Raw genomic sequence first — 83,133 nt, forward strand, 5'->3', positions numbered from 1 at the left:
AGCCAGCGCACGCGCAAGGGCCACTCGGCGCTGCTGACCGCCGGAGAGCTCGCCGGGTCGGCGGCGCAGGTGTTCGTCGGACAGACCGACCAACTCCAGCGTTTCGGCCACGGCGGCAGCGGGGTGGCGAACCTCGTCGAGCAGGGAACGCACACGCATCAACGGATTGAGGGCCGAACCGGGATCCTGTCCGACAAAGGCGATGTGATCACGCCGGAACCGTTGCAGTGCAGCAGGATTCAATGCGAATACGTCCTGCCCCGCGACCACGGCCGAACCCGAGGATCGCCGGGCGCCCGTTGGCAGATGCCCGAGCAGTGCCCGCATCAACGTGGTCTTGCCCGACCCCGACGGACCGGTCAGGGCGGTGACCTTACCCGCCGCGACGCTGAAACTGGTGGGCTCGAACAACTCCTGACCATTCGATCCGCATACGGTCAGCGCATCGATGACGACAGACGCATTCATCCCCGCTCCTCCAACGCATTGCCTGCGACCGGCGACTCCGCACCGGCCGGTCCCAGCGACTCGGAACCGCGTGCCCATCGCCGCGGGCGGTGCTGATCGAACGAGGTCACCGCGAGATTCACACTGACCGCGACCACCGCGATCGCCAGGCTCGGAGCCAGCACGGACCAGGGGTTCAGCAGCATGCCGGAGGAGTTCTCGCGCACCATGACCGCCCAGTTGCTCGCACCGAGCGTGGTCGGCAGTTGGAGGAACGATGCGGTGCTGACCACATACACGCCCTCGACGAAGCGAAGACCGAGTTGGGCGGCCAAGACCTCGCGCAGATTCGGTATCACCTCACGGAATACCAAGTGCGGCAGAGTTTCACCGCTCGCTTGGGCGGCCTCGACATAGCCGCTGGCGGCGACGCCCGCCGCAGCCGCCGCGAAAACTCTTGCACAGTACGGAGTTCCGAATAGCAGAGCCACCACGACCAACCCGTAGACGCCCGCATCCGGCCAGGCCGTCAGCACCAGCAGGATCCCGAGTACGGCCGGGAGCAGGATCGCGAAATCGGCGACGCCCTCGATCAACGCACCGACCCGAGGACGTAGTGCCGCGACCGCACCGAGCACGCACGACAACCCGGTCACCGCGACCGCGATCACACCCGCCAGCAACAGCAGGCCCCAACCGCCATAGAGCAGTTGCGCCAGCACATCCCGTCCGAGTCGGTCCGTGCCCAATAAGGTGTCCGCACCCGGCCGCCCGAACGGTATCCCGACCGCCGCCTCGGCAGACCGAGTCGCAAGGCTCGGCCCGAGCGCGGCAGCGATAACCACCACCAGCGCGGGCAATACCGTGAGGAATCTCTTCACCCGCGACCTACCCACCGGATTCCGTTGCGCGCCGGTCATATCCGCCCCCGCGATGCCCAGGCCCGAATCCCGTCCGCCATGGCCAGCATCGCCATGACGACGATCCCGGTCAGCGCGACCACCGCGGCGATCAGCGAGGTGTCCCGATCGGCCACCGACCCCGCGAGCACCGCACCGAGTCCCGGATAGTTGAAGATGGTCTCCACCACCAGCGCACCACCGAGCAGCATGCCGACCGTGGTCGCGAAACTCGCCACAATCGTCGGCAGCGCGAACGGCAGGACATGCCTGGTCAGCACGGCGGTGGTCGAAAGTCCGTCCAGCACCGCGCTTTCCACATGCGGCGAGCGCGCGGAATCGAGCAGGGCCGCGCGCACCACCCGGGTGTTCCAGCCGGTCTGCGGTATCGCCAGTGCGAGCACCGGCAGCACAAGCATGTCCGGACTGGCCGGAAATCCGGAACGCCCGGTAATGGTGACAGCGGGTAACCAACCGGCTCCCAAGGAGAACACCAGGATCAACAAGGTCGCGATGACGAACTCCGGAATCGCCGCCGCCGCTGTGGTAGCCGGTTGCAGGAACCGGGTGGCCGCGCCCCGCCGCGTCGCCCACCAGCCGCCGAGCAGCAGCGACGCGACCACGGTCACCAGGAAGGCGAGCCCGCCGAGCAGCAGCGTCGGCGGAAATTTGTCGGCCAGCAGCTCATTGATCGATCGCCCACGCGCGGTGCGGCCGAAATCACCGGTCGCCACACCGGATATCCACTCGACGAACCGCACCGGCAGCGGCCGGTCCAGGCCCAGTTCGTGTTCCTTCGCCGCGATCTGCTCCGCACTGGCGTCGCGGCCGAGCACCGCGCGGGCGGAATTGCCCGGCAGCAGATCGACGGCCGCGAACACCGTCGCCAGCAGCGCGACCAGCAGGAGGCCGCGCCGGATGAGGAGTCGGGCGAAGGACATCACTCCGCGAGCCAGGCCCGTTCCAACTGCACCCTGGCGAAGCCGCCCAGGGTAGGCACATCGCGCACCCGGGATGTCGCGATATCGATGCCGTCGGCCATGCCCCACACCAGATAACCGCCGCGGGCGTACTGAATCCGCTGCACTTCACGGCAGGCGGTCGCGTATGTCGAGTCATCGGGCGCGGCAAGTGCTTTCGCGGTGGCCGCATCGAATTCGGTATCCTTGAAGGCGGTTTCGTTGCGATTGGATGTCGAGGACATCAGCTTGGTCGCGAAGAACAGCGTGGAGTCATTGGTGCCCCAGGAGACCGTGTAAAACGGCGCCTTCAACCAGGTCTGGTCGTAGAAAGTATTCGACTCCTGCGTCACGACATCGAGGCGCAGCCCGATATCGGCCAGCTGGGTGGCGATCACCTTCGCCGATTCGACCTCGCCGGGGGCCTCGGCCTTGGTGAGGAACTGGTAGCTGCGCCCGGTATCGAATCCGGCATCGCGCAGCAGCGTCGCGGCCCGGTCCACATCGCGGCCGCGCTGCGCAATGGTGTTGTCGTACAACGGATCACCGGTACCGAGGATGTCATTCGCGACGGTGCCGTACCCCGAATGCACCTGATTCACCAGGGCCTTGCGATCGACGCCCAACCGGATGGCCTCGCGCACCCGCGCATCGGCGAACGGTCCGTCGGAGGTCCGCATCGCGACTCCGACCATGGTGTCGTTCGACCGCCGCACCACCCGCAGATCACCGCGTCCCTCGGCGGTACGTCCCGCGATCGCACCGACATTCGAGGCCAGATCGATCTGCCCGCCGAGCACCGCATTGCCCAATGCCGTCACGCTGTCGAACATGGTGACCTCGATGGCATCCAGCAGTGGCGCCGGACCGTACCACCGGTCGTTGCGCACAAGCCGGGCATTGCCACCCTGATAGGACTCCAACCGGAACGGCCCGGTACCGATGGCCTTGGTGAAATCGGTGGTGTCCTTCTTGACCGTGAAGGTCATCAACCGAACCAGTAGCGGCAGTTGCGAATTCGGTTCGGGCAGCGCGATCACCACCCGGTTCGGACCGTCCGCGGTGATGTCCTCAACAGCGGCAGGCATTTTCGACGCACCGCCGACGGTCCGCAGGCGACGCAGCGACCACACCACATCATCGGAGGTGACCGGGGTCCCGTCGTGGAAGGCCGCGCCGTCGGCGATGGTGAAACTCCAGCGACGCCGCTGCGCGTCGGCTTCCCACCGACTGGAAAGGCGCGCAGCAACATTCGGGTTCGCGCCCGGTACCGTGAGCGCGTCGTACACCAGCGAGGTGATGAGGAAGTCGCTGTCATTGCTCAGATTCGCATGCGGATCGCGTTCGATTCGCGCCGCGCTGCCGAGCGCACCGACCCGCAGGGTGCCACCGCGCCGCGCGGGGCCGTCCGAATTGCCGCCGTCCGAACATGCGGCGACCAACAGCACCGCGCCGACACCGAGTCCCGATCGCAGGAGTTGTCGTCGATTCCATTCCATGCTGCTGCCTTCCTCGAACTTCAACGAGTTACCCGCGCGCGACCCGCAAACCCTAGCGAATCTAGCTAGGACAGGCTAGCCTAATAGGGTTCCGGCCGTTGAGTTTTGCCGCACCACAGCTATCAGTCATCACCCCGAAGGCAATGCCGCAAATTTGCTACAGCTAGCCGCGGCAGGCTTCGACCCCAGTCATGGGCGCTCGCTATTTTTACGACTCGCTTAGGTAAGGCTTGCTTAACTCGGCCGGAGCCACTAGCTTCGCAGATCGAATCGTCATACCCCCGCTTTTCGACCCGATGCGAAGAAGGGATCACTGGTGAAAGGCGTTCTCTCCGAACGTAAGACGCTTCACCCACTAGATATCGAACGGCGCGAGCTGCCGACCACCGCCGGACATGCGGTGCGCGCTCTCGCTCGCGAGATATGCATCACAGTCGACTCCTGGCCCGATGGCACCGCCGACCTCGCGCGCACGCTGACCGATCCGGCATTGCTCGAGCAAATCGATGCGCGCGTCGGCGAGTTGCCCGATGCGGTACGTGTCGCCCTGCGACCGCCCGCCACCGCGGCCGGTGCCACCATCGTCGGCAAACTGCCGTTGACCGATGCCGAATGCGGCCCGACCCCGCCGAGCTGGGCCGAGGCAGCCCGCTGGAGTGGTGAAACCGACTGCCGCGCAAGCTCATTCGAACTCGATATCGCGATGCTGCTGCTCGCCCGCAGCGCGGGTGAACCGTTCGGCTGGCAGGGCCAGCAGGGTGGGCGGCTGGTCAACAACATCGTGCCGTCGCCCGGTCACGAACACGAACAGTCCGGCGCGAGTAGCAAAACCCTGCTCAGCCCGCACACCGAGGACGCCTTCCACCCGGACCGGGCAAACCTGTTGATGCTGGCGTGTCTGCGCAATCCGGACGGCGTCGGCACCACCGTCTCCTCGGTGCGCCGGACCGAGCTCTCCGCTGACGAGCGCCGACTACTGGGCACGCCGACCCTGCCGATCCTGCCCGACGTCTCCTACGGCACGGGTCACGAGCGCTATTCAGCACTCCCGTTGCCGACTCTGTGGAGCGCCGAATCACCCCACAGCACAGCGGATTTGACGCTTCGCTACGATCCGGCATACACCCCGCTCGACGATGCCGATACCGAATTCCGGCTGGCGTACGCGCGCCTCACCGCGGAGCTCGAACGCGTCTGCATCACCGCCGTACTGAGCCCCGGCGAGCTATTGCTGGTGGACAATGACGTGGCCGTGCACGGTCGGGTACCGTTCACCGCGCGCTACGACGGCACCGACCGCTGGCTCAAGCGCGTCAATGTCCGCCTGCCCGAACGCCGACGGCGGGCCGCCGAGGCCGACGAAAATGGTTATGGGCAACGGATCGTCGCCCCGTTCCGAGCGGCAAGCAACCCGCTCGCGATCGACGGTGTACCGGCCCGGGCTACCACCCGGACCGCAGTAAGGCTGGATACGACACAACATGATCGAGGAACCGTTGAGCACTCGTGACCGGAGCACACCGCTGCGTGTGCTGAGCCGCAGCGATCTCGCCGACGTGCCCATCACGCCCGCCGATGTGGTGCGCGCCGTCGAGGAAGCGTATCTCGCCTTCGCCGCGGGCGATTCGGACAATCCGCGCAAACTCAGCGTCGCGAATCCGGACGGCTGGTCGGTGGCCTACGCCATGCTCGGGCGCGACGGCCGCCGCCGGGTGGTCGCGATGAAGACGTCCTACAAATTCGATCCCGGCCACGACCGCAGCACCAAGCGCTACTACACGACCATCACGCTCTACGACGACAGCACCGGCGCGCCGATCGCCATGATGGACTGCGCCAGGGTCGGCGCACTGCGCACCCCGGCGGTTTCGGCGCTGCTGGTGCGCGAGACCGCACGCCGCGGCGCGGAGAGCGTGCTGCTGATCGGCACCGGCACCCAGGGCCGAAATGCCCTGCCGCACTTGCTCGCCGCCAATCCGCAGCTGCGCAAGCTGATGCTCTACGGCACCCATCCGGAGGGTCTGGCGGCGGTGCGCGATTACCTCGCCGAATACAACCCGCACGCGTTGCTGGAGACCGTCGAGGATCCGCGCGCGGCCGCCGGTACCGCCGACGTGGTGTTGGCGACAGCCGGACCCGGTACCGAGGTCGGGATCGAATCCGAGGATCTCGCACCGGGATCCACCGTTGTGCTCGTCGGCTACGGCTTGGCGCCGTCGACGCTGGTCGACGCCGACCGCGTAATCGCAACCAGCGCCCAGCAAATGGCGCTGACCGGCACCGATATGGCCGGTCCCGACGGCAGACTGCGGACCGTCGACGCCGAACTGCCACAGATCCTGAGCCGTCGCGCAATCGCCCGACGCTCCGACGACGAGCGGATCTTCGTCTACAACAGCGGGCTGGTGCTGACCGATATCGCCGTCGCGCACGCACTCGCCGAACGAGCCATTGCCGAGGGCCGCGGCACGGAGGTGCCCCTATGGGACTAGACATCGGCGCCGTCGAGTTCGACAAGAAGGTGCGCGCCCCCGGCAGCGCCGAACCCGACGGCACGCTGCTGTTCGACGACGGCTCGATCCGCGACAAGGTCCAACTCGGCGATGATCCATCGCATACCGAGACTGCCCCCGATCCCGCCGTACTGGCGGCAGTGCGCGGCCTGCTGAGCATTTGCGCTCCCGCCCTGCCCGCACACACTGACGACTGGGAGCGCAGACTCCTCGCCGATCCGAATCTGCTCGGCGATATCGCCTTTGCGATCGGCGGCCCCTTCCATGTGATGTATCCGTCACGGGTCGCGGTGAATATCAATGGGTTTCAGCAGGTATTCGAGCAGGCCGGTGTGGATGGAGTCGTCTACTTCGGCAAGAAGGCCAACAAGGCGGCCTGTGTTGCTCGTGCCTGCGCCGAATACGGTGCGGGTGTCGACGTTTCCAGTGCGGGCGAGCTGAATGCCGCACTGGCACAGGGTGTTCGCGGTGACGAGCTGATGGTCACAGGTCCGGCCAAATCCGACGATCTGCTGTGGCTTGCCGTGCGGCACCGCGCATTGATCGCCGTGGACAGTCTCGACGAGCTCGACCGGTTGGCCGCATTCACCACTCCGGCCGCCGCGGCGCGTGTACTACTCCGCGTGCTGCCCAATGGATCCACGAGCCGATTCGGCATGACCGCCGAGGAATTGGACCGTGCGATTTCGGTGATCGGCGCGTCCGGCACGGTCGGTCACGAATCGATTCGCCTGCAGGGCTTCAGCTTCCACCTGTCCGGCTACGATGCCATCGCACGCGCCGAACAGGCCGACGAATTGATCACCCGCTGCCTGGATGCGCGCACACTGGGCCATCCGGCAGGCACCATCTCCATCGGCGGTGGATTCGGCGTCGATTATGTGCCCGCGAGCGCCTGGTCGGAGTTCACCGATCACGCGAACGGTCAGTGGTTCCACGCGGGGAAGTCCTTCGATTCGTACTACCCCTACCACTTCCCGGCGCCCGGCCCGGCCATGCTCACCGCGGCCCTCGAGCACAACGCACTCGCGCAACGGTTGCGCGACAACGATATCCGGCTCGCCGTCGAACCCGGCCGGGCACTGCTCGACCGCGCCGGATCCAGCGTCTTCCGGGTGCAGGGCAGCAAGACCCGCCACGTCGAGGGTCACCCCTACCAACTGCTCACCGTCGACGGCACCAGCCTGAGCCTGTCCGAGCAGTGGTTCGACAGTGAATACCTCCCCGATCCGATGCTGTGGCCGCCGCGCCCCGGCGAGCTCACCCCGACCTGCGTCGGGGCGGCCAGCTGCCTGGAGTCCGACATGCTCAGCTGGCGGCGCATCCCGCTACCGAGACGAGCCGAGGTCGGCGATCTGCTGATCTATCCGAATACCGCCGGTTACCAAATGGATTCGAACGAATCGGCTTTTCACGAACTGCCGATTCCACCGAAGGTGGTGCTGCACGACACCGGTGATCGGCTCCGCTGGACGCTCGACGCCGGATGATCCGGCAACCCCATTCGACCAACACCCTTATGGCCCCGAACGAGGAGACCTCCATGCCGCTCGTCACGCGCGTGACGGATCTGATCGGTCGCACCCCGCTATTCGAACTGGCGACCACCGCGACCGGCACCCGGCTGCTGCTCAAACTCGAGCAGTTCAATCCGACGGGTGCGGCCAAGATCAGGATGGCGCGCGCGATGATCGACGATGCGGAGCGTCGAGGTTTGCTGGGCGATGGCGGGCATATTATCGAGTCGACATCCGGGAATACCGGGCTCGGCCTCGCGGTAGTCGCTGCCGAACGTGGGTATCGCTTCACCGCGGTGGTCGATCACCACGCATGTAAGGACAAACTGCGTGCGATGCGAGCAATGGGTGCGGAATTGGTATACGTCGCCGATGACGGTGACGACAACCTGGCCACCTCGGCGCGGGAAGACCTGGCCGAGGCGATGGCGGCCGGACAGTCCGACGCGTACTTCACCGAACAGCACAACAACGATGCGAACGCGGTCGGCTACTACGCCGTGGCCGAAGAATTGCTGGAAGACGTGGAGCGCGTCGATATCCTGCTCTCCGCGGTGGGCACCGGTGGTTCGCTGTTCGGCACCGCGACCCGGCTGCGCCAACTCGGCTGCACACCACGGGTGATCGGCGTGGAACCGGTCGGATCGATCGCCTTCGGCGGGCCTGGCGGGCCGTACTGGCAGTCCGGTACCGGCACCCCGCCCGGCGCCACCATCGGCACCGCCGTGGACTATTCGCTGCTGGATGAGGGCGTCAAGGTTTCCGATGTCGCGGCCTTCGCCACTGCTCGCGCGGTCGCGGCCGAGCTGGGCCTGATGATCGGCGGCTCCGCGGGCGGCTCGGTACACGCCGCGCTCACCCGCCTCGAGGAGTTCCCGCCCGGCTCGACCGTGGTCACCCTCGTCTGTGACGGCGGCGAGAAGTATCTCGACACGGTCTTCGACGACGAGTGGATGCGCGAACGCGATCTTCTCGACACCGCCACCGAACGCGATGTGCACACGATGCTGGACCGCTACGCTCCCACCCGACGCGACCAACTCGTCGAGGCGCGATGAAGCACATGCGCGCTTTCGATCACCGTTGCGCGACACCCTGTACGTCTGAAATGATCACCTTGTTAGGGTTGCCTAACCCAAATGAAACTCAGCGACGAGTCGGGACGAGGCGCATGGCGATCGATTTCGGGATTCGACGGGTGGAGGTGCGATGCTGAATCTGTCCACCTTCCGTGCCGATGGGCGACAGCTCACCGCGCTGGCGGCACCGATCGCACTCACCCAACTCGCACAGATCGCGGTATCGACCACCAATATCGCACTGATGGGCACGCTCGGCGTGCGCGAGGTCGCCGCGGGCGGGCTGGCGATGGTGCTGTTCAACCAGATCCGCACCATGTGCGTCGGTCTGATCACCGGGACCGGGAATCAGATCGCGTCCTCGGTCAGTGCGGCGGATAAGCGTGGTGAATCCGCGGACGGGGAGGTCCGCGATATCGTCCGCTCGAGTTTCCTGATCGCCACCTTCGCCGGAATCATCGGCGGCGCAGTGCTGATCGGACTCGGCTGGTCGCTGCAATGGCTCGGCCAGGACGCGGGCGTACTCGCCGACGCGCGACCGCTCATGCTCGCACTCGCGCCCGGACTGCTGCCCTGCCTGTGGTTCCAAGTACTGCGGCAGTACACCGTCGGCATGCAGCGTCCACAGGCCCTGCTGCTGGTCACCCTCGGCTCGGTGGCGCTGAATCTCGTACTGGCCCTTACCTTCATGCACGGCTGGTTCGGACTGCCCGCGCTGGGACTGACCGGCATCGGCGTCGCGACCTCACTGGTCTTCCTGATCACCTTCGGCGTCTTCTTCGCGATGGTGCGCGCCGATGCGGCACTCGGCGCCACCCTGCCGCTGCGTCCGTGGCCGGTGCATGTGCCGACCGTCTGGGCCGAGCTCAGACTTGGTGCGCCGATCGCGCTCACCTACGGTTCGGAAGCGGGCATGTTCTCCGTGCTCGCCCTGGCGATGGGCAGTATCGGACCGGCCGCGCTGGCCGCACACAATGTGGTCTACCAGATCATCTACATCGTCTTCCAGGTCGCGATCGGCCTGTCGCACGGCGCGTCCATCCTGGTCAGCCATGCCGTCGCGCGTGACGAATACGGCCACGCCCGTGCGCTGGCCTGGTTGGCGCTGCAGCATGCGGGCATCGTCGCCGCGGTCACCGGCGTGGTCTATATCGCCGCGCCGAAACTCGTGCTGAGCCCCTTCCTCGAACCCGGCGACACCGCGACGATCGACCTGGCCCGCTCGCTGCTGCTCATCGGCATCGTGCTCCAGTTCTTCGATGCCGCACAGAACATCGGCACCGGCCTGCTACGCGGTCTGAAGGAAACCAAGGCGGGCTTCCGCCTGTCCCTGGTCGGCTACTGGCTCGTCGGCTTGCCCACGGCCCTGCTGCTGGCCTTCCCGGTCGGCCTCGGCGCCGCGGGCGTCTGGTGGGGTCTGACCGCGGGTCTGGCCAGCACAGCGGTCCTGATGCTCCGCCGCTACTTCGCCCTGCTCCAAAGCGCCGCCTCGACCCATCCCCGCCCCCTCCCACAATCCCTACCGACCCCTTCGTGACCTCGCGAAATCCGGACTTAACGGGCGGCGGAAAGTGTTGTGCAGCAACCTGATAGCGTGCGGGGAATGCGGCAGAGCCTGGCATTGAGTTGTGAGCGGATCTCCGCTGAACTGCTCGACCACTTCGACGGGGTCGGGATGGTGCGCGGCGAGTACGTGTTCCGCGCGGCCGGGAAATATCCGACACCCGAATCGGTTTCGGGTTATCTCGTGCCATATCTGCGCCATATCGCGAAGCGGGCCGACGGCACGATCTGGTATCGCACCATGGAAGCCGATACCGCTGAATGCAATATCCTCGACGGCGTCGAAGAGATCATCGACGAGCCGCATAAACTGCTCGGCCTGCGCGGTATTCGCCGTGCGCGCCGTTTTCCCGACGCATTCGTCGCCGAACTCGAGGGCATTGCGCAGGTGCGCGACGAGGGCGCGGATATCGGCGTGATTTTCCCGTTCGTCACCTATGTCGACGAATTGCAGTGGGCCATCGAGCAAACCAGGGCCGTGATCGGCGACTGCCCGGTCGCCACCATGATCGAGATCCCGTCGCTGCTGCTCGAGGTCGACCGGGTCGTGACCACCGGGGTGTCCCGGGTGGTGATCGGCTGCAACGATCTGTCCTCGCTGCTGCTCGGCCAGGCACGCGCCAGCCTACGGCCGGTTCGACCGGTTCCGCCGCTGCTGCGCGCGATCGAGCGCGTCACCATGGTGGCCGCCGCGGCGGGCGTGCGGACCGCGGTCGCGGGTTATCTGCATCCGGACCTGCTCGCGGCCTGCGCGAACCTCGGCGTCGACGAATGCGTGCTGCACTACTCCGATCTGCCCGACGTGCTGGGTGAGCAGTTCGCGGACCTGCCGGATCTCGATGTGCTGCAAGCGATCAAGCGCAAGACGCGCGCCGCGATCGCGTTGTACGAGGCGGAGCGGGCGGCCGGGTCCGATCCCGACCACCCGCACGCCCATCAGACGTTGACGCCGTAATCGCGGGCGATACCCGCGAGCCCGGAGGCATAGCCCTGACCGATGGCACGGAACTTCCATTCGTTGCCGTACCGGTACAACTCCCCGAACACCATGGCGGTCTCGGTGGACGCATCCTCGGTGAGGTCATACCGGGCCAGCTCGGCGCCCGTGTTCGCGTCGACCACGCGGATGTAGGCGTTGCGGATCTGGCCGAACGATTGTCCGCGCGCATCGGCATCGTGAATGGAGACCGGGAAGAAGATATTGGTGATCGTCGGCGGCGTCGCCGCCAGATCGACATTGATCACCTCGTCATCGCCTTCGCCCTCACCGGTGAGATTGTCACCGGTATGTTCGATCGTGCCCTCGGGCGAGCGGAGATTGTTGTAGAACACGAAGTGCTGATCGGACAGCACGCGCTGATTCGGCCCGGTGGCGAGCGCACTCGCATCGAGGTCGTAATCGGCCCCGGTGGTCGTTCGCACATCCCAACCGAGCCCCACCGCAACCTTGGTGAGGTTGGCGGCCTGCTTCGACAGCGAGACATTTCCGCCTTTGGCCAATGTGACGCTCATGATCCCCTTCCATCCGACGCGTTCGCGCCGCCTTTCATCACGATTATTACTCTGTACCGGACAGCTTGTGCCGGTTCAGTTCTCGATATCGGCCCAGGCGCGCAGTGTCTGCACGCGCCCTTCGAGCGCATGCAATTCGCTCGCGTCCAGGACGGTGCGCTCGATTCCGTGCGCCACCGCGAAGGCCGACTGCCGGTGGTCATCGATGACTTCCACATCGATCTGGACCGCGACATAGTCTGTCGCACCGGGCATTTCCTCGGCGATAACTCGCGCCTGCCCGCGCGCGCACAGCGCGACATTGCCACCGCCGAGAATCAGCAGTGCGACATCGGGCCGTTCACGCAGGCGCGCCAGCGAACCGCGATCGAATTTCAGGCTGAGCAGAATCCGCCGATCATCCGCACGCACCGGCCAGGACACCGGAATCGCATGCGGCGCCGGGTCGGTGGTGACCAGCACCGCGATCGTCTCCTGGGGCCATTCCGGGAGTACGTCCAGTTCGGGATGATCGGCCATAGAGTGGTCTTGACGTTGCACGGGGCTCGCTCCGGCTGCCATGTTCGTCACCTCTTGATCGCTGCAACGCGGCGGGCTGTGCCACGTTGCCTGCAAGTCTAAGGTGCTGTGGCCCTTGTTCGCTGGCGCTGCGACCTTTGTCCGAAGTGCTCACAGGCACCTCTCAGGACACCGATACGGCGTCACTGGGTGATGGGCGGCGCCCCGGCCCAGTAGCGGGCCGTCGCCCCGTGCGGGATTATGCGGTAAGGCTACCCTAATTTCAATGGGACAAGCAGTCCGAGCCGCCTGTCCGGGACACCACTCGGATGTCCGGATTGACGGGTCGGCACGGTCGATGCATCATTGCTGATAGCCCCTGTTCAGCAGGGCTTCTCCATTCGCCGGCCGATGTCTGTCCGGCCCGCGTGCTGCTCTCGGTACCGCACGGCCGCCGCGCCTTGCCCGCACCGACAGCATTGCTCCAAGAAGACGCACTGGCGTCCGGCCGTGAGTGAGGTGAGAACGACATGGTGTACCGATCGTCTGAGACCCGGCTGATCACTTCGTTCCTGCACTACGGCATCGTCCCGAATTTCTGAATTCGGCCGCGCCGGGCACGGCAGCCACAGACGACGTCCGTCGACGTCGTCCGCGGCGGTGCCCGGGTTGTAGCGCGGCGCCACGGGACATTTCGGCACACATACGGACGTGGGGAGCAGACACATGGTTGATATGGGGGCAAGGAATTCCGGCGCGGTCGATATGGTGGCGTGGCCGACGGCGGGCAATCTCGTCGTCTCGCCCGCGATGCTGGACGACCTGGGCTATCTGCGCGGCGAGCTGGCGGCCGCGGAGGTGCCGTTCCTGCTGATTCGCGATGGCGGACATCGGCTGGCACTGGCCGCGGATGCCGCGCACCGGACGATGGTGCGTCGGGTGACGGCCACCGCGATTGCCGCGGGTTTCGCGTGTGCCGAGGTGCAGCACAATGTTTTTCGGCTGAGTCGCGATGCCGATTCGGAGCACTACGTGGATCTGGAGCTGTGGGAGTACCACGGCGACACCGTCGAGTGCCCGCGGCCGAATGTGTTCACCCGCAATGTCTTCGACCTCACCGATATCGAGCGCACGGAAGTTCGCCTGTTCGACCGCAATTGGCCGACATTGACGGATATGTTCGCGCCGCAGCCGACCGATGTCGGCTTCGATATCGATCTGGTGTTCTCCTGGGTCGATGGCACCGATCCCGAATTCCGTGCCCGCCGTGCGGGAATGCTGGCCCAGGTCGTGGTGGGCGAGGGCGATGACGCGGATGCTCGGATCCGGCAGATCGACGAACTGAAGTACGCACTGCGCTCGGTGTACAAGAACGCGCCGTGGATTCGGCGGATCTTCATCGCGACCGATTCCGCGGTGCCGGAATGGCTCGACGAACATCCGCGGGTGACGGTGGTACGCGCGGTCGATCACTTCAGCGATACCAGCGGGTTGCCCACCTTCAATTCCCATGCGGTGGAATGCCAACTGCAGCATATCGATGGGCTCAGCGAGCATTTTCTGTACTCGAACGACGATATGTTCTTCGCCCGGCCGGTGCGGCCGTCGATGTTCTTCAGCCCGGCCGGAGTCAGCCGGTTCATCGAGGCAGGCACCCGTATCGGACCGGGCCGAAACAACGAGCGGCGCAGTGGTTTCGAGAATGCGGCACGGAAAAACCGGGAATTGCTGGCCGCGCGGTTCGGACATGTCATCACCCGGCATCTGGAACACACCCCTGTTCCGTTGCGGCGCAGCGTATTACTCGAGATGGAGCAGGAGTTCGCGACCGACTTCGCGCGGACCAGGGCGAGCAGATTCCGTGCGGCCACCGATATTTCGGTGACGAATTCGCTGTACCACTACTACGCCATGCTCACCGGGCGCGCGGTGCCGCAGGAGATGGCGCGGATGCGCTATGTCGACACCACGAGTCGACGCGGGCTCGCACTGCTCGACGGACTGGCCGTCCATCGAGATGTCGACTTCTTCTGCCTCAACGACGGCAGTTTTCCGGAGGTCCCGGAGGCCGATCGGGTGCGTGCGGTGTCGGAATTCCTGTCCACCTACTTCCCGACCCCAGCGCCGTGGGAGCGGGTCAGTGCACGGCCTCGTCGTCTTCCGGAGTCTGCGCCCGGCGCCGCATGACCCGCGGGATGCGCGCGGCGGGCGGGATCACGATGCCTTCCTCGGCCAGCTTGCGCGCCGCCTCTTCCGGGGTGGACGGGGAGCCGACGGTCGGGCCGCGATCGATCGGAACCACCGAATGGACGATGGTGTCCGGATAGATGTGCACGTAGTTGAAGGCCTGCGCGCCGTCGCGGCCGCGCAGGCCGCCCTCGGCGACGGCCAGATCCTGGCTATAGCAGGTCGCCGAGGCGACCGAGACCGGGATTCCCGCGAAGGTGGCGCTGGTCGAAAAGTGCAGGTGCCCCGCGAGAATCGCGCGCACGTCGGTGCCGTCGAGCACATCGGCCAGCCTGCGCTGATCACGCAGTTCGACGGTGACCGCGAGATCGAGCACGCACGGCACCGGCGGGTGGTGCATCGCCAGAATCGTGCCGAACGGGGCGGGTTCGGCGAGTACCGATCGCAGCCAGGCCAGCTGTTCGTCGCGGATTTCGCCGTAGTGGTGGCCGGGGACGCTGGTGTCCAGGGCGACGATGCGCAGGCCGTCGATCATGTGCACCCGATCCAGCGGCTTCGTCGACGGGCGCTCGCCGAGCAGAGTCCGGCGCAGTTCACCGCGATCGTCGTGATTGCCGGTGACCCATACGATCGGCGCGCGCAATCGGCGCGCGAACGGTTCCACGATGGCGCGGAGCTTCTCGTATGCGTCCGGCTCGCCCCTATCGGTGAGGTCACCGGTGAAGACGATCGCCGTCGGCCGGATGCGGCTGGCCGCGGCCTGGTCGAGCAACTGCCGAAGACGCAGATCCGCGTCCACGTCGCCGTACAGCTCGCCGTCGCCGGCGATCAAATGGGTATCGCTGAAATGGAACAGCACATGATTCGGTCGCGGGTGCTCCGCGACTCTGCTGGTGGGCACCGGACCGAACGTCCTCCCCGGCGGATTCGCCCGCCATTGGCTTCGGGTTCCATCGCCAGGATAGCGAAGACCTATTGACAGACTGCCCGCCCCACGGTGACAAACTGCTTGCGGGAAGGTGAGAGTTCGGTGTCATCACACCCGGTCCGAGAGTTTCCGGGCGCGACTGTGCTCAGCGGGTGCCGAGGCTGTCGGCGGTACGAAGGGCGTCCAGGACCATGGGGGTGTCGACGGTGAAGGGTTCGTTGTGAATCGTTTCGCCGGGAGCGGTGGCGCGTTCGGCGATGGCGGTCAGGGTTCGGTTGTCGGGGTCGGTCAGGCCGAGGGCGGCGAAGGTGGCCGGTAGGCCGACCGACGTGCAGAACTCGAGGACCGTCGAAATCTCTTCGGCGGGAGCGCCTTCCAGTACGAGCTGAGTGAGGACGCCGAAGGCTACCTTTTCGCCGTGCAGGTACGGGTGGGTTTGCGGGGCGGCGGTCAGGCCGTTGTGGATGGCGTGGGCGGCGGCGAGACCGGAGGATTCGAAGCCTAAACCGGAGAGCAGGGTGTTGGCCTCGACGATACGTTCGAGGGCCGGGGTGACGGTGTGATTGCGAACCGCGGCGAGGGCGTGGGTTCCGTCGGCGAGCAGGGTGTTGTAGCAAAGCTCGGCCAAGGCGGTGGCACTGCGGGTGGAGGCGCCGCCGCGCATATTCCGGACCCGCGCGGCACTGCAGGTCCGCGCCTCGAACCAGGTCGCGAGCGCATCGCCCATCCCCGCGGTGAGCAGCCGCGCCGGAGCCTGCGCGATAGCGGACGTATCGACGAGCACCAATGCCGGATTCCGCCGAACCAGCTGATAGGCCTCGAATTCCCCGGCGCCGGTGTAGATCACCGACAACGCACTGCAAGGCGCGTCACTCGACGCCGCCGTAGGACAACTGATCATCGGCAGTTCCAGATCATCGGCCACCGCCCGAGCCGTATCGAGCACCTTGCCCCCACCGGCCCCCAACACCACCGTGCTCGCGCTCTCCCGCACAGCCGCGGTGACCCGCGCGATCTCGGCCCGACTGCACTCGCCCCCGGACCGATGCACCGAATACTCGATCTTCGCCTCGGTAAGCGATTCCTGCCACGTCTGCGCCAACAACCGATGCGCACTGGCCCCCGCCACGATCATCACCGGTCCTGCGATCCCCAGCCGCGTCATCTCCGCCCCGAGCGCCCCCGTCGCATCCCGCCCCTGCACGTAATGCCCCGGCGAAGAAAACACACTCAGCATCTGCCACCTCCCGATCGCCGACTCCGTATCGCAAACGCTACGCGCCCGCGATTGAGCCATCAGGTGTATTCGAAGCTTGCCGAACGCCCGGCTACTGCGACCAGTACTTGCGCCAATCGGCGGCCGCTAACGGGACACGTTCGCCGCGGGCGGCTTCGGCGGCGTCTTCGGTAGCGCGGATTTCCGATGCGAAGGACAAGGTGGCCTTGCGGAGGCGTTCTTCCGCGCTGTCTTCGCCACCCAGGTGGACGGTGCGGAGGGTGTCGGGGATCAGGTCTTCGGGCAGGCCTGCTTTGAGGCTGCGGGAGCGGATCTTCTCGGCCAGAGCCAGGGCGGGTTGGGCCATGGCTATGCCGTCGAGGCAGGAACGGCGGGATTTCTCGGCGGATTTGCGTTCCTCCCAGGCTTTTTCCTGGGCGGCGATTTTTTCCGCGACGGTGGCCGACGGGTCGATGGGTTCGTCGGCGAGGTGCGGGCTGCGGTTGACGAGTTTGGCGACCAGTGCTGCGGCCACATCGTCGACGGTGAATTCGCCTGCGGCCTGGGCGATTCGGGAGTGGAACAGGACCTGCAGCAGCAGGTCGCCGAGTTCTTCCTTGATGGTTTCGGCGTCGTTGTGCTGGATGGCGTCGAGGAGTTCGTAAGTTTCCTCGAGCAGGTAGGGACGCAGCGAGTCGTGGGTTTGCGTCACCTCCCAGCCGCCGAAGTTCCACAGCCGGTCCATCACCTCGACCGCCCCGGCCAGCCCCGCCGCCACCACCGCGGTATCGGTCCGGCCGGATTCGGCCGCCGCCCGCACGGGTTCGGGCAATGGGTGCTCGTCGGCACCATTGGCTCGCCCCGCCTCCGCCGCCGCATGCCTGGCAGCCCGCAGAACGGCTTCGTCGCGGTCCGAACTCATCGAGCCGTCGTGGCTTCGGTGGCGACCCGCAACTCTACGAAGCCCTTCGGCTTGCCATCCAACTGCAGCAACAGGTCGGCAACGAATTGCAACAGGACGACATCGCGCACCCGGTCGGCGCCGACACTGTCCTGCACCCGGGGCAGCGGCAGTTGCACAACGCCACTCGCCGCGCGATAGCCCGCGCTCGGGTACAGGCGCTTCAACCGCATCTGCTTGGAATCGGGCAGGCTCATCGGCGAAACCTTCAATGTGGTTCCGGTGACCGCGATTTCGGTGACATCGTATTCGCGGGCCAGCAGGCGCAGCTTCGCCACCGACACCAACCTGCCGACCTCGACGGGCAGCGGCCCGTACCGGTCGACGAGCTCCTCGACAACCGACTCCAGCCCCGGATCATCTTGCGCCGCAGCGAGTTTGCGGTAGGCCTCCAACCGGAGCCGATCGCTGGTGATGTAGTCGGGCGGAATGTGCGCGTCCACCGGGAGGTCGATGCGGACCTCCTTGACCTCCTCGGTCGTGATCGGCTTACCATCGGCGGCGGCCCGATAAGCCTCCACCGCCTCACCGACCAGCCGCACATACAGGTCGAAGCCGACACCGGCCACATGCCCGGATTGCTCGGCGCCCAGCACATTTCCGGCACCGCGGATTTCGAGGTCCTTCATGGCCACCGCCATACCCGCGCCGAGATCCGAGTTCTGCGAGATGGTGGCGAGCCGGTCGTAGGCCGTCTCGGTGAGCGGCTTCTCCGGCGGGTAGAGGAAGTAGGCGTATCCGCGTTCACGACTGCGGCCGACGCGCCCACGCAACTGGTGCAGCTGCGAAAGACCGAGAGCGTCCGCGCGTTCCACGATCAACGTATTCGCATTGGAAATATCGAGCCCGGTCTCGATGATGGTGGTACAGACCAGCACATCGAATTCACGCTCCCAGAATCCCTGCACGGTCTGTTCGAGCATGTCCTCGTTCATCTGACCGTGCGCGACCACCACCCGCGCCTCGGGCACCAGATCCCGAATCCGCTTGGCGGCCTTGTCGATCGACGAAACCCGGTTGTGCACATAGAAGACCTGGCCGTCGCGCAGCAGCTCGCGCCGGATGGCCGCGGTGACCTGTTTGTCGTTGTACCCGCCGACATAGGTGAGCACCGGATGCCGCTCCTCCGGCGGCGTGAGGATGGTCGACATCTCGCGAATGCCCGCCAGGCTCATCTCCAAGGTGCGCGGAATCGGCGTCGCGGACATGGTCAACACGTCGACGTGCGTGCGCAGCGCCTTGATGTGCTCCTTGTGTTCGACACCGAAACGCTGTTCCTCGTCCACGACGACCAGGCCGAGATCCTTCCACCGCACGCCGGTCTGCAGGAGCCGGTGCGTACCGACAACGATATCGACGGCGCCGTCCGCCATCCCCTCCAGCACGGCGCGCGACTCGGCCGGATCGGTGAAGCGGGACAGCCCCTTCACGGTCACCGGGAATCCACCCACGCGCTCGGTGAAGGTCTGCAGATGCTGTTGCGCCAGCAGGGTTGTCGGCACCAGCACGACGACCTGCTTGCCGTCCTGCACCGCCTTGAACGCGGCGCGCACGGCGATCTCGGTCTTGCCGTAGCCGACATCACCACAGACCACGCGGTCCATCGGGACCGCCTTCTCCATATCGGCCTTGACCTCGGCGATGGCGGTCATCTGGTCGACGGTCTCGGTGAACGCGAACGCGTCCTCCATCTCCTTCTGCCAGGGACTGTCGGGACCGAACGCATGTCCGGGCGCGGCCTGGCGCGCCGCGTACAGCTGCACCAGCTCGCCGGCGATCTCGCGAACGGCCTTGCGCGCCTTGCGTTTCGTATTCGCCCAGTCGGATCCGCCGAGCTTGGACAGACTCGGCATCTCACCGCCGACGTAGCGCGAGAGCTGATCCAGCGATTCCATCGGCACGAACAGCCGGTCACCGGGCTGACCGCGCTTACCCGGCGCATATTCGATGACCAGGTATTCCCGCCGCGCCCCGCCGACGGTGCGTTCGATCATCTCGACGAACCGGCCGATGCCGTGCTGATCGTGCACCACCATATCGCCAGCGTTCAGCGCCAGCGGGTCGACTTGATTGCGGCGCTTGGCCGGTAGCCGCTTCCCCTCCGCCGGTGCGGTGACCCGGTTACCGGTGAGGTCGGATTCGGCGACGACAACCAGACCGGCGTCATCGAAGACCAGCCCGTCGTGCAGCGAACCGCACAGCACACCGACCAGTCCGGGTGTGGGCTCGGCACCGGCTGTCAACGCAGCCGCGGGCACATCGGCATCCGAGAGGCGTTCCAGAATGCGTTGCGCCGTACCGTGACCCGCCACGACCACGACCGCACGCCCACCGGTCAGCACATGCGCGCGCAGCGACGCGAAGATCGTCGCCACCAACTCATCGGATCCGCGTGCCGCCGGACCGGCCAGCACCGGCAGCACGACCTCGGCGGGATCGCCGGAGGTCAGCGGGCTCAGACTCCACCACGGCAGACCGTGTGCGTTTGCGCTGTCATGGATTTCGGGCAGCGCACGATAACCGGAGGCGGCCAGATCGAGTCCGTGCCCGCCCAGCGGCGCGGCGCCGCCGAACGAGGCGGCGGTCCACGATGCCTCCAGGAACTCCTCGCCGGTGCGCACCAGATCGGCAGCGCGCGTGCGGATCTTCTCCGGATCGCACAGCAGCAGCTGGGTGCCCTCCGGCAAAACCTCGGTGAGCAGCCGCAATTCGCCGGGCTGCAGTACCGGCAGCAGCGCCTCCATGCCCTCGACCGGAATACCTTCGGAAAGCTTCTCCAACATCTCGACCAGCGCCGCATCGGCGGCATTCGCCACCGCGACCTCGGCGGCGCGTTCGCGTACGGCCTGGGTGAGCAACAGTTCCCGACACGGCGGCGCGACGATCACATCCACCGTCAGATCGGTCAGCGAACGCTGGTCGGCGACCGCGAAGGGCCGCAGCTCGGTCACCTCGTCACCCCAGAACTCCACGCGCACCGGATGATCGGCGGTGGGCGGGAACAGATCGAGGATGCCGCCGCGCACCGCGAACTCACCGCGCTTGCCGACCATATCGACGCGGGTGTAAGCGAATTCGATCAGGCGCAAGAGCAATTCGTCGAAATCGAACTCCGCGCCGACACGCAGCACGATCGGTTCGATATCACCGAGGCTCGCGGCCATCGGCTGCATCAGAGAGCGAACGGTCGTCACCACGACCCGCAGCGGTTCCGGAAATACCGGATCCGCCCGCCCGTCGCCCGACCACCGCCCCTCATCGAATCGCTTCGCGATGCCGTAATCCTGCGCCAGCCGCCGCAGCACCTCGAGCCTGCGGCCCACGGTGTCGGCACCCGGCGAGAGCCGCTCGTGCGGCAGCGTCTCCCAGGACGGGAACTGCGCGATCGCCGCGCCGAGGATTTCCTCCAGCTCGACCGTCAGATCGTCGGCTTCGCGCCCGGTCGCCGTCACCACCACCAGCGGCCGCTGGGCCGCGATCGTCGCCGCGACGAACGGTCGCACCGCCGACGGCCCGACCAACTCGACCGGCGACTTCCCGACCAGGTCGGCGACGGTCCGCAAGGCCGAATCAGCCCCGGCCACCGCGGCCAGTCCGGCAAGAGGTGGACGGTGGGTGGACATCGAACACTCCTGAGCTCAGGCGAGGTTTTTAGGACGGCCAACCGAGTCTAGGCTCCCCCGCCTCCCCCAGTCTTTGCCGGGATGAGTTACCCATGTGCTCACGAAATCGGTCGACACGTCACAACCTACCAACGCGCTGTGACACGTTTACGGCGCTGTGACGCGTTACGGCACGTAGCGGCGTAGGCGGCGGGCGGCGAATTCCCGGAAGTACGAGAGCTTCTCCGGGGGCACGATCGCCGGGAGCAGGAAGTACCAGGCCCGTTCCATCCGGGTCGCCATCTGATCGATCGAATCGGTGCCGACCGCCGTGATGTGCACGCCCGCGGTCATTTCCTGCAGTAGCAGGCCGATCACCTCGGCGTCCAGATCGGCCTCGAGGTCGCCTTGGGCGATGGCCCGCTCGGATAGTACGCGGTAGGTATCGCCCCAAGTCTTGGCGATATTGTCGCCCTGAGCGCCGCGGTAGTCGCCGATCTGATGGGTCAGCTTGAGCATCGCGCCGACCATCGGATCGTTCATGGATAGGTCCGCGACGACATAGGTGATCCCGATGCATGCCTCGAGTGCGGGCACTCTCGGATCGAAGAAACCCTGACACGAACTGACCAGACGCTCATTGCCCTGGTCGACCACGGCGCGCGCCAGCTCTTCCTTCGAACCGAAGTGAAAGTACAAGGCGCCCTTGGTCACGTTCGACTGCGCGATGATCTCGCTCAGGCTCGCATTCGCATATCCCAAGCGCAGAAAGACATCGGCAGCGCCCGCCAGGACGGAATCGCGGGTGATCTCCGCGCGCGCTTGCCTAGCCATCAGATCCGCCTGTCATCCTTAAAACCAGCCATCCTGAAGTAGACCGACATCCCGAAGTAGACCGACTTACCGCTCGAACAGCACCCTGAGGATGGGTGAACCGTACCACCAGGTGAGCGCGCGCCAGCGAATTCGAGCATTCGGACGGGCATACTGCGCAATTTTCTGGCTACCAATACCGTCAATCCCCTGTACCGGCACGCCATTCCGAGCTCAGCAGCGGGTGGGCTTCCAAATGACTGAGCCCGTTCCAGCACAGGTTCACCAGATGTGCCGCCACAACCTCTTTCGACGGTTTGCGCTCGTCCAGCCACCAGGTCGCGGCGGTCGAGACCATGCCCACCAATGCCTGCGCATACAAACCGGTCAGACTGGTATCGAAACCGCGGCGCTCGAAATCGCCGCCGAGAATATGCGCGACCTGATTGGTGGCCTCGTTGAGCAGGCTCGAGTAGCGGCCCTCCGCGGTAGCAGCGGGCTGGTCGCGCACCAGGATTCGGAATCCGTCGGTGCGTTCCTCGATATAGGTCAGCAGTGCGAGCGCGACCTGTTCGAGCCGGATCCTGGACCGATTCTGGGTGAGCGAGGAGGTGATCATGTCCAGCAGCATCGACATCTCGCGGTCCACGACCACGGCGTAGAGCCCCTCCTTGCCGCCGAAGTGTTCGTACACCACGGGTTTGGAGACCTGCGCCCGCTGTGCGATCTCCTCGATCGAGGTCGCGTCGTAGCCGCGCTCGGCGAATATTGCGCGACCGATCTCGATCAACTGCTGCCGCCGCTGAGTACCCGTCATCCGCGGCCGGGACACTCGTTGCGGTTCACCCGAAGACAACGCCCCGCCTCCCTGCGCATGACCCGAACTTTTGCCGACAACTGTTCCAGACAGCTCTGCCCGCGCGCGCGTCGCCCCGCCGAAGACGGCGATCGAGGGGCCGATTTCGGCGTTCGCCCAGATAACGCGACCGGTGTGAGTAGACGGCAGCGGCGGGTACCCACGAATTCAGCGAAGCAGTTCGACTAACCGGAGGTCTTCATGCGAGGATTCATGCCGTGCCGCTGGCGCAGTGGCGGGTTTCGCAGATCCGCCGGTGTGACAATCCGCCGTAGTGTAATGGCAGCACCTCTGATTTTGGTTCAGATAGTTCAGGTTCGAGTCCTGGCGGCGGAGCACACCGGCACGATGGCTTATCGTTGGCCGCGCACATCGCTGAACAAGCACGACGACAGCGCTGACCAAGCACGACGACAGCCCCAAGCACGATGACAGGCAGCCGAGGGAGATCCATGCCACAGCAGACCGCCGTCGTCGTTCTCGCAGCCGGTGCCGGGACGCGAATGCGGTCGAAGACTCCTAAAGTGCTGCATTCGCTGGCCGGTCGAAGCATGCTCGCGCACGCGCTGCATGCGGCCAACGAGATCGACCCCGCGTTCCTCATCACCGTGGTAGGACACGATCGGGAACAAGTCGGCGCCGCGGTCGCCGCCGTCGCCGCCGACCTCGGCCGCGACATCACCACCGCCATTCAGGAAGAACAGCTCGGAACCGGCCACGCGGTGCAATGCGCGCTCGCGGCGGTTCCCGAGGATTTCACCGGTGACCTACTGGTCACCTCCGCCGATGTGCCGCTGTTGGACGGGCACACCCTGTCCGCGCTGCTCGACGAGCACCGCAGCTACACCGAACGTTCGGCGGTCACGGTGCTGACCTTCGAACCGGAGGACCCGAACGGCTACGGCCGCATCGTCCGCAATGCCGACGGCCAGGTCACCGAAATCGTCGAACATGCCGACGCCACCCCCGCACAATCGGCGATCACCGAGGTCAACTCGGGTGTGTACGCCTTCGACGCGGCCGTGCTACGCACCATGATCGGACGCCTGTCCACCGCCAACGCCCAGCACGAGCTGTACCTGACCGATGTGCTGCGGCTGGCTCGCGAGGCCGGACATCCGGTGCACGGCGCACGGCTGCTCGACTCGGCCAAGGTCACCGGCGTCAACGACCGGGTACAGATGTCGCAGGCCGCGCGCACCCTCAACCGCTACATCCTCGAACGGCATATGCGCGCCGGGGTCACGATCATCGATCCCGCGACCACCTGGGTGGACGCGGACGTAAGAATCGCCAGGGACGCCGAAATCCGGCCGGGTGTGCAGTTACTCGGCGGCACCGTCATCGGTGAGGACGCCGTGATCGGACCGGATTCCACGCTCACCGATGTCATCGTCGGCAATGGCGCGCACGTCGTTCGCACCCACGGTGATCAGGCCGTGATCGGTCCCGGTGCGAATATCGGCCCGTTCAGCTATCTGCGCCCGGGCACCGTTGTCGGGGATTCCGGAAAGCTCGGCGCATTCGTCGAAACCAAGAACGCATCGATCGGCGCGCACTCCAAAGTGCCGCACCTCACTTATGTCGGCGACGCCACCATCGGTGAGCACAGCAACATCGGCGCCTCCAGCGTTTTCGTCAATTACGACGGTGTGAAAAAGCACCACACCGTGGTCGGCTCGCATGTGCGGACCGGCAGCGACACCATGTTCGTCGCACCGGTGACGGTGGGTGACGGCGCTTATACGGCGGCGGGTACTGTGCTGCGTAGAAGCGTTCCGCCGGGGGCACTCGCGGTTTCAGGTGGGCCACAGAAAAACATTGAGGGCTGGGTGCAGCGCAACCGTCCGGGGACGGACGCGGCACGGGCGGCGGCGGAAGCCATCGCGACCAAAGAGATGTCTGGTCAGGCAATCGAGCAAAAGGATGGCAAACAGCAGTGACCGCGTCATGGATCGACAACCAGAAGAACCTGATGCTCTTCTCGGGACGCGCTCATCCTGAGCTGGCCGAGCAGGTGGCCAAGGAACTCGACGTCCACGTCACCCCGCAGACCGCGCGCGACTTCGCCAACGGTGAGATCTTCGTCCGGTTCGAGGAGTCCGTGCGCGGCTCGGATGCCTTTGTGCTGCAGAGCTTTCCGGCTCCGCTGAACCAGTGGCTGATGGAACAGCTCATCATGATCGACGCGCTCAAGCGCGGTTCGGCCAAGCGGATCACCGCAGTGCTGCCGTTCTACCCGTACGCCCGTCAGGACAAGAAGCACCGCGGCCGCGAGCCCATCTCCGCCCGCCTGGTCGCCGACCTGCTCAAGACCGCGGGCGCGGACCGCATCATCACCGTCGACCTGCACACCGATCAGATCCAGGGCTTCTTCGACGGCCCGGTCGATCACATGCACGCCCAGCTGCAGCTGGCCGAGTACGTGCGCAACAACTACAGCCTCGAGCACATCACCGTGGTCTCCCCCGATTCCGGTCGCGTGCGCGTCGCGGAGAAGTGGGCCGACTCGCTGGGCGGCTCACCGCTGGCGTTCATCCACAAGACCCGCGACCCGCTGGTGCCGAACCAGATCAAGGCCAACCGCGTGGTCGGTGAGGTCGAGGGCCGCACCTGCATCCTGATCGACGACATGATCGACACCGGTGGCACCATCGCCGGTGCGGTCAAGGTGCTCAAGGCGGCAGGCGCCGGTGATGTGGTCATCGCCGCGACGCACGGCGTGCTGAGCGATCCGGCCGCCGAGCGCCTGGCCACCTGTGGCGCCAAGGAGGTCGTGGTCACCAATACGCTGCCGATCGACGAGGAGAAGAAGTTCCCGCAGCTGACCGTGCTGTCGATCGCGCCGCTGCTGGCGCGCACGATTCGCGAGGTCTTCGAGAACGGTTCGGTCACCGGACTTTTCAACGGCAACGCATAGGTTTCACACTTCGTCGCGGCTCGGACCCAGGTCCGGGCCGCGACGTTTCTGTTTGTAAGGCTCGCTTCGGCGTGGTACCCATGGCGGGTAGGGATGACAAACAGGGGGCGCCATGTCGGATTCGGAACCGCATATCAATCTCGGGAAGTCGCAGGACCCGCCGCCTGCCGAGCCGCCGCGGGACAACGTGGACGCGACCAAGGTCTGGTCACCGGAGCCAGGTGTCGATCCGACGATGGCTTACCAACCGGGACAACAGTTTTCGCCGGAGGCCGCCCCGCCGTACACCCCGCCCGCGGGTTATCAGCAGCCCACCGCCTATCCGCCGCCACCGTATCCACCGAGCTACCCGCAAGCCGGTCCGTACGTCGGACCACCCGGCTATCCGCAAGCGCCCGGCGCGTATCCCGGTTACCCGTACCAGCCCTATACGCCACCTCGGCAATCCGATGTCCCGATATTCTCGATCATCAGCTTCTCCTGCCTGGCGGCAACCGCACTGTCGGTGGTGATGTTCTGCGGCCTGCCGATCGTGGTCACCGGACCGGCGGGCATCGTCCTGGGCATCATCGGCCACAACAAGGGCGAATCGCTCGGCAAATGGGCGGCCATCACCAACGGCGCGGTGCTGGCGATCGCGGTCGTCCTGGTCATCGCCTTCGTCGGGTTCCTCGGGGCTCTCAGCTGACGGATTCGCACGCGTCGGATCCCGTTTGCCCCCGATGCCGAGGGGGATACTGGGGGTATGGACCGTGACCCGCTCGATATGGACATGGGGGACGACGACCAGGAAGACGAGATCCGCGCATACCGGCGAAATGTCGAGGATCCGCCCGATGACCTGCGCATTCGCTATCACGAAAGTGAGGATGACGGTCGGCTCGGCATCGGCGATGAACTCGAACAGGAGTGGACCCGTCATCGTAAGGCCGCCGAACTCGCCGAGGAGGACGAGCGCCCCGCCGAGGTCGCCGCAATGGAGATCGTCGACGATACCGACCTATAGCCTGCTCCCCGCCGACAGGAGAGTTCGATGAGCACGCCGCAGCAGGAACCCGAGCGAGGCGATAGGTCGCCCGAGAAACCGGTCGGCGAATCCGAGCCGCTCGAACCCTCGCAACCCGTCGAACCCGCCCCGCAGACACCGGACCAGCGGGCGGCTGCCGAAAAGGCACCGGATCTCGTCGTGCGACCGCAGCCGTCGAGCGACCCCGTGCAACCGGAACCGTGGAATGACAATGCCGCGGCACGGTACGACCAGGACCAGCCCGGCACCGTCTATCCGCCGATCGACGACGCCACACCGGGCACCCCGGACGGTGGCAATCCCCCCTACACCCCGCGGTACACCACGCCGGGACCGCGCTCGGGTTCGCAGACCCTGTCGATCATCAGCTTCGTCTGTGCGGGCATCTCATTGCTGTTCTGCCCCTACCTATTCGGCCCGGTCGGCATCATTCTCGGCGTCATCGGCCACAAGAAGGGCGAATCCCTCGGCAAATGGGCCGCCTTCGTATCCGCCATTTCCCTGGTCATCGGGCTCATCCTGATCTATGCCGTCTTCAGCGGCAGCATGATCCCGGACACCGAATAACCGTGTGCCGGACACTGCCGTAGGGGTGGCAGTCGGCGAACCCGGCGGGGTGGGTAGGACTAGCGTGGTCGGCATGAGTCGATTCGGTGGGTTCCCACTCGCGGGGCTGGACTTTTACGAGGATTTGGAAGCCGATAACTCGAAGGCCTTCTGGACCGCGCACAAGGATATCTACGAGCAGTCGGTCAAGGCGCCGATGGTCGCGCTGACCGCGGAGTTGGAGGCGGACTTCGGGACCGCCAAGATTTTCCGGCCGTACCGGGACGTGCGCTTCTCCAAGGACAAGGTGCCCTACAAGACGGCGCAGGGCGCGGTGGTCAGCGTTGCGCCGGGTACGGGCTGGTATGTGCAGATCAGCGCGGCCGGACTCTTCGTCGGCGGCGGATTCTATGCGGGCTCCCCCGCGCAGATCGCCCAGTTGCGCACAACCATCGACGACGAGGTCCGCGGCCCGGAACTGGAGGCCATCCTGGCAAAGCTCACCAAGGCCGGATTCACCGTCGGCGGCGAGCAGCTCAAAACCAAGCCGAAGGGTTACGACGCCGACCATCCGCGCATCGATCTGCTGCGGCACAAATCGCTGACCTGCAGTAAGGAATACGGCGCACCGGCCTGGTTGGACAAACCCCGCGCCGCGAAGGAGGTCCGCACCGCCTGGGAGACGATGCGGCCCTTCATCGATTGGGTGGGCGCGGTGGTCAGTGGTGCGCCCGCTCGGACCTAACGGCGAGCGGCGAGGACGAGGGCGAAGCGGTCGTCCGGATCGGTCCAGACCTGTTCGGTCTCGAATCCCGCTGCGGCCAATTCGGCGTCCAATCCGTCGATACGGAATTTGGCCGAGATTTCGGTGCGCATCTGCTCGCCACGCGCGAACTGGACAGTGAGGTCCAGTTCGCGGACCTGCACGGTCATATCTTCGGTGGCCTCCAAGCGCATTTCGATCCACTCGTGTTCGGTATCCCAGACGGCGACGTGGGCGAACTTGTCCGGCTCGAAGTCGGCGTCGAGGCGACCGTTCAAGACATGCAAGACATTTCGGTTGAATTCGGCGGTGACACCGGCCGCGTCGTCATAGGCGGGGACCAGTACGGCGGGGTCGGTCACCAGGCCCGCGCCGAGCAGCAACTGTTCGCCCGGCTCCAGCACCTCGTAGATGCTGGACAGGAATTCGGCCCGTTCGGCGGGGACCAGATTGCCGATGGTGCCGCCGAGGAAGGCGATCATCCGGCGGCCGCCGCCCGGCAGATTGTGCAGGGTGTCGGTGAAATCGCTGACCACGCCGTGAACGGCGAGTCCCGGGAACTCGGCAGCGATCTCCGCGGCCGCCGCCCGCAGCGCCGAGGACGAGACATCCTGCGGAACATAGGTTTTCAGCGGTCCCTCGGCAGTCAAAGCGGAAAGCAGCAGCCGCGTCTTGGCGGCCGAACCCGAGCCGAGCTCGACCAGGACCTCGGCCTGCGCGGTACGGGCGATCTCGCCGACTACCCGCTCCAGCAGTGCGCGTTCGGTGCGGGTCGGGTAGTACTCGGGCAGTTCGGTGATCTTTTCGAACAGTTCACTGCCTCGGGCGTCGTAGAACCACTTGGGTGGCAACCACTTCGGGTCCGCGGTGAGGCCGAGCATGGCATCCGCGCGCAACGCCGAGGTGAGGTCGTCATCGGATAGGTAGATCTCCAGCGTGGGTGCGGTCATAGGAGCGAGCCTTTCGTGCTTGGAACGTCAAGTAGCGGTGTGATGGACAGCGCGCCTGGGCGGGCGCTGACCAGCTGGCGATCCGGAATCGGCTGCCAGCGCGGGTCGTCGTCGAAGGGCTCCGAGGACAGGATGGCGAAATCATCGGTCACCAGTGCGGATAGTGAGTGGTAGACGGTGGTCGCCCACAGCTGCCTGCCATCACCGAGCAGGAAATTCAGTCGGGCACCCGGGGATTGCGCCAGTACGGCCGAGACCAGCAGACTCAATGCCGCAGGCGCCGCCGCCCACGAACCGTCGGGAGTGTCGGTCGAGAGCAGACTGCGCAGGATCACCCAGAGCGTCGCCGCGTCGGTCGCGGATTCGGCCTCCAGCAACTGCACCGGCTCGAACAGCGGGCCCGCGCCGAGTTCGGTTGCGGTGGAGCCGAATTCCGTGGCGACCGCGCTCAGGGCCCGCCGCCAATCGGGCACCACGCCGTTATGGCTGAATGCCCACCGACCGTGCGTGAACGGTGCACAGGCATTCCGCTCGACCGGCATCCCAACGGTCGCCGAGCGAACCGCCGCCAAGACCGACCACGACTCCAGTTGCGGCAGGACCTCTTCCACCGCCGGATCGGTCCAGATGGGCGCCGAGTTGCGATACCGGCTGACGGTCACGCCGTCGTCGTCACGCCACCAGGCCACCCCGAACCCGTCCGCATTGATCGTCCCGCCCCCGCGCATATCCTTGGGCGCCCACGCCTGGGTCCGCAGGGAATGCGAACCGAGCGTCAACATGTCGCCCACGCGCACCGGCGGACCGACGTAACCGAGTTGACGACACATCAGCGCCGCCCTTCCGCCGTCGAGACCCTCACTCGCCCTCGCCTTTTCGCAGGTCGCGGGCCAGGCGGAAGCCGGAGAAGATCTGGCGGCGGATGGGGTGGTCCCAGTTGCGGAAGGTGCCGCGGCACGCGACCGGATCGGTGCCGAAGGAGCCGCCGCGCAGGACTCGGTAGTCGCCGCCGAAGAACACATCGGAGTATTCGGCGTACGGGAAGGCGCGGAAGCCCGGATAAGCCTCGAAACCCGATGCGGTCCACTCCCATACGTCGCCGATGAGCTGATGCACACCGGCCGGGGAGGCACCGGCCGGGTATGCGCCGACCTCGGCGGGTTCCAGGTGCCGCTGGCCGAGATTCGCGGTGGTGGAATCGGGTTCGGCAGCACCCCACGGGTAGCGGCGGGACGCACCGGTCTCCGGGTCGAAACGCGCCGCCTTCTCCCATTCGCCCTCGGTGGGCAGGCGCTTACCAGCCCACGCGGCATACGCCTCGGCCTCGAACCAGCAGACGTGCACCACCGGCTGCTGCGGACGCACCGGCGTCATCACGCCGAATCCCCGACGCCACCAGTGCCCGGCCGGATCGCACTCCCAGAACTGCGGCGCCACCAGGCCCGCCTCCTGCCGGTGCGCCCAACCGTGTTCGGACCACAGCTCGGGCCGCTCGTAGCCGCCGTCGGCGATGAAGGCCTGGTACTGCGCGTTGGTGATCGGTGCGACGTCGATGGCGAAGGCGGGCACGTGCACCGGATGCGCCGGACGCTCATTGTCCAGTGCCCATGGGTCGGTCGAGGTGCCCATGACGAATTCGCCTGCGGGAATGACGACTTCGCCACCCACCGGAGCAGCCGCCGTCGGTGCGGCCGACGCGGACAGCACCGCGGGGCCGGTGCGCAATTGATGGGTGGCGAGCATGGTTTCGTCGTGCTGCTGCTCGTGCTGGGCGATCATGCCGAACGCGAAGCCGCCGTCGACCAATGGATCACCGTGTAAAGCGCTGGTTTCCAGCACATCCCACACCTTGTCGCGCACGGTGCCGACATAGCCACGGGCCTGGCTTGGGTCGAGCAGCGGCAGTCCGGGGCGATTGACGCGAGCGTGTTTGAAGGCGTCGTACAGCTCGTCGATATCGGCGCGCACCGCTTCACGGCGGCCGACATCGCGCACCAGCCAGAGCTCTTCCTGATTGCCGATATGGGCGAGATCCCAGACGAGCGGGCTCATCAGTCGCGAATGCTGGGCGACCAGCTCTGCTTCATCGAGGGTGGTGAGGCCGATGGTGCGATCCCTTGCGCGGGTGAGCACTTCGGCGATCCGGTCACGCAATTGTTCGGTGCCGGAATTATCCGTTGCGGGGTACTGAATGGTCACGATGGGTACCTCCCGAACTCGTTCTGGTCGGCTACTCGAGCTGCGCCGTCGCGAGTCACGGATGGTCCTCGGGCCGATCCGCACTGCGCGAAACGAGTTCATCGGTCGGGGTGCGACCGCTGCGACATCGTTCGGCGGCGGATTCGATCTCGCGGGCCGCCGCCGGACTCGCCGCATGTGCCGCGGCCAGGGTCAGCAACTCGACCGCGATGCCACGGATCTCCGGATCGGCCAACCCACAGCGCGCCGCGTCGAGCCAACGGCCCGCGAGTGGCGCGGCGAGGACCGTCGCCTCGACGACAACCGACGGAGACGACAGCAGGGCGTCGAAGATATGGATCGGTACGGTCCAGTCGTTATCGGGTTGGGCGTCCAGATATCGGACCTCGAGATGTCCGGAGGCGCGTACCGGCGGGAACAGCGTGGTCAGGTGATAGTCGAGGTCGCCGACATCGGGGCGCCGGCCGATCTCGTCGTCCAGCGCCCCGGACAACCAGTCCGCAAAGGTCGCCTCCGGTGGCGCTGACCAGCCGATATCGCCGCCGTTGCCGGATATGCCATCGGGGCGGCGAACACACAGCAGCGGGACATCCAGGGCCCAGCGCGCATAGCCGGCGATCGGATCCGGCCAGGACTCCACCGCCGGACGGGTGCGCGCGTGGTCGAGACGCAACCAGGTCCGCATGCGCTGGGATGCCCACGCACCCACTGGTGCACCGTGTAATTCGGGCGAGCAGGCGAAGGCGGCGAGTAGCGCGGGACCGATCGTGTACAACGCATTCCACCGTGCGGTGACCTCGGCACGGTCCGCACCGGCATCGACGCTGACCTGCGTCGCGGCGGTATTGCACATCATCAATTTGCCGAAGGGGCCGATGCCGCTGAAGGACTCCTCCATGGCGCGATAGCGCGGTAGCCGCAGGACCCGTTTCGGGCGGCGGTCCGCATCGGCGGCGGCGGAGACGGTGCGGATGGATCGGGATTCGAGTAGATCCCGCAGCATCCGAGCGTCGGCGTGCAAACCCTCGCACAACTGCGCGGCAGCGGCGAACGGGGCACTGGAGAGTTCGATCTGACCGCCGGGTTCGATGGTGACCCGGCTGCCCCCTGGCAGCGGAAGTGCCGGTGAATCGGGGGCGATGGACCGCGGTGTATAGGGTCCGAGTGCATCTGCGAGTGCAGCCAGTTGCGGGCGGGGGGCGGCCGACGGGCCGGACGACGAACACTCACCCTGCACGGTGAGCCATTCCAGTTCGGCGCCGATGAGCGTCGGTGGCCCCAGCTTGAAACAGATTTTCTCGATGTATGCCTCCGCCGCGGCCCGCGAGGACAGTTCGCCGTGCGCAAGCGCTATCACCCGCTCCGGATGTTCGAGCGTGACCGCCATACCAACCTCCACCATGTGAAACCGGGTAACCGTAGCTGTGCTGCGTATGCGCTGCCGGTCGTTGTTCAGGTAGTTCTGTATCGCCGTGGATGCCGGTCGTATTCCGATGCACCGACCCAAACCAGCGTAGCGAGGGGCACCGACAAGAAATGTGACAAGAATCTGAATTCGTGGCCATGCACAGCGAAGCGCTCGCGCACGGTGGCCCGGACCTGCGCCGACTCGTGCGACGGCCCAATGCCCCGATTTGGGCGATACTGTCGAGGCCATGCTCGACGAGAATCGCGTACGCGCCGACATACCGGCCTACGACGCCGGATCCGATCTGGTCTTCCTCGACAGCGCGGGCTCCTCGTTACCACCCCGAGTCGTCGTCGATACCGTTGTGGCACATCTGCGACGCGAAGCCGAAATCGGCGGCTACCGCGCGGCGAACGAGCGACTCGACGATCTCGCCGCTGTGAAAACCGATATCGGCCGACTCGTCAACGCCGATCCGACCGGCATCGCACTCAGCGATAGCGCGACCCGCGCATGGGCCGACTTCTTCTACTCGGTCCCACTCGCACCCGGCGACCGGATCCTCATCTCCGGCGCCGACTATGCGAGCAATGCCATCGCGGCGTTGCAGCGGGCCAAGGCGACAGGCGCGATGGTCGAACAGATTCCCAGCGACGGCAGCGGCCAGATCGACCTCGACGCCCTCGCCGACATGGTCGACGAACGGGTCAGGCTGGTGTCGGTGTTACACGCTCCGACCAATGGCGGTCTGGTCAACCCGGCCGCCGACGCCACCCGTATCGCACATTCGGTCGGCGCGCTGGTACTGCTCGATGCCTGCCAGTCGGCCGGACAGCTGCCGATCGATGTGGCCGAACTCGATGTCGACGCGCTCTCGGTCACCGGCCGCAAATGGCTGCGCGGGCCGCGTGGCACCGGATTCCTCTATGTGCGACCGGAATTGGCCGCGTCGATGGAGCCGCAGCGGCTGGATCTGCACAGCGCGCAGTGGACCGGCCCGCAGGAGTACGCCCTGGCGCCAGATGCGAGTCGCTTCGAATTCTGGGAATGCGATGTGGCGGCGCGACTCGGTCTCGGTGCGGCCGTTCGATATCTGCTCGAGCTGGGGCCCGAGGACGTCTACGACGCGATCGCGGTCCGCGCGGAGCATCTGCGCAAATCGCTGCCGGAAATCGACGGAGTCACGGTGCGCGACATCGGGATTCGGCACAGCGGCATCGTTTCGTTCACCGTCGAAGGGAAATCCGCTGTCGAGGTGCGCGATCGCCTTGCGGCGCAGAATATTACGGTGACGGCGAGCCATGCCAGCTCTACGCTGCTGGATATGACCGCCCGTGGCCTGGATTCGGTGGTGCGTGCCTCGCCGCACTGCTTCGTGAGTTTCGAGGAGCTGGACCGGTTCGCCGGCGCGGTCGCGACGCTCTGATGTCACCTCGCGAACTGGTCGTACTCGGCACCGCGAGTCAGGTTCCGACCAAGCAGCGCAACCACAATGGGTATCTGCTGCGCTGGGGCGAGGAGGGCATCCTCTTCGATCCTGGCGAGGGCACCCAGCGGCAGATGACATACGCGGGCGTATCGGTCACCGATGTCACCCGGATCGCGGTGACGCATTTCCACGGCGACCACTGCCTCGGACTACCGGGCATCATCCAGCGGATCAATCTAGACAAAGTCGCCCATCCGGTCGATGTGTACTACCCCGCCTCGGGTGCGGCGTTCTTCGATCGCCTGAGCTATGCCAGCTCGTTCTATCGCACCGTCGAGCTCCGGGCGCATCCGATCGCCGATCCGGGTGCGCTGGACGCGCCTGGTGCGCCGTTCACCCTCGAGGCGATCGCGCTATCCCATCCGGTCGACACCTTCGGCTACCGGCTCACCGAACCGAGCGGTGTGCGCATCCTGCCGGAGCGGCTCGCCGTATTCGGCCTGCACGGCCCGGCGGTCGGACAACTGCAGCGCACGGGCAGTATCGAATTCGACGGGCGCACAATCACGCTGGCCGAGGTCAGCGAGCCGAGACCGGGCCAGAGCTGCGCATTCGTGATGGACACGCGCCTGTGCCCGGGCGTGCTGTCCCTCGCCTCGGGCGTGGACATGCTGGTGATCGAGGCGACCTTCCTGGACGCCGATGCCCACCTCGCCGAGGAATACGGCCATCTCACGGCCGGACAAGCGGCCCGGGTCGCTGCCGAGGCGGGCGTGCGCACCCTGGTGCTGACCCACTTCTCCCAGCGCTACCGTGATCTCGACGGCCACCGCGCCGAGGCGTCGGCGTACTTCACCGGCGAGATCGTGGTCGCCACCGACCTCGCGAGAATCCCACTCCCGCCGCGACATTGAGCCCCGGTACGTTGGGCTGCGGTAGGTCCAGTTGTCCTGCACGGAATCCTCAGGTCTGCTGATCCAGAGATCGGTTGGCGTACCAGGGTTTTGCCGTTGCAGTGCTGGGCGCGTCGTGTGCCGTACCCAGCTTACCTTCCGCAGCTGGGCGGGCAGGCCCACAGCTTCCAGCCCAGTCAACCGGCTGTGGTTGCATTCTCGAGCGCAGTCGAATGGTCGTTCGGGGTGGGGTTTTCAGCAGCCATTCGACTGCGCTCGATGAGAGTGGGCGCGTCAGGTCAGGTGCAGCTGGATTGTGTGGGCTACCAGGGTGCGGAGGTCGGCGGAGGGGGCCACCAGGCGGAGGCTGCGGTTGGCCTGGAGGGCGGCGATGCCGTGGAGGTTGGTCCACAGGTTGATCGCGGGGTTGTCGGAATTCGGCGCGGCGGCCTCGACCAGCGCGGCAAAGCGTTCGAACAGCGGCAGGGTGATCGCGCGCAGATTCTCGCCGGAACCCTCGAGCAGGTCGTGGCGGAACATCAGGGTGAACATCTCGGGACGCTCCCCCGCGAATTCGACGTATTCGGCCGCCATGACCTGCAGCTGCTCGCGCGGCGTGGTCGCCCCCGCCGCCGCCTGTGCGAACCGCTCGATGAGATCGGCGAAACCACGCGCGGCGATGGCGGCCAGGAGCGCGCGGTGTGTCGGAAAGTGCCTGCGCGGCGCACCGTGGGAGACCCCGGCCGCACGGGTGATCGCACGCAGACCCAGCTGGGCCGCGCCGACCTCCTCGAGCATGTCGACCCCGGCGCCGACCAGTCGTTCCCGCAACGGCTCGCTCATGGAGACATTGTCTACCGCGGTCATCGAATTCCTCCTGGTCGACTGCGTCACAGAGGACGAAATACCCTTTCGACAATCATAGACACTGTCTACACTCGTGCGGTAGACAGTGTCTACGACAACTCTCTCGGAGGCTCATGTGTGGTACCGGTTGTTCAAGTACGTTCTGGTCGGCCCCCTGCTGCGGCTGCTCGGCCGCCCGGAGGTGGAAGGGCTGCGGCACGTACCCCGCACCGGACCGGTAATCATCGCGGCCAACCATGTCGCGATGCTCGACTCGATGTATCTCGCGCTGGCCCTGCCGCGCCGGGTCACCTTCCTGGCCAAACAGGAGTACTTCACCGGGACCGGATTGAAGGGCCGGTTCCAACGCTGGTTCTTCACCGTCGCGGGCCAGGTCCCGGTGAACCGCACCGGCGGCACCGCCGCCGCGGACGCACTGACCGCCGCGACGAAAATCCTCGAATCCGGCGACGTCTGGGCCATCCATCCGGAGGGCACCCGCTCCCCGGACGGCTGCATCTACCGCGGCCGCACCGGCGCACTGCGCGTCGCCATGGCCACCGGCGCTCCGGTCATCCCGGCCGTGCTGTCGGGCACCGACAAGGTGAATCCGCGCGGCCACCGGCTGCCGCGCTTCGGCAAGGTGCGCATCAGCTTCGGCGCGCCGCGCTATTACCCGCAGCCCACCCCGAACCACCCGGCACCGGACACCAGCCAGGTCCGCGCCGCGACCGACGAACTGATGCGGGAATTGGCCACTCGATCCGGCCGGGACTACGTCGATCGCTACGCGGCAACTTTCTCGAATCGCCCATAGACACGGGCGTGTCCTCGGAATGGTTAACGCGGGGACGAATTGGCGGGATAGTTGGGGAGCAGGCCGGTTCACCCATGTCCGGCCACCGCACCGGGGTGACAAGGGAGTTGGACTTTGAGCAGGTTCACCGACGAGATGTACGCAACGGCACAAACCTCGAGTCGCGGATTGGTGACCGGGGAGCCCAACGCGCCGTTTCGGCAGACCTGGGGTGAGATCCATCGAATCGCACGACGGATGGCGGGTGGACTCGCCGAAGCCGGTATCGGACACGGTGACGCGGTAGGCGTGCTGGCCGGGATGCCGGTCGATATCGCACCGGCCTGTCAGGGCATCTGGATGCGCGGCGCGTCGATCACCATGTTGCATCAGCCGACGCCGCGCACGGATCTGGTGGTCTGGGCCCGCGATACCGAGACGGTGCTGTCGATGATCGAGGCGCGCGCGGTGGTACTCGGCGCGCCCTTCGAGGCCGCCGAACCACTGCTGCGCGAGCGCGGCATCGCCGTGGTGCGAATCGATCAGCTGCGCGAGTGCCCGGAGACCGATCCGGTGCCGACTGTCGAGACCGATATCGCGTTGCAGCAGTTGACATCCGGTTCGACCGGATCGCCGAAGGCGGTGCGGATCACGCACGAGAACTTCTATACCAACGCCTACGCCATGTTCGATCGGGTGAAGTTCCAGCTCGACGAGGATGTGATGATCAGCTGGCTGCCCCTGTTCCACGATATGGGGATGGTCGGATTCCTCAGTGTCCCCATGCAATTCGGCGCCGAAGTGGTCTGCGTGACGCCGATCGACTTCCTGATGCGTCCGCTGCTGTGGGCCGAGCTGATCGACAAGTACCGCGGCACCGTAACGGCAGCACCGAATTTCGCGTACTCACTGCTGGCTCGCCGACTCAAGCAAGCCGAGGACGGCGCCTACGATCTCAGCAGCGTCCGATACATGTGGAACGGCGCCGAACCTGTCGATCCGGACACCATGGAGAACCTCGCCGCGGCAGGCAAACGCTTCCGGCTCAATCCGATGGCGCTCACCCCGGTCTACGGCATGGCCGAAACCACACTGGCCGTATCGGTTCCGGATCCCGGACACGGACAGGTCCTCGACATCATCGATGCCGATCTGCTCGAGGCGCTGGGCAAGGCCGTGCCGACCCACGATCACCACGGCAATGTCCGCCGCATGCCCACGCTTGGCTATCTGGTCGACAATCTCGAGGGGCGGGTCGTCGATGCGGAGCGCCAGCCGCTGCCGACCCGTTCGGTCGGCGTGATCGAACTTCGCGGTCCCGCCGTCACTTCCGGCTATGTCACGGTCAACGGGTTCCAGCCGACGCAGGATGCCGACGGCTGGCTCGACACCGGCGACATCGGCTACTTCACCGATGAGGGCCTGATCGTGGTGTGCGGCCGGATCAAGGACGTCATCATCATGGGCGGTCGCAATATCTACCCGACCGATATCGAGCGTGCCGCCATGCGCGTGGCGGGGGTGCGTCCCGGCAATGCCGTCGCGGTCCGCCTGGACGCGGGCGAGAAACGCGAAAGCTTCGCCGTCGTGGTGGAAAGCAACGACCACCAGAATGCCGATGAGGTCAAGCGCATCGAACGCGAAATTGTGCACGCGGTGTTCTCCGAAGTCGGCGCCCGACCGCGCACCGTCGCAGTGCTCGGCCCCGGCGCCCTCCCGAAAACCTCCTCGGGCAAGCTGCGCCGCTCCGCCACCGCGATCCACCTGCGCTGAGCCGCAGTCGAACTCGGCCTAGTGCAGTTGGTTCTGGGCCGATTCGAGCCCGACGCGCAGCAGCAGTTCGACCGCGTCCGCGGCCTGCTCCACGATCACCGGCACTTCCTTGCGCTCCACCGACGAAAACGGTTTGAGCACGTAGTCCGCCGGGTCCTGGCGACCCGGCGGTCGGCCGATGCCGATGCGGGTGCGCAGATAGTCCTTGGTGGTCAGGGCACTGGAGACCGAACGCAGTCCGTTGTGCCCGCCCTCACCGCCGCCGCGCTTGAGCCGGATCTGACCGAACGGCAGATCCAATTCGTCGTGCACGACGATCACCTCGGTCGGCGGCACCGAGAAGAATTTCGCCAGCGCCGCGACCGAGCGCCCGGACAGATTCATGAACGAGCGCGGCTTGGCGATCAATACCTGACGCCCGTCCAGCCTGGCCTGCAAGAGATCCGCACTGGACTTCTTGTGCACAGCAAAACGGCCGCCGACGCGCTGCGCGAGCACGTCGGCGACCAGAAAGCCGATATTGTGCCGGGTGCGCTCGTACTCCGAACCTGGGTTGCCAAGTCCGACCACGAGCGCGGGCCCGGTCGAGGATTCGGTCATTCGGACAACCGACCCGGGGAGTTCTTACTCGGCGCTCTCGGCCTCGGCTTCGCCCTCTTCCCCGGCGGGAGCCTCGGCGGCCGGAGCGGCGATGATGTTGACGATCAGCGCCTCCGGGTCACCGGCCAGGGTGACGCCCTTCGGCAGGTCGATCGCACCGGCGGTGATCTGGGTGCCCGCCTCGGCGCCCTCGATCGAGACCTCGATGGCCTCCGGGATGTTGAGCGCGTCGGCCTCGATGGACAGCGTGGTGGCGTCCTGGGTGACCAGGGTGCCCGCGCCGGCCTCACCGGTCAGCGTGACGTTCACATCGGCGGTGACCTTCTCGCCGCGCTTGACGATCAGCAGGTCGGCGTGCTCGATGTAACGGCGAATCGGGTGCACCACAACGGATTTGGTCAGCGCGAGCTGCTTCTTGCCGTCGATGACGAGGTTCAGCACCGCATTGGTGCCGTGCTCGCGCAGAATGGCGGCGAAGGCCTGGGCGTTGAGCGAGAGGTGCTGCGGGTCGGCGGCGTGGCCGTACAGTACGGCGGGAACGTTGCCCGCGCGACGGGTGCGGCGGGCGGCGCCCTTGCCGAACTCCGTGCGGACGGCGGCTTCGAGAAGGTTGGCGTCGGACATGACTGGATCTACTCCCTACGGCTCTTCCGGGCTGTCAACAGTGCGCCAGGGACTGTTTCCCCCCTGGCAAATGGTTGGTCTACTCGTCGGGCGAAGACCGAACGAGGACGGCCGAGAGCCGAGCCGCGTCGATCACGGTGAACGCATTACGTCTGCGGTCACCCTCGCCGAGACAACCCGAACACCATAGCGCAAGTGTTTATGTCCAGCTGAATCGGGTGGTCGGACTGGCCGGATTGTCGTCACCCCGGTCGCGTACGCTGGAGCGGTTGCCGATCGGCCGTCTGAAAGGTTGTTGCAGTTGACCGCCTCCACTGAGGGTGTCGTCACGCCCGCCCCGCGTGGGTTGCCCGCCGAGGTCGCCCGGCGACGCACATTCGCGGTGATCTCCCACCCCGACGCGGGCAAGTCGACGCTCACCGAGGCGCTGGCGTTGCACGCCAGGATGATCTCCGAGGCGGGCGCGATCCACGGCAAGGCCGGACGCAAGTCCACCGTGTCGGACTGGATGGAGATGGAGAAGGCGCGCGGCATCTCGGTGAGTTCGACCGCGCTGCAGTTCAACTACCGCGCCGCGGGCTCCGACATCGATAACGTCATCAACCTCGTCGACACCCCCGGCCACTCGGATTTCTCCGAGGACACCTACCGCGTGCTCACCGCCGTCGACGCCGCGGTCATGCTCATCGACGCCGCAAAGGGTCTGGAGCCGCAGACACTGAAGTTGTTCCAGGTGTGCCGCCATCGCGGCATCCCGGTCGTCACCGTGATCAACAAGTGGGACCGTCCGGGCCGCGCGCCGCTGGAACTGCTCGACGAGATCAGCGAGCGGATCGGCCTCACCCCGACGCCGCTGTTCCTGCCGGTCGGCATCGCCGGTGACTTCCGCGGTCTGCTACGCCGTGGTCCCGAGGGCGCGGCCGTCGAATACATCCACTTCACTCGGACCGCGGGTGGCGCGACCATCGCGCCGGAGGAATCTATAGATCCGGAATCGGCCGCGACCCGCGAGGGGGAGGCGTGGACGACCGCCGCCGAGGAGAGCGAACTGCTCTCTGCCACCGGGCAGGACCACGACCAGGAAATGTTCCTGGCCGGGCAGACCTCCCCCGTCATCTACGCCTCCGCGATGCTGAATTTCGGTGTGCGACAACTGCTGGAGACCCTGGTCGCGCTGGCGCCCGCGCCCGGCTCGCGCGCCGATATCGGCGGCACGCCGCGCAATACCACCGATCCGTTCAGCGCGGTCGTATTCAAGGTGCAGGCCGGAATGGATGCCGCACACCGGGATCGGCTCGCATTCATGCGGATCGTGTCCGGCGAATTCGAGCGCGGGATGGTCGTCACGCACGCGCAGACCGGTCGGCCGTTCGCGACCAAATACGCGCTCACCGTTTTCGGACGGGAGCGCTCGACCGTCGACACCGCCTACCCGGGTGACGTGGTCGGCCTCGTGAATGCCACCGCGCTGGCGCCGGGGCACACGCTGTTCGTGGACAAGAAGGTGGAGTTCCCGCCGATCCCGTCCTTCGCGCCGGAGCACTTCGCGGTGCTGCGGGCGCAGAGTGCGGGTAAGTACAAGCAGTTCCGCAAGGCCATCGACCAACTCGATTCCGAAGGCGTGGTGCAGGTCCTGCGCAATGACGCGCGCGGCGATGCCTCACCCGTGCTCGCGGCGGTCGGTCCGATGCAGTTCGAGGTGGTCACCGCGCGGATGCTCGCGGAGTTCAATGTCGAGACGCATATGGAGCATCTGCCCTACACGCTGGCCAGGCGCACCGATGCGGAGTCGATGGCCGAACTCGATCGGCAGCGCGGGGTCGAGGTGTTCACCCGCTCCGACGGGGCGCTGTTGGCGCTGTTCAGCGATAAGTGGCGGTTGCAGTACATCGAGAAGGAGCATCCGAAGCTGACGCTCGAGCCGCTGGTCGCCGCGGCGGATTAGGGATCGCCGTTCACCCGGCCTCGGGCTCGGCGGCCTCCGGTCCGGTCTCTCGCCCCAGCAGGGTGGCGCCGGGCTCGCGCTCGACCGACGCGATGCCGTCCTCGCGCGTGATCAGCCCCCATCGACTCGATGTCAGGCGCAGGCTCGGCAGATCGCTGAGCGAGAGCACCACCTCATAGGTGCGCTCGTATCCGGTATGCGCGATGCGCCAGCGACCGTCATTGCAGCGGACGTAGCGATCGGTATAGAAGGCCGCGCCGCGCAACAGCATGTTGTGCGCGGGTATCAGCACGGTATCGGCGAGATACCAAGTGCCGGTAGCGTTATCACCGTCGACATCGATCTCCGGATGGTCGCATCGATGCTCGGTGATGACGTGCGGACCGAGGGTGTTGCGCATGAAGGCGAGGAACGCATCCCGCGATTCGAACTGCAGGTATTCGCTGTAGGTGGCGGTCGCCTCCGGGATCATGGTGTCCGCGAATTCGTCCCACGACTTGGTGTCGAGGGTGCGCAGATACCTGAACTTCAGGCGACTGATCGCTGACACAGCATCCTGGTCCATAACTCAACAATCCCATTCGAAGTCGCCGCGCTACGGAGATTGGGAGATTTGTATCAGATTGCTATCACTTCGAGCCGAAATCGGCGGTCTACCGGGCGAGTCAGTTTCCGATGGTGAAGCAGGTGTTGCAGAAATCGCTGCCGAATTCGGTCAGCCGCAGACTCTTGCGCACGATCTTGGGCGCGCGCCCGGCCTTTTTCAGCGCCGCCTCGACCACCGGCTGCACCTCGAGCACCATGTAGCGGCTGAGCACCACCGGGTCATCGGAAACCTGGGTCAGGCCGAGGCGGTTGAGGTTGATCAGATAGGTGCGGGCACGGTCCGGATAACGGACACCGGCCTGTTCCGGAACCGAGGTGAGATCACCGGTTACCAACTCCGAGCCGATGCCGAGCGGACGGTTGGTGCGCACATCGACCGACGGCTGCGGACCGTTCAATGCCATGAACCGCAGAATGCGTGCCTCATCCGGAGCCAGCTCGTCGAGGATCCGGTCATAGGCGGGGTGCACGTCCTCGGTGAAGTAGACATCGGCCGAGCGGGCGAGCAGCGCATCGCCGCGGCGACGCAACTCTTCGCTACTGGCCGAGTGCAGCGGCGCGCCTATGCCGATCGCCGCGGGCTGCGGCGCGCTACCGTTGGAAGTCGGTACGTAGCTGACGATTTCGCGCACCGACCCCTCGGTGACACCGAGCGCGCTGCGCGCGATGGAGCGCAACGCATTACCGGTGCGCTCGGCGATATCCGCAGACGACTCACCGTCGAGCGCGGCCTGGGTGATCTCCTTGGTCACCTCGTAGGTCGTCTCGACGGCCCACTGACTGCCGCGCACCACGGTGCCCGCCGCGAGCCCCGCCGCTCGGAACACACCGCGAATCAGCCGCGCCTCATTGCTGATCTGCCGCTGTTCGACATCCGAGCTGCGCTCCACCGAGCGGGAACCGGCCCGGGCTATGTCCTGTCCGGTCCTGTCGTCTGTCACGTTCTCTCCGATGTATTGCCAAGTGAACGAATACGCCCACAGATTATTGCCCGCCAGCCTTCCAGGTATGCCTTACCGCGAGCCGAGTGGGCCAGCAAACACGCCGACCCCTGCTGTCGGACGCGTGATTGTCGCCATTGTCTCCGCCGCCGGTTGACACTACGACATTCTGGACACACAGTGTGACTGATGTCTCAGACAATCCGCTGTGGCCCGGGACACTCGCGATGGACCGGCGTCTAGACCTCACAGTAGGGTCCGTCTGCCGACTGGGTGCTAGTTTGGGTTGCCGGTGAGGCGGCGGTCACCGGTATATCGGCAGGAGGGTGTCGTGTTGGAGAGTGTTTTCGGGGTGCACCCGACGGTCCTCCTGGAGTTAGTGACTATCCCCCTTTTCACTGGCATCATCGGATACATCACCAACTGGACCGGCATCCTGATGTTGTTCAAGCCGGTTGCTTTCCACGGTATTCGTTTACCTGGATTGCGCGCACTGTTTCCCTTCCTGCCCAAGCGAATTCAGGTGCTGCCGCTGCTGAGCTACGACGGCCGAATGGGCTGGCAGGGCATTGTGCCCTCGCGCGCGGACAAAATGGCGAGCATCGCGGTAGACAAGGGGCTGGCGAAACTCGGTAGCGTCGCCGACTTCTATCGCGAACTGGAGCCGGACAAGCTCGCCGAACATCTCGCCACTATCGCCGACGCGCAGATCAAGGACATAGTCGAAGAAATCCTGCGCCGCGAACATCCGCAACTCTGGTACAACCTGCCGACCGGGGTGCGCGAGATGATTCACGCGCGGGTCCGCCAGCAGCTGCCCGACATTCTGCGCGAGCTGACCGAGGAATTGGGCGCCAATATCGATCAGCTACTCGACGTGAAGCAGATGGTCATCCGTTATTTCCAGGCGCGTCCACATCTGCTCAACACCCTTTTCCAGGTGCTCGGCGCCAAAGAACTGCGCTTCATGCAGAACTTCGGTTTCTACTTCGGCGCGCCGATGGGTGTCGTGCTGGTCGCCGTGTTGCATGTGACCGGCTGGTCGTCGCTGGTGGTGCTGCCGATCGGCGGTGTCATCATCGGCTGGGTGGTCAACTGGATCGGCCTGAATATGATCTTCGCGCCCGCGTACCCGAAGTGGTGGTGCCCGTGGCGGCAGGGTCTGCTGATCAAGCGCCAGCTCGAAATCACCGACGGCTACGCGGAATTGGTCTCCAGTCAGGTGATGACCGTCGCCAACATCGGTGACGAGTTGCTGAACGGCCCGCGCTCGGACCGGACCATGCAGATGCTCGAGGACACGCTGCGCCCGGCCGCGGACCGGGCGCTCGGACCGGCCCGACCGGCGGTGAAGTTCATGCTCGGCAGCCGGGAGTACGACTCGCTGCAGTCGACGCTGACCACCGAGGCGATGTCCATCGCGCCGATCGCCTTCGCCGATCCGGACTTCAACGTTCAGCAGGGCAGGCAAATCAACGACTACATCGCCAAACAGATGTCGGCGCTTTCGCCTCCCGACTTCGTGGATATGCTGCGATCGGCCATCAAACAGGACGAATGGCTCCTTTTTCTGCATGGCGGCGTGTTGGGGCTCTTCGCCGGATACGCTCACATCCTGATCTTCGGAACGGGAGTGGCGACAACATGGCTATGACGGAAGCTGGCGGCGACGATCTGCGGGCCGCCGGGCAGGGCTCCGAGCGAACCGAGCAGTCCGAAGTGGCCGAAACCCCAAGAACTTCCGAGTCCTCGACATCCGGGCAATCGACGGAGATCGCGCGCCTGCCCGTTGGTGCGGTCGAGCCGAAGCGGCAGGTCAGCTCGGTGCGCAAGACCGTTCGCGCGACCACCGGGGTCGCCAGGGTCGCGGTGAGCGCGGCCGCCGAGGTGACCGCGTGGAGCATCGACACCGCACTCGGCGTCGGGGCCACCGTGGTGCGCGGCAGTATCGCGGGAACTCCCCCGCGCGAGGTGCTCGCCGAGGCGGAGGCGGAGGTTCGTGACGCGGTGCGGCGCGCGTTGCGCCTGCCCGCTACGCCCGAACAGCCCACGTCCGATGCCGTTCCCACCTTGCGTGAGCAGGGGGCCGCGCTGCTGCGGCTGTCGGCGAGCACGCAGGGCGAACACCACGAAACCCACCCTGCCTTCGCGCGCATGCTCGAGGAGCTGACCCCCGATGAGGCGCGCATCCTGCGCTTCCTGCACCTCGACGGCCCGCAGCCCTCGATCGATATCCGCGCCGGACGACCGCGCGGCATCGGCGTCGAGCGAATCATTTCCGGGCTCAACCTGATCGGTGAGCACGCGGGCCTGCGCTTCCCCAACCGGATCCAGCAGTACCTGCCGAACCTGCGCCGCCTCGGACTGATCGAATTCGTCAAGGAACCGGTGGGCAATCCGAACCGCTACCAACTCCTCGAAGCCCAATCCCCCGTCCGAGAAGTGTTGAAGCGCTCCGGTTTCGGCACCAAGGTCTACTATCGCAGCATTGCCCTCACAGGCTTCGGCGCGGACTTCGTGCAAACCTGCCTGCCCGTTGTGGTCCAGGACGGGCGCGTCTCCGGCACCAGCTAGACCAGCCGTGTAGCGCTCGTCGTTGTCCTGTTCGGGTTGGTTGGGCCGCGGTGGGTCCTGTTTGTTCTGCACCGACTTCTCGGGATCTGCCGGACCAGGATGGTTTGGCATTCCACGGGTTTGCCGGTGCAGTGCTGGGCGCGTCGTGTGCCGTCCCCGGCTTACCTCCCGCGGTCAGGTGGGCAGGCCCACAGCTTCCAGCCCGGTCCACTGGCTGTGGTTGCGTTCTCGAGAGCTTGTCGAGGGTAGTCGGATGGTGGTTGTAATTGAGGTTGTGAGCAACCATTCGACTGCGCTCGATTGGCCCGTGCCGCGGCGGCCGGTCAGGTGCCGTCGGCTAGTTCCAGCCAGCGCTCTTCGGCGGATTCCTTTTCGGCCAGTACCTGTTTCAGCTCTGTGCCCAGGGTGATGAGTTTGTCCGGATCGGTGGCCGCGTCGGCCAAGGCGGTGTGGAGGCGCTGCTCGCGTTCGGTGAGCTTGTCGATGGCGCGCTCCAGTTTGGCCAGCTCCTTACGGGCGGCGCGGTAGGCGGCGGAGTCGGTCGCAGGGGTTTCGGCGGGCTTGGCTTCGGTGGATCGCGTTGCGGCCGAGCTCGATGCGGCGCGCTTCTTCAGGTATTCGTCGATGCCGCCGGGCAGATTGGTGAGTTTTCCATCGCCGAACAGGGCCCAGGTGGAGTCGCAGATGCGCTCGATCAGATAGCGGTCGTGGCTGATCACGACCAGTGTGCCCGCCCAGTTGTCGAGCAGGTCTTCCAGTTGTTGCAGGGTGTCGATGTCCAGGTCGTTGGTCGGCTCGTCGAGCAGCAGGACATTCGGTTCGGACATCAGGATCCGGGTCAGTTGCAGCCTGCGGCGCTCGCCACCGGATAGGTCACCGACCGGGGTGCGCTGACGGGCCGGGGTGAAGCCAAGGCGCTCGGCCAGCTGACCCGCGGAGATTTCCTTATCGCCCAGCATGATTCGCTGCGCGATCTGCTGTACCGCCTCCAGCACCCGCAGATCGGTCGGCAGGTCGTCGAGTTCCTGACGTAGCCAACCGATCTGGACCGTCTGGCCCTGAATGCGTTTGCCCACAGCGGGTTCGACGGCACCGGCCAGCGCGCGTAGCAGGGTCGTCTTGCCGGAGCCGTTCACACCGACCAGGCCGACCCGCTCCCCCGGCGCCAGGCGCCAGGTCAAGTCACGCACCAATTCGCGGCCGTCCGGGGTGGTGAGGGTGGTGTCCTCGAGTTCGATGACGACGCGGCCCAGGCGCTTTCGCGCGAATGCGGCCAGCGAGACGCTATCGCGCGGCGGCGGCACATCGGCGATCAGCGCCTCGGCCGCCTCCACCCGATAGCGTGGCTTGGAGGTGCGGGCCTTCGCACCGCGCCGCAACCAGGCCAGCTCCTTGCGCGCCAGATTCGCGCGCCTGGCCTCGGAGGCATCGGCCTGCCGCGCCCGCTCGGCGCGCGCGAAAATCCAGTCGCCGTAACCGCCTTCGTAGCTTTCGACCTTGCCGCCGACGACCTCCCACGTGTCGGTGGCGACGGTGTCGAGGAACCAGCGATCGTGGGTCACGACCACCAGCGCGCTGCGACGCTCCAGCAGATGTTGCGCCAGCCACTGCACGCCCTCGACATCGAGGTGGTTGGTCGGCTCGTCCAGGACGAGCAGATCGAGGTCGCGAACCAGCGCGGCGGCCAGTGCGACGCGGCGGCGCTCGCCACCGGAGAGATTGTCGACCGAAGTATCCAGACCGAGGCCCTCGATCCCGATGCCCTCCAGCACCGAACGGATGCGCGGATTCGAGGCCCACTCGTGCTCGGCCATATTGTCGGTCATCGCGTCATCGGCCAGTCCGGCCAGCACCACGGATCCGACGGTCGCGCCCACGGGAAGTACACCGCGCTGGGTCACCACCGCCATGCGCAGCCCGCCGACCCGGCTCACCCGGCCGCTGTCGGGCGGCTCGAGACCGGTCAGCACCTCCAACAGGGTGGTCTTGCCGCCGCCGTTCAGGCCGACGACACCGATCCGCTCGCCCGCGTGGATGCCGAGCGAAACATTGTCCAGGAGCGGTTTGATACCGAAGCTCTTGGAGACCTGTTCGAGGTTGATCAGGTTGGACATGGATCCTTCCGAGTCATGGGCCGGGCGAGCACTCGCCCCGCGCAAGCGTACCGAGCATCCCGAACCACCCGCCGCCCACCGAACGCCCGAGCGTCCATCCAGGTGTCGCGGCCCAGGACCACTTGCACGCCGCGCACTTGTTCTCCGCTCCGACGGCCTGGCCCGATCCCGATCAGGCGCAGTCCGCCGCGAAGGTGTAACCCTGTCGGGTTTCGGAGACTTGCAATTACGAACGGCGTTCGTCTAAAGTTTGTAGCGAACAACGTTCGTCACGAACGGTGTTATGGCGCTCCTGAGACACAGCCGCAGAATGGGAGCCCCGCCTCGAGATCGAGGTGAGTGGGGCGGCACAGTTTCACCTACCCCTGGAGGTTCTCATGCATGTCGGACTCGGTCTGCCCATTTCCGATCCCGCTGCCCTGCTCGACTGGGCCCGCCGCGCCGATGCGGGTCCGTTCTCCACACTCGGTCTGCTCGACCGGCTCGTCTACGACAATCCCGAACCACTGGTCGCGCTCGGCATGATCGCCGGTGCCACCAACCGCATCAAGGTGCAGACCGAGGTGCTCATCGCGCCGCTGCGCGAGCCGTCGCTGCTCGCCAAGCAGGCCGCCACCCTCGATCGCATGTCCGGCGGCCGCCTGGTGCTCGGCCTCGGCGTCGGCGGTCGCGAGGATGATCACATCGCCTCCGGCACCGAGCTGCGCTCCCGCGGCCGTCGCATGGACGAACAACTCGAGATCATGCGCCGCCTGTGGTCCGGCCAGCCGTACGGCACCGAATGCGGACCGATCGGTCCCGCGCCGCTGCGTCCAGAAGGACCCGAACTGCTCTTCGGTGGTTTCCAGCCCGCCGCCATCGATCGCGTCGGCCGTTGGGGTGGCGGCTTTCTCGCCGCCGCAGCACCGTCGTGGGCCGGTGGCCTGTTCGACACCGCCCGCCGCTCCTGGAAGGAACACGGCCGCGAGGGCGAGCCCCGCATTGTCGCCCAGGTCAATGTCGCGCTCGGCGCACCCGACCTGATCGAAGACGCCCGCACCTCGATGGGCGCCTACTACGAATTCAGCGGTCGCGCCGAGTTCATGCTCGCCGGAATGCTCACCACACCCGACGAGATCCGCACGGCCATCAGCCAATTCGAGGATCTCGGCGCGGATGAGGTCATGCTCTACTGCTACGGCCGCGACGGCGACCAAGTGGACCGCCTCGCCGACGTCATCGCGTAACGGGCGAAACGTCAGCGCTTGCCCGGCGTGTCGCTGCTGATGACGCGAGCGCCGGGTACCGGTCCGCTGGCCGTGCGCACGCTACGGCACACACCGGCCCCCGCGAGTTCGGCCGCGACCGCCACCGCGCCGTCCTCGCTGTCACACAGGAATGCGCAGGTCGGGCCGGAGCCCGAGACCAGCCCGGCAAGCGCCCCGGCACCGACGCCAGCGCGCAATGTCCGTCGCAACTCGGGCTTCAGCGACAGCGCGGCCGCCTGCAGATCGTTACCCAGCAGCGGCGCAAGCTGTTTCGGGTCACCGGAGGCCAGTGCCTGCATCAGCGCCTGCGGCTCGCCGAGCCGGGGCGGGGTGCCGTTCTCGCGTAGTCGGTCTAGTTCGGTGAAGACCGCGGGCGTGGACAATCCGCCCTTGGCCAACGCTAGTACCCAGTGAAAGGTATTGCGGGACAACACCGGAAGCAGCCGCTCGCCGCGGCCGGTGCCTAGCGCCGTTCCGCCGTGCAGCGCGAACGGCACATCGCTGCCGAGTTCGGCTGCGACCGCGAACAATTCGTCGCGGGTCAGCCCGACATCCCAGAGTTCGTTCAGGCCCACCAGCGCCGCGGCGGCATCCGCACTGCCGCCTGCCATGCCACCGGCCACCGGAATGCCCTTGTTGATGGCGATTTCCACCAGCGGTGCGCGGCCGGCCAGATGGGCGACGCGCACGGCGGCCTTCCACACCAGATTGGTGCGATCGGTCGGCACATCGTCGGCGCCCTCGCCGCTGACCCGCACGGTGAGCGAGGCAGCCGGTGCTAGTTCCAGATCGTCGCTGAGCGAGAGGGCTTGGAACACGGTGGTCAGATCGTGATAGCCGTCCGCGCGCACGTCACCGACGCCTAGGTGGAGGTTCACCTTGGACGGCGCGCGCACGATGACGGGACTTGGCACAACTGACAACACGGTGCTCAAGCCTATCCCGTGGGTACGACAGGTGCTCAGCTCGAGATGAGACATTCACCGCCCATGTGTCGGACGGTTACAACAGCGCCCCGCCGGTGGCATCGATCCACTGTCCGGTGATCCACCGCGAATCGTCCGAGGCGAGGAATGCGGTGATATCCGCGATATCACCAGGTTGGCCGACTCGATTCAGCGGCGACATTCCGGCCACCAACGCCTCGGCCTCGGCATTGCGCAACCAGTTCGCGTTCATATCGGTATCGATCACGCCCGGCGCGACGGCATTCACGGTGATGCCGCGGGCGCCGAGTTCCTTTGCCAGCGTTTGGGTGAACGTATCGATCGCGCCCTTGGTCATCGCGTAGGCGATCAGCTGCGGCATTCTCGCCCCGTGCGTGAGGCCGGTGGAGACATTGACGATGCGGCCACCGTCACGCAGCCGATCCAGTCCCAGCTTGGTGACGAAGAACGGCGCCTTCGCATTCACGGCGAAGACCCGGTCGAAGGCGGCCTCATCGGTGCCGTCGATCGGTTCGCGGATGCCATCGATGCCCGCGTTGTTGACGATGACGTCCACGCCGTCGGCCTGTGCGTCGAATGCGGCCCACAGCGCCGCGGCATCTCCGGGCACGCCGAGTTCGGCCTTGATCGCGAAGGCCGCACCGCCCGCCGCCTCGATGGCGGCAACGGTTTCCTTCGCCGCCTGCTCATTGCCGTTGTAGTGCACGGCGACCCGCGCCCCGTCCCGGCCGAGCCGCTCCGCGATGGCCCGGCCGATGCCGCGGCTCGCGCCGGTGACCAGCGCGGTCTTGCCGTCGAACCGGCCGGTTTGCAGCAGTGCACCCATGACGGGTTCCTTTCTCTAGCGGTCACTACAGAAAGAACGTTAGCACATTCTCTAGCGAGCGCTATAAAATGCGGATATGAGTGCACCGACCAGAGGACGCCCCCGCTCGTTCGATCGGGACGCCGCGCTGGACAAGGCGCTGCGACTGTTCTGGGCGCGCGGTTACGAGGCGACCTCGATCGGCGATCTGACCGCGGCGATGGGCATCGGCGCGCCGAGCCTGTACGCCGCATTCGGCGATAAGGCGACGCTGTTCAACGAGGTGGTGCAGGTCTTCGGCACGCGCTACGGCAGCTTCATCCCGCGCGCGCTCGCCGAGGAGCCGACCGCCGAGGCGACGATTCATCGCATCCTGCGCGAGGCGGCGACGGAGTACACCCGGCCCGATTGCCCGCACGGCTGCCTGGTCATCAGCGCGGGACTCAACACCACCAGCACCGAGATCGCCGACATGCTGCGCGCGCTTCGCAACCGGAATGTGGCGGCCTTCGCCGCGCGCATCCAGGCTGATATCGATGCGGGTTCGTTGCCGCCGGAGGCCGATGCGGCCACGCTCGCGCGGTATGTCGGCACCGTCATGCAGGGCATGTCGCAGGCGGCCCGGGATGGCGCGAGCGCCGCGGAACTGGAGCGGGTTGCCGAAATGGCCATGCACGGTTGGTCTTCCGCCGTTTGATTCGGGAACTATCCGGACCTCTGCGGCGACTGATCGACGGAACCTCGGCGCAACTCACCCTTGCGCTCAATACCCTCCGGGGGTATGTTGATTTGCGTCGGGGATACCCCCGCACCGTATTATCGAATGTGAGCGAAGGAGTCGGAGATGGCCACGAGCACCTACACCGTCACGGGGATGACCTGCGGACACTGCGTCAGCTCGGTCAAGACGGAGATCGGCAAGATCGATGGCGTGACCAGCGTGGACGTCGACCTCGCCAGCGGTGCGGTCCGGGTGGACAGCACCGCACCGCTCGCCGACGCAGATATCGTCGCCGCCGTTGACGAGGCGGGATACGAGGTCGCCGTCTGATGCAGGCCCGGCTGAGATTCGCCGCGGTCGGCGGCGGTCTCGTCGCGCTGTTCGGTGTCGCACTCGGTATCGGCGCCCTGGTGGGCGATCCGACCGGGTCGACACCGGACCACGACGCGATGGCGCACACCGAACAGGACACCGGGCTGTCGGATTCGCGATCCGGCTACACCCTGACCGACCTGAGCGCGCCCAGCGACCCGAATCGAGCCGAGGCCCTGCATTTTCGGATCACCGGACCGGACGGAGCTCCGGTCACCCGATTCACCACCCGGCACGACAAGAAGCTGCACCTGATCGTGGTCCGCTCGGATACCACCGGATATCGGCACATGCACCCGACCATGGACGACACGGGCACCTGGTCGATCGATTGGAATTGGACAGTGCCCGGCACCTATCGCGTCTTCGCCGATTTCGTCCCAGAACAGGGACCCGGCGATCTGGTGCTGAGCCGGACCGTGACGGTCGCGGGACCCGCTGAGCTCCAACCACTTCCATCCGAGTCCCGGTCGGCGGCGGTGGACGGCTACCAAGTGCGCATGGCGGGCGATCTGAGCACCGCGGGCAGCGAGCTTCGTTTCACCGTGACGCGCGACGGCGCGCCGGTGACAGACCTCGAGCCGTATCTCGGCGCGTACGCACATCTTGTGATCTTGCGGGCCAACGACCTTGCCTACCTGCACGTCCATCCGCAGGGCGAAATCGGCCACACCCCAGCCGGTCCGGAGGTCGGCTTCCATGCCCAGACCCCGAGTGCGGGCGCATTTCGGTTGTATCTAGACTTCTCCCACGGCGGTGTCGTACATACCGCCGAGTTCACCGCGCGCGTCGAATCATCCACAGCGCCATCCACATCCGATGGTGGACACCATCCAGGTGACGGTCACCCCTGACCGCATGCGCTGACCAGCCCAGGCTCGAGCTGGCATTCGGCGCGATGACCTGCGCTTTCCATGCGGCACGCGGAGTGTGGCGACACGCGTGAATTGATTGCCGCAGCACATGAATCCGGTTCCGTGACCAACAAGGCAAAAGTCGGTTATCCACAATCTGTTTCGCTCGCGGCGACGCCCCAGCAAGCGAACCGAGTGATAACGCGGTGCATGATCCCGCCTCACCCGCCACAGAAACCGACCAGTCCGGCAATCCTTCGCCATTGCGCCGATATCGCTCCGGCCGGAGCGGCTGAGCGCATAGCCAGCCCCGTCCTGCGCACCCAACCGATCACCTGTACCAGCAACGAGATACCCGCTGGTTGAACCATCACGCGCGCTTCGGGCCAGGTCTGCGCGGCAGAGCGGTTGATAGCCGCAGTGTCGGCGATGTCCACCGCAGCGGGTCCAGTCCGATAGCAGTCAGGCGACACCAGGATGCGGGCTCACGCCTGGGCGGCGAGGCGGACGAAGGCTGCGGTGTCCAGGGTTTCGCCGCGGGCGGTCGGAGCGATTCCGGCGGCGACGAGGCGGCGTTCGGCCTCGACGGGGGAACCGGCCCAGCTGCCCAGGGCGGCGCGGAGGGTTTTGCGGCGCTGGGCGAAGGCGGCGTCGACCACCTCGAAGACGCGGCGGCGGTGCGCTTCGTCCATCGGCCACGGCGGTTCGGCGTAGCGCTCGATGCGGACCAGGCCGGAGTCGACCCGGGGCACCGGCCAGAACACCTGGGTGCCCACCGCGCCCGCGCGGCGCACGGTGCCGAAGAAGCCCGCCTTGACGCTCGGGACGCCGTAGACGCGACTGCCGGGCTCGGCGGCGAGACGGTCCGCGACCTCGGCCTGCACCATCACCAATGAGGTTGTGATGCTGGGCAATTCGGCGAGCAGGTGCAGCAGCACCGGCACAGCGACGTTGTAGGGCAGATTCGCCACCAGCGCCGACGGCGCCACAGGCAGTCTGTCCGCACGAACCCGCAGCGCATCGGCCTCCACGACGGTCAACTGCCCGGCCAGTTCCGGCGCGCGATCGGCGACGGTCACCGGAAGATGTTTCGCCAGAATAGGATCGATCTCGACGGCGATGACCGAATCCACCACATCGAGCAGCGCCAATGTCAGCGAACCGAGCCCCGGCCCGACCTCGAGCACCGCATCCCCGCGCCCGACCCCGGCCGCCGCGACAATCCGCCGCACCGTATTGGCGTCGTGCACGAAGTTCTGCCCGAGCTGCTTGGTCGGCCGCACGCCGAGTCGCTCGGCCAGTGCCCGCACCTCGGCGGGCCCGAGCAGCGCAGCACTCCCACGGGCGGAAATATCGGGTTCGGACACGTCGGACAACGTATCAACCCGCCCGCTGGGATCAGCCGATGCCCAGGCGACTCGTGCAGGCGGGCCAGGCGCCCCAACCCTGGCGGGCGCGGGTGACTTCGGCGATGGCGATCTGTTCTTCGCGGGTCGCCAGGTCGGCGCGCGGGGCGTACTTGAGACCACCCTGACGTTCCCAGGTGCTCTGGTCGAACTGGATGCCGCCGAAATAGCCGTTGCCGGTGTTGATGCCCCAGTTACCGGTGGACTCGCAGCGGGCCAGCGCATCCCAGATATCACCGTCACGCACCGGCGGCACCTCGGTACCGGGCTTGGCCCCCTTGCGGACCGTCTTCGGCTGAGCCGTCACCTTCACATTGGAAGCGATCGGCCGCCGACTGACCTCCTGGCCATTGACCATGGTGACCGCGAACGTCACGTCCTGCACGCCGGGCGCGCCCTGACTCTCCACCACGGTCCGGCTCATATTCAGGGTCGGATCCTCGATCACATTCTCCGGCGGATCCAGCGGCACCGTCTCGACCTTGTTCTCGACGCGCTGGCGGGTCACCACGATCCGCAGCCCATCGGTGAGCGACGTGGTCGCCGCGGGCTCGACGGTGTCCTGCTCGATCAGCGGAATACCCGCCGCGGTGAGGAATTCACCGACGGTCGGCGCGGCCAGCCGAACATCGACCGGACTGCCGATGCCGTCGAGCAGCGATACCGAACGCGGGCTGGCGATCTGCAGCGCGGCGCCCTCGAGCGGCAGCTTCTCGTTACGGGCCGGGGAAACGAATACCTCGCGGGGCAGGTGCAGTTGGTCGACCACGTCGCCCGCGGTCAGACCGGTCGACCACACCTTCTCGGGCTTGCCGTCCAGCGATATCGCGACCTCGCGCGCCCGGTTGTAGGTGATGGTCGCGCCATCGGTGATCGCCGCGGCCAGCGCGGGCCGGACCAGGTCGCGGTCGTTCACATCGAACCCCGCGGCCTTCAACACCCCGCTGACGTTGCGCGACATGGTGGTCTGCGTCATCTGCTCACCGTCCACGACAACCGTGACCGTCTTGCGGTTCACGATCGCCATCGCGGCACCGACGATCAGCGTCACCAGCAACGCCGCAACCGCCGCGTACAGCAGCGGCGAGCGGGACTGGTTGATCCTCGTGAATGGAGACATGGTCACAGTACGATAACGAAGGGGTCAGCGGTCTACAACCGTCGTGTTACGACCGGCGGGTATCAATATCACAAACGAATATCGACGCCGCAGGTAAATCACAAAACGTGCCGACCAAAGTGACCTAGGACACACTTACCCGCCCAAATGTGAAACAAGATCAGGTGAAATTGGGCGCCACTCGCGATTCCACCTGAACTCGAATTCAGATGCCGTAGATACGGCGGGCGTTGGCGGTGGTGATTTCGGCGAGGGCCACCGGATCCTGGTCGCGCAATTCCGCTAGGGCGCGCACGGTGTAGGGAAGGCAATACGATTCGTTGGGTGCGCCACGGAATGGATGCGGCGTGAGATATGGCGCATCGGTTTCGACCAAGATCTGCTCATCTGGCACGACCTTGGCGGCCTCGCGCAATTCGTGCGCGTTCTTGAAACTCACCGTGCCGGAGAAGCTGAGGATGTACCCCTCGGCGACACACGACATCGCCATATTGGTGTCCGAGGAAAAGCAATGGAAGATCACGGTTTCCGGAGCGCCCTCGTCCAGCAGTACCGTCAGCAGATCGTGGTCGGCCTCGCGGTTGTGGATCATCAGCGGTTTGCGCAGACGTTTGGCCAGGTCGATATGCCAGCGGAAGCCCTCGACCTGATCCTCGATATCGGCGCAGCCCTCCAGCTTGCCCGGCCAGTAGTAATCCAGGCCGGTTTCGCCGATCGCGACCACGCGCGGGTCGGCGGCCAACCGCTCCAGTTCGGCCTTGGCCGCATCGTCGAGCGCATTCGCCCGCGTCGGATGCAGCGACACGGCGGCGAACACCCTCCGATCCCAGTTCGCGGCCTGTACGGCCCACTGCGCCGCGGCCAGATCATCGGCGACGGTGACCACCTGGCCGACCCCTACCGAGGCCGCACGATCCACGATCACCGCCGTCGACTCCGCATCGGTCGCCCCGCAGGCATCCAGATGCGTATGCGCGTCGACCAGCGGCGCGAGCGGTTCCGGCAGCTCGGGCGCGGCCCGTTTGGCGCTCATCGGCGAACTCCGGCCGAACCGAACCCGGGCGCGTGACGGCGGTAATCGCGTCCAGGGATATTCACGTGAGCGTCGGAATCCACGCGCATTACAGTAGACACACCATGAGCCCAGCCGACCGCCCCGCCTTCTACATCACAACGGCCATCGCATACCCGAACGGTGCGCCGCACATCGGGCATGCGTACGAGTACATCTCGTCCGACGCCCTCGCCCGCTTCAAGCGGCTCGACGGTTATGACGTCTTCTTCATGACCGGCACCGATGAGCACGGGCAGAAGATGCAGCAGACCGCGGTGGCCGAGGGGGTGCCGGTGGAGGAGCTCGCGGCGCGCAACTCGGATGTGTTCGAGGCGATGGACAAAACGCTCGACATCTCCTACGACCGCTTCATCCGCACCACCGATGACGACCACCAGGTGGCCAGCGCGGCGATCTGGGAGCGGATGCTCGCCAACGGCGATATCTACCTGGACAACTACTCGGGTTGGTACTCGGTGCGCGACGAGGCGTTCTACACCGAGGAAGAAACGACACTGCTCGAGGACGGCACCCGGATCTCGACCGAATCGAAGACGCCGGTCACCTGGACCGAGGAGTCGAACTACTTCTTCCGGCTGTCGAACTACCAGGACAAGCTGCTCGCGCTTTACGACGAACATCCCGAATTCATCGCGCCCGCAACGGCTCGCAACGAGATGGTGAGTTATGTGAAGGCGGGTCTGAAGGACCTGTCCATTTCACGCACCACCTTCGACTGGGGCGTCCCGGTGCCCGGCCATCCCGATCATGTGATGTACGTATGGGTGGACGCGCTCACCAACTACATCACCGGCGTCGGCTTCCCCGATACGGAATCCGTTGCGTTCCAGCGGTTCTGGCCCGCCGACGTGCACATCATCGGTAAGGACATCACCCGGTTCCACACCGTGTACTGGCCCGCGTTCCTGATGTCGGCCGGGATCGAATTGCCGAAACGCGTTTTCGTGCACGGGTTCCTGTACAACAAGGGCGAGAAGATGTCCAAGTCGGTCGGCAATGTGGTCGACCCGCTGGCGCTGGTCGACGAGTACGGCGTGGACGCGGTGCGGTTCTTCCTGCTGCGCGAGATCTCCTACGGTCAGGACGGCAGCTACAGTCATGAGGCGATCGTCGGGCGGATCAATACCGATCTGGCCAATGAATTCGGCAATCTGGTGCAGCGCAGCCTGAAGCTGGTCGCGCGCGACTGTGGCGGTGTGGTGCCGACACCGGGCGAATTCACCGAGGCCGATCGCGCCCTGCTCGACCGCGCCAATGGCCTGCTGGAGCGCTGCCGCACCGAATTCGATGCCCAGCAAATGCATTTGGCGCTGGAGGCGATCTGGCTGACGCTCGGTGAGGCCAACCGCTACTTCTCCGCTGAGGCGCCGTGGGCGCTGGCCAAGACCGGTACCGAGGAGTCGCTGGCCCGCGAGGCGACGGTGCTGTACGTGACCATCGAACTGCTGCGCATAGTGGCGATTCTGGTGCAGCCGGTGGTGCCGGAATCGGCGGGCAAGATCCTGGATCTGCTTGCCAGCCAGAACCGTACCTTCGCCGATATCGCGACCCCACTGGTCCCGGGCACCCCGCTGCCCGAGCCCGAAGCGGTCTACCCGCGCTACGTGGAGCCGAAGAAGTAATCAGCAGAAGGCGATACGTAGCGCGAGGCGTTCCAGGTGGCTACCGCATCTGGGATAACAAGACGCGCCGCTACTGGGGTGACCACTACCAGCTGTGCCCGGACGATCTGCTGACCGAACTCAATGGCGCCGCCGATTACGCGAAGATCACCGCATTACTGAGGCGCTACCGCTCGATGAAGCGGTAGCGCTTCAGGTTCAGCCGGATCTCCGGGGAAGGCTACTTCCAGCGGTCGAGCAGCCGATTGATCTCGGCGGTCAGCGCCCACTGCAGCAGGGGGCCGAAGGTGATCCGGCCGACGCCCTGTTCGGCGAAGACGGCCTTATCCGACTTGTCGGGCAGCCCGACAGCACTGATCGGCCGCGGCAATTCGCTGGTCAGTCGGCGCATATCGGTATCGGAGTGCCGACCCGCCGGGAACAGCGAATCCGCACCCGCCGCGGCGGCCAGCCGCAGGCGCGCGATGGCGCGATCGACGCGATCGCTCGCGTCACCGTCCTCGCGCATGAACAGGTCGGTGCGCGCATTGATGACCACATGCACGCCCGCCGCGTCGGCGAATTGCCGCAAACCACGCACGAAATCGGCATGCTCCTCGGGCGTGCGCAACCGGCCGCCCTCGCTGTGCACCGTGTCCTCGATATTGAGGCCTATCGCGCCCGCCTCCAGCAGTCCCTCGATCAACTGCGCGGGTTCGAGGCCGTAACCGGATTCGATATCGACCGACACCGGAACCTCGACCGCACCGGTGATCTGCCGGACTCGGGTCAACAGTTCCGCGAACTTCATCCCTTCCTTATCGCTGCGTCCGATCGAGTCGGCGACCGGATGACTGCCCATGGTCAGCGCCGAAAATCCTGCCGCGACAGCGACATTCGCCGACCACGCATCCCACACCGTCGGAAAGACACCGGGATCGCCCGGGACATGCAATTCGAGAAACGCTTTCGCCTTGCTTTCCAAAGAGGTCATGACACCGATCATCGTCGCGCCCGTGATCGATAGCACTATGACACTCCCCATCCGGCCGCCCGGGAGTGTCGGCGATGGCGAGTCGCGCTAGGAACTGTCACCGCCGTTGCGGCGCGCGGTCAGCACCGCGTCGTACAGTTCGCGGCGGGAAACTCCGGCCTCGGCGGCCACCTGGGCGCAGGCGTCCTTGAGGCGAATACCTTCGGCGGTCAGCGATTCGACCTCGTCGACCAGATCGGCGGGATCGGCGGCGACGGGTTGGGCGCCCGCGAGGACGACGGTGATCTCACCGCGCGCCCCATCGACCGCCCAGGCGGCTAGTTCGCCGAGGGTGCCGCGGACGACCTCCTCGTATGTCTTGGTCAGTTCCCGGCAGACCGCGGCCCGCCGGTCCGGACCGAGCACCTCGACCGCGTCGGCCAGACAGTCGGCGAGCCGGTGCGGTGCCTCGAAGAATACGCAGGCGCGCGGCTCGGTGAGCAAGGTGCGCAACCACTCTCGACGCTGGCCGGATTTGCGCGGCGCGAATCCGTCGAAACAGAAGCGTTCCACCGGGAGCGCGGACAGTGCCAGTGCGGTGGTCACCGCCGACGGTCCCGGCAGGCAGGTGACCGGCAGCTGACGCTCGACACAGGCCACCACCATGCGATAACCCGGATCGCTCACCGAGGGCATGCCCGCATCGGTCACCAGCAGCACCGTGCTGCCGCCTTCGATCTCATCGAGCAGCGCCGGAATCTTGGCGGACTCCACGTGGTCGTCGAACCGCAGGACCCGCCCGGTGATCTCCACCTGCAGTGCCTTGGCGAGGGAGCGGGTGCGCCGGGTGTCCTCGGCCGCGATGATCTCGGCGGATCCGAGCGCCTCGCGTAGCCGCTGTGAGGCGTCGCCGATCTCGCCCATCGGCGTCGCCGCGAGCACCAATCGCCCCACTTGGTCCGCCACCACGCTCCTCCGCCTCCCCGGGCCTTTTGCCGGTCGTCAACGCACTTGGCCGGACCGGCGGTTGGGTGCGCGACGAGTTCTGGGCGCACCCGATGAGTTACCCATGCCCTCACGAAATCAGTCGCGACCTTCGCTGGAGAAAGATTCTCTCACCATAGGAAAACGAATCCGGTGCTGGGTGATCACGCCGACGTGGATACTCATCTCGCAACATCTGGCCCGCTGCTCAGGGTGTGATTCGCGCGGCGGCGCGCTCACCGGTGCGGGTCACGGTGGCTCGAACAGCATACGATCGGGGCGTGACCCAGGTGACCGACCAGCGCGCGACCGTAGCCGGGGCCGTGCCCTCTTGGTCGAGCCCCGCGCCCCTGCGTCCATCGCCCGACTTCGGGCCGCTCGACAAGCTCCAGGGGTGGGTGGTCACCGCGGTACTCACCGCGATCGCGGCGTTGACGCGGTTCATCCTGCTGGACTATCCGACCGACGCCTACACCCCGGTCTTCGACGAGAAGCATTACGCGCCACAGGCCTGGCAGATCCTCACCGGCGGTGGCGTCGAGGACAATCCCGCATACGGGTTGGTGGTGCATCCCCCGATCGGCAAACAGCTGATCGCGGTGGGCGAGTGGATGTTCGGCTACAACGGCTGGGGTTGGCGATTCAGTGCGGCGCTGGCGGGCACCATCCTGGTGCTGCTGGTCATCCGGATCGTGCGCCGGTTGGCGCGGTCCACCATGGTGGGCGCGATCGCGGGCATTCTGCTGATCGCCGACGGACTCACCTTCGTCTCCTCTCGCATCGGCATGCTCGACATCTTCATGGCGGTGCTGGTCACCGCCGCATTCGGCGGTCTGATCGTGGACCGCGACGAGGTGCGCGCCCGAATCGCCAAGGCGGACTACGAGGGTCGGATCGATGCGAGCGAATGGGGTCCGCGACTCGGCGTGCGCTGGTGGCGCTTCGGCGCCGGTGTACTGCTCGGACTGTCCTGCGGCACAAAGTGGTCCGGGATGTACTTCATCATCGCGTTCGGACTCATGAGCGTCTATTTCGACATGTCCGCGCGGCGCGCCTACGGTGTGCGGCGGCCCTGGGTCGGCACGGCCGTGCGCGATGTCGGGCCCGCGCTGTACTCGTTGGTGCTGATTCCGCTCGGGGTGTATCTGGCCAGTTACTGGGCCTGGTTCGCCAGTGAGGACGGTGTCTTCCGGTATGCGGTCGGCAATCAGGTCGGTCGCGACGGTCCGTGGTCGTGGCTGCCGAGCGCGCTGCGCTCGCTGTGGTATTACAGCGGCGAAACGCTGCGGTTCCACGAGGGCCTGACCAATTCGGCAGGTAACCATCACCCCTGGGAATCCAAGCCGTGGACCTGGCCGATGGGGCTGCGGCCGATGCTCTACTACTACGCCGACAGCGGTGTCACCGGGTGCGGTCAAACCCAGTGCGTCAAGGCCGTGATGCTGATCGGCACCCCGGCGATCTGGTGGATCGCATTCCCGGTGCTGGGCTGGATGCTGTGGCGCACTGTGGTCCGTCGGGACTGGCGCTATGCGGCGGTGCTCACCGGATACGGCGCCGGACTCATTCCCTGGTTCTTCACCCTCGATCGGCAGATGTACTACTTCTACGCCGTGCCGCTGGCCCCGTTCCTGGTGATGGGGATCGCACTGGTGTGCGGCGATATTCTCGGCCCCGCCCGCTCGGTGCACATACCGCGAAGTCCGGCGGGCACCTATCTGCCCGCGGTCCCCAGTGAACGGCGCAGCCTCGGACTGCTCGCGGTCTGCATCTACCTCGGCCTGGTGATCGCCAATTTCATCTGGCTCTGGCCGATTCTGACCGCGCTGCCGATTACGCCCGGCAACTGGCACGACCATCTCTGGCTGCCCAGTTGGCGCTGAGGACTAACTCTCCAGAGCCGCTCTGACGTACTTCAGGGCCGCCTCGTCATCGAGACCGAGCCGTCTGATGGTGGCGACGTATTCGATCGCGGCGCGCCCTGCCAGATCCTTGGTCGGGTCACCCGAGGACGCGATGAAAGATCCTTGCCTGCCCCGGGTTTCGACGACCCCATCGGCCTCGAGTTCCCGATAGGCACGAGCGACGGTATTCGGCGCCAGCCCGAGTTGCGCGGCCAGCGCTCGCACCGTCGGGATCTTCGTTCCCGCCGTCAACTCCCCTGAGCGCACCTGCGCGATGACACCCAGCCGCAGCTGCTCGTAGGGCGGAATCGACGAATCATGGGTCACGGTAATGGTGAACATCGCACGCTCACACGTCATCTCGGGACAGCGGGCAGGACATGCACCGCGGTCCGCCGCGGCCGGAACCCAATTCGGAGCCAGGAATGCGCAGCACCTCGATGCCCGCGTCCTCGAGCCGCGCATTGGTCATATCGTTGCGCTCGTATGCCACGACCACGCCCGGCGCGAGCGCCAGCGTGTTGTTGCCGTCGTCCCACTGCTCGCGTTCAGCGGTGACCACATCGAGCCCGGTATCGATGACCCGCAGCTTGCCGATGCCCATCGCATCCGCGGCGGCGGGCAGGAACGGATCGGGGCCGCGCATGCTCACCCTCGCCTGGTCGTTACGTCCGCCGTAATCGTCCTCGCGATGAATCGTGAACGCGCACAGTGAATCCCGGACCGCCGGATACATCACGACGGCATCGGTATCGACCATGGTGCAGACCGTGTCCAGGTGCATGGTCGCGCGACTCTGGGCGATCGGGACGACCAGCACGGTGTGGGCCAGATCGTCGTCGAACAGACTGCGCGCCAACGCTTCCGCGCCAGCGGGTGAGGTACGCTCGCCGACCCCGACCGCGACCACGCCGGGCGCGAGCAACAACACATCACCGCCCTCGATCGGCGCGGTATGCGATTCGTAGGCCCGCCGCACGCCGAGGAAGCGCGGATGGAATGCGTAGATGAGATCGGTCAGCGAGGTCTCGCGCATCCGAGCGGGCAGGGCGAGTGAGGTGATCGCCACCCTCGGACCGACCCAGAATGACGAATCCCTGGTGAACAGCAGATTCGGCAGCGGATCGATGACGAAATCCGCACCGTGGTGCATGCGCCGCACCAGCGAGGTGTTGTCCCCCTCGAAGGGCAGTTCGTCGAAGGTCATCCCGGCCATCAGGATGTTGGCCAGATCCCTGGCCCGGACGCCGCGCAGGAAGGCCGCGAGCTCGTCGGCCAGCATGTGTCCGAGTTTGCGTGCGTCGACGGCGCCGGAGATGCCCTGGATGCGGGCCGCCCCGCTGACCGAGAGAGTTTCGGCGAGCAGATCGGCGAGTAGCAGCACCTCGACGCCGCGTTCGCGCAGCACCCCGGAGAAGATGTCGTGCTCCTGCTGGGCCCGCTCGACCCAGGGAATGCCGTCGAAGAGCAATTGATCGTTATTGCGCGGGGTCAGCCGCCGCAATTCGTCGCCTGGCCGGTGCAGCAGCACCGTGCGCAGGGTCCCGACCTCCGAGCTGACCGCCAGCCGACCGTCCGGATCGCCGACACCGTCCAACTCATCGTCCGCACCGCCATCGTGCCCCGCCCGCACCGCGTCTGCTCCCATGATCCGACCGTAGTTCGCCGAAGGCGTAAGAGCACGCAATTGGGTGTCTCCGATTCCGACCCCAGCACACCCTAACCTGAAGTATTGTTTAGGTGAATGGAGGAGCGTGATGTCGACAACCGATTGGCGAGCGAAGGAGCTGACCCCCGGGCAGCTGTCCGAGCGTAGCGGAGTAGCGGTCTCCGCGTTGCACTTCTACGAACGCGAGGGTCTCATTTCGAGTCGTCGCACGAGTGGAAATCAACGCAGATACGCCCGCGAAACGCTGCGCCGCGTCGCCTTCATCCGCATCTCCCAGCGGGTCGGCATTCCGTTGAGCGAAATCCGCGCCGCGCTGGACAAGCTCCCGGAAGGCCGCACTCCGACCCGGCGCGACTGGGAGACCCTGTCCACCGCGTGGCAGGCCGACCTCGACGACCGCATCACCCAGCTGACTCGCCTGCGCGACAACCTGACCGGCTGCATCGGCTGCGGTTGCCTGTCGCTCGGCAGCTGCCGACTGGTCAACGAACACGACCGCCTCGGCGAACAGGGGCCGGGCGCCCGCGTGCTCGATGTGACGCTCAACTGCCCATCGAAGCCAGCAGCCTGTTGAACCGATCGCTGGCGCGGCGAATCACGAATTGGTAGGGGTAGGCGAATTTGCGCGCCCACCAATAGCCGAAGCGGATATCGAAGGAGGTGTAGACGAGGAACCGATTGCGCTCGATACCCCGCAGGATCGACGCCGCAACATGTTCCGGCGATGCGGCATGCTTGGTGAACGCGGTGGTGAGTCGCTTTATCCTCGGGTTTTCCTTGTCCACGCCGACCAGCTCGACGCTCTGCACCAACGGTGTGTTCACCGCGCCGGGCACAACCAGATGTACCGAGATGTCGTGGTGCCGTAAGTCGAATCGCAGCACCTCGGAGACACCGCGGATGCCGAATTTGCCCGCGCTGTAGGCGGCGTGCCACGGCAGCGCGAGGATTCCGGCCGCCGAGGAGACATTCACCAGTGCCCCACCGCGTTTCGCGCGGACCATCGGCGGCACGAAGTTCTCGATCACATGGATAGGGCCCATCAGGTTGACGTCCACCATCTTGCGCCAATGCCGGTGCTCGAGATTCTCGACGGTGCCCCAGGTGGAGGTGCCCGCGATATTCATGACGATATCGAGGCTGCCGAATTCGGCGTGCACGTCGGTGGCAAAGGCGGTGACCGCGTCGTAGTCGGTGATATCCAGGGCACGCGCGGCGAGCACGGTGCCGCCCGCCTCCTTGATGGTGCGAACCGTATCCTCGAGGCCCTCGGCGTTGATATCGGTCAGCACCAATTCGGCGCCCCCGGCCGCGGACGCCACGGCGGTCGCCCGGCCTATCCCGCTCGCCGCCCCGGTGACCAGCACCTTCGCATCCCGCACTGTCTTCCTGCGCCCAAACCCAAGCACACCGGATCCCATCTCGAATATCCCCAATCGGTTGCACGCAGGGTACGCGGCAACGGTCACCTTCCGACGTCCATCCGGCCGAAGCGGGTCGCGGAGTTCGAATCGGGACGGCGGGTTACCGCCCGAGCACCGCAAGCATCCCTGCCACCGCCCGCGGCCAGGTGAACTGCTCGGCCCGGCTGCGTGCCGCCTTCCGACGCCCGGCGGTGGGCATCGCGAGCACATCGGTGACGGCTTGGGCGAAGGCGGATGGGCGATCGGCGGCGACCGCGCCGCATTCGTCGGTGACGATATCGGCGAGCGCCGAGGATCGGCTGGCTACGACCGGCGTACCTGCGGCCAATGCCTCGAGCGCGGCGAGCCCGAAGGTTTCGTGTGGTCCCGGTGCCAGCGAAACATCGGCGGTGGCCAGTAGTTTCGCCACCATTGCCCGGTCGGTGATGAATCCGGTGAAGTGCACCGCGGGCAGACCGCCGGTCAGCGGCGGCAGAGAACGGGCCCGACGCTCCAGGGCTTCGCGCCGCGGCCCCTCCCCCGCGACGACCAGCCGCGCCTCGACACCCGCCTTACGCAGGGCGCCGATGGCTTCGATGCTGCGATCCACCCGCTTCTCCACCGACAATCTGCCGCAGTGCACAAGCAGCGGATGCCCCGGCACGCCGAGATCGGCGCGCAGGCGGTAGTCGCGGCGACGCGGGCTGAACAGCTCCAGATCCACCCCGAGCGGCACCAGTTCGACATTGGGCGCGTCGATGCGCAGGAACTCCGCGCGCGCGAATTCCGTTGTGCAGACCACGATGTCGTAGTCGTCCGCGGTGCGCCGATTGGCGATATCGGCGCACCGGCGAGCCACTGAGCCGGGCATGACCTGGCCGAGCAGTCGGTCCAGGCGCTCGTGCGAGATCATTACGCTCGCCACGTCGCGGGTGCGGGCCCAGCGTCCGAACCCCCGCAGCGTCAGCCGGTCCGAAACCTCGAGCACGTCCGGCCGCAATCCGGCCAGCACATCGGCCACCCGGCGCGGATCCGCCGCCCGATAACCGCCGGTTCCTGGAATCGCCAATGCGGGCAAAGTGATCCGCACCGCACCGGTCGGCAGGATCTCCTCGGCCCGGCGCGGTCCGGGCACGATCAGCACGACCTCGTGCCCGGCGGCCACGTACCCCTCGCCCAGGTGGTGCAAAGCGGTGCGCAGCCCACCCGACCGCGGACCATAGAAGTTCGCCAGCTGCACGATGCGCACATCGCCGATCGTGCAGCGAATCGGGTTCCCCCCGGGACCGGTGCGCCCAACACCGCATGAACACCCGTGAAAGACCCTGCTAACGAGTGCGACGGCGCAGCAGTCCGATACGCGGGACCGGCCGCTACGCCTCCTGGTCATGGCCGGAGCGTTTCGATCAGCGGCCACGGACCGAATATGCCGGTTACGCGCGCGTGGTACCCCGGCCCGCCCTGGGCAGATCGAGATCCAGCGGAATGCGCCCGACGGCCAGATGCGCCTCGACCTCATCGGCGGGCATCGGCCGCGCGATCAGAAATCCTTGCGCCCGATAGCAACCCAGCCCGACCAGAGTCCGCGCGGCCACCGGCGTCTCGACGCCTTCCCCGACGACACCGAGCCCGAACGACCCAGCCAACCCGATAATGGATTTCACGATCGCCAGATCGTCGGTGCTCGCGCCGAGGCGCTGCACGAAGCCACGGTCGATCTTCACCGCGTCGACCGGAAGCGCCTTCAGATGCGACAGCGAGCTGTATCCGGTGCCGAAATCATCGATGGCGATCTGCACGCCCATTCGCTTGAGTCCGCGCAGCGTGACCTGGGTGCGCGCCAGATCCTGCACGACCACATGTTCGGTGATCTCCAGGCAGACCGAACTGCCATCGATCCCGAACAGCCGCAGCATGTCCTCGATTCGCTCCACGAAATCCAGGCTGACCAGCTGAACCGGCGAAACATTGATCCGCATCACCACATTCGCCGCCAACCCCCGCCTGCGCCATTCGGCGAATTGCGCACAGGCCGAACGGATCACCCAGCGCCCCAGTTCACCCGCGAGGTTGGTGGCCTCGGCAACAGTGACGAACGCACCGGGCGGCAGCAAGCCCCTGGTCGGATGCAACCAGCGCACCAGCGCCTCGAGCGCAACCACCCGGCCGGTGCGCAGATCGACCTCGGGCTGATAGTGCAGCAGCAGCGAGCCGTCCGAGACCGCACCACGCAGATTCAACTCCACATCGTCTTGCAGTTCGAACTGCGCGCGCATGGCGTCGGTGAAGACCGCGACACCGTTGCCGCCGCCCGATTTCGCCGACAGCAGCGCGTGGTCGGCCCGGCGCAGCACATCCGCGACCGTGGTCTCCCCCGGAATACCCACCGCGACACCGACGCTGGCGCCGCGGCTGACCGATTCCCCGCCGACGGTCACCCGCCGTCCGATGAGCTGCTGAATCCGCGTCGCCTCCAATTCGGCCGCCACCGCATCCATCGGCTTGGCCGGTACGATGACGAATTCGTCGCCACCGAGTCGGGCGATCATGTCATTGGGATCGAGATTCTCCCGCAGTCGCGAGGAGAGCGTGCGAATGAAGTTGTCCCCCGCGGTATGTCCGAGAAAATCGTTGAGCGCTTTGAGCCGGTCGAGATCGAGGAAGAAGGCGGCCACCGGGCCGGGGCTGCCCTGTCTGAGCCGCTCCTCCATATGCTCGAGCAGCGCCCGCCGGTTCGCCAACCCGGTCAGATCGTCGTGCAGGGCGATATATCGCAATCGTTCCTCGGCCACCACGCGCGCCTGCAACTGGGCGAAGAGTGCGGCGATCGCCTTGAGCACGTTCAGTTCCCGGGTGCTCCAGTCACGATCGCCCTGCTTGATGAATCCCAGCACGCCGGTCGACTCGCCGCGCGACAACAGCGGCACCGCGGCCATCGCGACCTGCGGAATACCCGACGAACGCCGGATCGTCTCCTGATAATCGGCGGATTGCTGGGACGGCCGCACAATGATCGGCTCGGTGGCGTGTTCCAATTCCCGGAATACCGAGTCGGCGTGCTCGAAATGCACGATCTTCAGCGGGTCCGGATCCGGTATGTCACCACGGTGCGGCCACTCCGCGATGAGCACGGTCGCCCGCTGCTCTCTATCGGTATGGCGTAGGTAGCTGAAGTCGACATCGAAATGCTCGACCAGCCTGGCCAGCACGCGCTCACTCGCCGCCACCATCGTTGTGGCGTCGACGCCCATCAACTCGGAGGCGACCTGGGTCACCAATGAGTCGAGCGTTCGCCGAGGCACCCTATCTCCGATCGCGCTAGCTGCGGTTGCCCGCGCCCGGCACTGGAAGCCGCCTGCTGCGGACCGTGGCTGCTGCCGCATAGCTCAGGCGAAGCACCAATGCCATGATCTCATGCCCAGGCACTCCCAGCAGGTCCAGGAAACGGCCCTGAAGTGTCGTAAGTGTATCCGCGAAATCCGGTGAAATCCCTTTCAGCTCGTCGGGGTGCCGCGCATAAAGGAACAGGGGCGAGACCGGTTGCACCGCAAGACCGAGCCGTTGCGCCGCGATCCAGACCCGCTGCACGGCCGCGCCGCCGCGCGCGTAGTCGGCAAGTGATATCGACTCTGCTCCGGATCGACGCGGAAAAGTTATCGCGACCAGCGCCGAACTCGACAGCACGCGATCGCGGCTGTACTCGCCGAGCGCGGTCCCGCCGGACCATTCGCGCAGCCGATCCATGACATCCGAGCGCTCCCCGATCCGGATTTTGGCCTGCTCGTCGGCGGCCAATTCCATACTCCGGATATCGATCCCGGTGCGCGGATCCTCGCCGGGCCAGCGCAGTTCGCCGAACATCTCCTGATGCAGGCGCGGGGTCAGATAGCGAATGCGATCGGATTCTCCGAGCAGCGCGGCCGCGGCGGCGAGCTCATCGGGTGCGGTGATGGCATGGAGCGCCGCATCGGTGGCGGCCGCGTCCAGGGCAGGCAGGACATGATCGGCCAGCGGCGCGCCCGCGCCGAGGTGTCGGTTCGTCTCCCTGGTCAGCGTGGCCGGATAGTCCGCGGCCAGTGCGGAATCGGTGCCGTTGCCGAGATGTAGCACCGCGGCAAATGGGGTGGAGTTGTTCTCGATGAACTCGTGCGCGCCGAGTATGCCGTGCGCGGCGGCCGCGGCGCGGGCGTTGTAGAGCGCCGCGCCGATCGATACCGCGCTGGCGCGATACCCGATATCCATTGCGGACGAGCGGGTTCGGACGAGATCGATGCGTAGCTCGTCGCCATCGACGCGCAGGTTCCACGGTTGGGTATTGCCGCCCGACGGCGCCCGCTGCGCGGATTCGAGGACCTTCTCGACGGCGGACCCGACCGGATTTGGTACACCGCCGTCGGGCACCGGAAATTCGTCGGACACCTTCTCGCACACCGGCTCCGGTTCGGCCAGCTCGTCGAGACCACGCTCCAGATCGAACCGGGTCCGGCCCGAGGACAGCTTCTGCCCGAGCCCGACCCGGCGCACCGCCGCCGCCACGATGGCCGCGCCCAGCTGTACGTCACCGCCGAGTTGCGGCCAGGTCGTCACGGTTTCGTCGATCTCGACCAGACTCGCGGCCATCCGCGCGGATAGCTCCTTCGGGTCGAGAATCCGCATGACATGCGGCGCCTTGTCTTTGGTGGACAACCCGCGCAGATCCGCCCCGACGGTCGCGCCGAGCAGACCGTGGAACGTCGGACGGCCGGGTTCCAGGTCATAGCGCTCGACATCGAGCAGGCCGCGATCGCTGGTATCCATCAACAGCGGAAGGCGGTGTCGGCGTGCGCCTTCCCGGACGGCGAATTTGATATCGAGCGAATCGCATTCCTCGACGACCAGCGACAACCCGTGCAGGAATGCGTCGACGGTGTGCTCGTCCACGCCCGCGGTGGCGACCTCGACCGGCAGATACGGATCGAGTTCGGCGATCCGGCGCGCGGTCACGATGGATTTGTTCACACCGATATCGAAGATCCCACCGGGCACCCGATTCAGATTCGACAACTCGATGTCGTCGAAATCGGCCAGGCGCAGTAGGCCACAGGTGCCTTCCAGTGCCAATGTGTAAGCGACCGCGTGCCCGACGCTCTGTCCGACCACCCCGATCGCGAGACCGGCGCAACGTTCCTGTTCGGCGCGGGTGAGCTTGTTCTGGTTGCGGTCCAAGCGAATTGCCCGAAATGTCTTTTCACCGGGCAATCCGACGAGCGTGCGCCGCCACGGGTAATAGACCCATCGGTCCGTTTCCGGCCCGCCGAGATCCGCAGGCGGCCGACGCACCTTGGCGAGTTCGGCGCGCAGCACATCACGCAGATCGAGAATGCGCACCTGCGGCGATTTCCGTAATTGCACGAGGATCCGTGCGTCATCTGTGGCATTTTCATCGAGAATCAGCGGGCGGTGGTCCGCGGTGAGCTCACCGTTCATGCCTGCGCCAATCCTCCGATCCCTGATCCACCCGAGGGCGCTCGACCATGTGGCGACAGCCAGGCATCGAGTGCCGCATGCTCCAGCGCGGTCAACGAACTCTGCAATTTGGTGGCTAATGACCGATATGTCCGGGCATCCCACCACATCGGAATGGTCCGATAGCGGTCGTCAGGATAAGGCACCGCCGGTATCCGATCGGCGACATACCCACCACTCGTGCGGTACAGACCGACATTTCGCGTGGCAGTCGTGACGAACCCGAACCTGGCATCGAGCAGCCGGGCGGCGTGCACGACACAGCGGGAGACCGCCGCGGCGAGCGCGGCCCGATGCTCAGCTGTGCGGGAAACCCAGACGGCCTTCACCTCGACCACACCCTCTGGTATCCGATCGGCAACCATGGCGCGCAATTCGGCGGCGCCGGGTCGACCGGCCCAAGCGCGCAGTGCGTGCACTTCGTCGGCCGCACCGCAGGACCCCTGCGCCCGCAACCCCGCGACGACCGCGCCGGACGGATCGACAGCGGCGAAGAACAACGACGTCGAACGGCCGTCGACAACGCTGTCGTATTCCAAAGCGTGATCAACACCGTAATGCCGGTAAACCTGCAGCGCACCGCGCAGATAACGGCGCCACAGATCGGGATGAGCCTGCGGAGTGGCGACATGAAAGACATATCCGGAATGCATGTCGCGAAACCGCAACACCTCGGCATCGCGCGTGCCCCCCGGGCCGACTGCGATTGTTTCGACAGTCATGGTGTTCCTACTCCGTTTGCTACCGCACATCTGCACGGTCATCGAGCCGGCCTGACCGACTCGCCAGACGACTCGCCGATCGGTTGAGTTTGCCTAGGGCAGTATCCGTCATACGACAAGAATTGACCAGATATCTGGTTAATCTTCCGAAAACTGATGGTCTGCCCCGAAATTACCGCAGGTCAGACCACTCGAACATGCCATCGAATAGATCGTGGAGACCAGTCGGTACTGACGCAGCTAATGTACAGCAATCTCAAACCAGGATGGAGATGAACAGTTCGACCGACTCCGGCCCGCGCCAGATCTCGATTTCCTCGCGGTACGCACGGGTGATCTCGGCGGATGCCGTCGCATCGTCGACCTGGGCCCACACGTCCTCGACCGGATCGTGGTAATCCCCGTTCGGCTCGAACCGAGCGTAGACACCCTTGGGCACCTTGACGAGTACGTCACCGACCGGAACCGCACTCGGATCGGAGTACTCGAAACACACGACGGCGTTGTAGTTTCCGGCCGGATCCGGCACATACACCGTGTACATCGGCTGGTCGTCGCCCGCGCGGTCACGCAGCCGATCCTTCAGGAATTCGATCAGGTCGCTATTGCTGACCTTGAAGCTCGGACGTACCCGCGGCACCACCAGACCGCCGTAGATGGCCTCGCGGCGCACCACGATCGCGTATGTCATCGCGCCTCGACCGCCAGGTAGAGATCGATCTTGTAGGCGTGCGGATAACACTCGAAATCGCCGGTGTAGGTGCGTTTTATCTGGTTGTGTTCCTCGGCATAGGCGATCTGCGTCCACAGGTCCGTCATCACCTGCGGAAAGTTACCGACCGAGGAGAACCTGGCATAGGTGCCGCGCGGCAGCCGCGCCACCAGGTGGCCGCGGGTGACCTCGCCGAAGGATGCGCACTCATAGCCGACGATCTGGGTGTTGTAGGTGCCGAGTTCACCGGAGTAGTCGGTGTAGGCGCTGGCCAGTTGGCCGCCGAGCTCCTGATGCAGCACCGCCGCCCACGCGGCCTCGAGGTCGTGGTCCCGCAGTTCCCCGAGCGCACGTTTCGGGCTGCGCACCGGGAGCCCGGCAACCCACGTTTCGTCTCGCTCGACGATTTCAAACTGCATGGAAAGACTCTTTCGAGGTGAACCCGGGGGCGTTGCCCGCATCCGGTCGGCCAGAAAGGCCATGCTATCAACTCGACCGCGTGGTCCGGCTCACATGTCCGGGTCGTTATGCACACCTCACCGCCGCCTCGAACTGGTCGTGCGACCTGCACGCAAACCAGTGGCTATCGATGCATAGTGGACTTGATCGCTTCGTCTATCGCTGAGCGGGTGGCATCCCGACACAACGAACGGAGTTCAGATGACTGCAGGCGCGATCTATGACGAATTGGACAGGCGCGCGGCACAAGTGGCCGATCAGGTCGTCCAGTGGCGGCACCATCTGCACCGGCATCCCGAGCTGTCCAACCGGGAGTCGAATACCGCCGCACTCATCGCCGATCATCTGCGCTCGCTGAATCTGGACGAGGTGCGCACCGGCATCGCCGGACACGGCATCGTCGGTGTGCTGCGCGGCGGTATGCGCGGCGACCGGACGATCGCGCTGCGCGCCGATATCGACGCGCTGCCGGTACCCGACCTGTGCGGTGTCGATTTCGCATCGAAGGTCGTGGACAACGACTATCCCGGCGGACCGTTCCCGGTCTCGCACGCCTGCGGCCACGACTGCCACACCGCGATGCTGATGGGTGCCGCCTCGGTGCTGACCGACGTGCGCGACCGCCTGCCGGGAACGGTGCTCTTCGTCTTCCAACCCGCCGAGGAGGGGCCGCCGGTCGACGAAAAGGGCGGCGCGAAGCAGATGATCGACGAGGGCGCGCTCGACGATCCATCGCCGACCATGGCGTTCGGCTTCCATGTCACGCCATATCCCAAGGGCTACATCGGATATCGGATCGGCAATCAGTTCGGCGCCTCCTGTCTGGCGAAGATCACCATCACAGGACAGCAGGTACACGGGTCCACACCGTGGATGGGCGTGGACCCGATGCCCGCCGCGGGCGCCGTCATCACCGGCATCGGCCAGTTGTACCGGCAGGTCAGCGCATTCGATCCGTTTACCGTCAGTATCGGCCACGTGCAGGATGTGGGCCGGTTCAATATCATCGGGCAGACCGTGACGCTGTGGGGCACTGTCCGCTGCGCGGTCGAGACCGATATGGGCGATATCCAGAAGCGCCTGGACACCCTCGCCGCGCATTCGGCGCAGGCCTACAACTGTTCGGCGACAGTCGAATACCTGCAGGACGTGCCCGCCGTGCACAACACCGAGGAGTGGATCACCGCCGCGCTGCCGACATTCCAGCGCGTCGCCGGGGCCGATAAGGTCACCCCGACGATCCCGACGCTCGGCTATGACGATGTCTCCGAATTCGTCAACAAGTACGGTGGTCTCTATGTGACCCTCGGTGTGCAGGATTCGGAAATCGACCCGAAAACGGGTATGCCCGTGCCGATTCCGGGTGGCCGGGGTATGGCGATGAATCACAATCCGCACTTCTACGCCGACGACGGCCCGCTGGTGACCGGTCTGCGACTGCACGCACACGTCGCCCATGACCATCTGACCGGCTTGCTCGCGCCGAAATGACCTGCGGCACCATGTGATCGTGTGCGAGACCATCGCCGAACTCGATGCCGCGGTCGCGGACTGCTTCGCCTGCCCGCGGCTGGTCGCCTGGCGGGAACGGGCGGCCAGGGAAAAGCGTGCCGCGTACCGTGACGAAACCTATTGGGGCAGGGCGGTTCCCGGCTACGGTCCGGACGACGCCCGGCTGCTGATCGTCGGGCTCGCCCCGGCCGCCCACGGCGGCAACAGGACCGGGCGAATGTTCACCGGCGACCGCAGTGGGGACTTCCTCTACGCCGCCATGTACAACGTCGGGCTGACCAACCAACCTACCGCGGTGCACCGCGATGACGGACTGCGGCTGATCGGTGCTCGGGTCACCGCGCCGGTGCACTGCGCGCCGCCCGACAATAAGCCGACACCGGACGAGCGGGACCGCTGCAGTCACTGGCTGAAGACCGAATTGGGCCTGCTCACACCGACATTGCGGGCAGTGGTCGTACTCGGCGCGTTCGGCTGGCAGGCACTGCTTCCAGTACTTGCCGCCGCGGGCTGGACCGTGCCGCGTCCGCGACCCAAATTCGGGCACGGCGCTCACGTTGTGCTGCCGCCGACCGTCGATGAACGTGCGCCGCTGCACCTGTTCGGCTGCTACCACGTCAGCCAGCAGAACACCTTCACCGGTCGGCTCACTCCCGACATGCTCGAAACAGTGCTGGCCGCTGCGGCGACCGCCGCGGGTCTTCCCGGCCACCGGAGTTGAGCGGAAGACTCAGGACGGCGCGGTGATCTTGGTAATGACGGTGCTGCCCTCGTGGGGCGTGACGGTGACGAACTGTCGATACGTGCGCACCGTCGCATCTAGTCGGAACTCGGTGATGACGACGTCGAAGCGACCGTCGAGCATCGGGGTGATCATGACGCAGTGCTGGGTGCCGGGCGGAATCGATTTGATGCCCGCATCGATCAATGCGACCGAGGACACCGCCGCATCCGCTGTGGTCAGTGCCCGGGCATCGGAGGCCGAGCGGGTCACGTAGTAGGCATATTGGAAGGCCAGGATCACATCCGGACCGGATTCGGTCGACCCGGTTCCGTTGCCGCGCACCAGCTGTTCGGTGCGCGTCGGGTCGCAGTTCGGTCCGCCGCCGAGCACCCGATCGGTGATCGTGGCCGTCGACTGCCGGGTATTGCTCGCCTCGGCCGTGTACACGAGCACCAATGCCACCGCCGCCAGCGTCCCGAAGATCGCGGCACTGCCGACCAGCCAGGGCCGACGCGGCGGACGCCGCTTCCGGCGGTGTGGGAGCGTCGGCGGGAGGACCCGTGGTGCGGGTCCGGGCGGGAGCATGCCCGGCCACAGCGGATCGGCCGAGCGACTCACACGCCTGCTGACGTCCCGGGGGATGGCAGCCGGCGGAGCCGGCGGGGTGGGTGAACTCTGCGCGGCGGTCTTGCCGCCGGACTCGGCTGTGTTCGACGACACCATGCTCTCGCCACACCCCTTCACCGGTGCCGCTGGGGCGACCCTTTCAATGCCGTTGTGCAATAACAAGATTGCATAGATGCGCCGGTAAGGCGACAGAATGGGCCGGAGAGAACCGGTCAATGGACCAGCAAGCTACGCCAGGATGGCCCGCGGATGAACGCGGTTCCTGCGACTTTGGAGGTTTCCCACAAGCGCCGGGCCGAAGGTTCGTAACGACGGGCATACCGTGATCAATCCGCGCCGGTATGCTCTTCCGGGAACGATGTCCAGCGAAAATACCAGCTCAGCAGTGCATTTCGGTGCATGCGGCGGCATAGTAGATCGCCTGCGACGATGCCGCACGACAACGAGGTCCGGCCGCCGTAGCCTGTCGAACGCCTGTCCACTTCAGCTAAGGCACTCGCCAGGACACCGAAAACCGCGTTATCGGAAGAGAAACCAGGAGCGACTCTCGTGCGAAACCTCTTTGCTGCCGACGGGCGATTCCCGAATGTCGTCGTGACGAGTCTCGCGGCGACCACCTCCATCGCGGGTGATGTCGACGCGACCTGGAAGGGACTCCTCAACGGCGAGAGCGGGATCGACGTGCTGGAGGATCCCTTCGTCGAGGAGTACGACCTCCCCGTCCGCATCGGCGGTCACCTGAAGGTTCGCCCGGAAACCCTGCTCACGCGGGTCGAACAGCGCCGAATGGCTTATGTCGAACAGCTCGCGACGGTCCTCGGACGCGAGGTGTGGCGCAATGCGGGCAGTCCGGAGGTGGATCCCGAGCGGCTCGGTGTGGCGATCGGTACCGGGCTCGGCGGCGCCGATGCGATCACCGATGCGAACAACAAGCTGAAGAACGGTGGCTACCGCAAGATTTCGCCACTAGCCGTGCAGATGATCATGCCGAACGGCCCGTCGGCGGTCGTCGGTCTCGAATTGAAGGCCAAGGCAGGCGTGATCACGCCGGTCTCGGCGTGCTCGTCCGGGTCCGAGGCAATTGTCAACGCGTGGCGCATGATTGCGATGGGTGACGCCGATATGGTCGTCACCGGCGGCGTCGAGGGATACATCGATGTACTCCCGATCGCGGCCTTCACCATGATGCGCGCGATGAGTACCCGCAACGACGACCCGAAGGGCGCCTCGCGTCCGTTCGACAAGGATCGCGACGGTTTCGTCTTCGGCGAGGCCGGTGCGCTGATGGTCCTCGAGACCGAGGAGCACGCCAAGGCTCGTGGCGCGACCATCCACGCGCGCCTGCTCGGTGCCGGAATCACCTCCGACGGTTACCATTTGGTCGCTCCCGCCCCCGATGGCGATGGCGCGGCACGCGCGATGACCCGGGCCATGCAGCTCGCAGGTCTCACCCCGAAGGACATCACCCACATCAACGCGCACGCGACCGCGACCCCTATCGGCGACACCGCCGAGGCGAACGCGATCAACAAGGCCGTGGGCAACCATGCTTCGGTGTACGCGCCGAAGTCGGCACTCGGACATTCGATCGGCGCGGTGGGCGCACTGGAATCGATCCTGACCGTGCTCAGCATCCGCGACGGCGTCGTGCCGCCGACCCTGAACCTGGACAACCTCGATCCCGAAATCGATCTGGATGTGGTGCACGGCGAGGCGCGCAACCAGGAGATCGAGTACGCGATCAACAACTCGTTCGGTTTCGGCGGACACAATGTCGCGCTCGCCTTCGGCCGGTACTAGCGGACGAGAACGGCACGCGGGTAGAGCAGCTGGAATCCGAGCTTCTGCACGTTCTGCTGCGACTTCGAACCCGGCAGTGTCGTAACCACCGCGAGGTCACAACCCGCGGCCGCCGCGGCGGCCAGGCGCATCGATAGCAGTGCGCCCTGCACGCCGCGGCGGCGGAATTCGGGAAGGGTTGCCGCACCGCATAATTGGGCTACGCCGTCGCTGAGGCGCAGGCTCGCGCCGCCAGCGGGCTTGCCGTCGATCATGGCGAGCGAGCCGACGAAACCGCTCGTCGCGGTGAGGTCCCGCTCGGCCCGTTCGATAGCCTCGCGCGGGAATTCCTCGTGCGAGGCGACACCCTGGGTGTCCGGCGTGGCGAAGCCGTCGACGACGACATTCACCCAGGTCTCGAATGCGTCGTGCCCGACATCGCGGATCTCGATGCTCTCGGCCAGCTGCGCCTGTCGCCCCGGCTCGAGCCGCAGGCCCAACACGTTCTCGAAACCGAACAGCACGTAGCCGCGGCGCGTCAGGCGTTCGACAACAGCCGGATCGGCCAGCGTGGAGACCTCGACCTGGACCGGTGCCTCCCGCTCGGCGAAGGCTTGTTCGACCGCGTCCAGCTCGGCGTCATCGAAGGCAGTGCCGTTCATGCCGATGCCGACCACCTTGTCGAGCGGTGAACCCGGGCCAGCCCACACCGCGAGCCCGCCGCCGATGGGGCGCACCAGCACTCGCTGCTGTGGGTCGCGGCGGGCGGCCGCGCAAGCGCCCTCCTCGATCAGCGTGCGCTCGGCATGCTCGACCCGCGCGGCGAGGTCCTGTCCGGCGAACAAACCCGGGGCGAATTCAGTCGGCATGAGGCATTCCTACCTTGTCGGGAGCACCGGATTCACCTGGTTTTACCGCCGGGCGGGTTCGGCGTGTCGCTTTCTGCCACGAACGAGCTCGGCGTCCAAGGAAAGTGTTCCGGCACCGACAATGAGCAGGAATGCGCTCCCACACAGTTGCGCGAGATCAGTGCGGGACTCGTGCAGGAAGGCCCACCATCCGGACTTGCCCGGGAACAGTGCCGCATCGCCCCAGAGCAGTGGCAGTTTGGTAATCAGCAGCGCACCGATCATGTCGACGATCATCGGGACTGCCGCGGCCCGTGTCAGCAGCCCGACGAGGATCAAGGCCCCGCAGGCGGTTTCGAAGACACCGTCGAGCGGTGCGACGAATCCGGGAGCCGGGATGCCGACCTTGTCGAATCGGCCGACGCCGAGGGTATCGGGATAGACGAACTTCTGGATGCCTTCGGATAGGAAAATCACACCGACGAACAGGCGGATCAGGACAACCGACGCCGGTGCGTTCGTCGTGGCCAGTCGAGCCGACCAGGTACTGAGCTGGGACATACGCTACGCCTCCGCCCGCAAGACCGTAATACCTTGCGCGCCGGACACATTCGGATTCACTTGTGGCCGTCCTGAGCAATGAGGACCGAGCAGTCGGCGTGCCGGGCGGCCTTCTCGGCGGTCGCGCCGATGAATCGGCCCCAGATCGCCGAATGTCCACTGCGGCCGAGCACCAGCAGATCCGCCTCGTGGTGTGTGGCGGCGACGGCGAGCTCATGCGCGGGGTGCCCGGCACGGATTTCGGCCGCGATAGCGACGCCACGTGCGGCGGCCGCCTCGGCAGCAGCGGCGAGCCAGCGACGGGTGGTCACCTCCTCGACCGAGAGTTCTTCCTCGATCTCCCCGATCACCGGCCCATACCGCGGACGATGCTCCTCCACCGCGACCACGGTGAGCACGGACTTGTTCGCGGCAGCCAGCTCGAGCGCCATCCACAGCGCTTCCCTGGCGCCGGGTGAGTCGTCGTATCCCACCACGATCCGCTGGAACACACCTCCAGTGTGATCGTCGGTCCGGCGACGCGCTATCCGACCACAGGCGGTGGCCCGAATCCGACTCCAGAAGGTGGTTCGGCAGACGGTGGGCGAACTATCGTGAGCGTATGCCTGTTACCGACGGTACCGAACCGCCATTCATACCCGGGGTGCGCCGTTCGTTCGTGACAGCTCGCGATGTCCGGTTCCACGTCACCGAATCCGGGCCCGAAGACGGTCGCCCGGTCGTGCTGCTGCACGGCTGGCCACAGCACCACTACGCCTACCGAGATCTCCTCGCCGACCCGCCCGATGGACTCCGGATCATCGCCCCCGACCTGCCCGGATACGGCTGGTCGGGTCCCGCGCCGCACCGTTGGTCGAAGGAGGAAGTCGCCTCCGATGTGTTTGCACTCCTCGATGCGCTCGGACTGGAACGGTTGCTGCTCGTCGGCCACGACTGGGGCGGCTACATCGGCTATCGCATGGTGCTGCGCGAACCCGACCGCTTCGACGGCTACCTGGTGCTGAATATGGCCCATCCGTGGGTACCGCCGACGACGGTCCTGCGACAGATCTGGCGCTTCCTCACCTACCAGCCGCTGGTCGCCACGGTGGGCGTGCCGCTACAGCAGCGCACCCGCTTCCTCGAATGGCTCATCAGCGGGGCGATCACCGACCGCAGCACGGTCAGCCCCGAGGTGATCCGCACCTTCGCCGACCGCTTCCGTGATCCGGTCTGCGCCCGCGCCGCCACCGACACCTACCGCACCTTCTGGCTGCGCGAAATCCCGGATGCCGCACGTCATCCCGAACGCCGCCGTATCACCATCCCGATCCGCGTCCTCTTCGGCGTCGACGACCCCGCTGTGCACCGCTCCCTCGCCGCCGCCGAAACCGCCCGCGGCGCCGACGACTACACCTTCGAACCGGTAACCGGCTGTGGACATTTCGTCGCGGACGAACGCCCCGAACTCGTCCGTGCCCGCCTGATCGGACTCGCGGCAGACACGAAGTAGCCCATGCCACTTCGGCTTTCACACCCATGCCTGGATAATGCGACGGTTGGCGACATGGCGGGGTACGCGGCGACGGCGGCCGTCAACCTGCTGCGACGGTCGAGCCGGATCGGCTGGACGCCGTCGAATACCAGCCGAGTTCCGGCTTGGTTCATCTGTACCGCGAGACACCCGTCCTCGGCAGCGTCGAAGTCACCGCGATAACGGCCCGACCGGCATCACGGATGATGCGGTCGAGGTCGTCGATGATGTCGCTGATCGCATCGCGGGTCCGATCCGCCTGCGCGGATGCGACCGGCTCCCTGTCGAATTCGATACCGATCTTGTTGAGCTGCAGTCCGGTATCGAGCAGACTTCGAACCAGGTTATCCGCGATCTCAGCGAAAGCGACTGCGTCGCTGTCCCATTCGTCGCTCTCGGGTCGCGGATGGGTGGTGATGTGGCCGAACTGCTTGTCCCACATAATAATTCCTCTTGCCGGACAGGTTCACTGGCTGCCTCGGCTGCCGATTGCCTGGAATTCGTTCAGCGCCGGAATTACCCCGCAACCAGCTATCGCAAACTCCGGAAGCCGCATCGGCGGTCTCCGCCAATGAATATACGTTGCGCGAAGTGTGCTGGACCTATTGCCATGAGCGCCGCAGCGGGGCAGTGTGAACATGTCGGTGGCGCCACCGGGGCGCTGCCCTGAACACCGAGGGAGTCGCTCGTGTACGCACGTTCTACCACCATTCAGGCGCAACCCTCCGCTATCGACGCCGGGATTGCGCACGTACGTGACGAGGTAATGCCGGCTTTGGAAGACATACGCGGCTGTGTCGGACTATCGTTGCTGGTCGATCGCCAGTCCGGCCGGTGCATCGTAACTACCTCATGGGAAACCGAGGAAGCGATGACCCGCAGCGCCGACCGGGTTCGCCCCATTCGAGATCGCGCGGCCGCGGCATTCGGCGGCGGCGGCACCCAGATCGAGCAATGGGAAATCGCCGCCCTACATCGTGACCACCGCGCACAGCAGGGCGCCTGCGCCCGCGTTGTCTGGATCAAGACGAACCCGGATCGACAGGACGCCGCGATCGAGACCTACAAATCCCAAGCCCTACCCGAAATGGAATCCCTCGAGGGGTTCTGCAGCGCGAGCCTCTTGGTCGAGCGCGCATCCGGCCGCGGCGTCTCCTGCGTCACCTTCGATACCGCCGACGCCATGGAACGCAACCGCGAAGACGCAACCGCCCTGCGCGAGCGAATCACCCGCCAAGCCGGTATGCAGGTAGTCGACATGTGCGAGTGCGAGTTGGCCATCGCCCACCTCCGCGTCCCCGAATTGGTGTAAACGCACGGCCGCGGCTCCCGGCCGAATGATCGGTCGGGAGCCGTCGGCGCTACACCGTTGCCCTGGGCATCAAGCTCCGTAGAGCGCCCGGAGTTCGCGTTTGTACACTTTGCCCGATTCGTCCCGCGGCAAAGCCGCGACCACACGCACGTGGGCCGGAATCTTGTAGCGAGCAATCCGGTCGGCGAGACCCGCACGAATTCCACTGTCGGTAAGTGTCGCCCCGGATCGCGCGACAACATGCGCCGCGACCGCTTCTCCCAAATCGCCCGCATCCGGGACGCCGAATACGGCAACGTCCTCTACCCCATCGAGAGCAGCGATAGCGGCCTCGATCTCGGCAGGGTAGATATTGACGCCTCCCGAGATGATGATCTCGCTGGAGCGCCCCGTGAGGTAGAGATAGCCGTCGTCGTCGAGGTACCCGGTGTCACCGACATCGAGGAAGCCGGGGACGGGGCTGGTCGCTTGTGCGTCGCGGTCGAGGTAGCGGAAATCGGGCCAGTAGTCGGCACCACGAACGAACACATTCCCGATCTCGTTCGGCGGCAACGGTCTTCCATCCTCGGTAGCGACAACGACATCGGAACCGTCGGCACCACGGCCGACGCTGCCCGGATGTTCGAGCCATTCCGCGGCGCCGATCCAGGTAACGGTGCCCGCCTCGGTGCAGCCATAGAACTCGATCACCGCATCACCGAACCAGTCGATCGCGGCGCGTTTGACGGCGGGCGGACACGGCGCCGCGGAATGGATGAGGTGCGTCAGACTGGAAACGTCGTAACGACAAGCGATTTCGGCGGGCAGGGACAACAGCCGCGACAGCATCGTCGGCACCACCTTGGCCTGCGTAATCCGACGCTCCTCGACAAGCCGCAGAAATCGCTGCGCATCCCAACGCGGCATGATCGTAATGTTGGTCCCCATCCGCAGCGCCAACACCGCCACCGCATTGGGACTGGTGTGATACAGCGGCCCAGCCACCAACATCTGCCCACCCGGAGCCAATCCCATCCGTTTGGCCGTACCACCCGCGATGGACAACAGCTGATGCGGCGTCATACGTTCGCGGAGAACACCTTTCGGCGTTCCCGTGGTGCCCGATGTGTAGATGAGCCCCATCGAATCCGCAATCGCGCCATCGAGATAACCGAGTGGTTCGGGATGATCCCGGATCCACTGCTCAACAGACCTGTGCCGACCGGTGGGCTGCGCCAACGCCGAGTTGAGCCCAGCTTCCTCGAGCAGTTCGATCGGCATAGCGACCTCGACAATCATCGGACCCGCCCCGGCTGTCTCACAAGCCTTCTCGATGGTGCCGATGAACTCGGTATGCGCGAGAACGACGCGAGCACCGCTGTCTTCGAGGACATGGGCAACCTCGGCGGCCCGCCAGCCGGTATTGACAGGAACGGGATTGGCCCCACAGGCAGCAACCGCAAGAGAGACTTCGAGAAACTCGATGTCGTTCCGCAACATCACCGCGACGCGATCACCGCGCGTGATTCCCGCCGCAACGAACGCCGAGGCAAGACACCCAGCGCGATGATGCGCCTCCGACTGAGCGCGCACCCGTGCACCGCAGCTGATCGTCGAGGCAGCCGAGGAACCATCGTTCATGCGCGCATTCTGTCAGGTGCGACATCGGCAAGCGTTGCTCAGCGCGCCGGAACGCCGAGGACCTCGGCGACAACGGCGACCGAGCGTTGACAGACACCAAGGTCGCTGATACTCATATGCTATGACTGGGCCGGATGATTTCGAGTTCGAAGCCG

The 83,133-nt window shown here is 66.0% G+C and carries 76 protein-coding genes and 1 tRNA gene; 33 read left to right on the top strand and 44 right to left on the bottom strand.

Annotated elements, in window-relative coordinates:
• The 4 genes from NP3_RS00575 to NP3_RS00590 form a co-directional block, all read right to left on the bottom strand.
• A partial coding sequence (locus NP3_RS00575) for an ATP-binding cassette domain-containing protein (protein ID WP_245720745.1) occupies positions 1–468 on the bottom strand: 468 nt, incomplete at its 3' end.
• Complete coding sequence (locus NP3_RS00580; RefSeq protein ID WP_245720746.1) at positions 465–1,328, bottom strand: ABC transporter permease; 864 nt, start codon at positions 1,326–1,328, stop codon at positions 465–467. The genes NP3_RS00575 and NP3_RS00580, both read right to left, overlap by 4 nt.
• Before the next feature lie 35 nt (positions 1,329–1,363).
• On the bottom strand, positions 1,364–2,287 hold the full coding sequence (locus tag NP3_RS00585; RefSeq protein WP_063036756.1) for an ABC transporter permease: 924 nt from the start codon (positions 2,285–2,287) through the stop codon (positions 1,364–1,366).
• Complete coding sequence (locus NP3_RS00590) at positions 2,287–3,804, bottom strand: ABC transporter substrate-binding protein (protein ID WP_063036647.1); 1,518 nt, start codon at positions 3,802–3,804, stop codon at positions 2,287–2,289. The genes NP3_RS00585 and NP3_RS00590 overlap by 1 nt, the downstream gene beginning before the upstream one ends.
• Positions 3,805–4,120: 316 nt before the next feature.
• Between NP3_RS00590 and NP3_RS00595 the strand changes: the two genes are divergently transcribed.
• The 6 genes from NP3_RS00595 (at position 4,121) to NP3_RS00620 (ending at position 11,431) form a co-directional block, all read left to right on the top strand.
• Positions 4,121–5,314: a TauD/TfdA family dioxygenase gene (locus tag NP3_RS00595; RefSeq protein WP_063036649.1), complete on the top strand. Its 1,194-nt coding sequence runs from the start codon at positions 4,121–4,123 to the stop codon at positions 5,312–5,314.
• The gene (locus NP3_RS00600) at positions 5,286–6,296 is read left to right on the top strand and encodes an ornithine cyclodeaminase family protein (RefSeq protein ID WP_174566156.1); all 1,011 of its coding nucleotides are present in this window, start codon (positions 5,286–5,288) and stop codon (positions 6,294–6,296) included. The genes NP3_RS00595 and NP3_RS00600 overlap by 29 nt, the downstream gene beginning before the upstream one ends.
• Positions 6,287–7,807, top strand: coding sequence for an alanine racemase (locus NP3_RS00605; RefSeq protein WP_084507952.1), 1,521 nt, complete (start codon positions 6,287–6,289; stop codon positions 7,805–7,807). The genes NP3_RS00600 and NP3_RS00605 overlap by 10 nt, the downstream gene beginning before the upstream one ends.
• A gap of 53 nt (positions 7,808–7,860) precedes the next feature.
• Positions 7,861–8,892 (top strand): PLP-dependent cysteine synthase family protein, encoded by a 1,032-nt coding sequence (locus tag NP3_RS00610; protein ID WP_063036762.1) that lies wholly within the window; start codon positions 7,861–7,863, stop codon positions 8,890–8,892.
• A gap of 151 nt (positions 8,893–9,043) precedes the next feature.
• On the top strand, positions 9,044–10,450 hold the full coding sequence (locus tag NP3_RS00615; protein WP_063036651.1) for an MATE family efflux transporter: 1,407 nt from the start codon (positions 9,044–9,046) through the stop codon (positions 10,448–10,450).
• A gap of 66 nt (positions 10,451–10,516) precedes the next feature.
• Entirely contained in the window at positions 10,517–11,431 is a 915-nt protein-coding gene (locus NP3_RS00620; protein ID WP_063036653.1) for a putative PEP-binding protein, read from the top strand.
• Here the strand turns inward: NP3_RS00620 and NP3_RS00625 are convergent.
• Entirely contained in the window at positions 11,413–11,988 is a 576-nt protein-coding gene (locus tag NP3_RS00625) for a TerD family protein (protein WP_063036655.1), read from the bottom strand. The genes NP3_RS00620 and NP3_RS00625 overlap by 19 nt on opposite strands.
• A 75-nt stretch (positions 11,989–12,063) precedes the next feature.
• Entirely contained in the window at positions 12,064–12,549 is a 486-nt protein-coding gene (locus NP3_RS00630; RefSeq protein WP_245720747.1) for a hypothetical protein, read from the bottom strand.
• 672 nt (positions 12,550–13,221) lie between these two features.
• Between NP3_RS00630 and NP3_RS00635 the strand changes: the two genes are divergently transcribed.
• The gene (locus NP3_RS00635) at positions 13,222–14,673 is read left to right on the top strand and encodes a stealth family protein (RefSeq protein ID WP_373864717.1); all 1,452 of its coding nucleotides are present in this window, start codon (positions 13,222–13,224) and stop codon (positions 14,671–14,673) included.
• Here NP3_RS00635 and NP3_RS00640 read toward each other — a convergent pair.
• The 6 genes from NP3_RS00640 to NP3_RS00665 all read right to left on the bottom strand — a co-directional run bounded on the left by NP3_RS00640 (position 14,624) and on the right by NP3_RS00665 (position 23,010).
• Positions 14,624–15,574 (bottom strand): phosphodiesterase, encoded by a 951-nt coding sequence (locus NP3_RS00640; protein WP_157123978.1) that lies wholly within the window; start codon positions 15,572–15,574, stop codon positions 14,624–14,626. The genes NP3_RS00635 and NP3_RS00640 overlap by 50 nt on opposite strands.
• A 172-nt stretch (positions 15,575–15,746) precedes the next feature.
• Complete coding sequence (locus tag NP3_RS00645) at positions 15,747–16,838, bottom strand: glycerol dehydrogenase (RefSeq protein WP_063036661.1); 1,092 nt, start codon at positions 16,836–16,838, stop codon at positions 15,747–15,749.
• A gap of 91 nt (positions 16,839–16,929) precedes the next feature.
• On the bottom strand, positions 16,930–17,562 hold the full coding sequence (locus tag NP3_RS00650; protein ID WP_245720751.1) for a nucleoside triphosphate pyrophosphohydrolase: 633 nt from the start codon (positions 17,560–17,562) through the stop codon (positions 16,930–16,932).
• A gap of 173 nt (positions 17,563–17,735) precedes the next feature.
• Complete coding sequence (gene mfd / locus NP3_RS00655; RefSeq protein WP_063036663.1) at positions 17,736–21,401, bottom strand: transcription-repair coupling factor; 3,666 nt, start codon at positions 21,399–21,401, stop codon at positions 17,736–17,738.
• A gap of 165 nt (positions 21,402–21,566) precedes the next feature.
• A complete protein-coding gene (locus tag NP3_RS00660) occupies positions 21,567–22,214 on the bottom strand; it encodes a TetR family transcriptional regulator (protein ID WP_040695316.1) in 648 nt (215 codons plus the stop codon).
• Between the two features lie 181 nt (positions 22,215–22,395).
• Positions 22,396–23,010: a TetR/AcrR family transcriptional regulator gene (locus NP3_RS00665; protein ID WP_063036665.1), complete on the bottom strand. Its 615-nt coding sequence runs from the start codon at positions 23,008–23,010 to the stop codon at positions 22,396–22,398.
• Between the two features lie 304 nt (positions 23,011–23,314).
• Here NP3_RS00665 and NP3_RS00670 point away from each other — a divergent pair.
• From NP3_RS00670 to NP3_RS00700, 7 genes are all read left to right on the top strand, one after another.
• A tRNA-Gln gene (locus NP3_RS00670) sits at positions 23,315–23,385 on the top strand.
• A gap of 116 nt (positions 23,386–23,501) precedes the next feature.
• Positions 23,502–24,992, top strand: coding sequence for a bifunctional UDP-N-acetylglucosamine diphosphorylase/glucosamine-1-phosphate N-acetyltransferase GlmU (gene glmU, locus NP3_RS00675; protein WP_063036667.1), 1,491 nt, complete (start codon positions 23,502–23,504; stop codon positions 24,990–24,992).
• A complete protein-coding gene (locus NP3_RS00680; RefSeq protein WP_063036669.1) occupies positions 24,989–25,969 on the top strand; it encodes a ribose-phosphate diphosphokinase in 981 nt (326 codons plus the stop codon). Before glmU ends, NP3_RS00680 begins: the two co-directional genes overlap by 4 nt.
• A 112-nt stretch (positions 25,970–26,081) precedes the next feature.
• Positions 26,082–26,657, top strand: coding sequence for a hypothetical protein (locus NP3_RS00685; protein ID WP_063036671.1), 576 nt, complete (start codon positions 26,082–26,084; stop codon positions 26,655–26,657).
• Positions 26,658–26,714: 57 nt separating this feature from the next.
• Complete coding sequence (locus NP3_RS00690) at positions 26,715–26,975, top strand: hypothetical protein (protein WP_063036673.1); 261 nt, start codon at positions 26,715–26,717, stop codon at positions 26,973–26,975.
• 27 nt (positions 26,976–27,002) lie between these two features.
• On the top strand, positions 27,003–27,563 hold the full coding sequence (locus NP3_RS46345) for a DUF308 domain-containing protein (RefSeq protein WP_063036675.1): 561 nt from the start codon (positions 27,003–27,005) through the stop codon (positions 27,561–27,563).
• 73 nt (positions 27,564–27,636) lie between these two features.
• Positions 27,637–28,287, top strand: a complete 651-nt coding sequence (locus tag NP3_RS00700; protein ID WP_063036768.1) for a DUF2461 domain-containing protein — start codon at positions 27,637–27,639, stop codon at positions 28,285–28,287.
• Here the strand turns inward: NP3_RS00700 and egtD are convergent.
• The 4 genes from egtD to egtA are packed head-to-tail and all read right to left on the bottom strand — an operon-like array spanning position 28,284 to position 32,841.
• Positions 28,284–29,255 (bottom strand): L-histidine N(alpha)-methyltransferase, encoded by a 972-nt coding sequence (gene egtD / locus NP3_RS00705; protein WP_063036677.1) that lies wholly within the window; start codon positions 29,253–29,255, stop codon positions 28,284–28,286. The two genes, NP3_RS00700 and egtD, sit on opposite strands and share 4 nt — an antisense overlap.
• The gene (egtC, locus tag NP3_RS00710; protein WP_063036679.1) at positions 29,252–30,085 is read right to left on the bottom strand and encodes an ergothioneine biosynthesis protein EgtC; all 834 of its coding nucleotides are present in this window, start codon (positions 30,083–30,085) and stop codon (positions 29,252–29,254) included. Before egtC ends, egtD begins: the two co-directional genes overlap by 4 nt.
• Before the next feature lie 28 nt (positions 30,086–30,113).
• Positions 30,114–31,454: an ergothioneine biosynthesis protein EgtB gene (egtB, locus tag NP3_RS00715; RefSeq protein ID WP_063036681.1), complete on the bottom strand. Its 1,341-nt coding sequence runs from the start codon at positions 31,452–31,454 to the stop codon at positions 30,114–30,116.
• A gap of 55 nt (positions 31,455–31,509) precedes the next feature.
• Positions 31,510–32,841: an ergothioneine biosynthesis glutamate--cysteine ligase EgtA gene (gene egtA / locus NP3_RS00720; RefSeq protein ID WP_063036683.1), complete on the bottom strand. Its 1,332-nt coding sequence runs from the start codon at positions 32,839–32,841 to the stop codon at positions 31,510–31,512.
• A 268-nt stretch (positions 32,842–33,109) separates the two neighbouring features.
• On the opposite strand from egtA, the gene NP3_RS00725 reads away from it, so the two are divergent.
• Together NP3_RS00725 and NP3_RS00730 are read left to right on the top strand one after the other, a co-directional pair.
• Positions 33,110–34,288: an aminotransferase class V-fold PLP-dependent enzyme gene (locus tag NP3_RS00725; RefSeq protein WP_063036686.1), complete on the top strand. Its 1,179-nt coding sequence runs from the start codon at positions 33,110–33,112 to the stop codon at positions 34,286–34,288.
• Positions 34,288–35,205 carry a ribonuclease Z gene (locus tag NP3_RS00730; RefSeq protein WP_063036688.1) on the top strand — a complete coding sequence of 306 codons (918 nt, stop codon included), beginning with the start codon at positions 34,288–34,290 and terminating at the stop codon, positions 35,203–35,205. The genes NP3_RS00725 and NP3_RS00730 overlap by 1 nt, the downstream gene beginning before the upstream one ends.
• A 273-nt stretch (positions 35,206–35,478) precedes the next feature.
• Here NP3_RS00730 and NP3_RS00735 read toward each other — a convergent pair whose 3' ends face one another.
• On the bottom strand, positions 35,479–36,051 hold the full coding sequence (locus tag NP3_RS00735; protein WP_063036690.1) for a TetR/AcrR family transcriptional regulator: 573 nt from the start codon (positions 36,049–36,051) through the stop codon (positions 35,479–35,481).
• Positions 36,052–36,166: 115 nt separating this feature from the next.
• On the opposite strand from NP3_RS00735, the gene NP3_RS00740 reads away from it, so the two are divergent.
• Complete coding sequence (locus NP3_RS00740; protein WP_063036692.1) at positions 36,167–36,847, top strand: lysophospholipid acyltransferase family protein; 681 nt, start codon at positions 36,167–36,169, stop codon at positions 36,845–36,847.
• A gap of 114 nt (positions 36,848–36,961) precedes the next feature.
• Positions 36,962–38,599 (top strand): fatty acyl-AMP ligase, encoded by a 1,638-nt coding sequence (locus NP3_RS00745; RefSeq protein ID WP_063036694.1) that lies wholly within the window; start codon positions 36,962–36,964, stop codon positions 38,597–38,599.
• A gap of 18 nt (positions 38,600–38,617) precedes the next feature.
• On the opposite strand, the gene pth is transcribed toward NP3_RS00745, so the two are convergent.
• Both pth and NP3_RS00755 read right to left on the bottom strand, forming a co-directional pair.
• The gene (gene pth, locus NP3_RS00750; protein ID WP_063036696.1) at positions 38,618–39,199 is read right to left on the bottom strand and encodes an aminoacyl-tRNA hydrolase; all 582 of its coding nucleotides are present in this window, start codon (positions 39,197–39,199) and stop codon (positions 38,618–38,620) included.
• 24 nt (positions 39,200–39,223) lie between these two features.
• Positions 39,224–39,823: a 50S ribosomal protein L25/general stress protein Ctc gene (locus NP3_RS00755; RefSeq protein ID WP_063036698.1), complete on the bottom strand. Its 600-nt coding sequence runs from the start codon at positions 39,821–39,823 to the stop codon at positions 39,224–39,226.
• A 301-nt stretch (positions 39,824–40,124) separates the two neighbouring features.
• Here NP3_RS00755 and NP3_RS00760 point away from each other — a divergent pair, with 301 nt between their 5' ends.
• Positions 40,125–41,768, top strand: coding sequence for a peptide chain release factor 3 (locus NP3_RS00760; RefSeq protein ID WP_063036770.1), 1,644 nt, complete (start codon positions 40,125–40,127; stop codon positions 41,766–41,768).
• A gap of 10 nt (positions 41,769–41,778) precedes the next feature.
• Here NP3_RS00760 and NP3_RS00765 read toward each other — a convergent pair whose 3' ends face one another.
• Both NP3_RS00765 and NP3_RS50185 read right to left on the bottom strand, forming a co-directional pair.
• The gene (locus NP3_RS00765) at positions 41,779–42,333 is read right to left on the bottom strand and encodes a nuclear transport factor 2 family protein (protein WP_063036700.1); all 555 of its coding nucleotides are present in this window, start codon (positions 42,331–42,333) and stop codon (positions 41,779–41,781) included.
• A gap of 100 nt (positions 42,334–42,433) precedes the next feature.
• Entirely contained in the window at positions 42,434–43,315 is an 882-nt protein-coding gene (locus tag NP3_RS50185) for an Abi-alpha family protein (protein WP_084507963.1), read from the bottom strand.
• A gap of 331 nt (positions 43,316–43,646) precedes the next feature.
• Between NP3_RS50185 and NP3_RS00775 the strand changes: the two genes are divergently transcribed.
• Positions 43,647–44,969, top strand: coding sequence for a DUF445 domain-containing protein (locus NP3_RS00775; RefSeq protein ID WP_084507966.1), 1,323 nt, complete (start codon positions 43,647–43,649; stop codon positions 44,967–44,969).
• Positions 44,966–45,889, top strand: coding sequence for an Abi-alpha family protein (locus NP3_RS00780; protein ID WP_084507968.1), 924 nt, complete (start codon positions 44,966–44,968; stop codon positions 45,887–45,889). Before NP3_RS00775 ends, NP3_RS00780 begins: the two co-directional genes overlap by 4 nt.
• Before the next feature lie 323 nt (positions 45,890–46,212).
• Here the strand turns inward: NP3_RS00780 and NP3_RS00785 are convergent, their stop codons facing one another.
• Positions 46,213–48,003 carry an ABC-F family ATP-binding cassette domain-containing protein gene (locus NP3_RS00785; RefSeq protein WP_063036702.1) on the bottom strand — a complete coding sequence of 597 codons (1,791 nt, stop codon included), beginning with the start codon at positions 48,001–48,003 and terminating at the stop codon, positions 46,213–46,215.
• A gap of 377 nt (positions 48,004–48,380) precedes the next feature.
• Here NP3_RS00785 and NP3_RS00790 point away from each other — a divergent pair, with 377 nt between their 5' ends.
• Positions 48,381–49,229, top strand: coding sequence for an LLM class flavin-dependent oxidoreductase (locus NP3_RS00790; protein ID WP_063036704.1), 849 nt, complete (start codon positions 48,381–48,383; stop codon positions 49,227–49,229).
• An 11-nt stretch (positions 49,230–49,240) separates the two neighbouring features.
• Here the strand turns inward: NP3_RS00790 and NP3_RS00795 are convergent, their stop codons facing one another.
• Complete coding sequence (locus tag NP3_RS00795) at positions 49,241–50,176, bottom strand: 4-(cytidine 5'-diphospho)-2-C-methyl-D-erythritol kinase (protein WP_063036776.1); 936 nt, start codon at positions 50,174–50,176, stop codon at positions 49,241–49,243.
• 76 nt (positions 50,177–50,252) lie between these two features.
• Positions 50,253–51,023: an SDR family oxidoreductase gene (locus NP3_RS00800; RefSeq protein ID WP_063036705.1), complete on the bottom strand. Its 771-nt coding sequence runs from the start codon at positions 51,021–51,023 to the stop codon at positions 50,253–50,255.
• A 76-nt stretch (positions 51,024–51,099) separates the two neighbouring features.
• Between NP3_RS00800 and NP3_RS00805 the strand changes: the two genes are divergently transcribed.
• The 3 genes from NP3_RS00805 to NP3_RS00815 all read left to right on the top strand — a co-directional run bounded on the left by NP3_RS00805 (position 51,100) and on the right by NP3_RS00815 (position 52,949).
• Positions 51,100–51,699 carry a TetR/AcrR family transcriptional regulator gene (locus tag NP3_RS00805; protein ID WP_063036707.1) on the top strand — a complete coding sequence of 200 codons (600 nt, stop codon included), beginning with the start codon at positions 51,100–51,102 and terminating at the stop codon, positions 51,697–51,699.
• A 147-nt stretch (positions 51,700–51,846) separates the two neighbouring features.
• The gene (locus NP3_RS00810; RefSeq protein ID WP_063036709.1) at positions 51,847–52,053 is read left to right on the top strand and encodes a heavy-metal-associated domain-containing protein; all 207 of its coding nucleotides are present in this window, start codon (positions 51,847–51,849) and stop codon (positions 52,051–52,053) included.
• Positions 52,053–52,949 (top strand): DUF8832 domain-containing protein, encoded by an 897-nt coding sequence (locus NP3_RS00815; RefSeq protein WP_063036711.1) that lies wholly within the window; start codon positions 52,053–52,055, stop codon positions 52,947–52,949. The genes NP3_RS00810 and NP3_RS00815 overlap by 1 nt, the downstream gene beginning before the upstream one ends.
• Before the next feature lie 485 nt (positions 52,950–53,434).
• On the opposite strand, the gene rsmA is transcribed toward NP3_RS00815, so the two are convergent.
• From rsmA to NP3_RS00835, 3 genes are all read right to left on the bottom strand, one after another.
• Positions 53,435–54,316 (bottom strand): 16S rRNA (adenine(1518)-N(6)/adenine(1519)-N(6))-dimethyltransferase RsmA, encoded by an 882-nt coding sequence (gene rsmA, locus NP3_RS00825; RefSeq protein ID WP_063036778.1) that lies wholly within the window; start codon positions 54,314–54,316, stop codon positions 53,435–53,437.
• Positions 54,317–54,347: 31 nt separating this feature from the next.
• Positions 54,348–55,475, bottom strand: coding sequence for a resuscitation-promoting factor (locus tag NP3_RS00830; RefSeq protein WP_063036715.1), 1,128 nt, complete (start codon positions 55,473–55,475; stop codon positions 54,348–54,350).
• 205 nt (positions 55,476–55,680) lie between these two features.
• On the bottom strand, positions 55,681–56,508 hold the full coding sequence (locus NP3_RS00835; protein WP_063036717.1) for a TatD family hydrolase: 828 nt from the start codon (positions 56,506–56,508) through the stop codon (positions 55,681–55,683).
• Positions 56,509–56,612: 104 nt separating this feature from the next.
• On the opposite strand from NP3_RS00835, the gene metG reads away from it, so the two are divergent.
• A complete protein-coding gene (gene metG / locus NP3_RS00840; RefSeq protein ID WP_063036719.1) occupies positions 56,613–58,172 on the top strand; it encodes a methionine--tRNA ligase in 1,560 nt (519 codons plus the stop codon).
• Positions 58,173–58,392: 220 nt separating this feature from the next.
• Here the strand turns inward: metG and NP3_RS00845 are convergent, their stop codons facing one another.
• Positions 58,393–59,145 carry an isocitrate lyase/PEP mutase family protein gene (locus tag NP3_RS00845; protein WP_063036780.1) on the bottom strand — a complete coding sequence of 251 codons (753 nt, stop codon included), beginning with the start codon at positions 59,143–59,145 and terminating at the stop codon, positions 58,393–58,395.
• Between the two features lie 87 nt (positions 59,146–59,232).
• Complete coding sequence (gene rsmI, locus NP3_RS00850) at positions 59,233–60,090, bottom strand: 16S rRNA (cytidine(1402)-2'-O)-methyltransferase (protein ID WP_084507974.1); 858 nt, start codon at positions 60,088–60,090, stop codon at positions 59,233–59,235.
• A gap of 299 nt (positions 60,091–60,389) precedes the next feature.
• On the opposite strand from rsmI, the gene NP3_RS00855 reads away from it, so the two are divergent.
• Positions 60,390–61,991, top strand: coding sequence for a dolichyl-phosphate-mannose--protein mannosyltransferase (locus NP3_RS00855; RefSeq protein ID WP_063036721.1), 1,602 nt, complete (start codon positions 60,390–60,392; stop codon positions 61,989–61,991).
• Positions 61,992–61,994: 3 nt separating this feature from the next.
• Here NP3_RS00855 and NP3_RS00860 read toward each other — a convergent pair whose 3' ends face one another.
• The gene (locus tag NP3_RS00860) at positions 61,995–62,354 is read right to left on the bottom strand and encodes a GntR family transcriptional regulator (RefSeq protein ID WP_063036724.1); all 360 of its coding nucleotides are present in this window, start codon (positions 62,352–62,354) and stop codon (positions 61,995–61,997) included.
• A gap of 7 nt (positions 62,355–62,361) precedes the next feature.
• Complete coding sequence (arcA, locus tag NP3_RS00865) at positions 62,362–63,660, bottom strand: arginine deiminase (protein WP_245720748.1); 1,299 nt, start codon at positions 63,658–63,660, stop codon at positions 62,362–62,364.
• Between the two features lie 109 nt (positions 63,661–63,769).
• On the opposite strand from arcA, the gene soxR reads away from it, so the two are divergent.
• Positions 63,770–64,255: a redox-sensitive transcriptional activator SoxR gene (gene soxR, locus NP3_RS00870; RefSeq protein ID WP_040695381.1), complete on the top strand. Its 486-nt coding sequence runs from the start codon at positions 63,770–63,772 to the stop codon at positions 64,253–64,255.
• Here the strand turns inward: soxR and NP3_RS00875 are convergent.
• From NP3_RS00875 to NP3_RS00905, 7 genes are all read right to left on the bottom strand, one after another.
• Complete coding sequence (locus tag NP3_RS00875; RefSeq protein WP_063036726.1) at positions 64,224–65,102, bottom strand: SDR family oxidoreductase; 879 nt, start codon at positions 65,100–65,102, stop codon at positions 64,224–64,226. The genes soxR and NP3_RS00875 overlap by 32 nt on opposite strands.
• 103 nt (positions 65,103–65,205) lie before the next feature.
• Positions 65,206–66,333 carry a glycosyltransferase gene (locus NP3_RS00880; protein WP_063036728.1) on the bottom strand — a complete coding sequence of 376 codons (1,128 nt, stop codon included), beginning with the start codon at positions 66,331–66,333 and terminating at the stop codon, positions 65,206–65,208.
• Positions 66,334–66,517: 184 nt separating this feature from the next.
• Complete coding sequence (locus NP3_RS00885) at positions 66,518–68,335, bottom strand: putative bifunctional diguanylate cyclase/phosphodiesterase (RefSeq protein WP_063036786.1); 1,818 nt, start codon at positions 68,333–68,335, stop codon at positions 66,518–66,520.
• 67 nt (positions 68,336–68,402) lie between these two features.
• Entirely contained in the window at positions 68,403–70,550 is a 2,148-nt protein-coding gene (locus NP3_RS00890; RefSeq protein WP_063036730.1) for an Rv1355c family protein, read from the bottom strand.
• Positions 70,547–71,311: a hypothetical protein gene (locus tag NP3_RS00895; protein WP_063824608.1), complete on the bottom strand. Its 765-nt coding sequence runs from the start codon at positions 71,309–71,311 to the stop codon at positions 70,547–70,549. The genes NP3_RS00890 and NP3_RS00895 overlap by 4 nt, the downstream gene beginning before the upstream one ends.
• Positions 71,312–71,567: 256 nt before the next feature.
• Positions 71,568–72,002, bottom strand: a complete 435-nt coding sequence (locus NP3_RS00900; RefSeq protein WP_063036732.1) for an effector binding domain-containing protein — start codon at positions 72,000–72,002, stop codon at positions 71,568–71,570.
• Positions 71,999–72,442: a GyrI-like domain-containing protein gene (locus tag NP3_RS00905; RefSeq protein ID WP_063036734.1), complete on the bottom strand. Its 444-nt coding sequence runs from the start codon at positions 72,440–72,442 to the stop codon at positions 71,999–72,001. The genes NP3_RS00900 and NP3_RS00905 overlap by 4 nt, the downstream gene beginning before the upstream one ends.
• Before the next feature lie 241 nt (positions 72,443–72,683).
• Between NP3_RS00905 and NP3_RS00910 the strand changes: the two genes are divergently transcribed.
• Together NP3_RS00910 and NP3_RS00915 are read left to right on the top strand one after the other, a co-directional pair.
• Entirely contained in the window at positions 72,684–73,973 is a 1,290-nt protein-coding gene (locus tag NP3_RS00910; RefSeq protein WP_063036736.1) for a M20 metallopeptidase family protein, read from the top strand.
• Positions 73,974–73,992: 19 nt separating this feature from the next.
• Positions 73,993–74,715 (top strand): uracil-DNA glycosylase, encoded by a 723-nt coding sequence (locus NP3_RS00915; RefSeq protein WP_084507976.1) that lies wholly within the window; start codon positions 73,993–73,995, stop codon positions 74,713–74,715.
• A 9-nt stretch (positions 74,716–74,724) separates the two neighbouring features.
• Here NP3_RS00915 and NP3_RS00920 read toward each other — a convergent pair whose 3' ends face one another.
• Positions 74,725–75,336 carry a DUF8176 domain-containing protein gene (locus NP3_RS00920; RefSeq protein ID WP_245720749.1) on the bottom strand — a complete coding sequence of 204 codons (612 nt, stop codon included), beginning with the start codon at positions 75,334–75,336 and terminating at the stop codon, positions 74,725–74,727.
• Positions 75,337–75,894: 558 nt separating this feature from the next.
• Between NP3_RS00920 and NP3_RS00925 the strand changes: the two genes are divergently transcribed.
• Positions 75,895–77,145: a KasA/KasB family beta-ketoacyl-ACP synthase gene (locus tag NP3_RS00925; protein ID WP_063036740.1), complete on the top strand. Its 1,251-nt coding sequence runs from the start codon at positions 75,895–75,897 to the stop codon at positions 77,143–77,145.
• Here NP3_RS00925 and NP3_RS00930 read toward each other — a convergent pair.
• Genes NP3_RS00930 through NP3_RS00940 form a run of 3 tightly spaced genes read right to left on the bottom strand, consistent with a single transcriptional unit; the run spans position 77,142 to position 79,024 of the window.
• The gene (locus NP3_RS00930; RefSeq protein WP_063036742.1) at positions 77,142–77,993 is read right to left on the bottom strand and encodes a GNAT family N-acetyltransferase; all 852 of its coding nucleotides are present in this window, start codon (positions 77,991–77,993) and stop codon (positions 77,142–77,144) included. The genes NP3_RS00925 and NP3_RS00930 overlap by 4 nt on opposite strands.
• 42 nt (positions 77,994–78,035) lie before the next feature.
• Complete coding sequence (locus NP3_RS00935; RefSeq protein WP_063036744.1) at positions 78,036–78,533, bottom strand: DoxX family protein; 498 nt, start codon at positions 78,531–78,533, stop codon at positions 78,036–78,038.
• Positions 78,534–78,589: 56 nt separating this feature from the next.
• On the bottom strand, positions 78,590–79,024 hold the full coding sequence (locus NP3_RS00940; RefSeq protein ID WP_063036746.1) for a universal stress protein: 435 nt from the start codon (positions 79,022–79,024) through the stop codon (positions 78,590–78,592).
• A 110-nt stretch (positions 79,025–79,134) separates the two neighbouring features.
• On the opposite strand from NP3_RS00940, the gene NP3_RS00945 reads away from it, so the two are divergent.
• On the top strand, positions 79,135–80,025 hold the full coding sequence (locus NP3_RS00945) for an alpha/beta fold hydrolase (protein WP_063036748.1): 891 nt from the start codon (positions 79,135–79,137) through the stop codon (positions 80,023–80,025).
• 151 nt (positions 80,026–80,176) lie between these two features.
• Here the strand turns inward: NP3_RS00945 and NP3_RS00950 are convergent, their stop codons facing one another.
• Positions 80,177–80,488, bottom strand: a complete 312-nt coding sequence (locus NP3_RS00950) for a hypothetical protein (protein ID WP_063036750.1) — start codon at positions 80,486–80,488, stop codon at positions 80,177–80,179.
• Between the two features lie 246 nt (positions 80,489–80,734).
• On the opposite strand from NP3_RS00950, the gene NP3_RS00955 reads away from it, so the two are divergent.
• The gene (locus tag NP3_RS00955) at positions 80,735–81,358 is read left to right on the top strand and encodes an antibiotic biosynthesis monooxygenase (RefSeq protein WP_063036752.1); all 624 of its coding nucleotides are present in this window, start codon (positions 80,735–80,737) and stop codon (positions 81,356–81,358) included.
• A 69-nt stretch (positions 81,359–81,427) separates the two neighbouring features.
• On the opposite strand, the gene NP3_RS00960 is transcribed toward NP3_RS00955, so the two are convergent.
• Positions 81,428–82,978 (bottom strand): AMP-binding protein, encoded by a 1,551-nt coding sequence (locus NP3_RS00960; protein WP_063036754.1) that lies wholly within the window; start codon positions 82,976–82,978, stop codon positions 81,428–81,430.
• Positions 82,979–83,133 lie beyond the last annotated feature (155 nt).

It is taken from the genome of Nocardia pseudovaccinii NBRC 100343 (assembly GCF_001613225.1).
Taxonomy (GTDB): Bacteria; Actinomycetota; Actinomycetes; order Mycobacteriales; family Mycobacteriaceae; genus Nocardia; species Nocardia pseudovaccinii.

Bases quoted from the DNA above. Each gene is read 5' to 3' on its own strand.
- NP3_RS00585 (WP_063036756.1), bottom strand. From the start codon at position 2,287: ATGTCCTTCGCCCGACTCCTCATCCGGCGCGGCCTCCTGCTGGTCGCG.
- NP3_RS00590 (WP_063036647.1), bottom strand. From the start codon at position 3,804: ATGGAATGGAATCGACGACAACTCCTGCGATCGGGACTCGGTGTCGGC.
- NP3_RS00600 (WP_174566156.1), top strand. From the start codon at position 5,286: ATGATCGAGGAACCGTTGAGCACTCGTGACCGGAGCACACCGCTGCGT.
- NP3_RS00605 (WP_084507952.1), top strand. From the start codon at position 6,287: ATGGGACTAGACATCGGCGCCGTCGAGTTCGACAAGAAGGTGCGCGCC.
- NP3_RS00610 (WP_063036762.1), top strand. From the start codon at position 7,861: ATGCCGCTCGTCACGCGCGTGACGGATCTGATCGGTCGCACCCCGCTA.
- NP3_RS00615 (WP_063036651.1), top strand. From the start codon at position 9,044: ATGCTGAATCTGTCCACCTTCCGTGCCGATGGGCGACAGCTCACCGCG.
- NP3_RS00620 (WP_063036653.1), top strand. From the start codon at position 10,517: ATGCGGCAGAGCCTGGCATTGAGTTGTGAGCGGATCTCCGCTGAACTG.
- NP3_RS00625 (WP_063036655.1), bottom strand. From the start codon at position 11,988: ATGAGCGTCACATTGGCCAAAGGCGGAAATGTCTCGCTGTCGAAGCAG.
- NP3_RS00630 (WP_245720747.1), bottom strand. From the start codon at position 12,549: ATGGCAGCCGGAGCGAGCCCCGTGCAACGTCAAGACCACTCTATGGCC.
- NP3_RS00635 (WP_373864717.1), top strand. From the start codon at position 13,222: ATGGGGGCAAGGAATTCCGGCGCGGTCGATATGGTGGCGTGGCCGACG.
- NP3_RS00645 (WP_063036661.1), bottom strand. From the start codon at position 16,838: ATGCTGAGTGTGTTTTCTTCGCCGGGGCATTACGTGCAGGGGCGGGAT.
- NP3_RS00650 (WP_245720751.1), bottom strand. From the start codon at position 17,562: ATGGACCGGCTGTGGAACTTCGGCGGCTGGGAGGTGACGCAAACCCAC.
- mfd (WP_063036663.1), bottom strand. From the start codon at position 21,401: ATGTCCACCCACCGTCCACCTCTTGCCGGACTGGCCGCGGTGGCCGGG.
- NP3_RS00660 (WP_040695316.1), bottom strand. From the start codon at position 22,214: ATGGCTAGGCAAGCGCGCGCGGAGATCACCCGCGATTCCGTCCTGGCG.
- NP3_RS00665 (WP_063036665.1), bottom strand. From the start codon at position 23,010: ATGACGGGTACTCAGCGGCGGCAGCAGTTGATCGAGATCGGTCGCGCA.
- glmU (WP_063036667.1), top strand. From the start codon at position 23,502: ATGCCACAGCAGACCGCCGTCGTCGTTCTCGCAGCCGGTGCCGGGACG.
- NP3_RS00685 (WP_063036671.1), top strand. From the start codon at position 26,082: ATGTCGGATTCGGAACCGCATATCAATCTCGGGAAGTCGCAGGACCCG.
- NP3_RS00690 (WP_063036673.1), top strand. From the start codon at position 26,715: ATGGACCGTGACCCGCTCGATATGGACATGGGGGACGACGACCAGGAA.
- NP3_RS46345 (WP_063036675.1), top strand. From the start codon at position 27,003: ATGAGCACGCCGCAGCAGGAACCCGAGCGAGGCGATAGGTCGCCCGAG.
- NP3_RS00700 (WP_063036768.1), top strand. From the start codon at position 27,637: ATGAGTCGATTCGGTGGGTTCCCACTCGCGGGGCTGGACTTTTACGAG.
- egtD (WP_063036677.1), bottom strand. From the start codon at position 29,255: ATGACCGCACCCACGCTGGAGATCTACCTATCCGATGACGACCTCACC.
- egtC (WP_063036679.1), bottom strand. From the start codon at position 30,085: ATGTGTCGTCAACTCGGTTACGTCGGTCCGCCGGTGCGCGTGGGCGAC.
- egtA (WP_063036683.1), bottom strand. From the start codon at position 32,841: ATGGCGGTCACGCTCGAACATCCGGAGCGGGTGATAGCGCTTGCGCAC.
- NP3_RS00725 (WP_063036686.1), top strand. From the start codon at position 33,110: ATGCTCGACGAGAATCGCGTACGCGCCGACATACCGGCCTACGACGCC.
- NP3_RS00730 (WP_063036688.1), top strand. From the start codon at position 34,288: ATGTCACCTCGCGAACTGGTCGTACTCGGCACCGCGAGTCAGGTTCCG.
- NP3_RS00735 (WP_063036690.1), bottom strand. From the start codon at position 36,051: ATGACCGCGGTAGACAATGTCTCCATGAGCGAGCCGTTGCGGGAACGA.
- pth (WP_063036696.1), bottom strand. From the start codon at position 39,199: ATGACCGAATCCTCGACCGGGCCCGCGCTCGTGGTCGGACTTGGCAAC.
- NP3_RS00755 (WP_063036698.1), bottom strand. From the start codon at position 39,823: ATGTCCGACGCCAACCTTCTCGAAGCCGCCGTCCGCACGGAGTTCGGC.
- NP3_RS00765 (WP_063036700.1), bottom strand. From the start codon at position 42,333: ATGGACCAGGATGCTGTGTCAGCGATCAGTCGCCTGAAGTTCAGGTAT.
- NP3_RS00780 (WP_084507968.1), top strand. From the start codon at position 44,966: ATGACGGAAGCTGGCGGCGACGATCTGCGGGCCGCCGGGCAGGGCTCC.
- NP3_RS00785 (WP_063036702.1), bottom strand. From the start codon at position 48,003: ATGTCCAACCTGATCAACCTCGAACAGGTCTCCAAGAGCTTCGGTATC.
- NP3_RS00790 (WP_063036704.1), top strand. From the start codon at position 48,381: ATGCATGTCGGACTCGGTCTGCCCATTTCCGATCCCGCTGCCCTGCTC.
- NP3_RS00800 (WP_063036705.1), bottom strand. From the start codon at position 51,023: ATGGGTGCACTGCTGCAAACCGGCCGGTTCGACGGCAAGACCGCGCTG.
- NP3_RS00805 (WP_063036707.1), top strand. From the start codon at position 51,100: ATGAGTGCACCGACCAGAGGACGCCCCCGCTCGTTCGATCGGGACGCC.
- NP3_RS00810 (WP_063036709.1), top strand. From the start codon at position 51,847: ATGGCCACGAGCACCTACACCGTCACGGGGATGACCTGCGGACACTGC.
- NP3_RS00815 (WP_063036711.1), top strand. From the start codon at position 52,053: ATGCAGGCCCGGCTGAGATTCGCCGCGGTCGGCGGCGGTCTCGTCGCG.
- NP3_RS00830 (WP_063036715.1), bottom strand. From the start codon at position 55,475: ATGTCTCCATTCACGAGGATCAACCAGTCCCGCTCGCCGCTGCTGTAC.
- NP3_RS00835 (WP_063036717.1), bottom strand. From the start codon at position 56,508: ATGAGCGCCAAACGGGCCGCGCCCGAGCTGCCGGAACCGCTCGCGCCG.
- metG (WP_063036719.1), top strand. From the start codon at position 56,613: ATGAGCCCAGCCGACCGCCCCGCCTTCTACATCACAACGGCCATCGCA.
- NP3_RS00845 (WP_063036780.1), bottom strand. From the start codon at position 59,145: ATGACCTCTTTGGAAAGCAAGGCGAAAGCGTTTCTCGAATTGCATGTC.
- NP3_RS00860 (WP_063036724.1), bottom strand. From the start codon at position 62,354: ATGTTCACCATTACCGTGACCCATGATTCGTCGATTCCGCCCTACGAG.
- arcA (WP_245720748.1), bottom strand. From the start codon at position 63,660: ATGGGAGCAGACGCGGTGCGGGCGGGGCACGATGGCGGTGCGGACGAT.
- soxR (WP_040695381.1), top strand. From the start codon at position 63,770: ATGTCGACAACCGATTGGCGAGCGAAGGAGCTGACCCCCGGGCAGCTG.
- NP3_RS00875 (WP_063036726.1), bottom strand. From the start codon at position 65,102: ATGGGATCCGGTGTGCTTGGGTTTGGGCGCAGGAAGACAGTGCGGGAT.
- NP3_RS00885 (WP_063036786.1), bottom strand. From the start codon at position 68,335: ATGGGCGTCGACGCCACAACGATGGTGGCGGCGAGTGAGCGCGTGCTG.
- NP3_RS00890 (WP_063036730.1), bottom strand. From the start codon at position 70,550: ATGAACGGTGAGCTCACCGCGGACCACCGCCCGCTGATTCTCGATGAA.
- NP3_RS00895 (WP_063824608.1), bottom strand. From the start codon at position 71,311: ATGACTGTCGAAACAATCGCAGTCGGCCCGGGGGGCACGCGCGATGCC.
- NP3_RS00900 (WP_063036732.1), bottom strand. From the start codon at position 72,002: ATGACATACGCGATCGTGGTGCGCCGCGAGGCCATCTACGGCGGTCTG.
- NP3_RS00905 (WP_063036734.1), bottom strand. From the start codon at position 72,442: ATGCAGTTTGAAATCGTCGAGCGAGACGAAACGTGGGTTGCCGGGCTC.
- NP3_RS00910 (WP_063036736.1), top strand. From the start codon at position 72,684: ATGACTGCAGGCGCGATCTATGACGAATTGGACAGGCGCGCGGCACAA.
- NP3_RS00930 (WP_063036742.1), bottom strand. From the start codon at position 77,993: ATGCCGACTGAATTCGCCCCGGGTTTGTTCGCCGGACAGGACCTCGCC.
- NP3_RS00935 (WP_063036744.1), bottom strand. From the start codon at position 78,533: ATGTCCCAGCTCAGTACCTGGTCGGCTCGACTGGCCACGACGAACGCA.
- NP3_RS00945 (WP_063036748.1), top strand. From the start codon at position 79,135: ATGCCTGTTACCGACGGTACCGAACCGCCATTCATACCCGGGGTGCGC.
- NP3_RS00950 (WP_063036750.1), bottom strand. From the start codon at position 80,488: ATGTGGGACAAGCAGTTCGGCCACATCACCACCCATCCGCGACCCGAG.
- NP3_RS00960 (WP_063036754.1), bottom strand. From the start codon at position 82,978: ATGAACGATGGTTCCTCGGCTGCCTCGACGATCAGCTGCGGTGCACGG.